This window comes from Psychrobacter sp. 72-O-c (genome assembly GCF_904846605.1).
In the GTDB taxonomy this organism is placed as follows: domain Bacteria; phylum Pseudomonadota; class Gammaproteobacteria; order Pseudomonadales; family Moraxellaceae; genus Psychrobacter.
This window is the reverse complement of record NZ_CAJHBI010000004.1, coordinates 1-115,343: the sequence shown is the minus strand read 5'-3', so window position 1 is coordinate 115,343 and position 115,343 is coordinate 1. Positions and strand designations below refer to the sequence as shown.

Annotated in this window: 94 protein-coding genes and 3 tRNA genes (1 of these 97 running past the window's edge); 55 read left to right on the top strand and 42 right to left on the bottom strand. The window is 43.5% G+C overall.

Annotation, left to right across the window (positions count from 1 at the left end; all coding sequences use genetic code 11):
• Positions 1–1,114: the 5' portion of a tetratricopeptide repeat protein gene (locus JMX97_RS02290; RefSeq protein WP_201554819.1), read on the bottom strand. The gene continues 815 nt to the left of window position 1, outside the view; only the first 1,114 of its 1,929 coding nucleotides appear in the window; the start codon lies at positions 1,112–1,114; the stop codon falls past the left edge of the window.
• A 692-nt stretch (positions 1,115–1,806) separates the two neighbouring features.
• Between JMX97_RS02290 and hemA the strand changes: the two genes are divergently transcribed.
• From hemA to JMX97_RS02270, 4 genes are all read left to right on the top strand, one after another.
• Entirely contained in the window at positions 1,807–3,186 is a 1,380-nt protein-coding gene (gene hemA / locus JMX97_RS02285) for a glutamyl-tRNA reductase (RefSeq protein ID WP_201554817.1), read from the top strand.
• Between the two features lie 628 nt (positions 3,187–3,814).
• Positions 3,815–4,951, top strand: coding sequence for an aminotransferase class V-fold PLP-dependent enzyme (locus JMX97_RS02280; protein WP_201554815.1), 1,137 nt, complete (start codon positions 3,815–3,817; stop codon positions 4,949–4,951).
• A gap of 154 nt (positions 4,952–5,105) precedes the next feature.
• Positions 5,106–5,543 carry a YeeE/YedE family protein gene (locus JMX97_RS02275; RefSeq protein WP_201554813.1) on the top strand — a complete coding sequence of 146 codons (438 nt, stop codon included), beginning with the start codon at positions 5,106–5,108 and terminating at the stop codon, positions 5,541–5,543.
• Positions 5,544–5,611: 68 nt separating this feature from the next.
• A complete protein-coding gene (locus tag JMX97_RS02270; protein ID WP_201554811.1) occupies positions 5,612–6,031 on the top strand; it encodes a DUF6691 family protein in 420 nt (139 codons plus the stop codon).
• A gap of 22 nt (positions 6,032–6,053) precedes the next feature.
• On the opposite strand, the gene JMX97_RS02265 is transcribed toward JMX97_RS02270, so the two are convergent.
• The 8 genes from JMX97_RS02265 to JMX97_RS02230 form a co-directional block, all read right to left on the bottom strand.
• Positions 6,054–7,271, bottom strand: coding sequence for an NAD(P)/FAD-dependent oxidoreductase (locus JMX97_RS02265; RefSeq protein WP_201554809.1), 1,218 nt, complete (start codon positions 7,269–7,271; stop codon positions 6,054–6,056).
• 167 nt (positions 7,272–7,438) lie between these two features.
• Positions 7,439–9,406, bottom strand: a complete 1,968-nt coding sequence (acs, locus tag JMX97_RS02260; RefSeq protein ID WP_201554807.1) for an acetate--CoA ligase — start codon at positions 9,404–9,406, stop codon at positions 7,439–7,441.
• Between the two features lie 411 nt (positions 9,407–9,817).
• On the bottom strand, positions 9,818–11,050 hold the full coding sequence (locus JMX97_RS02255) for an ABC transporter substrate-binding protein (RefSeq protein WP_201554805.1): 1,233 nt from the start codon (positions 11,048–11,050) through the stop codon (positions 9,818–9,820).
• Positions 11,051–11,124: 74 nt separating this feature from the next.
• On the bottom strand, positions 11,125–13,077 hold the full coding sequence (locus JMX97_RS02250) for an AMP-dependent synthetase/ligase (protein WP_201554803.1): 1,953 nt from the start codon (positions 13,075–13,077) through the stop codon (positions 11,125–11,127).
• A 5-nt stretch (positions 13,078–13,082) separates the two neighbouring features.
• Positions 13,083–13,877 (bottom strand): ABC transporter ATP-binding protein, encoded by a 795-nt coding sequence (locus tag JMX97_RS02245; protein WP_201554942.1) that lies wholly within the window; start codon positions 13,875–13,877, stop codon positions 13,083–13,085.
• 47 nt (positions 13,878–13,924) lie between these two features.
• A complete protein-coding gene (locus JMX97_RS02240) occupies positions 13,925–14,692 on the bottom strand; it encodes an ABC transporter ATP-binding protein (protein ID WP_201554801.1) in 768 nt (255 codons plus the stop codon).
• Positions 14,689–15,786, bottom strand: a complete 1,098-nt coding sequence (locus JMX97_RS02235) for a branched-chain amino acid ABC transporter permease (protein WP_201554799.1) — start codon at positions 15,784–15,786, stop codon at positions 14,689–14,691. Before JMX97_RS02235 ends, JMX97_RS02240 begins: the two co-directional genes overlap by 4 nt.
• Before the next feature lie 60 nt (positions 15,787–15,846).
• The gene (locus JMX97_RS02230; RefSeq protein ID WP_201554797.1) at positions 15,847–16,725 is read right to left on the bottom strand and encodes a branched-chain amino acid ABC transporter permease; all 879 of its coding nucleotides are present in this window, start codon (positions 16,723–16,725) and stop codon (positions 15,847–15,849) included.
• A gap of 539 nt (positions 16,726–17,264) precedes the next feature.
• Between JMX97_RS02230 and JMX97_RS02225 the strand changes: the two genes are divergently transcribed.
• Complete coding sequence (locus JMX97_RS02225; protein ID WP_227671411.1) at positions 17,265–18,551, top strand: NAD(P)/FAD-dependent oxidoreductase; 1,287 nt, start codon at positions 17,265–17,267, stop codon at positions 18,549–18,551.
• A 227-nt stretch (positions 18,552–18,778) separates the two neighbouring features.
• Positions 18,779–19,750 carry a pirin family protein gene (locus JMX97_RS02220; RefSeq protein WP_201554795.1) on the top strand — a complete coding sequence of 324 codons (972 nt, stop codon included), beginning with the start codon at positions 18,779–18,781 and terminating at the stop codon, positions 19,748–19,750.
• A 117-nt stretch (positions 19,751–19,867) separates the two neighbouring features.
• Here the strand turns inward: JMX97_RS02220 and JMX97_RS02215 are convergent, their stop codons facing one another.
• Positions 19,868–20,971 carry an alkene reductase gene (locus JMX97_RS02215; RefSeq protein ID WP_201554794.1) on the bottom strand — a complete coding sequence of 368 codons (1,104 nt, stop codon included), beginning with the start codon at positions 20,969–20,971 and terminating at the stop codon, positions 19,868–19,870.
• An 872-nt stretch (positions 20,972–21,843) separates the two neighbouring features.
• Between JMX97_RS02215 and JMX97_RS02210 the strand changes: the two genes are divergently transcribed.
• Together JMX97_RS02210 and JMX97_RS02205 are read left to right on the top strand one after the other, a co-directional pair.
• Complete coding sequence (locus JMX97_RS02210; protein WP_201554793.1) at positions 21,844–22,848, top strand: lipoate--protein ligase; 1,005 nt, start codon at positions 21,844–21,846, stop codon at positions 22,846–22,848.
• A gap of 93 nt (positions 22,849–22,941) precedes the next feature.
• A complete protein-coding gene (locus JMX97_RS02205) occupies positions 22,942–23,358 on the top strand; it encodes a VOC family protein (protein WP_201554787.1) in 417 nt (138 codons plus the stop codon).
• Between the two features lie 203 nt (positions 23,359–23,561).
• Here JMX97_RS02205 and JMX97_RS02200 read toward each other — a convergent pair whose 3' ends face one another.
• A complete protein-coding gene (locus tag JMX97_RS02200) occupies positions 23,562–25,655 on the bottom strand; it encodes an NADPH-dependent 2,4-dienoyl-CoA reductase (protein WP_201554941.1) in 2,094 nt (697 codons plus the stop codon).
• 589 nt (positions 25,656–26,244) lie between these two features.
• Here JMX97_RS02200 and JMX97_RS02195 point away from each other — a divergent pair.
• Positions 26,245–27,909, top strand: a complete 1,665-nt coding sequence (locus tag JMX97_RS02195) for an AMP-binding protein (protein WP_201554778.1) — start codon at positions 26,245–26,247, stop codon at positions 27,907–27,909.
• A 620-nt stretch (positions 27,910–28,529) separates the two neighbouring features.
• A complete protein-coding gene (pgsA, locus tag JMX97_RS02190; RefSeq protein ID WP_201554776.1) occupies positions 28,530–29,192 on the top strand; it encodes a CDP-diacylglycerol--glycerol-3-phosphate 3-phosphatidyltransferase in 663 nt (220 codons plus the stop codon).
• Positions 29,193–29,392: 200 nt separating this feature from the next.
• On the opposite strand, the gene JMX97_RS02185 is transcribed toward pgsA, so the two are convergent.
• Positions 29,393–29,887, bottom strand: coding sequence for a pyridoxamine 5'-phosphate oxidase family protein (locus JMX97_RS02185; protein WP_201554774.1), 495 nt, complete (start codon positions 29,885–29,887; stop codon positions 29,393–29,395).
• Positions 29,888–30,174: 287 nt separating this feature from the next.
• A complete protein-coding gene (locus JMX97_RS02180; RefSeq protein ID WP_201554765.1) occupies positions 30,175–30,669 on the bottom strand; it encodes a pyridoxamine 5'-phosphate oxidase family protein in 495 nt (164 codons plus the stop codon).
• Between the two features lie 385 nt (positions 30,670–31,054).
• On the opposite strand from JMX97_RS02180, the gene purL reads away from it, so the two are divergent.
• Together purL and JMX97_RS02170 are read left to right on the top strand one after the other, a co-directional pair.
• The gene (gene purL / locus JMX97_RS02175) at positions 31,055–35,095 is read left to right on the top strand and encodes a phosphoribosylformylglycinamidine synthase (protein ID WP_201554939.1); all 4,041 of its coding nucleotides are present in this window, start codon (positions 31,055–31,057) and stop codon (positions 35,093–35,095) included.
• A gap of 417 nt (positions 35,096–35,512) precedes the next feature.
• Positions 35,513–36,118, top strand: a complete 606-nt coding sequence (locus JMX97_RS02170) for a hypothetical protein (RefSeq protein ID WP_201554763.1) — start codon at positions 35,513–35,515, stop codon at positions 36,116–36,118.
• Between the two features lies 1 nt (position 36,119).
• Here JMX97_RS02170 and JMX97_RS02165 read toward each other — a convergent pair whose 3' ends face one another.
• The 10 genes from JMX97_RS02165 to JMX97_RS02120 all read right to left on the bottom strand — a co-directional run bounded on the left by JMX97_RS02165 (position 36,120) and on the right by JMX97_RS02120 (position 47,865).
• Positions 36,120–37,865, bottom strand: coding sequence for a hypothetical protein (locus tag JMX97_RS02165; protein WP_201554761.1), 1,746 nt, complete (start codon positions 37,863–37,865; stop codon positions 36,120–36,122).
• 78 nt (positions 37,866–37,943) lie between these two features.
• Positions 37,944–38,132 carry a hypothetical protein gene (locus JMX97_RS02160; RefSeq protein ID WP_201554759.1) on the bottom strand — a complete coding sequence of 63 codons (189 nt, stop codon included), beginning with the start codon at positions 38,130–38,132 and terminating at the stop codon, positions 37,944–37,946.
• 19 nt (positions 38,133–38,151) lie between these two features.
• Positions 38,152–38,895 carry a type 1 glutamine amidotransferase gene (locus tag JMX97_RS02155; RefSeq protein ID WP_201554757.1) on the bottom strand — a complete coding sequence of 248 codons (744 nt, stop codon included), beginning with the start codon at positions 38,893–38,895 and terminating at the stop codon, positions 38,152–38,154.
• 137 nt (positions 38,896–39,032) lie between these two features.
• On the bottom strand, positions 39,033–39,926 hold the full coding sequence (locus JMX97_RS02150) for an N-acetylmuramoyl-L-alanine amidase (protein ID WP_201554755.1): 894 nt from the start codon (positions 39,924–39,926) through the stop codon (positions 39,033–39,035).
• Positions 39,927–40,150: 224 nt separating this feature from the next.
• Positions 40,151–41,509 carry an APC family permease gene (locus tag JMX97_RS02145; protein WP_201554753.1) on the bottom strand — a complete coding sequence of 453 codons (1,359 nt, stop codon included), beginning with the start codon at positions 41,507–41,509 and terminating at the stop codon, positions 40,151–40,153.
• Positions 41,510–41,732: 223 nt separating this feature from the next.
• Positions 41,733–42,506 (bottom strand): MOSC domain-containing protein, encoded by a 774-nt coding sequence (locus JMX97_RS02140; RefSeq protein WP_201554751.1) that lies wholly within the window; start codon positions 42,504–42,506, stop codon positions 41,733–41,735.
• Between the two features lie 279 nt (positions 42,507–42,785).
• Complete coding sequence (gene rsfS, locus JMX97_RS02135) at positions 42,786–43,199, bottom strand: ribosome silencing factor (RefSeq protein WP_201554749.1); 414 nt, start codon at positions 43,197–43,199, stop codon at positions 42,786–42,788.
• A gap of 89 nt (positions 43,200–43,288) precedes the next feature.
• Positions 43,289–44,209, bottom strand: a complete 921-nt coding sequence (locus JMX97_RS02130; RefSeq protein ID WP_201554740.1) for a nicotinate-nicotinamide nucleotide adenylyltransferase — start codon at positions 44,207–44,209, stop codon at positions 43,289–43,291.
• 250 nt (positions 44,210–44,459) lie between these two features.
• Positions 44,460–46,607, bottom strand: a complete 2,148-nt coding sequence (gene pta / locus JMX97_RS02125) for a phosphate acetyltransferase (RefSeq protein WP_201554738.1) — start codon at positions 46,605–46,607, stop codon at positions 44,460–44,462.
• A 79-nt stretch (positions 46,608–46,686) separates the two neighbouring features.
• Positions 46,687–47,865, bottom strand: a complete 1,179-nt coding sequence (locus JMX97_RS02120; RefSeq protein ID WP_227671412.1) for an acetate kinase — start codon at positions 47,863–47,865, stop codon at positions 46,687–46,689.
• 761 nt (positions 47,866–48,626) lie between these two features.
• Between JMX97_RS02120 and lptM the strand changes: the two genes are divergently transcribed.
• The 4 genes from lptM (at position 48,627) to JMX97_RS02100 (ending at position 52,726) form a co-directional block, all read left to right on the top strand.
• On the top strand, positions 48,627–48,938 hold the full coding sequence (lptM, locus tag JMX97_RS02115; protein ID WP_201554734.1) for an LPS translocon maturation chaperone LptM: 312 nt from the start codon (positions 48,627–48,629) through the stop codon (positions 48,936–48,938).
• Positions 48,939–49,048: 110 nt separating this feature from the next.
• Positions 49,049–50,395 carry a diaminopimelate decarboxylase gene (gene lysA / locus JMX97_RS02110; RefSeq protein WP_201554732.1) on the top strand — a complete coding sequence of 449 codons (1,347 nt, stop codon included), beginning with the start codon at positions 49,049–49,051 and terminating at the stop codon, positions 50,393–50,395.
• A 193-nt stretch (positions 50,396–50,588) separates the two neighbouring features.
• Positions 50,589–51,476 carry a diaminopimelate epimerase gene (gene dapF, locus JMX97_RS02105; protein WP_201554730.1) on the top strand — a complete coding sequence of 296 codons (888 nt, stop codon included), beginning with the start codon at positions 50,589–50,591 and terminating at the stop codon, positions 51,474–51,476.
• A 227-nt stretch (positions 51,477–51,703) separates the two neighbouring features.
• Complete coding sequence (locus tag JMX97_RS02100; protein WP_201554937.1) at positions 51,704–52,726, top strand: tyrosine recombinase XerC; 1,023 nt, start codon at positions 51,704–51,706, stop codon at positions 52,724–52,726.
• Positions 52,727–52,778: 52 nt separating this feature from the next.
• On the opposite strand, the gene JMX97_RS02095 is transcribed toward JMX97_RS02100, so the two are convergent.
• Positions 52,779–53,669 (bottom strand): carbon-nitrogen hydrolase family protein, encoded by an 891-nt coding sequence (locus JMX97_RS02095; protein ID WP_201554728.1) that lies wholly within the window; start codon positions 53,667–53,669, stop codon positions 52,779–52,781.
• Between the two features lie 357 nt (positions 53,670–54,026).
• Between JMX97_RS02095 and JMX97_RS02090 the strand changes: the two genes are divergently transcribed.
• A complete protein-coding gene (locus JMX97_RS02090) occupies positions 54,027–55,736 on the top strand; it encodes an RNA polymerase sigma-54 factor (protein ID WP_201554726.1) in 1,710 nt (569 codons plus the stop codon).
• A gap of 370 nt (positions 55,737–56,106) precedes the next feature.
• Entirely contained in the window at positions 56,107–56,487 is a 381-nt protein-coding gene (gene hpf, locus JMX97_RS02085) for a ribosome hibernation-promoting factor, HPF/YfiA family (protein WP_201554724.1), read from the top strand.
• Positions 56,488–56,875: 388 nt separating this feature from the next.
• Here hpf and thiS read toward each other — a convergent pair whose 3' ends face one another.
• The 4 genes from thiS to JMX97_RS02065 all read right to left on the bottom strand — a co-directional run bounded on the left by thiS (position 56,876) and on the right by JMX97_RS02065 (position 59,277).
• A complete protein-coding gene (gene thiS, locus JMX97_RS02080) occupies positions 56,876–57,076 on the bottom strand; it encodes a sulfur carrier protein ThiS (RefSeq protein ID WP_201554715.1) in 201 nt (66 codons plus the stop codon).
• 134 nt (positions 57,077–57,210) lie between these two features.
• The gene (locus tag JMX97_RS02075; RefSeq protein WP_201554712.1) at positions 57,211–57,585 is read right to left on the bottom strand and encodes a DUF423 domain-containing protein; all 375 of its coding nucleotides are present in this window, start codon (positions 57,583–57,585) and stop codon (positions 57,211–57,213) included.
• Positions 57,586–57,620: 35 nt separating this feature from the next.
• The gene (gene rpoH, locus JMX97_RS02070; RefSeq protein ID WP_201554935.1) at positions 57,621–58,484 is read right to left on the bottom strand and encodes an RNA polymerase sigma factor RpoH; all 864 of its coding nucleotides are present in this window, start codon (positions 58,482–58,484) and stop codon (positions 57,621–57,623) included.
• A 301-nt stretch (positions 58,485–58,785) separates the two neighbouring features.
• Positions 58,786–59,277, bottom strand: coding sequence for a sulfurtransferase TusA family protein (locus JMX97_RS02065; protein ID WP_201554710.1), 492 nt, complete (start codon positions 59,275–59,277; stop codon positions 58,786–58,788).
• Positions 59,278–59,711: 434 nt separating this feature from the next.
• Between JMX97_RS02065 and JMX97_RS02060 the strand changes: the two genes are divergently transcribed.
• Positions 59,712–61,400 carry a M48 family metalloprotease gene (locus JMX97_RS02060; protein ID WP_227671403.1) on the top strand — a complete coding sequence of 563 codons (1,689 nt, stop codon included), beginning with the start codon at positions 59,712–59,714 and terminating at the stop codon, positions 61,398–61,400.
• Between the two features lie 151 nt (positions 61,401–61,551).
• On the opposite strand, the gene JMX97_RS02055 is transcribed toward JMX97_RS02060, so the two are convergent.
• Positions 61,552–62,001 (bottom strand): GatB/YqeY domain-containing protein, encoded by a 450-nt coding sequence (locus JMX97_RS02055; protein ID WP_201554703.1) that lies wholly within the window; start codon positions 61,999–62,001, stop codon positions 61,552–61,554.
• Between the two features lie 226 nt (positions 62,002–62,227).
• Positions 62,228–62,443 carry a 30S ribosomal protein S21 gene (rpsU, locus tag JMX97_RS02050; RefSeq protein WP_010195908.1) on the bottom strand — a complete coding sequence of 72 codons (216 nt, stop codon included), beginning with the start codon at positions 62,441–62,443 and terminating at the stop codon, positions 62,228–62,230.
• Between the two features lie 402 nt (positions 62,444–62,845).
• Between rpsU and JMX97_RS02045 the strand changes: the two genes are divergently transcribed.
• The 4 genes from JMX97_RS02045 (at position 62,846) to JMX97_RS02030 (ending at position 65,733) form a co-directional block, all read left to right on the top strand.
• Positions 62,846–63,406, top strand: a complete 561-nt coding sequence (locus JMX97_RS02045) for a c-type cytochrome (protein WP_227671404.1) — start codon at positions 62,846–62,848, stop codon at positions 63,404–63,406.
• Between the two features lie 127 nt (positions 63,407–63,533).
• Entirely contained in the window at positions 63,534–64,073 is a 540-nt protein-coding gene (locus JMX97_RS02040) for a c-type cytochrome (RefSeq protein WP_201554701.1), read from the top strand.
• Between the two features lie 156 nt (positions 64,074–64,229).
• Positions 64,230–65,300 carry a tRNA (adenosine(37)-N6)-threonylcarbamoyltransferase complex transferase subunit TsaD gene (gene tsaD, locus JMX97_RS02035; protein WP_201554699.1) on the top strand — a complete coding sequence of 357 codons (1,071 nt, stop codon included), beginning with the start codon at positions 64,230–64,232 and terminating at the stop codon, positions 65,298–65,300.
• Between the two features lie 61 nt (positions 65,301–65,361).
• Positions 65,362–65,733: a CrcB family protein gene (locus JMX97_RS02030; protein ID WP_201554692.1), complete on the top strand. Its 372-nt coding sequence runs from the start codon at positions 65,362–65,364 to the stop codon at positions 65,731–65,733.
• 48 nt (positions 65,734–65,781) lie between these two features.
• On the opposite strand, the gene JMX97_RS02025 is transcribed toward JMX97_RS02030, so the two are convergent.
• The 4 genes from JMX97_RS02025 to potA all read right to left on the bottom strand — a co-directional run bounded on the left by JMX97_RS02025 (position 65,782) and on the right by potA (position 69,768).
• Positions 65,782–66,672: a LysR family transcriptional regulator gene (locus JMX97_RS02025; RefSeq protein ID WP_201554684.1), complete on the bottom strand. Its 891-nt coding sequence runs from the start codon at positions 66,670–66,672 to the stop codon at positions 65,782–65,784.
• 95 nt (positions 66,673–66,767) lie between these two features.
• On the bottom strand, positions 66,768–67,622 hold the full coding sequence (gene potC / locus JMX97_RS02020) for a spermidine/putrescine ABC transporter permease PotC (protein WP_227671405.1): 855 nt from the start codon (positions 67,620–67,622) through the stop codon (positions 66,768–66,770).
• Positions 67,622–68,509, bottom strand: coding sequence for a spermidine/putrescine ABC transporter permease PotB (gene potB, locus JMX97_RS02015; protein ID WP_201554682.1), 888 nt, complete (start codon positions 68,507–68,509; stop codon positions 67,622–67,624). Before potB ends, potC begins: the two co-directional genes overlap by 1 nt.
• On the bottom strand, positions 68,509–69,768 hold the full coding sequence (gene potA / locus JMX97_RS02010) for a spermidine/putrescine ABC transporter ATP-binding protein PotA (RefSeq protein WP_201554906.1): 1,260 nt from the start codon (positions 69,766–69,768) through the stop codon (positions 68,509–68,511). Before potA ends, potB begins: the two co-directional genes overlap by 1 nt.
• Before the next feature lie 484 nt (positions 69,769–70,252).
• Here potA and JMX97_RS02005 point away from each other — a divergent pair, with 484 nt between their 5' ends.
• The 4 genes from JMX97_RS02005 to JMX97_RS01990 all read left to right on the top strand — a co-directional run bounded on the left by JMX97_RS02005 (position 70,253) and on the right by JMX97_RS01990 (position 73,288).
• A complete protein-coding gene (locus tag JMX97_RS02005; protein ID WP_201554673.1) occupies positions 70,253–70,891 on the top strand; it encodes a carbonic anhydrase in 639 nt (212 codons plus the stop codon).
• A 175-nt stretch (positions 70,892–71,066) separates the two neighbouring features.
• Positions 71,067–71,633, top strand: coding sequence for a lactoylglutathione lyase (gene gloA, locus JMX97_RS02000; RefSeq protein ID WP_201554671.1), 567 nt, complete (start codon positions 71,067–71,069; stop codon positions 71,631–71,633).
• Between the two features lie 73 nt (positions 71,634–71,706).
• Positions 71,707–72,051, top strand: a complete 345-nt coding sequence (locus JMX97_RS01995) for a hypothetical protein (protein WP_201554669.1) — start codon at positions 71,707–71,709, stop codon at positions 72,049–72,051.
• A gap of 43 nt (positions 72,052–72,094) precedes the next feature.
• Positions 72,095–73,288, top strand: coding sequence for a hypothetical protein (locus JMX97_RS01990; protein WP_201554667.1), 1,194 nt, complete (start codon positions 72,095–72,097; stop codon positions 73,286–73,288).
• Between the two features lie 120 nt (positions 73,289–73,408).
• On the opposite strand, the gene JMX97_RS01985 is transcribed toward JMX97_RS01990, so the two are convergent.
• From JMX97_RS01985 to ribA, 3 genes are all read right to left on the bottom strand, one after another.
• Positions 73,409–73,879: a c-type cytochrome gene (locus JMX97_RS01985; protein WP_201554665.1), complete on the bottom strand. Its 471-nt coding sequence runs from the start codon at positions 73,877–73,879 to the stop codon at positions 73,409–73,411.
• A 367-nt stretch (positions 73,880–74,246) separates the two neighbouring features.
• Positions 74,247–75,254 carry an oxygen-dependent coproporphyrinogen oxidase gene (gene hemF, locus JMX97_RS01980; protein ID WP_201554663.1) on the bottom strand — a complete coding sequence of 336 codons (1,008 nt, stop codon included), beginning with the start codon at positions 75,252–75,254 and terminating at the stop codon, positions 74,247–74,249.
• Positions 75,255–75,340: 86 nt separating this feature from the next.
• Positions 75,341–76,015 (bottom strand): GTP cyclohydrolase II, encoded by a 675-nt coding sequence (gene ribA, locus JMX97_RS01975; protein WP_201554661.1) that lies wholly within the window; start codon positions 76,013–76,015, stop codon positions 75,341–75,343.
• A 573-nt stretch (positions 76,016–76,588) separates the two neighbouring features.
• Between ribA and dxs the strand changes: the two genes are divergently transcribed.
• Both dxs and JMX97_RS01965 read left to right on the top strand, forming a co-directional pair.
• Positions 76,589–78,700, top strand: a complete 2,112-nt coding sequence (dxs, locus tag JMX97_RS01970) for a 1-deoxy-D-xylulose-5-phosphate synthase (protein ID WP_201554659.1) — start codon at positions 76,589–76,591, stop codon at positions 78,698–78,700.
• Between the two features lie 353 nt (positions 78,701–79,053).
• Positions 79,054–79,881 carry an inositol monophosphatase family protein gene (locus tag JMX97_RS01965; RefSeq protein WP_201554657.1) on the top strand — a complete coding sequence of 276 codons (828 nt, stop codon included), beginning with the start codon at positions 79,054–79,056 and terminating at the stop codon, positions 79,879–79,881.
• Positions 79,882–80,004: 123 nt separating this feature from the next.
• On the opposite strand, the gene JMX97_RS01960 is transcribed toward JMX97_RS01965, so the two are convergent.
• Positions 80,005–81,399 (bottom strand): WS/DGAT/MGAT family O-acyltransferase, encoded by a 1,395-nt coding sequence (locus JMX97_RS01960; RefSeq protein ID WP_201554655.1) that lies wholly within the window; start codon positions 81,397–81,399, stop codon positions 80,005–80,007.
• 165 nt (positions 81,400–81,564) lie between these two features.
• The gene (locus JMX97_RS01955) at positions 81,565–82,389 is read right to left on the bottom strand and encodes a thiazole synthase (protein WP_201554898.1); all 825 of its coding nucleotides are present in this window, start codon (positions 82,387–82,389) and stop codon (positions 81,565–81,567) included.
• 313 nt (positions 82,390–82,702) lie between these two features.
• Between JMX97_RS01955 and gspE the strand changes: the two genes are divergently transcribed.
• On the top strand, positions 82,703–84,259 hold the full coding sequence (gspE, locus tag JMX97_RS01950) for a type II secretion system ATPase GspE (protein ID WP_201554653.1): 1,557 nt from the start codon (positions 82,703–82,705) through the stop codon (positions 84,257–84,259).
• Between the two features lie 189 nt (positions 84,260–84,448).
• Here the strand turns inward: gspE and JMX97_RS01945 are convergent, their stop codons facing one another.
• Together JMX97_RS01945 and JMX97_RS01940 are read right to left on the bottom strand one after the other, a co-directional pair.
• Positions 84,449–84,937, bottom strand: coding sequence for a RidA family protein (locus tag JMX97_RS01945; protein WP_201554651.1), 489 nt, complete (start codon positions 84,935–84,937; stop codon positions 84,449–84,451).
• Between the two features lie 103 nt (positions 84,938–85,040).
• Positions 85,041–85,733 (bottom strand): DUF4442 domain-containing protein, encoded by a 693-nt coding sequence (locus JMX97_RS01940; RefSeq protein ID WP_201554649.1) that lies wholly within the window; start codon positions 85,731–85,733, stop codon positions 85,041–85,043.
• 207 nt (positions 85,734–85,940) lie between these two features.
• Between JMX97_RS01940 and JMX97_RS01935 the strand changes: the two genes are divergently transcribed.
• The 25 genes from JMX97_RS01935 (at position 85,941) to JMX97_RS01815 (ending at position 114,666) form a co-directional block, all read left to right on the top strand.
• Complete coding sequence (locus tag JMX97_RS01935; RefSeq protein ID WP_201554647.1) at positions 85,941–87,377, top strand: McrB family protein; 1,437 nt, start codon at positions 85,941–85,943, stop codon at positions 87,375–87,377.
• Between the two features lie 59 nt (positions 87,378–87,436).
• Positions 87,437–88,990 (top strand): McrC family protein, encoded by a 1,554-nt coding sequence (locus tag JMX97_RS01930; RefSeq protein ID WP_227671406.1) that lies wholly within the window; start codon positions 87,437–87,439, stop codon positions 88,988–88,990.
• Positions 88,991–89,400: 410 nt separating this feature from the next.
• Positions 89,401–89,477, top strand: a tRNA-Pro gene (locus JMX97_RS01925).
• Positions 89,478–89,585: 108 nt separating this feature from the next.
• Positions 89,586–89,662: transfer RNA gene (locus tag JMX97_RS01920), tRNA-Arg, on the top strand.
• 40 nt (positions 89,663–89,702) lie between these two features.
• Positions 89,703–89,778, top strand: a tRNA-His gene (locus tag JMX97_RS01915).
• Positions 89,779–90,083: 305 nt separating this feature from the next.
• The gene (locus JMX97_RS01910; RefSeq protein ID WP_201554634.1) at positions 90,084–91,025 is read left to right on the top strand and encodes an AraC family transcriptional regulator; all 942 of its coding nucleotides are present in this window, start codon (positions 90,084–90,086) and stop codon (positions 91,023–91,025) included.
• Positions 91,026–91,372: 347 nt separating this feature from the next.
• The gene (locus JMX97_RS01905; RefSeq protein WP_413786382.1) at positions 91,373–92,500 is read left to right on the top strand and encodes a hypothetical protein; all 1,128 of its coding nucleotides are present in this window, start codon (positions 91,373–91,375) and stop codon (positions 92,498–92,500) included.
• A 227-nt stretch (positions 92,501–92,727) separates the two neighbouring features.
• On the top strand, positions 92,728–93,930 hold the full coding sequence (gene gspF, locus JMX97_RS01900; protein ID WP_201554632.1) for a type II secretion system inner membrane protein GspF: 1,203 nt from the start codon (positions 92,728–92,730) through the stop codon (positions 93,928–93,930).
• 899 nt (positions 93,931–94,829) lie between these two features.
• Positions 94,830–95,312 carry a type II secretion system major pseudopilin GspG gene (gene gspG / locus JMX97_RS01895; protein WP_201554630.1) on the top strand — a complete coding sequence of 161 codons (483 nt, stop codon included), beginning with the start codon at positions 94,830–94,832 and terminating at the stop codon, positions 95,310–95,312.
• A 334-nt stretch (positions 95,313–95,646) separates the two neighbouring features.
• The gene (locus JMX97_RS01890) at positions 95,647–96,216 is read left to right on the top strand and encodes a protein-disulfide reductase DsbD domain-containing protein (RefSeq protein WP_201554628.1); all 570 of its coding nucleotides are present in this window, start codon (positions 95,647–95,649) and stop codon (positions 96,214–96,216) included.
• A 59-nt stretch (positions 96,217–96,275) separates the two neighbouring features.
• The gene (locus tag JMX97_RS01885) at positions 96,276–98,504 is read left to right on the top strand and encodes a protein-disulfide reductase DsbD domain-containing protein (protein WP_201554626.1); all 2,229 of its coding nucleotides are present in this window, start codon (positions 96,276–96,278) and stop codon (positions 98,502–98,504) included.
• 120 nt (positions 98,505–98,624) lie between these two features.
• Complete coding sequence (locus tag JMX97_RS01880) at positions 98,625–99,128, top strand: DUF3465 domain-containing protein (RefSeq protein WP_201554625.1); 504 nt, start codon at positions 98,625–98,627, stop codon at positions 99,126–99,128.
• A 305-nt stretch (positions 99,129–99,433) separates the two neighbouring features.
• Positions 99,434–100,858, top strand: a complete 1,425-nt coding sequence (locus JMX97_RS01875; protein WP_201554623.1) for a phospholipase A — start codon at positions 99,434–99,436, stop codon at positions 100,856–100,858.
• 30 nt (positions 100,859–100,888) lie between these two features.
• On the top strand, positions 100,889–101,740 hold the full coding sequence (locus tag JMX97_RS01870; protein ID WP_201554621.1) for a ComF family protein: 852 nt from the start codon (positions 100,889–100,891) through the stop codon (positions 101,738–101,740).
• Positions 101,741–102,023: 283 nt separating this feature from the next.
• Positions 102,024–102,527 carry a Tfp pilus assembly protein FimT/FimU gene (locus JMX97_RS01865; protein WP_227671407.1) on the top strand — a complete coding sequence of 168 codons (504 nt, stop codon included), beginning with the start codon at positions 102,024–102,026 and terminating at the stop codon, positions 102,525–102,527.
• A complete protein-coding gene (pilV, locus tag JMX97_RS01860; protein WP_227671408.1) occupies positions 102,524–103,195 on the top strand; it encodes a type IV pilus modification protein PilV in 672 nt (223 codons plus the stop codon). The genes JMX97_RS01865 and pilV overlap by 4 nt, the downstream gene beginning before the upstream one ends.
• Positions 103,195–104,178, top strand: coding sequence for a PilW family protein (locus JMX97_RS01855; protein WP_201554611.1), 984 nt, complete (start codon positions 103,195–103,197; stop codon positions 104,176–104,178). The genes pilV and JMX97_RS01855 overlap by 1 nt, the downstream gene beginning before the upstream one ends.
• A gap of 12 nt (positions 104,179–104,190) precedes the next feature.
• Entirely contained in the window at positions 104,191–105,036 is an 846-nt protein-coding gene (locus JMX97_RS01850) for a pilus assembly protein PilX (protein WP_201554602.1), read from the top strand.
• A 133-nt stretch (positions 105,037–105,169) separates the two neighbouring features.
• On the top strand, positions 105,170–109,057 hold the full coding sequence (locus JMX97_RS01845) for a PilC/PilY family type IV pilus protein (protein ID WP_201554600.1): 3,888 nt from the start codon (positions 105,170–105,172) through the stop codon (positions 109,055–109,057).
• A 38-nt stretch (positions 109,058–109,095) separates the two neighbouring features.
• Positions 109,096–109,650 carry a prepilin-type N-terminal cleavage/methylation domain-containing protein gene (locus tag JMX97_RS01840; RefSeq protein WP_201554598.1) on the top strand — a complete coding sequence of 185 codons (555 nt, stop codon included), beginning with the start codon at positions 109,096–109,098 and terminating at the stop codon, positions 109,648–109,650.
• Positions 109,650–110,138: a type IV pilin protein gene (locus JMX97_RS01835; protein WP_320157733.1), complete on the top strand. Its 489-nt coding sequence runs from the start codon at positions 109,650–109,652 to the stop codon at positions 110,136–110,138. Before JMX97_RS01840 ends, JMX97_RS01835 begins: the two co-directional genes overlap by 1 nt.
• Positions 110,139–110,589: 451 nt before the next feature.
• Entirely contained in the window at positions 110,590–111,036 is a 447-nt protein-coding gene (locus tag JMX97_RS01830; RefSeq protein ID WP_201554596.1) for a prepilin-type N-terminal cleavage/methylation domain-containing protein, read from the top strand.
• Between the two features lie 93 nt (positions 111,037–111,129).
• On the top strand, positions 111,130–112,452 hold the full coding sequence (locus JMX97_RS01825) for an O-antigen ligase family protein (protein WP_201554594.1): 1,323 nt from the start codon (positions 111,130–111,132) through the stop codon (positions 112,450–112,452).
• Positions 112,453–112,796: 344 nt separating this feature from the next.
• A complete protein-coding gene (locus JMX97_RS01820; protein ID WP_201554592.1) occupies positions 112,797–113,321 on the top strand; it encodes a pilin in 525 nt (174 codons plus the stop codon).
• Between the two features lie 145 nt (positions 113,322–113,466).
• Positions 113,467–114,666 carry a serine hydrolase domain-containing protein gene (locus tag JMX97_RS01815; RefSeq protein WP_201554590.1) on the top strand — a complete coding sequence of 400 codons (1,200 nt, stop codon included), beginning with the start codon at positions 113,467–113,469 and terminating at the stop codon, positions 114,664–114,666.
• Positions 114,667–114,711: 45 nt separating this feature from the next.
• Here the strand turns inward: JMX97_RS01815 and JMX97_RS01810 are convergent.
• On the bottom strand, positions 114,712–115,343 hold a 632-nt coding region (locus tag JMX97_RS01810; protein WP_201554588.1), incomplete at its 5' end, for a transposase.

Below are 115,343 nucleotides of genomic sequence, written 5' to 3'. Positions count from 1 at the left end.
CAGCGCTTTGATATTCTTCAACATCCAGACTGACCAGCGCTGCTAATAAAGTAATCTCAGCATCATCATTAAAACGATTATGCGCCTCAAGTAATAGCTGCCACGCTTTTTGACTTTGCTTCAAATCAAGCAGGTAGCGAATCTCGTACAGGTATAGACTCTTGCTATCAGGATTACGCAGCCTTGATTGGTTGACATAATTGAGCACCATTGCGTCTGGCTCTATTTTTCGTAAAATGTCAGATTTTAGGGTAATAAACGGTACATAATCAGGCTGGCGTGCTAAAGCACGATTAATATGAATAAGCGCCAACTGCGGTTCATTAAACTGGTAGAGCAATCCTGCTTTTAACACCGACAATGAGGCATTTTGCTCGCTATCAAGGGGCTGCAAAGCGGCAAGCAGTTCGCGTTTGTCATTGTCGGTATTGGGATAGATGCCGATAAGGATTTCGCTCAAATCTGCACGAGGATCATAGCGTAAAATACGGTTTAAGGTCTCACTAGCTAACGTATAGTCGTGCGCTCTTAAGGCTAAATGGGCCACATAAAACCACGCGGGTACGTGATCGGGGTTTTGGTCTTGCCAGGTTTTGGCAAACTGGAGTGAGGAGCCAATATCCTCGCTACGCAAAGACAAGCTGAGCCCCCGCTCAAAAACTGCTGTGGCGTCTTCTTTAAAGGACTGCTGTTTATAAATGGCTAAGGCGCGGCGGGTATCACCGCGATCAGCTGCAAACTCGGCATCCAAAATACTATATAGACTGGGCTCGGTAAGCTCTGGCTGCAACACGGTTGCCGGTGGTAAACTATTAACGTTAGCCACCCTGTCTACGATCTGCGTTCTATCACTACTATTGTTACTACTATCTTGTTCATTATCAATAGTAGCTATTGAACGCTTCACTACGGAAGTACTAGATATGATGTCATTCGATGGTGAATTAAGGAGGTTTGCCTGGGCAGGGGTGGCTAAGCACAAGCAAGCGGCCAACAGTAAGGTTAGCTTATGGCGCTGACACAATCGATCAATGACGACACGCAATAAAGCTTGAAGGCTAGATTGGTCGTTATGCGCAAGTTGTGATTGAAACGATAACCCAAAAAAAATCATAACTAGCAGTATTCACTCATTAATTACTAATAATGTTACTTTATTTCAGGTCGCTCTATATAAAGCCACTTTATTCATTATTTACTTACCAACTATGCTTTATCTACAAAGCCAATTTAATGTATTGATTTTATGAGTTTATGGTAGACACCTACTGAGAGTATTATAGAGGCGAACGAGTGCTATAAACAATAGTACTCATGTTACTCAAGTATTTATAAAACTGGTCATATTCAAGAAATTTTTATAAGTAATGAGTTTATGGCGGTGTGTTAAGACCTGAAAATAGGTAGGCAAGATGACATCTAAAAATTATTGAGACCGTTGATTTAACGTTAAGTTACCCAAATACAAGTAAATAGTGGTGGGGTAGCAGGGCGAGTATTAAACAAAACGGGTAACAATGGTACAATGCTATAATGAGCAGTTTTGTGCTTATCGTCACTGAGTTTAACCTATCTTTTAACTTGGTTTTTATCCTAGTCAAATCAATAACGCCGCCTGATTATGCAACTACTTTCGTCTGACTGTAGTATGTTTTAGCCTGTGGTTCACAACAAATTTTATCCGCTTTTAACCCTAGCTTTTAGATAACACTAGTCTTTAGATGATACTGGCTTTTAGAATCTGCTTTTAAAAATAGAGCGGCGGTTTAGCAAGTAAATGAGCGTTATGTTTATGGTCTATCAATAATGAGATTAGTGGTCATTGGAGTCAATCACAAAACTGCACCAGTCGCTTTACGTGAGCGCTTGGCGCTTGTGGGTGACGAGGTAACCGTTGCGCTTGACCAGCTCAAAGGCTTTACTGACGGTAGCGTGATTGTCTCGACTTGTAACCGTACTGAGATATATGCGTTGGTGCCGCACACTAGTGCTCCTAACAATATCACTTCAACACGCGCGCCTACAACATCTTCTACTTCACCCTCTAATAGTAGCGCCAGCTTAGGAGTTACCTCAGAGGCCATGAGCGCTCATATTATTCAGATTAAAACCTGGCTTGCTAACTTTAAGCAGCTTTCTGTGGCTGAGATTGAGCCATATCTATATGTGCATCGTGACACCCATGCGCTTACCCACTGGCTACGAGTCGCGGCGGGTCTGGACTCGATGATATTAGGTGAGCCGCAAATACTCGGCCAAATTAAGCAAGCCGTCCATCTCGCACAAAGCGAGCAAGCACTAAGCAATCAGCTAGGCTGGATTATTGATCAAGTGTTTGCTGCCTCCAAACGTGTGCGTAATGAGACCAATGTGGGGGCGCATGCGGTATCGCTTGGCTTTGCAGCTGCTAAGCTAGTCACCCAGATTTTTGATAATATGCCCAGTCGTACCCTATTAGTGGTGGCTGCTGGTGAGATGAACCGCTTAGTCGCTACTCATATCGCAGGGCTTGGGGTTGGGCGAGTCATCATTTGTAACCGTAGCCCTGAGCGTGCCGAAGCTTTAGCTGCTGAACTACGCCAACCTAACCGTAGCGTGGAGGTTAGATCGCTACAAGAGCTACCGCAAGTGCTTGCGGATGCAGATATCGTCAGTAGCTGTAGTGGTAGTATGGATTTGTTAATCGATAAAACGATGACCACGCAAGCACTGAAGCGCCGTCGTTATCAGCCGATGTTGATGATAGATTTGGCCGTACCGCGTGATATTGACTCGACCATCAGCCGGATAGATGATGTCTATCTCTACTCTGTTGATGACTTGCAGCATGTCATCGCTGGCAATCTTGAACAGCGCCGCCAAGCTGCTGTTGATGCTGAGCTGCTCGTTAGCCAATTGGTCGTTGAAATGGAGCGGCGTTTTCAAGTGCGGCAAGTGGGCAAAGACATTCAGCAGTATCGGGTGCGCACTAATGAGCAAGTAGATAAGCTACTCAATGAATCACTCGTCAAGCTTGAGCACGGTGAGGTCAGCGCTGAAGATGTGATTACTGAGCTATCACGGCGCCTGACTCAGACTTTGACTCATGCCCCATCGAAGCTCATGCGTAAGGCGGCGCGCGAAGGCGATAGTGAACTGCTAGACTTTGTGGTTTCAGGGTTACACGACGCTTATCGTCATCGCTAATATAGTCGATTCAAAATAAAAGAGAGTCATTTGTAGTAACGTTGCACTGTGCCGTTTCTAAATTAGATTAACTAGAGTAGACTATTTTTTGCTAATAACTGGTTAATAAATCGTTAATAGCTTTACTGATAAAAGGAAACTTACGGTAGATATATTGTGGAGCCAACAAACCGTTGTCAACCACCATTATCAGTGCTAGTATCAAGCTGTCATGATTGCGTTGAGTCATGGCACAGTTATGGTCATCGCTATCGGCGTTGGCAGACGGATTTTAATTTAATAAAATTACCAGTGACTATTATCATCTGTCTGCCGCTGTGCAGCAACTATAATGGCCCTAATGTCATAAGCAGTCTTGCATAAGACATTACTTACCAACGGCAATAGCGCTAGGATAAAGTGCTATATCGTCAAGCCCACGTTGTACTCTCTAGTAAGACCCTTAATGGTACCTATAATCAGTAGCATCTATAATTAATCGTACCTATAATTAATCGTATGTATAACTCGCAGTACCTATTACCGTATTCAGTATTTTTATATCACTTAATATGGCGATACTCAAGATTTATCTGTGCTCAACTTTTAGTCACATCTAAATAATCTAACAACAAACAAGGAATGTCCCATGTCTGCATTACGTCAAGATATCGATCCAGAAGGCTTATTAGAATATTCAGTGGTTTATACTGACCGCGCCCTTAATCATATGTCAAGAGCTTTTCAGCAAGTGATGAATGATTTATCTGCGGATCTAAAGTCAGTTTATAACGCTGATGCCGTGGCCATTGTTCCAGGTGCTGGTACTTATGGCATGGAAGCGGTTGCCGCTCAACTTGCTCGTGACCAAGACAGCCTAATCATCCGTAATGGTTGGTTCAGTTATCGTTGGACGCAAATTTTAGAAAAGAACAATATCGGTAAAACAACCACCGTATTGGCCGCTGACCGTACTGAAGATACCGATGCCCCAAAACCATTTGCGCCTGTTGACATCGAAACCGCTGTTGCCAAAATCAAAGAACACAAACCTGGTATCGTTTTTGCTCCGCACGTTGAAACTTCAGCGGGTATAATTTTACCAAAAGAATATATCAAAGCCTTAGCTGCTGCGACTCATAGCGTCGGTGGTCTATTGGTTATCGACTGTATCGCTTCAGGTTGTGTCTGGCTTGATATGAAAGATCTTGGCATTGACGTACTTATTAGTGCCCCGCAAAAAGGCTGGAGCAGCACCCCTTGTGCCGGTCTAGTTATGCTTAGCGAAGCAGCTGTGAGAAAAGTAGACAGCACTGAATCAAATAGCTTTAGCCTAGATTTAAAACAATGGTTAAACATCATGCGTGCTTATGAGAATGGCGGTCATGCTTACCATGCGACTATGCCTACTGATAGCTTACGTCAGTTCCGCGATACTATTAATGAAGCCAAAGAAATCGGCTTTGATAAGCTATGTGACGCACAGTGGGAACTGGGCAAGCGTATTCGCAAGGTACTTGCAGACAAAGGTATTGAGAGCGTTGCTGCTGAAGGCTTTAAAGCGCCAGGTGTGGTGGTTTCTTATACCAGTCGTGATGATATGCATAAAGGCAGCGCGTTCGCTGAGCTTGGTATGCAAATCGCAGCTGGTGTTCCGCTTAAATGCGGCGAACCTGACAGCTTTAAAACTTTCCGCTTAGGTCTGTTTGGTTTTGACAAATTGACTAACGTTGATGGCGCGGTAGAGCGTTTTGAATCAGTCCTTGAAAAAGTATTGGCTAAATAGTTTGTATAATTAATACTGTTAAATAGACCAAATAAAAATACTGAGCCCAGCGTTCAGTATTTTTTTACCTTTTTATTATACTTTATAATATAATGTACTTTTATAAATAGAATTTTGAATTGACAGTTCATAAAATTAAGCTAGGTAATCAGTTATGAGCATACAAGTAGACTGGCAAGCATTCACACCCATTTCTTTAGTTGGCGGTTTGATACTGGGTGCAGCGACTGTGATTTTGCTATTAGGTATTGGACGTATCGCGGGTATCAGTGGCATTAGTGCCAGCTTGCTGAAGCCTAAGCGAGTGGAGCTGTGGCAAATATTATTTGTATTGGGGTTGGTTGTATCGCCCCTGTTTTATCAGCTGGTATCACCGCTCCCACTGATGCAAGTGACCAGCTCTTTACCGTTACTAATAGGGGCAGGGTTGTTGGTAGGGTTTGGTACACGGCTAGGTTCAGGCTGTACCAGTGGTCATGGTATTTGCGGTAACGCGCGCCTGTCGCCACGCTCTATGGCGGCGACGGTGACCTTTATGTTGTTTGGTGTTATTACCGTTTATGTTGGACGGCAGGTGCTAGGGCTGATTTAGTAGCTGTGTAGACTAACACTACAGTGTTTTACAAGATAAAATTTTATAAGACAATATAAGAGACGACAATGCTAAAAAATATAATTGGGCTAGTAGCAGGGTTATTATTCGGGTTTGGCTTGCTGATATCAGGCATGACTGATCCTGTAAAAGTACAAGGTTTCTTGGACGTGTTTGGCGCGTGGGATATCTCATTAGCGCTGGTGATGGGCGGTGGCTTAGCAGTGGCAATCGTTGGTGTGCAACTGGCAAAACGTCAGCGTAATAGCTGGATTGGTACGCTGATTGAGATGCCCACCCGCACCACCATTAGTAAAAAATTATTAATCGGTGCGATGCTATTTGGTATTGGTTGGGGCTTGGTCGGTATTTGCCCAGGACCGGGGATTGTATTGCTCGGAACAGGACAGTGGCAGGCTTACGTATTCATGCCAGCGATGATAATCGGTATGCTGGTATATCAATGGTTTGAGCCTAAACTGACGTAAGACATTCAATGTAACTAGTTGCTTAACTTAATACTGAGGTTATAACTTTTACTGTCTCTGCTGCCATGTGATAACAACTTTCGATATTACCTTGTCCGCACCAGTCGCCACTGACGATCCATTGATGATTGCCATCAACTAAGATATTAAGCCCTTTATTGGTTTCAGTATTGTTAACCGTCGCAGCATAACGCCAGCGGTGACAGTCACTTTGGCTAGGTGCCGTATCCTTGTCCCAGTCCAGTGCTTGCTGTGCAGCTTGCATTAATTGCGCTTTTATCGTTTCGATATCATCATCGACATGTGCCTGCGACCAGTCGTTACGGGCATGAATAGTGACGCTAGGTAGGAGATTGTTATGCATAGGCTTATGATGCTCTATGAATATTCTATCGAGTATAGAGTCAGTCATATAGGCCACATCCCATACTGGTGTTGCATTGCGATTTAGCGTCTTAGGCAGCTGTTCTACGTCATTCCAACCTAGCATCAGCGTATAGCACGCTTGCATCTGTGGTTCAGTAATTTTTGCTTGCTTATTAAAGCCACTATCCGCCATTAATTCTACCGCCTGAACATTTGGCGCGGTACAAATAACCCAGTCGAACCAGCCCAAGCTGTTGCCGTTCTCGTCAAACAATTCAGTTTTTTTATCGGGAGAGTCGTTCTGTGAGTTATTGCTTTGCCGTTCTAGAGGGGCAACCCGAGTTTTAAACTGTAATGTTGTCAACTGTAGATCGTCAGCCAATGCTCGACCCCAACCGGTCATTTTAGGGGTGCTGATATAGCGGGCGTGGATAGTATCCCATTGCTCTTTCTTAGTTACTATAGACGACTGATGGTTATCGTTGGCTGGCACTAAATCAACCGCTTGGGCACACCAAGGTTGTAGCATACCTGTAGCTAACCACGGTTTGATAAACTGTGAAAATTCAGTCGATTTTGCGGTAAAAAACTGCGCCCCGAATGCCCATTGCCAGTTTTTGGCGGTTCTCTCATCCGTACGATAGCGGGTTGCCAAACGACCAACGCTACGTGATTTTTCAAAAACAGTTATCTGTGGCAAGCTTTCAAGAAAGGTAGCTTGCTCGGCTTGCTGACCAAATGCCCGCTCTAATAACGTGGCGGTCAACAACCCAGTAAGCCCGCCACCAATGATGGCTATTTTTGGTGCGATGTGGTCAGTATCAGTGGTGTGGGTTTTGGTGTTATTAGCATCATTTAGAGAATGGTCAGTCATAATGACAATAGGCCTTATAGGATATTTGGTAATAAGTAAAAAGGAAGTTCAAATCGTTTGAAGCGTATCAGCTTTATCCTATTTTGAGGATAGCCATATTAAAAAGCCATGCTATCTTGAATAGCATGACTTATTCTAGGCTCTTAACAGCCATTATTTATTAAACATTAATGACACGCCTTACGTTCAGCTTTGACCACTTCAACCAGCTTATTGATCACCGAGCTATCAGCAAGGGTGGATAAATCACCAAGCCCCACATATTGCCCAGCGGCTAGGCTACGCAAGATACGGCGCATGATTTTGCCAGAGCGCGTTTTGGGAAGGACATCTACGAGATAGATGGCATCTAAGTTGGCAATCGGTCCAATCGCGGTGCGCACGTGGCGATTTAGCTCGGTTTTTAGACGTTCACTGGCGGCCTCGCCAGATTTGAGAATAACAAAGGCACAAACGCCTGTACCTCGAATGTCGTGTGGCATGCCAACCACAGCCGCTTCCGCAGTAGAAGGGTGGGCGACGATTGCGCTTTCAATTTCGGCTGTGCCCAGTCTATGTCCTGAGACGTTGAGCACATCATCAACGCGGCCAGTAATCCAGTAGTGACCATCTTCATCGCGCTGCACGCCATCACCAGTAAAGTAATGACCTAAATAAGTGCTAAAGTAAGTCTCTAAAAAGCGTTCATGATCGTTATAGATAGTGCGCATCTGTCCAGGCCAGCTGTTACTGATGACCAAATTACCCTCAGCGGGACCGTCAAGCACGGTGCTATCGGTATCCATGATATTTGGTATGATGCCGTATAACGGGTTCATTGCGGCACCTGGCTTGAGTGCCACCGTACCCGGAATCGGCGCGAGCAAAATACCACCGGTTTCTGTCTGCCACCAAGTATCGACAATTGGACAGCGACTGCCACCAACGACATGGTAGTACCAATCCCATGCTTCAGGATTGATAGGCTCGCCGACCGTACCGAGCAAACGTAGACTTGAGCGTTCAGACTCCCGAACAAAAGCGTCGCCTTCTTTCATCATTGCTCGAATGGCGGTAGGGGCGGTATATAAGATACTAATATTATGCTTATCGATGATATGGCCGACCCGTGCCCATGTCGGATATTCTGGCACACCCTCGAACATGACTGTCGTCGTCCCATTGGCAAGGGGCGCATAGGTGGCATAGGTATGACCTGTTACCCAGCCCACATCAGCGGTACACCAGTAGATGTCATCGTCTTTGATGTCGAAGACATCACGGAACGTTGATAGCGCATAAGTAATATAACCACCCGTGGTATGTAACACGCCTTTGGGTTTACCGGTTGATCCGGATGTGTACAATAAAAACAGTGGGTCTTCGGCATTCATCACCTCAGGTTCACACTGCTTTTTTTCGCCACTGACCAAAGTATGATACCAAACATCGCGGCGACCACTCATTGGAATGGAATTACCAGTACGATGCACCACTATGACTTTTTCAACGCTTTCTGTCCCATCGATATCTAAGGCGCGGTCGACATTTACTTTTAATGGTGTGATCTTATTGCCACGCAAACCTTCATCAGCGGTAATGACCAGCTTAGACTGACTGTCAATGATACGGTTACCAAGACTTTCAGCTGAAAAACCGCCAAACACCACTGAATGCACCGCACCGATACGCGTACATGCCAGCATGGCTATCATCGCTTCGGGTATCATCGGCATATAAAGGGTCACGCGATCGCCTTTTTTGACACCGAGTTTACGCATGGCATTGCCTAGGCGGCAAACCTCAGCATGCAATTCTTTAAATGAGATGATTTTATGTAAGGACGGGTGATCGCCTTCCCAGATAATGGCAGGCTTGTAAGGGTTGGTTTTTAAGTGACGATCGAGACAGTTGACCGAAATATTCAGCTCACCATCTTCGAACCACTTGATACGGAAGTCCTCTAAATCATAGCTGACGTTGCTGATTTTGGTGGGCTTTTTTATCCAGTCAATCTGTTCAGCACGCTCAGCCCAAAAAGCATCAATCGCCTCGGGCGAGTCAACAGAGTCCTCATAGGTTTGGGCATACTGTTCAGCGCTAGTATTGGCGGCGGCGACAAATTCAGCGGCAATGGGAAATGATTTCTGGGTCATAGTCATAGTCCTTTTGAATTATTATTACCTGCACAAATCACCGTTGATTATGGCTACTTGTACAAATGATGCGGGGTCATCTTCCATAATGTATGACACCTAACAGTAGTTTGACAAATAAGGGGGGCTGTTGCAAGACATCAACGGCCAATTGCAACAATATCACTGTACATGTGTATACTTAAAAAACTGGGGAGGTTTTCTATAGATAATGAATAATTTTTTTATTCTTATTATTAAGTATAGGGTATAGACAGTTTTGATATATAAATAAATATAAAATCATATTAGTTGGAGTATAGAGTCAGGCCACCGCAAAACTTAGAAGTTATAACGCTTGCAGGCCATACTTGTGTATGGCCTGCAATTGGCTTGCTGCTATCAAAATTTCACTAAATGGATAGTACGTACTTACTTCAGCTGTGTGACGGTTTTCCATGCTCCATTTTGTACTTGTGACAAGTAGACGTCGTTAATTGCGACATGGGTCTCAGGAGTAATAGCGACAGTAGATCCTGTGACTCCATCAACGAAGCTGACTGTCTCTAGACCGGTATTAAAGGTGTCGGCATTTAAATCAGAGCCTGCAGCTTCGAGTCCATCGACGGTAATTCTTGCGGCAAGATAACCAATGATAGCGCCTGCTGATACGTCTTCGCCAGTGGCTTTTTTGAACTTCTCAACGAAAGCTTTAGTCTCAGGTTCATCTGCTCTTAGTGCTAAATCATTATAGTACGAAACAGCATATAGACCTTCACTTGCGCCGCCTGGTGCCGCAGCAACTGCTGGATGAAAACCGGTTGCAGGGGCAATAAATTTCACATCATCCCAGCCCATTGCGTTTGCCGTACCCACTGCAGTGATAGCGCCTCGTATGGTTAAAGATAACGCGATTAGATCGCAATCAGCGTCTTTTAGTTTGGCGATCGCACCTGAAAAGTCCGTTTCATCAGGACGATGTGAGCTGGCCTGAACTAAAGTAACATTAGGATTACTATCGCTGATGTCCTTAACCGCTTCATTCGTCTCTTCACCATAGTCTGAAGGGATATACATGACACATAAATTGCTAATATCATGTTGGGCAATTAGATATTCTATACCTAACTTCATTGAGTCGTAATAAGTACTAGCAATAGTATAACGACGATTCAGAGGACCTTCTTCTTGCATGGGTCGCGCAAAAGTGATCGGCATGACACTAGGTACATTAGCGCGATCCATAATAGGGAAGCTGGCTAAGTTATGCGGTGTACCTAACGACATTAACATAGCAAATATTTTATCACGGCTAACCAGCTTATTAGCGGACTGTACTGCCTTTGGTACTTGATAAGAATGGTCTTCGACGATGTAGCGAATCATTCGGCCGTTAACGCCGCCTGCAGCATTCACCTCATCAAAGTACATATTGGCTGCAGCTACCGCAGGATTACCAAATCCAGCAAACGGACCAGATAAATCATTCGCACCACCAAGGACAATTTCAGTATCAGTAACGCCTTGTACTGGTATATCACTAGTAGAAGCTGCCGTCTCAGTGTCAGCACCAGTCGCTGCTGTGGTTTCTGGATCGCTACACCCAACTAACCCCATCGTACCGACCGTTAGTGCCATTAGCGTAGTCTTGAATGTCCATTTCATTGCCTTTCTCCTTGCGACTAGGTCGCTATCAGTTGGATGTTACGGTAAATTTGATAGAACTACTCTGTGCTAAATCAGTACATAGAGTCAATTAGCGCATGATGCTTTTTCTCAACCAGGTTCCTTTTTAATTTCATAGTCGCGGTCAGCTCATCATCTTCGGGGCTGAGGAGCACATCGATGAGTCGAAAGCGTTTTATGGTTTCTACTTGAGCTAAGGTCTCATTCGCAGACTGTACGACCTCATCTATCAAAGCGATAACTTCAGGCGCATGACACAACGAGCGAAAATCAGAGAACATCACTTGATTGTCTTGCGCATATTTTTCGACGTTTTCTTGATCTATCATGATAAGGCAAGTCAGGTATTTACGCTTATCGCCAATGACAACCGCGTCTGATATATAAGGCGAAAACTTAAGTTTACTCTCTATGGCTGCTGGAGTGACGTTCTTACCGCCTGCTGTAATAATAATATCTTTGATACGGCCTGTAATGAATATATAGCCTTCTTTTATTTCTCCAACATCGCCTGTATGTAGCCAGCCATCGCGCAAGTCCTCAGCTGTTTTTTCAGGCTTGTTCCAATACCCTCCAAACACATGACCGCCTTTTACCAGTATTTCACCATTGTCAGCGATACGGACTTCGGTATTTGGCAGTGCTTTACCTACGCTGCCGATCATTTGTGCTTCGTGAGTATTTATTGAAATGACGCCCGTACTTTCAGTCATGCCGTAGCCTTCATAGATAGGCACTCCTATTGCATGAAACCAGCGAATAATATCTAATGATATTGGCGCAGCACCAGTGGTGGCACGGCGAATATTAGTCATCCCTATGAGGTCACGAATCTTGCGTAATACCAGTTTGTCCCAAAACTCGTAACGAAGCCGTTGGCCAGTCGTGGGCTTCTTGCCTGCCATTGTCACATCAGCGTAGTCATGACCTGCTTTTAGTGCCTGATCAAATGCCCAGCCATTAAGGGCACTGGCATCGCTGCGCATGTTGCTAATAGAGGCGTACATTTTTTCCCATAATCTAGGAACGGCGGTAAAGGTATCGGGCGATACTTCTTTCATATTCTCAAATACTGTCTCGGTACTCTCAGCAAAGTTGACAATACAGCCTCTATGAATAGGGATGTCCACTGAAATTAAACGCTCTAACACATGGCACAAAGGTAGAAAACATAGCTGCTCATCAGTGGGTAGAATATCGATGACCTCGATGCTAGTCTTCAGCTCAAAAAGCGTGTTGGCATGCGTTAAAATGGCACCTTTTGGATCGCCAGTAGTGCCCGAAGTATAAATAAGCGTGCGTATGTCGTTCGCTGTGCTTTGGTCAATATAGTTGCTAAAACGCTCTAAAGCGTTGTCGGCATCTTGACCAAGCGTATACAGCTCATCTAAGAATATAACCTGATCATCATCTAGACTGCGTAGACCTTTACGCTCAAAGACAATTACTTTTTTGAGAGTAGTCGTCTGCTCACGAATTTCAAGAAATTTGTGTAATTGCTCATCATTTTCAACGATCAAGAATTTAGAATGACTGTCGTTGAGTATATAGGCGAGCTGCTCAGGACTATCTGTAGTATAGACGCCATTGGGTATGCCGCCAACGGCACAGATACCCATATCGCAATAGAGCCACTCTTTATTATCTTCACTCAAGATAGAGACCGTGTCCCCTTTGGTCAGACCAAGCCCAATGAGCGCCATACCAATATCGCAGCCGCGATGATAATAATCTAGCCAGCTATAACTTTGCCAAATACCAAAGGCCTTTTCACGATGGGCGATTTTGTCGCCTCGACTCAAACAAACTTGTCGCCAAAGCTTGCTCAAGGTGTCACACCCTTCTAAGACTTGCGGCGCATGATCGTAGGGTGCATTTTGTATCTCGCGACCATTGTTATAAGAGGGTGCTTCTGTATGAGGCGATGCCTGCACTACAGGGGCTACCCTAGTGACAGTCGTATCAGAAGTAGAAGTATCAGTCGGAACATCCATAGGGTTAGTCATGATTATTATCGCCAAGTCTTTTTGCGTTTCCACCGAGTGGCTGCCGCTGTGTTGTCTTTGGTTTGTCCAAGGTAAAACTCTTTAATATCATCAGAGTGCATCAGTTTGTCTGCTGAGCCTGCCATGACAATACGCCCAGTCTCTAACACATAACCGTAATCCGCTGCTGCGAGAGCAACTCTTGCGTTTTGCTCAACCAGCAGGATCGTCACGCCTTGCTCTTTATTCAACCTGCGAATGATGGCAAATATCTCTTGTACCAGTAGTGGTGACAGCCCAAGAGAAGGCTCATCAAGTAGCATTAGTGAGGGGCGTGACATCAGCCCGCGACCGATAGCTAACATCTGCTGCTGACCACCGGACATCGTACCAGCTGCTTGAGTGCGGCGATCTTTTAGTATTGGAAAGTACTCATATATCATCTCAACATCACGCTGTATCTCAGACTTGTCACGTCGAGTATAAGCGCCCATCGCCAAGTTTTCGGCGACATTCAAGAATGGAAATACCTCTCGGCCTTCTGGCACATGCGACAAGCCTTTTTTGACAAGGCGATCAGGCTCAGTGCCATCGATACGCTCACCGTGGAACCATACTGCGCCTTTGCGAGGATTAATAACACCAGAGATGGTCTTCATTAACGTAGTTTTACCCGCACCATTAGCGCCCAAAATAGCGACAACTTTACCTTCTGGTACCTCTAAACTCACGCCCCTTAACGCCATAACAGGGCCATAAGATGATTCTAAATTTCGCACTTCGAGCAGGTTATTCGTAACTTCAGAGTCGACCAAGCTCATCTCAGTTGCAGGCGCTGCAGGTGACAGTGGTTTCTTAATAGATTGCATCAAACACTCTCCTGCCCAAGATAGGCCTCGATGACTTGCGGATTGGCTTGTACCTCAGCAGCAGTACCTTGAGCCAAAAACTTACCTTCAGCCACTGCCAACACTCGATCTGACACCCGATTCACTAAGCTCATGTCATGCTCTACCATCAAGATAGTCAAGCCTAAGTCTTTTTGCATATCTTCAATCCACCATGCCATCTCAGAAGTTTCTTCTACACTGAGACCTGAGGCTGGCTCATCGAGCAAAATAAGCTTTGGGTTAGCCGCTAACGCTCTGGCAATTTCGACTACTTTTCTAATACCATAAGGCAAGCCTGCAATCAGCTGATCTCGATAAGGGGCTAATTCTAAAAAATCTATAATCTTCTCAACTTGCAGACGATGCTCGCGCTCACTACGGCGCACCTTTGGTAAGAATAGCAAGTCCTGTATCCATGTCGTATTGCGCTGAGAATGACGACCGATAAGCAAGTTTTGTAATACACTAGAGTGATCAAACAGCTCAATGTTCTGAAAAGTACGAGCAATGCCAAGTTTGGCAATATCGTGAGCGGGCACTCGCGTAATATCAGTACCATCAAAAACAATGCGACCATTTAGCGGCTCGTATAAGCGGCTAATTAAGTTAAAAATAGTTGATTTACCAGCACCGTTAGGGCCTACGATAGTAAATATCTCACCTTCTTGTACTTCAAAGCTAATGTTATCAACCGCTTTAACGCCACCAAACGCGATAGATAATGACTCCACTTGTAATAAGCTCATCGCATACGCTCCGTTTTAAGATAAGTTTTGGAGCGGCGGAATAAACCTTTTCGATATAACGGAAACATCCTGAACCAAGTGCGTATTTTTATCCATATTCCATAGATACCACGTGGTTCATAAATGATCATCACGACGATGACCAAAGCAAATAACGCCGTATCAATACCAGGAATACTCGTGATACTAGCGCCAGTACTTTGACCAATGACGTCGCCTAAGATAGCAATAACTTGTGGTAATAAGACCACTACCACAGCGCCAAAAAATGCACCGTGTATGGAGCCTAAACCACCAATGACAATCTGCAGTAGTATGGTTATGGAGATAATAACGGTAAAGCTCTCATAGTTAACAGCTTGCACAAAATGCCCATACATAGCACCGCCAATAGCAGTAATCGCACAGGATAAGCTAAAGGCTAAAGTTTTTGCTTGTGGTACATTGACGCCAAGTGCGCGGGCAGAGACTTCACTATCTCTAATGGCCAAAAAAGAGCGGCCAGTATTACTTCTGAGCAGATTAATATAACCAAAGGTAATCAGCACCACTAGCGCCAAGCATAAGTAATAAAAGGCCTTTGGCGTGATGTAGCGATCGATAGTATAACCAAAGAAATTAATGGGAGAAGCAAAGGTGCCAGAGATGCCGCCGGTAATGGGCTCAGCAACGATAGCAATATCTTCGATGATAATACTAAGCGCCAGCGTAGCAATAGCCAAATAGATACCGCTAGTTCTTAAGATTGGTCTGGCAATCATGGCACCGATGACACCTGTAATTAGCGCACAGGCAATTAAAGCCGGAAAAAAATTCCAGCCTCGGCTCATGAGTGCCAGATGGCTAAAAGCCCCTATAGCCATAAAGGCGGCATGACCTAAACTGACTTGTCCGGTATGACCCGTCAAGAGCATAAGACCAAGTCCTGCTATAGACCAAATTAATATGGCACTAAGCTCACTAATATAATAGTTACTTAGCAACCAAGGCGCCATTAGGAGTAGCAAGAGAAGCACGCCATATTTTATGAGTTGGCGTTTATCATCGAAGACATTGATATCTTGATCGTAGCTGTGTTTAAACTGGGCTTTCATTGACAGTTCTCATCCTTGAAATTGTTTAGAGAAAGCTTGGTCATCCTTGAGTCAAAGCTTCTATACTTTTTTCTGTTTGACCTGAGAAAAAATACCGCCTGGACGTATGATTAACACAATCAACATAACCACATAGGGCGCAATCTGACTAAGACCTAACGGTAGATAACGACCGGCAAAAGGTTCTATCACACCTACTAATAGTCCCCCTACGAGGGCACCAGGTAGAGAGCCTAGACCACCAATTACGGCAGCTGCAAAAGCTTTGATACCGAATAATAAGCCGATGGAGGGTTCAATGGCACCTTTCGCTGCAAATAATATACCGGCAAGTGCAGCAACCACCCCAGACAACGCCCAAACAATACCATTTACTCGTTTAACCGGAATGCCCATATAATAAGCGGCCATCTGGTTTTGGCTGCTTGCTTGCATAGCAATACCAAGTCGAGTATGGGCAAAAAAGAAGTATAAAATAGAGGTCAATGCAATGGTAGATACGATAATAATAAGGTCAACATAAGCAATACTAAGCGAGCCTAATGCCAACATCTTACCCGAAAATGGTGTCTGTAATGAGACTGGGCTATGTCCCCAAATTACACCAGCACCAAAGCGTATTAAAAAGCCGAGCGAGATAGTAAGAATTACCATAGCGAATTGCGGCTGACCAAAAATGCCGCGCAGCACGAATCGATCAAGCAGATAACCGAACACCCCCATAATAATGGAGGCTAAGGTAATACCCAATAGGAAAGGAAGGTTTGCTTCATCGGTGTTGATAAAAGCTATGCCTAAAAAGGCACCGAGCATAAGCATGTCGCCTTGGGCAAAGTTCACTGCCTCAGAGGCTTTGTAAATCAGTACAAAACCTAACGCCAATAGCCCATATATACAACCATTAGCAATACCGCTAATGAGCAGTTGTAGGATATCCATAAATTCCCTTTTGTCTTAGCATTGTCATCCGTGACCCTGTTTAAATCAGCCGTTCGATTGATTGGTTTTTTAGTTAAACCGATTCTAAAAAACATCATTTTCTTTAAGTCAAAGTTATTACAGTGTTAAAAATCAGTAAGATAAAAACACACAATAGTAATATTAACGAACAATCTTGATACTTTTACTCTATACCAACAAATAATCCTTGTCTACACAAAATGTACAGTTATTCACTAATTTTTATAATCTTGTTAATTTGAGGTAGTGTCAATAAAAAGAAACCGAGTGCAGTCTTCAGAGTGAGCTAAGAATAGTACCGTCAACGTGGACAGTGCATTGACTCACAGCGAACTAAAGCTACCCATGTTAATCACTTTAAAACACTTCTATTATTACCATGATATAATTTAGACATTTTATATCACTTATCCAAACCTACTCTATAAGTCATCATCATGAGTCAAACGCCAAATCAAGCTGCACCAGTTAAGTCAGATAGTCAGTCAGTGGACAATCAATCAATAGCCAGGAAGTCCATCAGTAGTCACTTTGACGTCATCGTTATCGGCGCTGGCGCATCAGGGTTATACTGTGCGCTCACTGCTGGTCGCCGTGGTCGCCGCGTGCTGGTACTCGATCATGCCAATAAAGCGGGCAAAAAAATCTTAATGTCAGGCGGCGGTCGCTGTAACTTTACTAATTATTTTGTGGAGCCTGAGCACTTTATTGGGGCCAATCAACATTTCTGTAAGTCAGCGCTGAGCCGTTATCCCAGCTGGGAATTTATTGGGCTGGTTGAGCAACATAAGATTGCCTATCACGAACGTGAACATGGGCAGCTATTCTGCGATGATTCCGCGCAAGATATCCTGTCGATGCTGCTGGATGAATGCGCGGCTACTGGCGTGCAAGTGCGGCTCAATACTCAGGTTGAACAGGTTTGGGTCCCTGAGAATGGTGACCGTAATGCAAACAATGATAGCGCGCGCTTTCAGCTGTTAACGAGTAAGAAACTCAGTAAGAAGGACAAAAAAGACTCGGCAGACGAGATAAAGCCAGCTCAAACGACCTATAGCTGTGAATCGCTGGTGGTCGCCACTGGCGGGCTGTCTATTCCAACGATGGGCGCCAGCGGTCTAGGATATGAGTTGGCACAGCAGTTTGGACATCACTTAAATCCTATAGATGCTAGCCTCGTACCGTTTACTTTTACCGATAAAACAGGTGAGTTGATTCGCGCGTTGGCGGGTATCAGCTTACCAGTCATTGCTAGTAACGCTCGTATCTCGTTCCGACTGTCAATGCTATTTACTCATCGAGGACTGTCTGGTCCTGCGATGCTGCAGCTGTCTAACTATTGGCAAACGGGCGAATATATAAGTATTAACTTACTCCCCGATATCGATATAACTGAGTTGCTACTTGCTCATAAAAAGTCGCATCCGAAGCAGCTCATCCGTACAGTACTGACTGATTATACTAATAATAGCTTACCTAAAAAGCTACTGACCGCACTACAAACTACGCTGTGGGACGATATCAAAAACACTGAGCTTGCTAATATTAAAGATGAACGTCTAGCAGAGCTTGGGGCGACCATTAATGGTTGGCAACTCAAACCCTCTGGCACCGAAGGCTATCGTACCGCTGAGGTTACTCGCGGTGGTGTGAGGACTGATGAAGTCTCGTCCAAAACCATGCAAAGCAACTATCAAGAGGGACTATATTTCATCGGTGAAGTGCTGGATGTGACGGGTTGGCTTGGCGGCTACAACTTCCAATGGGCATGGGCAAGTGGTTTTGTTTGCGGTGAGGTTATTTGATTGCGAGTTTGTATGTCATCTCTATTTTATTTAAGTTTCATTATATATAGCAAGCAGGCAAGCGATTTAAATAATGTTTAATCTTGTGGTTTAGCCGCTTTTTATTTATAGTTAGTATTCTAGTCATTGTGAAATTTAACAACCGTTAATGGCTGAAATATTTAGAATGACTTAACAGTTATTTATTGTCATATTTTTAAAATCGAGCCTATTTTAGGAGGTGATAAATGCGTGCAATCAAACATCTTCATGGCGATAAAGCGCCCCATTGGGTAGGGGATGGTTTTTATGTGAGAACCTTAATTAATCATCTTGAGGCCAATCCTGACTTTAATTACACCCATACGGACCCTTTTTTATTGTTTGACTATGGTGAGCCGACGACATTTGCGCCCAACCCTAATTATGAGTCGCAGCCACATGGTGTCGGGCAGCATCCACACAAAGGCTTTGAAACCGTAACCTTGGCCTATTCAGGTGAAATCAGTCATGCCGACTCAGCAGGCGGACACGGCGTTATCTTGGAAGGTGATGTGCAATGGATGACCGCAGGACGCGGTATCATGCACGAGGAGTTTCACTCAACAGCATTTGGACAACGCGGCGGTGTCTTTAGCATGGTGCAGCTGTGGATTAATCTACCCCGCGCGCACAAACTAGCCGATCCCAAATATCAGACAATCAAACGTGCTGATATGCCTACCGTCGAGTTAACCGCTCATAACAACATCGGCGAGCAAGTGTCCATTGGTAAAGCCGTTATTATCGCTGGTGACTGGCAAGGAACGTCAGGCGCTGCCAGTACGTTTACCTCAGTCAATCTATGGGATATTGAGTTACACGTAGCAGGGTCGACGACCCTACAGATTCCGAACACTCATAACGTGATGCTACTGGTGCAAGAAGGCGAGCTGCTTATTAATGATAGGTGGGTCACTGCTGGACAACTTATCCAATTTGAGGCGCCGATTGGGGGTAATGAGCAAAACTCACCAGCGCAAAATGATGTTACTGATACTATCAAACTCACTTATCTTCCAACGTCTAATGCTCAGTCAACCTCAGCATCGGTCAAGTTATTACTACTAAGCGGTGAACCTATTGGCGAGCCAGTTGTGGGTTACGGACCATTCGTGATGACCACGCAAGAAGAATTAAAGCAGACTTTCCGTGACTATCAAAATGGTAATTTTGGTTAAACGATAAAACCGTGCCAAGTAGACAATAAAAAAAGCCGCCTTACTAAACAATAAGGCGGCTTTTTATTTGCTATAGATTTTGCTATGGGTAAGGCTATTATTTAAAGCATTTACTTATTAAGCTTGGTTCATAAACTGATAATCGGTATAACCTTCAGTGCCACCACCATAAAAACTATCTGGATGCTGCTCATTGAATGGGACGTCTTCACGAATACGCTCAGCCAAATCAGGCGTAGCAATATAGTCACGACCAAACGCCACTGCGTCAACGAAGCCGGCGCTAGTGTTTTTTACAGCTTTCTCTACTGTGTAACCACCAGCTGCGATAATCGTATTATCAAAGGCGGCGCGAATATTTTTACGGAATTCGTCGTTGTACGGCGTACCACCTGCCCAATCAGGCTCAGACAAATGCAGATACATTAAACCACGTTTGTTAATCTGCTCAATCATCCAGATGCTTTCGTCTTCATCGTAGCCCGCTTCAACATTATTGAACGTGCCTAGCGGTGATATACGAACACCAACATGATCAGCATCCCAGGCATCGACACACGCATCGATAACGTCAAGCGTCAAACGTGCACGATTGTCACGACTGCCGCCGTAGTTATCATCGCGCTGATTGGTCTGCTCTACCCAAAATTGATGCAATAGATAACCATGCGCGCCATGAACTTCTACGCCGTCAAAACCAGCTTCTTGTGCGCATTTGGTCGCATGAACGAAGTCTGCAATCACTTGCTTAATCTCATCCAGCGTTGCAGGACGCGGCGGGGTGGCAGCCACTCTGATGGCTTGATTGTCGCTATCACGGAGAGAGGTACGAACACCGACATCGATATCGGAGGCAGAGATGGGCGCTTGTCCATCAGGCTGGACGCTTTTGTGTGCGACCAGGCCGGTATGCCACAATTGTACGACGATCTTGCCGCCTTTGGCATGCACATTGTCCACAATCGTTTTCCAAGCGGTGGTCTGATCTTGGGTATGGATACCTGGTGCGCCTGCATAGCCTTTCGCTTGAAATGAGACTTGCGTCGCCTCGGTAATGATAAGACCTGACCCTGCACGCTGTGAGTAATATTCACTTGCCAATGCTGTAGGAACGTCGCTTGGCTCAACCGCGCGCAAGCGGGTTAATGGTGCCATAACAATACGGTTTTTTAAAGTTTGAGTGCCCATTTTAACGGATTCAAATAAGTTATCGTGTGCCATAATCTGCCCTATTCGTTACTATTATAAAAAGATTGGTTGGTAATAAATCTTGCCTAAAAAATTATAAAAACACAAAAAAATATGCTTTTATCGGTTTCCTTTATAGGGGATAGGGCTGGTTATTCAAGCAGAATTTACAAACATAAACACCGATATAACATGATATCGATATTGATAATACTCATCATTCACGTGCTCTTATCAGTGTGTTAAGAAAGTAAATTTAATAAAAACGATGAAGGATGGATAATGCTAATAATTGAAAAATAACAGTAAGAATTGGCTAAGCGATAAAGTGATTCAAATGACCTAACAGATTACTTAGCAGCGCTTGCCAAGACACAATCCTTGTACGTAAATATTTCCAATTTTCTTAAGGTTTGGTATAGCTGGTTAGAAAGCAGTCGTTATATTAGCAATAGCTAATCCATAATAAATAAATCAACGTGTTACTCCAAATCAAAGCTTAATATTCTTACTTGAAGTACCGAATAACTTCTATGTTTATGCTCAATAATGAGGGTGTGAAAACGGTTTGGTAACTACTAAGTAAGCGCAACTGTTAAACGTCTCAATGACCGTATAAAAATAAGTGGAGGGACTTGATGTTAGATATTATCGGTATCGTGAGTGAAGTGATATGGATAACAAAATATAGGCAATAAAAATCTGGAAATTTTGCCCAGAATTTTATTGCCTTAAGGTTTTCTGGGTTAAAACCTATCGCATATTACCAAAAGCTCCAAACCAAACTGCTCACTAGATAGCAATTGAGTTTTAATCGCGCATCGGTAAGAATGACTGCATCTAATTTATAAAAGCTAGCTTATAAGAACTAATCTATAAAACTCATTCTAAAGAGGAACAAACAAATGAAACTACGCATATTAAAGTCTGAAGTGACTAACCCTTGGTTTAACTTGGCAACTGAGGATTGGATATTCCAAGCGCTTGATGCCGACTCGCATACGCTATTCTTATGGCGTAATGATGAAACTGTGGTGGTTGGGCGCTCGCAAAATCCTTGGGTAGAATGTAAAACCGATAAAATGGAAGAAGACAATGTCTTTCTGGCTCGGCGTCAAAGTGGTGGTGGGGCTGTTTTTCATGATTTAGGCAATACTAACTTTACCTTTTTATCACCCAAAAATGAGTACGATCAGGCAGCTAACTTTGCAATCATCGTAAATGCCCTGAAAAAATTGGGAATAGACGCCGAGCTTTCTGGCCGTAACGACATGCAAGTTGGCGATCGCAAAATATCAGGCAGCGCCTTCAAACATGCTATTGATCGCAGCTTTCATCACGGTACTTTATTAGTGAACGCCGACATGCAAAAGCTTGGTGATTATCTCAACCCGCATCCGCTAAAATTGCAAGCAAAAGGCATCAAGTCTGTGCGCTCGCGTGTCGCTAACTTAGTTGAATTTAATAAAGACATTAATCACGAGATGCTGTCTGAAGCGATTATCGAGGCGTTTTGTGAGTATTATGGACAAACGGTCGAGGTAGAAGAGCTAGATGAAGCCAGTCTCGCAAAGCAGCCTAATCTTAATAAATACTATCAGCAAATGTCGGACTGGGATTGGCGCTTTGGCAAAACTCCTGAATTCTCACATCGTATCGAAACTCGGTTTGATTGGGGCATGATTGATTTACATATGGATGTAAAACAAGCGGTAATTGAACAAGTAGTCATCTTTTCTGATGCATTAAATGTTGAGTTGATTGACCTCTTAAAAGACACGCTGACCGGTATTAAATATAATAAGGATGATATCAAAGCTAAGTTGGATGGTTTAAAAGAAGCTCAACCTGATTTAGAACCGCAAGTTAATGATTTTTGCGGGTGGTTGATCGGCGAGATGGAGAGTTAGATTTTGGGGTTTGTGTGTTATAAGAATTAAATATAACCCACAGTATCTACAATTACTAAATTTTCCGAGAATTATAAATTATAAGGAGCTGTTATGAAATACTTACATGCAATGATTAGAACGAACAAACTAGAGGACACCTTAAACTTCTATTGTGAGCTTATGGGATTAGAGCTTCTTAGGAAGAAGGACTCTGAATCAGGTAGATTTAGCTTGTACTTTTTAGCGACTCATGAGGGTGCTCCGGAGATTGAGGTTACTTATAACTGGGATGAGAAAGAGTATAGCAACGGCGACAATTTTGGTCATTTTGCCTTTAAAGTTGACAATATATATGAGCAATGCGAAATATTTATGGAAGCGGGTGTCGATATATTAAGACCACCTAGAGATGGGTATATGGCTTTCGTTAAAGACCCTAATAATATCTCAATCGAGCTACTGCAAGATGGTGAGCGCTTAGAACCCGTTGAACCATGGGTTTCGATGGAAAATATTGGTTCCTGGTAGGTAAATAACGCTAGGTTAGACTTATCAAGTTCTCGTAGAGAGTAAAGATTAAACTTAACCCACTGCTAGATATCAGAGTCATAGATTTGGTGGGTTACGCTACCGCTAACCCACCCTACAGAAAAGCGAAATACTAAAGTTCCAACTATAAAAAAAGCGGCGAGATAATCTACCTCACCGCCTCTATATCTTAATTCAACCGCTTAAATCCCCGCTGCAACCTCAGCCCCATCACGAATGGCACGTTTGGCATCCAGCTCAGCTGACAGTTTTGCACCACCAATCAAATGATATTGCGCATCAGGTGCATCGCCAACATTTGGCATTAAATCTACGACCGACTCTTGACCAGCACAGACCACCACGCTATCTACTCGTAATAGCTGGCTTTGACCTTGGTTATTAGTTATCCAAATACCTTCATTGGTGATTTTTTCGTACTGTGCGCCCGATACTTGAATAACGCCATGCGACTTAACATGGGCGCGATGTACCCAGCCGGTCGTTTTATTAAGGCTACCACCTAAGCGCCCTTTGGTACGCTGCATCAAATAAACTTGGCGTACGGGCGTAATCCCTTCAGGCTTGATCAAACCACCTTCGCTTTGATAGTCAGTATCACTGGTCACACCCCACTCTTCACGCCATTCGCTAATTGTTTGCGCTTTTGGGCGGTAAGTTGGGTCTTTTAACACTTCAGAGCCCAGCTCATCTAATGCCTGACCATGATTGGCGGTGAGGTATTCACTGACATCGAAGCCAATACCACCAGCGCCGATGACTGCTACCGTATCGCCGACGGCTTTTTCACCGGATAGCAATTCTGCATAGCTCATGACTTGAGGTAGGTCTGCACCTTCCAATTTACCTGCCAGACTTCTGGGTACGACACCAGTTGCGACGATGACATGATGAAACTTGGCGGCCTCTAACAGCGACTTATCCACTTTAGTATTCAGCTTAATTTCAACGCCTAAATGCTCAAGCTCATTAATATAGTAGCGAATGGTTTCAAAGAATTCTTCTTTACCAGGGATGACTTTGGCGTAGTTAAACTGGCCGCCTAAGATATCTTTGGCTTCAAACAAAGTCACTTTATGACCACGTAGCGCTGCCACATGTGCCGCTGACATGCCTGCAACGCCGCCACCAATAACCGCGACTTTTTTGGGCTTTTTAGTCTTCTTGTAAACCAATTCAGTCTCATAACAAGCTTGTGGATTGACCAAACAAGTTGAGCGTTTATTTTCAAAAGTATGATCAAGGCAAGCTTGATTACAAGCAATACAAGTATTAATACGAGCAGCTTCACCATTCTTAGCTTTATTAACCCAGTTTGGATCGGCTAAGAACGGACGGGCCATTTGAATCATGTCTGCCTGACCACTGGCGACAATTTCTTCGGCCGTATCGGGCATATTGATACGGTTGGCTGCCATCATTGGAATACTGATGTGTTTTTTAATCTCAGCGCTAAAGTCCACAAAAGCAGCACGCGGTACACTGGTGACGATAGTCGGTACACGGGCTTCATGCCAGCCAATGCCGGTATTCATAATAGTCACGCCAGCTTCTTCTAACGCTTTAGCGACTGTAATGACTTCATCCATGACGTTGCCGTCTTTGACCAAATCAATCACTGATAAGCGAAATAAGATAATAAAATCTTCGCCAACCGCAGCGCGAACGGCTTTGACCGCATCTACTGCCAGCTTCATACGACCATGAATATCACCGCCATAAATATCTTTACGCTTATTAACGTGGCTTGATAAAAACTGGTTGAGCAAATAACCCTCAGAGCCCATAACCTCGACGCCGTCATAACCTGCTTGCTTAGCAAGGCGTGCGGCACGAGCAAAGTCTTCGACCGTCTGCTCGATATTTTTGATGCTCATTTTGCGCGGTTTAAAGGGGGAGATTGGCGACTTAATCGGGCTTGATGACACCACAAACGGATGATAACCGTAGCGACCACTATGCAAGATTTGCATAATGATTTTGCTGTCGTGTTTATGCACAGCGCGGGTCACGCGTTGATGGTTGATGACATCCATCTTGCTGTTCATGGTACCGCCTGCCGGTAATAGCCAGCCTTCACGGTTGGGCGAGATACCGCCGGTAATCATCATCGCTACGCCGCCTTTGGCACGCTCAGCGAAATACGCGGCAAGCTTGCCATAGTTATAAAAGCGATCCTCAAGTCCGGTATGCATCGAGCCCATAACCACACGGTTCTTTAAGGTAGTAAAGCCTAAATCTAACGGCATGAATAAATGCGGATAGTGCTCAGACATATTCTCTGAGGCATTCGAGGCATCTTGAGTTTCAATACGGTCAGTGTTTTTAGCCGTTGTTTTTTTACTACTTGCTTTTTTTTGGCTAGATTTTGTGGGGCTGGGAGTCTTTTGGCTGGCGGTATCGAGGCGGGCACTCATATCATTATCCTTATGAAACAATGGGAATTATACTGAAAATTATGCTAAAAATAGGGCAATATTTAATAGTCGTTCTATCGTAACACAACGACTTTGTCCTCAGCTACGCACACACACGACTGATGAGTGAATACTATCTTAATCCTTTCTCTTGCTAACTGCTGCAAAATAATTCGTACAGGCGGTTTGCTAGGGTATCGTTTGTACGCCGTAAATATTAAATGTGAGCCACTTATAGTTAATCCACTTTAGAAACGGTACGTTGCTATAAGTAACAACTGCTAAAAAGCTCGCACTTAGACATGATTGCGAGTAACGTACATAGTGGACATTCAAATAAGCAAACACTGCAAAACAGGCTCGCTTCTTACGCGCTATTGTTTATAATAAACGGTCTCATTTTTAGAATGCAGAACGTCATACAAAGACATGATAAAGGACTATCAACATGACTGACTTTCATACGGGTCTCGGCAAGAACGCTGCCAACTATCAACCGCTTACTCCTATTGATTTTATTATTCGCAGCGCTCAGGTTTATCCGCATAAAACTGCCATTATCTATGATGACCTTGAACATAATAATCTGACCCAAACCTGGCAGCAGACTTATACTCGTTGCCAGCAATTGGCGGATGGTCTGCGCAAATTGAATATTGATAAAAACGACACCGTTGCAGTTATGCTCCCCAATACTCCAGCGATGGTCGAGTGCGCATTTGGTATACCGATGTCAGGCGGTGTGCTTTGTACCTTAAATACCCGTCTCGATATCAACGCACTAACTTTTTGCTTACAACACGCAGAAGCAAAAGTCTTAATCTTGGATAGCGAATTTGTGGAACTTGCTGAAATTATTACTGAGACTTTTCCTAATTTAATCCTCATTCATGCTACCGATGATGCTATTGATATTGAACGATTTGGGCAAATGAGTTATGAGGAATTAATTGCCAGCTCAGACCGTTTGGACAATTGGGAGAAACCAGCAGACGAGTGGGAAGCCATTGCGCTCAACTACACCTCAGGCACGACGGGTACGCCAAAAGGCGTGGTCTATCATCATCGTGGCGCCACATTAAATGCCCTCTCCAATATCTTAGATTGGGACATGCCCAAGCATCCTATGTATCTATGGACGCTGCCGTTATTCCATTGTAATGGGTGGTGCTTTCCATGGACTATCGCAGAGCGCGCTGGCGTGAATGTCTGTTTGCGTAAAATTGATGCCGATTTAATTCTACAGCTGATTGCTAAGTATCAAGTGAGCCATTATTGCTCAGCGCCTATCGTTCACAATATGATTGCTAGCGGTAAACCAGAGTATAAAGCTAAGATTACTCACAAGGTTAAAGGCTGGGTTGCGGGCGCGCCGCCATCTGAGACTATGTTGACCCAGATGGAAGAGATGGGCTTTGATATCACCCATACTTACGGCCTTACCGAAGTATATGGACCTGTGACTATCTGCGCTGAGCAAGAAGAATGGGATGAGCTAGGCGTTGCTGGACGTGCGCAAAAGAAATCGCGCCAAGGTGTCACCTCGCATTTAATGACCGGTTTTGAGGTCTTTAAACAAGGTACCACTGAGCCGGTAAAATCAGATGGTGAAGAGATGGGTGAGCTGGCCCTGCGCGGTAATATGGTGATGAAAGGCTATCTAAAAAGCCGCAAAGCTACCGAAGCGGCGTTTGTTGATGGCTGGTTCCGCACCGGTGATTTGGGTGTTAAGTACCCCGATGGTTATATCAAAATCATGGATAGGCTTAAAGACGTTATCATCTCCGGTGGCGAGAATATCTCCAGCATTGAAGTCGAAAATATCCTATATAAGTTACCGGCGATTCAAAGTTGCGCGGTGGTTGCCGCGCCAAATGATAAATGGGGCGAGGTACCGATTGCCTTTATTGAGATTTATGAGGGCAGTACCTTACAGCGCGATACAGTTATTGAGCATTGCCAGCAGCATTTGCCAAGCTTTAAAGTGCCCAAACATATTATCTTTACCGAAATTCCAAAAACCAGTACCGGAAAAGTGCAGAAGTTTGAGCTGCGGCAAGCGGCCAAGTCATTAGCGCATGAAACCTCTAAAGTGACGCAAACACCGAAGTAAGCGGAATTTAAAGACAAAAAAAGACCCACAAAGGAGATATTGTGGGCTGAGGAAAGCTGATTATGTAGCTGACTACCAATGCAGCGGTTGTTACTTATTATTATTAATCTTTCTTTACTGATGTTTATGAGACTTATTATTTGTAAAGCTAAATAGTTATAAAGACAAGGACAGTAATTGGTAAATGAAATCTTTCTTACTTCTACTTATGAATTTCAGTGTACAACTGTGTCCTTCCTATGTTCATCATAGCGGAAGTTATACTGGTTGCGCTAGCTTGGTTACATGACATTACGATTATGTGGGTTGTACTACATTGTCACATTTTTAAAATTTAGTGCAGAGGTTCTTGAAATAGGATAATTTTTTCTTCTAGATACTGATTTAGATAGCTAGTAGAAAACGATTAAAATAAATATTATTTTTAATGATATGGTTTTAAATGACAGGCACATTTTTGAAAGCAAGCATAGTTTTGAAGGGCTGGCATGGTTCCAAAAGGTATAGGTGTTCTATAACATTTCTTTGCTATCAATGAGCATACACAGAGCGCATGACGAGAGACGTGAAAAATGCTAAGCTAGCGGCCATTCTTACGTTTACACTAAACTAGGTTTGCCATGACCGAGAGCACACACTTGCAAGCACAGAATACGAAAAGTATTTTTAATTTGCCTAATAACCTAACTATCGCGCGCATCTTAATGATTCCGCTGTTTGTCGCGATTGCTTATTGGCCGCCGGCAATGGGTATTGGGATGCCTGCGATTTCGGATAACGTTATCGCACGGGTAGGGATGAGCGAATTTAGCGATAGCCTACTGCGACATTTATTGTTGACCGCAGTGTTTGTTATTGCGGCGATTACCGATTGGCTTGATGGTTATTTTGCCCGCAAGCTTAATGTGGTATCCGCTTTTGGACGGTTCTTAGATCCAGTCGCTGATAAGCTTATGGTAGCCGCGGCGCTGATTATTTTGGTGCAGTGGCATCCCAATATTATTATGGCGATTGCCGCGATTGTAATTATCTCACGTGAGATTGCAGTTTCTGCGTTACGTGAATGGATGGCAGAGCTGGGCAAAAGCACTAGTGTGGCCGTCTCTTATGTGGGTAAGCTTAAGACCACTTTTCAAATGGTTGCTATCACTGTGCTACTGTTGAACTGGGAGTCGCTTGAGATGATTGGCTATATCTTAATGGTAGCAGCAGTCATCTTAACCTTATGGTCGATGTTCATTTACCTTAAAGCAGCGTGGCCTTATTTAAAGCAAAGTGGCTAGTTTTAGAAGGTTAAGAGTAAAATTTTATTGAAAAAAAACGCCAGTAAGCTCATCGCTACTGGCGTTTTTTATGGAAATTTAATTTATAGTTAAGATATTACTCTCTCTATCATCAAATGCTATTATTGCGCATTGCTATCAAATTCTATCAAAATTTTTATTATGAAACTCTATTCTAAAACGCGATTTCCAAATTGAAGTTATAGCGTTATCGAGAAGTTCTCACCTAAGCTTTTCTCAATAGCACTGTCTGTTACCGCAGCGGCAGTAATTTTGAACACATTAGCAAACGAGTTGCCGTTAGCCCAATATTCTGCACCGTGGGGTACTACTTTTATCAACTGAACTTCTGGATCTTCTTTACCATGCTCAAAATAAGCATTGTAGATAGTTGACCATAATTCATCGAGCTTTTCTTTGTCTTCGACCAGTTCTGCTTTGCCGGTTATAGACAAGTAGTCTTTATCATCTTGAGTGGTGTAAGCAAGGTTTACTTGTGGGTGCTTCTTAATGTTTTCTACGGTTTCAGAAGGTTTATGACCAATGAACCAAATCTCTTTTGCCCCAATGCTGGTTTCAGTGGTATTCATCGGACAAGAATGCAGATGATCCTCGCTAGTTCGGGTAGTCAACATAGTGTATTTGACGTCTTTGACTAGAGCTTGGATTTTATCCATTTGTTCTTGCTTACTCATAATATTCATCCTTGTGGTCTAAAGTATTTATGGTTTGAGAATAACTGGTTTGTTGACTATAAACTGACTTTATAATGAACAAGTTGTATTGTACGCTCAATCATAATCAGCTATTAATATAGCGAGATAAGCCGATATAACAATAGAGGTAGTCTGTAATACGCTGTGAAAGTTTGTAAGCTCACCTTTATCGAACTTACACCTAAAATCTAGCTCATAAAAAACGCCAATAAGAAATACTCTTACTGACGCTTCAGATTAATATCTCATAGGGTCACTTCATAATACTATAGAGAGATATTGAACTGCTCGCCTACATCTTCAGCCGTCTTACCGTCTTGCATGGCAGCAGAAGCCATCTTGAACATATTTATCGTAGAGCTACCGCTAATCCAGCACTCAACTCCATGAGGTACGACTTTAATTAATTGAACATTTTCATCTTCTTTACCGTGTTCAAAAAAAGCACTAGCAATGGGTGACCACAGCTCATCTAGTTTGTCTTTGTCATCTGACAAATCTGCATTACCACTCACAGAAACATAGTTCTTAGCATCTTGGGTTGCATAAGACAGACCTACTCTTGGGTTATCTTGAATATCTTTAACGACGTCTGAGGTTTTGTCACCAATGAACCAGATTTCTTTAGCACCGATGCTAGTTTCAGTAGTAGTCATTGGCCAAGCATGTAGATCACCTTTCTTATTTATAGTGGTCATCATGGCAAATTTAACGTCTTTGATAACTTCTTGGATTTTGTCAATTTTTTCTTGCTTACTCATAATATGTCCTTATTGAGTTGAATTGCTTTTGATGTGCGTTTTTTAATAGTGTTTTTGTTTATTAACGTTATATAGAATAACGACAGATACCCATGCAGTTATATAGGCTGCCAGTAATAGGATGTGAGCGTTTGTAAGGACTACAACAGTTGAGTAAAAAGCATATTCATTGATGTATGACCTACTTTAATAAAATCAAAATTTAAGAAAAATAGAATATAAAAGTATTGATTGAACCTCTTTGCTCTATCTGATTACTACTAACTAAGATGAATTTATCGCGCTTTGACCCTGCTTATTTCAGGTCTTCTTGTTATAATACCTCGACCTTTTACTTTGTATGGCAGTGATGCCTATCTTTGCCCATCCTATGGAATATGCCTTTATGATGACCATCGCCGGACAACCGTTCTTAACCGACTTTCAGACGCAGCAACTCATCAGTCAGTTTCAGCAAAAAACCGAGCTAAATGTTACCCAGATCAGCACTCAGCAAGTCTATGTGCTATCACGGGAATTGGACGGTGATGAGCATAAAAAGGCATTAGATTTGCTTGGTGTTAATAAAGGGGCTAATGGCAATATTGAAATTACTGCGCCAGAAGACAACCAATTACAAGTGATTGTTGGTCCACGCTTCGGTACGATATCGCCATGGGCAAGTAAAGCGACTGATATTTTTAACAACTGTGAAATTGAGATCAATCGCGTTGAGCGGGTCATTGTTTATACCTTAACACTGGCAGCTACTTCGCTTAATAGTGGGTCTGATAAAACTTTGCCGAAAGTCGCCGAGCAGTTATTGTTTGACCGTATGACCCAAAGCTTGGTTTATGACTTAGCAGAGACCAGTAAATTATTTGATGATCAGCAGCCAGCATCATTGAATCATATCGACGTGATAGGGGAAGGGCGCGAAGCATTAGAATCAGCCAATACAGAATTCGGTTTTGCATTATCTAGCGAAGATATCGACTATTTAATGAATGCCTATGTCGATGAGCTAAAACGCAATCCAACTGACGTTGAGCTAATGATGTTTGCGCAGGCCAACTCTGAGCATTGCCGTCATAAAATCTTTAACGCTGAATGGACGATTGATGGCGAAGTCCAAGCTAAATCGTTATTTCAAATGATTAAGAACACCTATCAATCTAATCCACAAGGGATTTTGTCTGCTTATAAAGACAACGCGGCAGTGATGGCAGGGTCTGAAGGCTGGCGCTTTTATCCAGTACCTGTTTCTAATACTGATGATGCCAACAACGAACAATCAGCGCATCCCTATGGCTTTCATCAAGAAGAAATCGATATCTTAATGAAAGTCGAAACTCATAATCACCCAACCGCGATTGCTCCTTATGCTGGTGCAGCAACGGGTGCTGGCGGTGAGATTCGTGATGAAGGCGCGACCGGACGTGGTGGTAAGCCAAAAGCGGGCTTGACTGGCTTTCATGTCTCGCATCTCCATATTCCTGAGCTAGCAGAAAAGTGGGAGCAGTCCGGGACGGTCAGTACAAAAGACTATGGTACGCCGGATCGTATGGCAACCAGCCTTGAGATTATGACGGAGGCTCCTTTAGGTAGTGCCAACTTCTCTAATGAGTTTGGTCGTCCAAACCTTTGCGGTTATTTCCGTAGCTTCCAGATTGACACCTCAGCGGCAAAAGATGGCAGCCAAATGCGCGGCTATCATAAGCCGATTATGCTGGCTGGCGGTTATGGCAATATCAAACGCAACTTAATTGAAAAAAATAGCATTCAGCAAGGTGATTTATTAATCGTTCTTGGTGGCCCAGCGATGCAAATTGGTTTGGGTGGCGGTGCGGCATCTTCGGTTGATAGCGGTTCATTAGATGAAGGCTTGGACTTTGCCTCAGTTCAACGTGATAACGCTGAAATGGAACGTCGTTGCCAAGAAGTGATGGATCGCTGCTGGGCGCTAGCCGGTAATGATGTCGATGTTAGTAATGGCGGCAAAGATGGTAATCCAATCGTTTCTCTTCATGATGTGGGCGCAGGCGGCTTATCAAATGCTATGCCAGAATTGGTCAATGACCATGAAATGGGCGCGCATCTAAACTTGCGTAAGATTCCGTCGTTAGAAGCTGGTATGTCACCAATGGCAATTTGGTCGAATGAAGCGCAAGAGCGTTATGTATTGGCAATTCACCCTGAAAGCGAAGCCCAGTTCGATGCGATTTGTGCGCGTGAGCGCTGCCCATACGCCATCTTAGGCACGGCAACTGATGTCCGTCAGCTGATCGTTGATGATGAATTATTAGCGGAACAGCCAGTCGATATGCCGATGCAAGTATTGCTTGGTGGCACGCCGCAGATGAAGCGTAGCTTTAGCCGTCAAGAGACAACTTTGCCAGCATTAGAGCTGGATGACGTTAATTTAGCCGAATCTATCACTGACGTCTTACGTCATCCTACCGTCGCTAGCAAGTCATTCTTAATCAGTATTGGTGACCGTTCTATCTCTGGCATGGTGGTGCGCGATCAGTATGTCGGTCGCTATCAAGTACCTGTAGCTGACTGTGCAGTAACCGCTTCAGGACTGCTGAATCTTGATGGGCAACCAATGAGCGGTGAAGCCATGAGTGTCGGTGAACGTACGCCGGTCGCCTTGATTAGCCCAACTGCTTCTGCGCGCATGGCAGTCGGTGAAGCCATTACTAACATTGCTGGTGCTCGCATTGCGCAGTTATCAGATATCACCATGTCGGCAAACTGGATGGCTGCTTGTGGTGACGATGCGGAAGATGAAGCATTATTTGATGCCGTGCATGCGATTGGCGAAGAGCTTTGCCCTGCGCTAGGTATTGCTATTCCAGTCGGTAAAGACTCGCTATCTATGCGTGCCAATTGGACGGATAACGATGCAGAAGCAGGTACACAAGACAAGTCAGTAGTCTCGCCAATGAGCTTGGTGATTACTGCTTTTGCTCCAGTTGTCGACGTGGCCCAAACCCTAACTCCTGAACTAATTAACGGCGATAGCGCGTTTTACCGTATTGACTTATCTAAAGGTAAATTACGTTTAGGTGGTTCTATCCTCGCGCAAACCCTTAGCCAATTGGGTAATGACTGCCCAGATTTAGCCCAGCCTAGCGACTTGGTCGATTTCTTTAACTTTATCCAAGCGGGTAACGCGCAAGACGTTATCAGTGCCTATCACGATATCGGTGATGGTGGCTTATTGGCAACTATCGCTGAGATGCAATTTACCAGTCGCCAAGGTATCAAGCTGTCATTGACCGATGATAACTTATTGGGTCAACTGTTCAGTGAAGAGCTAGGCGCGGTCATTCAAGTCATGCCGGAAGACGTGCCAGCATTGATGCAATTGGCAGAAGAATTTAACGTCAGTGATATGCTGAGCTTAGTTGGTCAAAGCTCTGAAGAAGAAAGTTTACTTATCCAAACCCCAACGCTAATGGGCGATAAAACCCTAAGCTTTAGCCGTGGTAAGTTACAACAAGAGTGGAGTCAGGTCAGCTATCAAATCGCTCGTCGCCGTGATAATCCTGCTTGCGTGCAACAAGAATATGACTTGATTACCGATAGCAGCTATCAAGGTCTTATTGCCACGCCAAACTTTGATTTGAGCCAAGCGATTGAAGCCCCTTACCTTAATAGCCGTGCCAATAAACCAAAAGTCGCTATCTTACGGGAGCAAGGCGTTAATGGTCAGTTAGAAATGGCAGCAGGCTTTACCCAAGCAGGCTTTGAAGCAGTAGACGTGCACATGAGCGACTTGCTAAAAGGCCGTATTAATCTACGCGATTTTGAAGGTTTAGTGACTTGTGGCGGCTTTAGCTACGGTGACGTATTGGGCGCAGGCTCGGGCTGGGCAAACTCTATCTTATTCCATGACGACTTGCGCATGCAGTTTGTCCGCTTCTTTGCTCGTCCAGAAACCTTTACCCTTGGCGTCTGTAACGGTTGTCAAATGATGGCACAATTAAAAGACTTAATCCCTGGAGCTGAGAACTTCCCACGCTTTATCGCGAATAAATCGGCTCGCTTTGAAGCGCGTACGGTCAACGTAAAAGTTGAGCGCACCAAGTCAATATTATTCAAAGGCATGCAAGACAGTATCTTACCGATTGCGGTTGCCCACGGCGAAGGCTTTGCCACACTTAATGCTACAGAAATCGACGGTATGGCCAAACACGGCCAACTAGCTATGCGTTATGTAGACAGCCAAGGTCAGCCAACTGAGACGTATCCTCTCAATCCAAACGGTTCGGTCGGCGGTGTCACGGGTCTATGTAGCACCGATGGTCGCGTCACGATTATGATGCCGCATCCTGAGCGTACGCTACGTGCGTACAATCATAGCTGGAAACCGGCTGTCTGGGACGAAGACGGCGCTTGGATGCGGATGTTCCGTAATGCGCGGGCTTGGGTTCGTTAGAAAGTAATTGTTTTAGATAATAAAAAGGTGGGCTTCGGCTCACCTTTTTTGTGTTTGAATTTTGAGTATTTTTTAAAAGTAGGGGGAGCTAATCCTGCTTTCCGCTCCTATCTTGGCTGCCCACTGGGGCGGAGCTAAGGCGAGAGGCGTTCCAACATTCGAGCGATCACCTCTAGCCAAACCCCCGCAACCCAGTGACCAACCAAGTATATCCGCTACAATCAGGGCTAAACCGCGCCTCAAGGCAACCATTTTGTGATAAATTAGTCTGAACCTTAAAGTTAGTCTTATCGGTGCGCTGGGCGCACCCTACGGACTATTCCTATGAGTCATCAAAGAAATGGCTTTGAAGATAAGAAATAATAAAATGCACTGTAGTTATGCTTAAAAATTTAGAGTAATAAAATTGGAGTATAAATGTCTATTAAAGGTCACGAATATACAGTTCAAAATGGAATGAATAGATCCAAAGTTGGCAAGACTTTATATTCTTTATCTACTATTTTGACAGCTCTTATTGTTTCGCAACTTATTAGATACCTAACATGGTTTGAGAGTGTTCCAACGTTAATTTCCACAGTTCTACTAACTATAATATCGTTCTATATCGTTTATAATTCCTTTAATAACTGGCTTTGGAAACTAAAGCCTATCTCAAAATTATTGAAGCTTCCAGATATATCAGGCAATTGGTCATGTAATGGTAAAAGTGATCATGAGAACTTTAATTGGTATGGAAAAGTTCAAATTACTCAAAGCTGGGATAAAATAAGAATAGTTTTAACTACAGAACAGTCTAGTTCAGAAAGCATTTCAGCGGCAATCACTTATGACGATATCCGCGGTTACAAACTAGTTTATAATTATGAAAATAGACCAAACAGTCTAGATGATACAAACCTAAGAACACATATAGGCTTCGTTGATTTAAACATAGGTAATGAAAACAATGTAGCCACTGGTCATTACTACAATGTTAGTGGTCGGAAGACATCTGGAAAAATTACTTGGAACAAGGAATAAGCTATTCTGTCAAGTAACTACTATCCATATCCTTATTTGGACTCAATCTTTGAGTTATGAAACGTATTTGTCCGACTTCAGATGTCAAACTTTCTATTCTGTCTAAGGCCTTATTCACCCTAACACATTGTTCTTCATTGAAATAAAATCGGTTGTCATCAATCCAATTTCTAGGCTGATTCAAATCTTCTAAGGTAGCATGTTCTAAGAGACTAATATTATGCTCAATTTCACTGAGGCTTATCATTGGTCTAAGCCTTGGAACAATATCTACCGTTTTATCATCAGACACAATAACTGCTAAGCGCTTTTTATTTTTAGTTGGATAGACATAACGTACGCCAGAGTTATACCTTGATCCTCTTGACGGTGTACACTCTGACATTGCATCTCCGTCTAGAATTATTCCAATACCGAAACAAACCCCTTTAGGGTTGATTATAACCGTGCCATCTATTCCACTCACTTGCTCTAAAAGGTCAGGAGTTAACAATACAGGTTTAATAGGCGTTCCGAGCCTAGCTAATCTTTTTACTTCAGTTTCAGCATCATCAGCAATTACTAGCATACTGCCACGATTTAAATTAGTGAGTGTAAGTACCAAATTTAAAATATTCTGTTTTTCAGTGTGAGTTGTATAGGGATATAATCTATTCAGATTATCAAGAAGCAATTCCTCTTGACCAGTACTAGAATAAAGGCGAGGCTCGTTGTATTGACTTTGTAGTAAAATAATATCACCACAAGAAATCTGCCAGTAATAGTGATCTAGAAATTCAACAATAAAAATCTTTTGATCAAAAAAATCGTAATCCTTTACTAAACTACCTAATCCATAAATATACTCATTATCGGCTATTAAAGAGAAAGTATTGGATGACATCTCTAAGACTTTTCGAACCCAACGTATGTTGTTGATAGGTACCGGGTCTTGAAACTCTAGAGAAAATATTATTGATGCATGTTTAGGGTCACTGATGATCATCTTACCCAAACTATGCACTCCCTCATAAAATAATGAAGAAATTAAATTAAGTGTTTCAAAAAGATTGGTAAAAGCGTATTTTTCATAAATAGCTATTGATGGTGTATACAGAAAGCTATCGGCAGCACTTCGTACTACTTCTCTAACTTCGATACTACTGCGTCCTCGCCCTGGATTTTCCGTCTGTAATAATTTACTGGCATCCTCTAACAATGTTTTCAAAACTGCTTCAATAAAACTTGAATAGCCTTGAGATAAATTCTTATTTTGAAAATTCTTCTTATCTAATGAAGGGTGCTTTTGAAAAATTTCTTTGGGAACTTGTATTACTGGGACAACATAATACCCTTCAACCAAAGTACTAAATCCAACGAATGATTCTATATCATTATCATTATCGTACAGTAATAAGGATTTTCTTACAGCTCTTGAAATAGAATCTCGTCTTATGTTTTCTGGTTTCTCCCTCATTGCCAGTTCATCGTTAGAATAAAACATATTTTTTAATGGATGGTTTTCTATTTCTTTTTTAACATCTTCTATTAAGCTACCAAAAATTTTTAAGTCCCATTTTCCATCTTCTGGCTCTATGCAGATTGGATAATTATTTTCAAAATCTGATGCAAGCACCCCAACAAGAAGCACCTCAAAATCAACATCATATAAGCCTATTTTTTCTAAAACCTTTTCAGTATTATACTTTAAAGAAAATCTGAAATGATTTTGATATCCCCACATGAAATAATTTATTGTTTTTCGCAATTAAAAGAGTTCCTTATTTTATTTTTGTCTTTCGGAGACACCTTGGATAAATAATTTTTTTTTGATAGCATCATTAAACTACTCATCTTCTAACGAATGCTCTTTCGCCTCCCTCCGAGCCTCAGCTATCAGCTCATGTATCTTCGCACTTTCTTTTAGCACACAAGTATCATACGCTGAGAGAGGTTGAGATTCCTGTTCTTCCTGCTCTTGTTTGGCTTTTTCTTCTAAATACTTCTCAAGGTCGTCTTGTTGCGAGTTACTCATAGTTGACTCCTCTTACTATTCAATTTTTAGCTATACGATTTAGCATGGCTGCTAACCTTGCGTTATTGTCTTTAATATACTTATTACCACCCTCTATTATCTCATCAGCTGATTGTACGGTTTTGGGATAGTTGATAAGTCCACTTTGTATGGCATTATGTCCATTCGCTACCATCTTGACGATACTTTCTTTGGTCACTTCAAAGTGACATTGCCAGCACATAATCCAAGTTCCAAGCTCTTTATGTAGCGGTGTTTGATAAATGAATCCTTGATTGACCCATGCTTCCGAAGTCGCAATAGCGGTTGCGCCTTGTGGACAGTCAAAACCATCACCGTGCCAATGAAATACGGTAAAATCTTGCTTTGGCAAATCTTGTAATAAAGGATGTGACTGACCTTCTTCCGTCAAGCGAACGGGCAGCCAACCGATCTCTTTTACACTAGATGGCTGGACGGTAGCACCCAAACAATGTGCGATAAGTTGAGCGCCCAAACAAACTCCGATAACCGTTTTTCCATTATCAATACTTTGTTTAACCAAGCATTTTTCATCTACTAACCAAGGATATTTTTCATCATCATGAACACTCATTGGCCCACCCATCACTATTAGCCAGTCAAAACTGTCGTGCTCTGGCAATAAATCATTATTATAAGATCGAGTATAACTGATCATATGATTATGGTTATTTGCCCATTGTTTGATGAAACTGAGGTCTTCATAATCCGTATGGAATAGGGCGTGGATGCGTAGAGTCATGGGGTACCTTTAATTAGAAACTACTTATACTTAGAAACCGCTTATGATTAAAAACCGCTTATTAATAGCGTAGGGAAGTTTACGTCTTGTCTGCCTTCTCTACTAGAATTTGTTAAAACTAACAAACCTTACGCCACTCAATAAAAATCATTGGTACCAGCATACTTCTTATTCAACGCCTTTAAAATAGCATAGGTTTCTAAGTCCATGGTCGCGGTTAAATGCTGCGGACTGAAATGCAGTTGAAACGCATAAATAACATCGTGACTGGCTTTATCCCACTCATCGCTATCATTGATTTGATAACCGTAGTCTCTAAATGCTTGCTTTATCTCGGGAATCGTTGCCGCTTCAAATTTATCCTGATTCATAAAAAGCTGTTTATCTTGCTCATCATACCAAGCGCCAATCCCATATTGCTCATATAGTCGTTGCCAAGGAAATTTAGCACCCGGGTCGATTTTGCGCGAGGGCGCCATATCGGAATGACCAATAATATTCTTTGGTGAGATGTCATATCTCAATGCCAAATCTTGTACCAGTTGGGCGACTTTTTTAATCTGTAACTCGTCAAACTCTACGTAGTGCTCGTAAGGATGGTAATCTTGGATACCTACTTTAAGTGCCTTTCTATACTCTGGTTTAATTCCATCATTGACAATTTCTATGCCAATAGAGGTATCATTTAGAATGGTTCTGCCCGCAAACCCGCCATCACCGGCATGCCAAGCGCGTTCACTTTCCGGCACTAAGTTATAAATTTTATCATCGTCATTATTTAGAATAAGATAGTGAGCACTCACATTACCGGTGGTTAATTGCTTTAGTGACCTAGTATTATCTCCGACCGTATAGTGCAAGATGATGGTTTTGATCCGTTCACTTTTACCAGTCGCTTGATAAGTTTCACTATCGATAATGTAACGCGGCTGTGTGGTTGAAACGCAGCCAATTAGGGGCATTGTTAAGAACAATGTTAGTAATGATGTCAGTGTTAATTTTGATGCAATTGGAGTGATATTTTTTGCCATGAAGTGCTCTGTATGAAAGGGAATGCTATAAAAAAATGACATAAAGGTAGCTATAGTCAAGTCAGAATAAAACAAGTCGTCAATAGCAACGTGCCACTGGCAAAAATTTTTCTGGCGTGCTGTTCGCAAGCGTGCTTCGAGCCTGCAAAAAATTCATACCAGTAGCACTGTATCGTTGTTAAATTGAATTGGCTATATTATTTCTTATATTAAATAGCTGTTTCTTAGGTGATACGGCCACTACCAACTGAAGGTATTTTTTTATAACCTATCGCCCCTAAAATTATGAAGAAGGCTAACAATATATAAGCATTTAATGACAAAGCAGCCGGTGAGAAAGGCAGCAACAGCAGGGATATAAAGATTACGCTGATAAAGACTGACAAATAATTTAACAGGCCAGCTTGCTGCTTTTTTCTCTCATTGATTAAGTCCGCTGTCGTTACATAGGCGAATCCGACAGTAATACCTAAGGAGGCCATAGTAACAATATCGAGTAAGTAGTTCCGGCCCAGCCAAGGCGAGAGCAGACAAACCAAACATATTAGTAGTACGGTTTTTTTCTTACTAAACTGCTGATTATTATCCGTAAAGATAGTAGGGAGTAAAGAGGACTGTGCCATAGATTCTAATAACTTGACTGAAGACAATATAAATCCATTGATACCGCTAAGTATTGAGCCAATCATAGCAATGGACAGCAGCCAAATTCCTAGGCTACCAACTCGGTTATCTATGCCTTCACCAGTAGCCCAATTACTATTTTTGATACTCTGGTAATCAAAATTCATGTTTAACGCGGTAAAGTAATTAATTAAAAAATAGAATAAAACACCAGCTACCAATGAAATCAATATGATGCTCTTTGTTTTAGTTTTCGAGTCGCTGATAGATTTAGATATCTGCGGCGTGGTCTCAAATCCAACATACGCCCAAGGCATCACCGCAAGAATAGGCAGCCAGGCAAAGTTGGTGATGGAACTTGTTTTCATATCAGTTGGCAAAAATGTTTGTGAAGTCGGAACGGCCCAAAGAGAGGCGAAGAAAAGTGCCGTTACAGAAAGAATCATGAGGAGCGCGATATATAATTGGATTTTGGCTCCGACTCTCATTCCTTTCAAATTGATATAGCTAAACAAAATGATAGCGGCACTACATAGCACTACTTCGCTGGCATAGACCTCCCAACCTGCAATAGTGTACAGATAACCCAGTTGTAAGCTACTAGGTACCAGATATCTTAATAGTAGCGCTACGGCTGATATATTTAGAGCGACAATAGAGATATAGCCTATCGCTACGCCCCAACCATAAATATAGGCGTGTTTTCTATTGATGTATTTCTCAATCCAATAGATACCACCTGACTCATGTTCTGGCGTTTGAGTGAGCAAATTAATATACGAGCGAGCTACCATATAGATGGCTAATGTGCCAATTATGATAGCTACAGAAGAGCCTAAGAGTTGCGACTGTGGCAAAAATAAATCGCCTGGCATCACATAAGCACCCCATCCTATAATCGCCCCTACGCTAATCGCTATCGCTTGCAGATAACTGATACTCTCAGTATTGTCGCTCATACAATCCTCTTCTAAAGCCAGCTGTCCAGTGCGAAAAAACACTCACTATGAAATCAGTTATGTACATAAAAAAACCTTTTATAGCAAAATTGGCTGTGTTCTAAAAATTAGATAAAGCTTGTCAGAGTTGATATTAATACAATTGAGGAAGATTTTTTGTCATGAAATGCTCTGTATGGAAGAATTGGTATAAAGAGATAATATAAAAGCTATGGTTTCCTAATCAATCCTTCCTAATCTTTTTCTTGAGCACGGTCTTCCAGCTGTCCTCCAAACACTCGATCGCCAGCCAAGGCTCAATAAATTCAGAATTAAATTTCTCTTTTGAATTAGACAGCTGCCACAGTCGCTCAAGAGTGGCGAACGGATAGGGACGCTCGATCAAATATACGGGTAAATCAGCAGCAATCACTCCATCACGAACAACTTCAAAATACCAGCCAGCGATACCTTGCTTAGTAATCCACGAAGCTATGTTAGGCACTTTAGTAAACTGTCCGATTTGGTCATTGATTTTGTAGCACGGTCGACGCGGTTGAACGATACGTAGCTGAACGTTATCACTATTATTCACCCGTTCATCACCATACTGCCCACCATATTGAAAAACGTCTCCAATACAAACCGTGGTCTCGTCCATATCAGGTAGACCATTAACGGCTTCGGTGGTGAGGTTTTCTCCCAACGTACCGATACGGACATTAAGGTCGAACTCTGCGTTAATGAGTCCATAAGTAGACGTAGGCATTTGATGTACTGCTTTTAATGGGCCGCCATGATGTTTACGATCGGCTTGCTCATCGGTGCTTAAGCCCATAAAATTAACAGCTACCGGTGCCTTAATAGGTGCTTTATCAATGGCGCTCATTTGCTCCCGAGTAAACGGCATCGCCTTACCTGCACGGACGTCGATTAAGGTAGCGATGTGAAGGGGCAGGGCTTGATTGAACTCAGCTATAACCTGTTGGGTGGGTGGTTTTATCGTTTCTGCGCTCATGGGGTGTCCTGTAGAGGGTAGCCTTTAAGAGAGGCTCTAAAAAATAGCCTTGAAGAATAGCTTTGATAAAAAAGTTATTTAATTAATGACGTTATCTTAGCGCAAACATTGGCATTTTTCAGCTTATTTGCTCCATATAAATTACCCAACCTGTTTATCAAAACGCTAGCACGCTACTATTTAATATCACAAAATGCAGGTATAAAAAAAGACCAGAATATTAATCTGGTCTTTTTGATTTTACACTACTGTCTTAATAAGCTGTTTTAATAAACAGTCTTATTTGTTTTTATTACGGCGACCGGCAGTTTTCTTTTCACGGGGTACCGCAACCAGCTCAGCAAGCTGTTCAGGTGATGACCATAGGCCTTCTAAGTCATAGAATTCGCGCGCTTGTGGGGTCATCATATGGACAACGACTGCGCCCAAATCAATCAAAGTCCAGTCGGAATCAACCCCGCCTTCGCGGCCAAGTGGCATAAATTCAGCTTCTTTGGCTTCAGCGCCAACACTATCAGCCATTGCACGGACGTGGCGTTTAGAAGTACCGTCAGCAATAACGATACGCTCCATTACGTCAGTTAGGTCTTCTACATTAAGAACGGTGATGTTCTTAGCTTTCATATCTTCTAGGGCAGTTTTGACAACGGCTAAGCATTCTTCTAAGCGTTCGTCAGTCATAGTAGTAATCATAAATATAGGTCTCTTGAATCGTAATTAATAATAAAATGATAAATGGTCATTTAACACGCTAAATGAAAAACGACAGCAATAAGGCAATTTTAACGGAATTGGGCAGCAGAATATAGCTGATGGGCGATAATATATTGATAAACCGCAGGATTTAGTAAATGAGTGAGATTATTGGGCTTATTACTAACAGTGAGGTCATCTGTTGGGAGTTGCTTGTGTCGTTGTTGACGAAGCTGTTTGCGTGTGTCGGTACTCGATATGGCGAGTACGGAGCGCGAGTCTATATAAATGCGTCCTTGAGCATTGCTTTTCAAGGGTTTATTGCCTTGGTGAGTAATGTTTTTGGACGAGCTATTTAATGGCTGCATTAAATCTAGCTGTGTTCGGGTGATTTGTGCTCGTAGTTGAATAGGCAGCTCAGCGGATAAAGTATTGAGATGTTGGGCAGAGAGATGTTGTTGGTTTTTGTCTTTATCAGTTGACGCCATTTTTTGTGAGACATCAGAGCTATTAATAAGGTTAGTAGCAAAGTTGCTAGCAAGGTTACTGCTACGGTCAAATACCCATAAATGCACATAATCAGTCAGCTGTAAGCCGTCCTTCCATTTCTCCAAACCACGCGCGCTGTCCATTCCCATAATAAATATCAGACTGTCATTCGGATAGCGTTGGCGTAGCGTACGGACGCTATCGATACTATAGACAGGTGGCGTTTGCCATAGTTCAAGCTCACTGACTTGTAGCGGTGTGTTTTGAATCGCAAGTGTCAGCATAGCAAGGCGATGTGCAGGATCTGTACTTTGCGTTTTAAACGGCGAGCATGCATTGGGTAACAAGGAAACATGAAGCAGGCGTTGTTGCTGCTCAGCAATAGGGAGCAGACTATGATAGACGTACATCGCCATCTGAATATGACCATTATGGACCGGATCAAATGAACCACCCAAATAAGCACGGATAGCCGGTGCTGTTTTGGAGGCGCTTTGTTTATTAGAATCAGTGTCTGGCATAGGTAGGTGAGCTAAATGAGTCAGAGGATAAAATTGTTGAGCAACGGTTTTAGACAACCATTGTAGAGGGCAGGCATGTGCTTGTCATCAACTGATGGCGGTTTATTAAGCAAACACCCATTAAAAATCCGGCCCTCATAATTATATGAGGGCCGGCCAGCTATAAGATAAGGGTTCAAGTTAAGCATTTGATAATAAATACGCTTAACGCTTAGTAACCAACTTAATAAATAACTTAGTAAATAAGGCCCTAAATCTCATCGCTATGCGCTTGGATAGCGGTCAGCGCGATGGTATAGATAATATCATCGACCAGAGCGCCACGTGATAAATCGTTCACTGGTTTATTCAAGCCTTGTAGCATAGGGCCGACGCTAATCACGTTGGCGCTACGTTGGACCGCTTTATAAGTGGTGTTACCAGTGTTGAGGTCAGGGAAGATGAAGACATTGGCTTGACCGGCAACTGGCGAGTCTGGCGCTTTTTGTTTGCCGACGCTCATCACTGAGGCGGCGTCATATTGCAATGGACCATCAACTGCCAATTCCGGGGCGCGTTCACGAACGATTTCGGTGGCACGAGTAACTTTTTCGACATCAGCGCCCGTACCTGAGGAGCCAGTTGAATAGCTAATCATAGCAACTTTTGGATCAATCCCAAAGGCGGCGGCAGACTGAGCGGACTGAATGGCAATCTCAGCCAATTCTTCAGCGGTCGGGTCAGGATTAATAGCGCAATCCCCATAGACCACCACTTGCTCTGGTAGCAGCATAAAGAAGACAGAAGACACCAAGGAGTATTGCGGTGCGGTTTTAATCAACTGAAATGCTGGGCGGACGGTGTTTGCTGTGGTATGTATCGCACCTGAGACCAGTCCATCCACTTCGCCTATCTGTAGCATGATAGTGCCCAAGAAGACGGTATCTTTGAGCTGTTCAGCGGCTACTACTTCGGTCGTTTTACCTTTACGGCGCTCAACTACAGCAGCAATGTATTTATTCATATCGAGGGTATCAGGATCAAGAATCTCAAGACCTTCGGGTAAGGTTAAATCGCGATTTTTAGCGACTTGTTCGACGTCAGCACGCTTAGCGAGCAGCACACAATCGGCGATACCACGGCTTTGGCAAATACAGGCAGCTTCTACCGTACGGGGCTCAGAACCTTCTGGTAAGACGATGCGTTTATTGGCATTTTGAGCTCTTTTGACGACTTGATGACGGAATGCCGCTGGCGATAAGCGCGGTGTATGATCAGCGCTGAAGTAGTCTTTGATCCAGCTTAAGTTTAAATGCGCTGCCACATAACGGGTGACTTCTTGCGCCCGCTCAATATCGTCGCTTGGAATTTCAGCACTCATATGCATCAGGCTTTGAACAGTTTCAAAGCTATCCGTCTCAACGCTCATTACTGGAATGCCTGTTTTGAGCGCCGTTTGCCACAATTCTGCCACAGTGGCATTAGGGGACACGCCGCCGGTTAATACCAGACCAGCGAGTGGAATACCGTTAATACAAGCCAGCGCTGCGGCTAATAATAAATCATCTCGGTCACCGGGTACTACTATGAGAGTACCACGCTTGAACACTTCGTCCACGCGTGCTACCGAACGAGCGGTTAGGCTGATATGATTGATACGGCGCGATTTTGCTTCCCCAACGTTCAGCCATGTAGCATCAAGCTCAGCGGCAATATCCCAAGTACGCGGTACGGATAGCGACTCGCTAAAAGGCACTACGCCAATCAAGCAGAACTGTTCTGTATTAAAATACGGCGACAGACGTTGAACCTCTTGCATAAAGCCTGGGTCTAAGCTAATCACCGCTTCACCTGGAGCAACCGGCTGAGTCTCAAAAGTATTCGGCACATCGTGTACACGCATTAAGATGCACCCTAAGGTGCGATCACTGGCCATGCCACCAAATTCACGAGCGTGCACATCGAGCTTATCCGCTAAGTGCGCCGGATTTTTGGTATCAACGGTGCTAACAAAGATGATTTTGGCATCTAAAGCATGGGCAATGGCGCGGTTAACTTGTGAGGCATAAGACGCTTCTGTGGTAGGCACTAAGCCCTCACAGATGACGATATCGTGGTCGTCACCGATAGTATGGTAGTTGACGACCACTTCTTCCATCAAGTCATCAAGATTGCCATCACCAATCATACGCTCGACGCGCTGACGGTTGATAGATTTAGGCGGGGTGAGGCCAAAGGCTTGCATGATCAGTGCGCTTGAGCTGTCTAAGCTGTTCTGTTTGTCGAGCGTATCATCTTGCAAAAATGGCTTCATAAAGCCAGCTTTAATACCGTTATAATCGAACGCCCGAATCAGACCGAGCGCCGCTGAGGTCACACCGATACCGCGACTGATAGGAACAAGTAAAATGGTTTGCATAGCGTATCCTATAATTTATTATATTTTTAAAGGTCTTTTATTATATCCTTAAGGGACGACTGTTTTTATAAAGTGCTGTTTATGACAGGCCCAATGCTTGACGTGTTTCTTGAGCAATTCGGCACTCTTCATCCGTTGGAATAACCCATAGCTCAACGCTACTGTCTTGATTTTGGAAGCTGCCCTCGCTACCACCGACAAGGGATGCATTCTTATCTTTATCAAACGTAATACCGAAGTGGCGCATGACGTTTAAGATACGGACGCGGGTGGTCGCTGAGTTTTCACCAATACCGCCAGTGAAGACAATACCGGTAAATTCAGGTAACGCACAGCTCAAGCTAGCCAGATACTTACCAACACGGTAAGAGAACATCTCAATGGCAAGTAGCGCATCTTTATGCCCTTCATTCGCCGCTTGCTCAACCGTACGTAAGTCATTTGATAAGCCTGAAATACCGAGCAGGCCACTTTCGCTATTAAGCATCTTGTCAATCTCTTCTAGACTCATACCAAGTTGACGCTTTAGGTGGATGTGTAAGCTAGGATCGACATCACCACTACGTGTACCCATCATTAAGCCTTCAAGTGGCGTGAGACCCATGCTAGTATCTAAACTTTTGCCGTCATAAACGGCAGCTGCTGAACAACCATTACCTAAATGAGCGGTTAGCCAACCATGTGGTCCTTTAGCTTCTGTGATCAGACTAGCACGCTCTGAAACATAGGCATGTGAGGTACCGTGAAAGCCGTAACGGCGGATTTTTTCTTCTTCATATAGAACTTTTGGAATAGCATAACGGTAGGCTACTGGCGGCATGGTTTGGTGAAAGGCAGTATCAAAAACCACCACCTGTGGAATATCAGGATAGATCGCTTGCACCGCTTCAATACCCAAAGCGTTGGCAGGATTGTGTAACGGCGCTAACACTTTCAAGCGTTTAACTTCTGCTAGCACATGATCGTCGACAAGCACGGCTTCTGAGTATTCACGGCCACCATGAACCACGCGGTGACCAACAGCAACGAAGTGATACTGTTCAAGTAGCTCAAGAATTTTTTGTAGCGCCAATTCATGACGACCACCTGGGATAGAGATTTCAAGCTTTTCGCCATCTAAGGTAGTGTGTTTAATACGAGCGGTGTCGAGGCCTAAGTTTTCAGCAAGACCAGTAATACGTGTGGATTCATCGTCGCTGATCAGTGCGTACTTAATCGAAGAAGAACCGCAATTAAGTACCAAAGCAGGATTGGTCAGTTTTGATTTATCAGTATTTTGGTCACTATTTTGGTCACTAAAAGAGGGGTTGGTTACGCTGTCGCTCATGCTCTATCCTTAGATTATGGGTAATTAGATTGTGCGTTATTAGGTAATGTGTCATTAGATTGTGTTTAATAAGTGGTGAATCATAGCGGATTAATACCCGCTGAACAAACGAAAACCAGCAGAGCTGCTATCAAAATGGCCCAAGCGATACCAAGCCTAAAAGCCTACTGATTGAAGATTATTCATCGCTTTAAGGATGTTAGTTTTAGCACTCTATCAAAACGATAAGTTCTAAGTATAATGTAACATATTTACCAATCTATACCACAATAACTATAAGGTTTAAAATTAGCCCGCATTGAGTGGTTACTACAACTGTTCACCGAAGATGGCTACTGGTTATCAGGCATTATAAAGGCAAGATTATCAGCAATAAGAATTGTAAGAAAGTTTGTCAAACTGCTTTTGAAGCATTCTTTGTACAGTGAAACCATCACCAAACCGCATCAATTGACTGACAATCAATATAAAGAGTGACATTAGCTACCGTAGCTATCTTCTTATCTTCAAACAATAATTATGACATGCAATTTGCGCAAAATTATCGATCAAACAAACTCAAGGCGCGCACAGCTTTACTGAATAATGCTATGATTAAATAAATTGTAATGCTCTCAATATTTTGGTCATAATTTTTGTTGTTGTTAACAATTCTTTTGTCATTTTCACATCGTTGTAAGGTCATCTGCCCTATGTTTACTATACACTGCGCTGCAAATATTATGGGTAAGAATAACTTATCTGCTAAAACCAGTCGCCAAGCTTTTTACGCACTGATTGTTGGTGGCGCTGTTATGCTAGGGATAACTGGCTGTGGGCAAAAAGGCGCGCTATATCTGGCAGATACTAGCAGTCAGACCATCACGAATGGCTCAGATGTGCTTGACAGCACCAGCCATCCGCAAGATGCGGCCTTTGCTGGTATTGATGATGACGACTATGAAAAAACCCGCTATCTTGATCAAGTGCTAGCAGACGTTAATGCGGATCCTAATGATTATTAATTTTTATTAATCTTGATTTCATTTAAAGAATCCGCTTTAAATGAGCTACGATATTTGCCATAAAATTTGATTTTTAACCTTGATAACCTGTTTAAATTAGAGATATAACTATGAGTGATTCTGCAACCGGCCAACGCGTAACTACCCAAACTGAGCAAGGATTGTATATCGATCCTGAAGCCTTAACTGCCCACCTATCAGCGCTGCATTATAGCGACGATGCGTTATGTATGGAGCAGGTTAGCATCACAGAGTTGGTGAAGTGCTACGATACGCCATGTTACGTCTATTCAAAACAAGCGATATTGGATGTTTATCAAGCTTACAGTGATAGCTTTGCCGCTGTTGATCATCAGGTTTGTTATGCGGTTAAGGCAAACTCTAACCTTGCGGTATTGGGTGTGCTTGCGCAAGCGGGAGCGGGGTTTGATATTGTTTCTCGCGGTGAGCTGATGCGGGTACTGGCGGCTGGTGGCGATGTCTCGCGCGTGGTATTTTCAGGCGTAGGCAAAACCCGTGACGATATCGATTATGCGCTAACTCAAGGTATAGGTTGCTTCAATGTTGAGTCGATCAGTGAGCTGACACTGATTCATGAGGTGGCAGTGCAGTTGGATAAGCTCGCACCCATATCACTACGGGTCAATCCAGATGTCGATGCCAATACCCATCCTTATATTTCAACAGGACTGAAAGACAATAAGTTCGGTATCGCACACGAAGATGCGGTAGCTGTCTATGAGCAGGCAGCAGATTTATCACATATTAATATTGTTGGTATTGATTGTCATATTGGCTCGCAGTTAACGGAGGTCGAACCATTTATTGCGGCTTTAGATAAGATAGTTGAACTGATTCATAAATTACGCGATAAAGGCATTACTCTACAACATGTTGATTTGGGTGGCGGTTTGGGTGTGCGTTATATTGATGAGACTCCAGTTTCTATCGATGAGTTTGCCGCTGCACTATTACCGAAACTTAGTGAGCTGGGCTTGACCGTATTCTTTGAGCCAGGTCGCAGTATCGTTGCCAATGCTGGCGTGCTCCTGACTCGCGTTGATGTACTAAAACCTACTGAGCATAAGAATTTTGCTATTGTCGATGCGGCAATGAATGATTTGATTCGTCCAGCCCTTTATCAAGCTGAAATGGCAGTGATTCCTAATGTATTGCCTAGTAGTGGTATTGAGACTGATGGTATGCAGCCTTGGGATATTGTTGGCGCGGTCTGTGAGACCGGTGACTTTTTGGCAAAAGATCGTTTATTGTCCTTAGCGACAGGCGATATCTTAGCGATAACGGGTGCTGGAGCTTACGGCTTTACTATGAGTAGCAACTATAATTCGCGTCCACGTGCCAGCGAGGTGATGGTTGCTGATAATCGTCACCAGCTGATTCGTAAACGTGAAACCGTTGAAGCGCTATATGCGGATGAAACCTTATGGCAGAGCTAAAAGTAGAATAAAAAACTCGTATAATCGCTGATTTTAACAGTTTAGACATGACCCATTGTTATCATGACAATGGGTTTTTTATGGCCGACTTTTATCAAAGTTAAGTTGAGATTTGGGCACGCTGATAAATATCAATGTCCCATACAGCGTGCTACTATAACGTATACATAAAAATAGGATAGGACACAAGGATATGCTAATAGAATTTACTAAAATGCATGGTCTGGGCAATGATTTTATGGTCATCGATTTGGTGACTCAGCGCTTAGATTTGACCAAGGATTTGGTGCAATTATTAGGCGATCGTCATTTGGGGATTGGTTTTGATCAATTGCTGGTGGTTGAACCTCCAATGCGCCCGGATGTAGACTTTAGTTATCGCATTTTTAATACGGATGGTACAGAGGTTGAACAGTGCGGTAATGGTGCGCGTTGTTTTGCGCGTTTTGTGCAAGCGCGTAAGCTGTCATTTAAGCAGCGGCTACGAGTTGAGACCGCGAGCGGCATTATTTCCTTGACCACCGATCGCTACGGTTGGGTTGAGGTCGATATGGGCAAACCTAAGTTTGAGCCCAATGAGATTCCATTTACCCCCAGAGCGACTACCAAAATTCAAAATGCCTATCATCTCGACGTTGCCGGCACGCCAGTACAGTTATATGTGGCCAATATGGGCAACCCACACGCCGTGATTAAAGTTGATGATGTCCTTGATGCTAATGTCGAGAAACTGGGCAAAGCTATCGAATCTCATCCGGCATTTCCTAATAAGGTAAACGTTGGTTTTATGCAAGTGATGAACCAGCGTCATATCCGTCTGCGAGTCTATGAGCGCGGTGTTGGCGAGACCCAAGCTTGTGGTACTGGCGCGTGTGCAGCAGTAGCAGTAGGCATACGCGAAGGCTGGCTCGATGAAGGAGAAGATGTGCGCGCGCAGCTGTATGGCGGCAGTATGGTTATTCGTTGGCAGCCCGGTTACTCGGTAACGATGACCGGCCCGACCGCCTTTGTCTATGAAGGCGTATTTAGTCCGGATGGTCTGATGGCGCAAGCGGGCATCAAGCCCAGTCCAGATAGCTAATGATTTGATACTGATTTGATATAGTTGGTCTACTATAAGAGAGGTACAGCGAGCATGGCTGTGGGAAATTTTCGAAGCCTCTGGAGTGGCAAAGCCGCACAGCAAGCGAAAAAATTTTGCCAGCCTTGCGAGTTTAGCCGTTGCATCTATTTTATTCACTATAATAAGTGGCGAGTATTTACTGCTAGGTAGCTCTTATGTTTGCTCCCAATAAAGAGGCTGAATCAATGTCTCAATCAACGCCTAAATCTAAGCCACGAACTAAGCCTCAGGAGTCATGGATATCAGTAGAATCAGCGTTGGCAGTAGAGTCGGATGAAACACTGAGAGAACTGTTGTCACCCGTATATCGCTGGCTTCATATTTTGGCAGTACGCAACCATTCGGCGCATACTCTAACAGCTTATTTTGCTGGGGTTAATCAGCTGGCGCTATTTTTACGCGGTAAGCGGTTGACTTGGACACGCTGTGATAAACGTCAATTAGCGCAGCATATTAGTCAGCGTCTTGATGAGGATAAGCTTGCTCTTTCTAGCGTACAGCAAGAATTGTCAGCTATCCGCCATTTTTATGGTTGGCTGATTGAAGAGCAGCTGGCGCGTATCAATCCAACCACCGGTTATCAGCTCAAACGCAGTCCCAGACCGTTGCCCTCGATTGCTGATATTGATTTACTCACTCAGCTGCTTGATCAGGCTATCCCTGATACACCGGAACAAGCACGGTTGTGGTTACGGGATAAAGCAATGTTTGAGCTGCTTTATAGCAGTGGTCTGCGTGTCGGCGAGCTGGTAGCGCTGGATATGGTAGATGTCGATCTATCTGACTTACGGGTACGCGTTACCGGTAAAGGCAATAAGACGCGATTAGTACCGCTAGGCGCTAAGGCTGCTGCGGCTATCACCCGCTATTTGCCACATCGCAATCTGTGGGTAGAGCAGCAGGATAACGCATTATTTATCAGCGAAAAACTGGGCACACGGCTATCAGCGCGTGCGGTTCAGCAACGCTTAAAAGTCGCCGCGACTCGCGCCGGTATTGCTCAGAACATGTATCCGCATTTATTACGCCACTGTTTTGCTTCGCACATGTTGTCTGGCAGCGGTGATTTGCGTGCGGTGCAAGAAATGCTTGGTCATAGTGATATCAGTACCACGCAAATTTATACCCATGTCGATTTTGCTAAGTTAACCCAAGTTTATGACCGCGCGCATCCGCGGGCCACGCATGCTCAGAACGACAAAGATTAATCGCAAAATTCATTGAGTCTAAACTCAAATATATCTTATTTTAAATTCGATCCTAAGCCAAACGGTGACATTGGAAAATAGGCAGTTTTTGCCGCCCTTGCTCTTGTGCTGGTTTATCTAAGGTTGCCATTACTATCGCGTAATTTCCCTCCGACTTTTGACCTTTGAGCTCACTATCATCATAACTTTCAATAATTCTGCCATCATAAGCCGTAATCGCCGAATGCCCCCATGTCTGGCGAACATTGCCATCTTTATAATTATGATCGCCGCCTTGAGCTGCCCCAATCACCATACATTGACTGTCTAAAGCACGCGCCTGTAATAATAGCGACCAATGCGCCTGACCCGTTAGATAAGTAAAAGCAGATGGGGCGCTGAGGATATCTGCACCAGCTTGGCGCAAACGTTGGGCAAGCGCCGGAAAACGTAAATCAAAGCAGACCATCATACCCAATTGATACACTGTATTGTTCGCTTCGATTGGGGTCACCACAGTTTGCGTGCCGGGCTCAAAGGTTGCCGCTTCATTGTAGCTGCCTTGTTTATCAGCGACCGTGGCAGTAAATAGATGGATTTTGTCATAGCGTGCTACTCGTTTGCCGTCAGGGGCAAACAGCTGACTGACTTGGCGTAAGCGTCCATCAGGCACCATGAGACCATCAAGACGATACGGGCAGGGCAGCGAGCCGACAAGAACGTAAACACCATATGTGCTGGCATAATCAGCTAATATGGCAGATAACGCCTCAAAGCGCTCTGCTGTTGCAAACTGCTGGCCCATACTACAGCAGTTCTCAGGTAACACGACAAGCTGTGCTCCTTGCGCATAGGCGTCGCTAATGGCGGCTTTGATGTCAGCAAGGTTAGCCTCAATATCTTGCTGGCTATTGAGCTGTACGGCAGCTACGGTCAGTTGATTGTCACTAGTGTTGTTAGCCATAATGTTATTCTCAGTTTAGTTAGGGATTGACGTTATTTATTATGATACTTATACAGAAATTTTGATAAACGTTTTGCCTATTCTTGACGAGTTTTATTGAGTGTTTGGTCAGATCTGAACCATTAAATTAAAACTTAACAAAGATATTGCGTCGCGCAAGATATAAATTATCATAGCAAAAATGCTGTAAAAAATGCTATCGTCATGACCTAATATATCCAAGCCCGCAATTTAGGTGGACTAAACTGATGACGACAACGACGTCAACAGGGTCTTTCTTGACCAAAGCTCTTAACCAAAATCGTCAGCAGACCCCTTGCGAAAATAAAAATAATACCGGAGTGTAATAAACTACCCATGAGTATGTCGTTCGGATTGGCGACCACGCTAAGCAACTCGCAAAAGCTTACCCCGCAAATGCAGCAAGCTATCAAGTTATTGCAGCTCTCTAGTCTTGAGCTCGCGCAAGAGGTTCAGGCCAAGCTGGATAGTAATCCGCTGCTCGAACGAGTCGAGGAGGAGGAGGAGCACGCGCATGAGAACAGCAATGATGGGTCAGAAGACGCGCTAAGCGAATCGTTAACGCTGGAGATGTGGAATAACAATACGACAACGGACTCATCTGCTGCTGCTGATCGTACCAATGCTGACGAGACTTTTAGCGATAGCTTGGATAAATTACAGCAAGCAGGTATTGATGGTAGCGCCACGGACAGCAATTCTATTGATGATTATGCTAGCGACAATGACTATCAAAGCATGAACGACCATAACAGCTTCGATACTAGTAATTTTAGTACGGGCAGCGCATCCACAGCACCTGCACGCACAGATTATGATGAACTTGATAGTTATCAGGGCGCTACCTGTGCCACTATTCAAGATCATGTGCGCTGGCAGCTTAATTTCAAACGGCTCTCAGAGACGGATACCTTGATAGCAGGATATTTAATGGATTCTATGGATGACATGGGATTTGTTCGGCTTGATATTGATGAGTTGTTACAAAGCTTGGATACCATGGCAAGTTTTTATCAGTGGGAAGCGCCGGTTGAATATGATGAGATAGCGGTAGTACTGCGAGTCATTCAATCTTGTGATCCTCTCGGTGTTGGTGCGCGTAATCTTAGCGAGTGCCTTGCCATTCAATTATCCAAGCTTGACCCTGATACCGATTATTTAGCACATGCTCAAGCGCTATTATCCGCAAGCGAGCATCTGGTGAGTAACAATATTAAAGCCTTAACTGAGCTGACCGGACTAGCTCCTGAGCACATCACACCAGCGCTCAGTTTATTGCGCACTTTGAACCCTGCACCAGGGTTATTGTTTCAAAGCAGTCAGCCTGACTATACCCAACCGCCTGCCAGCTACGATATCCCTGATGTGCTAGTCACGCCAATACGTCGCAATCATGGCACTAAAAAAGCTATGGATAAAAACGCCGTTGACAACAATGCTGTGGATAATATGGCACAAGAGGAAGGCTGGCACGTTCGGCTTAATCCCGAAACCCTACCGAAATTGCGCGTCAATCAGGAGTACGCTAGCTTAGTCAAGCGTGGTGATGACAGTCCGGACAACCAATATCTGCGCGAAAACCTTACTGATGCGCGACTATTCATTCGCAGTATTGAAGAGCGTAATCAAAACTTACTAAAAGTTGCCAGTAGTATTGTACGGCGTCAGCAGGAATTTTTGCTACACGGTGCCACTGCCATGCAACCACTCATTTTAAAGGACGTCGCAGAAGAAGTTGATTTGCACGAGTCTACGGTCTCACGTTTGACCACTAGCAAAGCTATTTTAACTCCGCAAGGCCTGTTTTCGCTAAAATATTTCTTTTCCTCACACGTTAGTAGTAGTGACGGCGACGTCTCCTCAACGGCTATCAGCGCCATGATTAAACAACTCATAACCAATGAAGATCCTAAAAAACCACTGTCTGATAGTCGTATCCAATCGAAGCTGCTGGTAGATGGTATCGATATCGCAAGGCGCACCATTGCCAAATACCGTGAAGCCATGAATATTGGCTCATCCACCCAGCGCAAACAAAAATATTAACACTTAAAAACCGCAATTAAGAATGACACTAATATTTTTAGCATCGCATAGGTATCTTAAGCACTCTATATGGATAAAATAAGTTAAAAAATAAAAATTTCTGATTATATAGAAAGCAGAAAGAAACATCAGTTTTTATTACATTTAATTACAATATACCATCTTGCTACTATTTAACTTTCATGACAAATTAGAAGCATATCAATAACAAAACCAAGTGGCTTATTTATGTTAGTAAGTAGCAGCAATAAGTTCAAAGGATATGCTAACAATGCTTGATAAGCCCCACCGTTATTGATAAGGCAAGGTGATAGAGGCAGGGTTGCCGATACACCTGTTGGTCATAAGTTATAAACACAAGGACAATAATATGAACGTTTCTATCAGTGGTCACCATATCAGCATTACCGATGCCATGAATACCGCGGTACATGAAAAACTTACCAAAGTAGAGCGTCACTTCGATCAGATACAGAGTATTCAAGTTATACTATCGCTAGACAATAGCGGCGCAAGCGACGGCGGTAAAAAGAGCCATAAAGCCGAAGCAATTTTGCGAGTCTCAGGTCAAGAAATGTTTGTTCAAGCTTTTGATGATGATATGTATAAAGCCATTAATGAGATGGCGGACAAACTTGATAGACAAGTGCGCAAATATAAAACTCGTCAAGAGCGCAAAAAAGTTCGCCGGCCTGGACGTGATGGCCGCTATGAAGAAACTATGGTCGCTGATGCTGCTCCAATCATCTAGCGTCATGATTGAAGCTAAGTAGTAATAGAAACAAAGCAGTGCGCAGCTAAGAACTAAAGAGTTGGACCCCTTGATTGGTCTGATAGCGATAATAATTAATGATAATTATAATAATAAAATGCAATTATTGTCCTCTCAGATCAATCATTTCGGTTTGGTTTATTGATTTTAATCTGCTGGCTGATATTTGTTGTACTGACTATTAGCATGTGATTTTAGATATACGATATTTTCCGTATCTAACATCAATCATCCTCTTACTACTCTATAGTAAATTAATAAACCATAAAAAGACCTCAAACGTACAGCACGTTTGAGGTCTTTTTTTATGGTCATATTCTTCAGTAATAAAATCAAAGCCAGCTAACCCTACACCTAAAGCTGAACATCAGCCGCCACCTACTGCTTGCACCACTTCGATGGTCATGCCTTCAACGATTCTTAGCTGAATAAGCTCGCTCTTAGGAACAAGCTCACCATCAACTTCAACTGCATAGCGACCTTTACTGAGACTGAGCTCATTGACCAGTAGCTGAACGGTTTGGTGAGTAGTCTGTAATATTCTGCCATTAACCCTGACGGTGCTCATAATGCTTGCTCCCTAATTATTTAAAATATCCTTTACTATACTAATAGCTTCGAGCCTATTATTTTTATTTAAAATATGTTGGTAGTTAAAAATATTTCAATTTAGAAACATCTGTATTCAGCAAAAACTGATATTTAGATCGTGGCGTTGCCCAGTCGGAACGAGGTAACCGCTAGCCATAGCCAACCTGCAATCATTATAACCCCGCCAATGGGCGTAATCGCTCCAAACCAACGTGGCGCTCCGAGCGTCATCGCGTATAGGCTACCGGCGAAGATAATAACGCCAATCTGTAGCATCCATGCAGTGGTCTGGGTGGCGTAGTTCAGACGAATCAGTATTCCAACCATCAATAACCCGAGTGCGTGAACGAATAGATATAGCGTTGCAGTATGCCACCATTCGAGCTGCTGAGTGCTGACCATACTTTTGAGACCATGCGCGCCGAATGCTCCTAGAGCGACGGCAATAGCGAGATTAATCGCTGCAACAGCTATCCAATTTACCATTGTAAAACTCTTAATATTTATTGATTATATACTGCCTACTGAATGTCGTCCGGCAAAATCACACTCTCAATTGTCATAGCATCGCGGATTTTATCCATAGCGTTTTTCTCGATCTGACGTACCCGTTCTGCGGATATCGAATAGACAGCTGCCAACTCGTGCAAGGTGGATTTTTGCTCAGTAAGCCAGCGCTGCTCGACGATATCGCGTGAGCGATCATCTAAAGTATCCATAGCGGCAATCAGGGCTGAAGAATTATTCTCCTCCCAATCAGAGTCTTCAACCATCTCAGCAGGGTCAATACCGTCTTCTAAAAACAACTGCGGTGCATAACGCCCATCGTCATCATCACTAGATTGGGTCTCAAATGAGGCGTCATAAGAGGTCAGACGTGATTCCATCTCTAGGACTTGCTTACGAGTAACGTTAAGATCTTGAGCAATGGCATCTGCTTCTTCTAAAGTCAGCTGATTGTTGGTCTTTTTTAAACTGCGTAGATTAAAGAATAGTTTACGATGGGCTTTAGTGGTCGCAACTTTGACAATACGCCAGTTACGAATCACAAACTCATGAATTTCAGCCTTAATCCAATGCACTGCAAAGGATACCAAGCGTACGCCCTTATTGGGATCGAAGCGTTTGACCGCTTTCATTAAGCCCAAATTACCTTCTTGAATCAAATCGGCTTGCGGTAAACCATAGCCTGAATAGCTGCGAGCAATATGGATTACAAAACGCAAATGCGACATGACTAGCAGACGCGCGGCCTCAACGTCGCCTTCGTCATAATAACGATGGGCCAGCTCTTGCTCTTGGGTTGGGGTCAAAATTGGGATTTGATGGACGGTGTTGATATAAGCGCCTACATTTACCCCAGGCGCAGACAAATGCGTGGGCATGGCAGGTACTAAATCACGCGTGCTGGTATCTTCGAGCGCACTGGCATCATAAGGCGGACGCTGTGCTGCTGCCTTCAGCGCTGCTTCACGGGCTGGATTTACTTCAGGAACTGTCGCTTCAGTAACAGGACTGCTGTCAGCAAGAACCTTGTCATTTTGCAAGTCCTTATCTTGACTGTCATTATTTTGCGTTGTTATCGTCGAGTCAGTAGCCATATTCTTGACCTTGATTAAAATAGTATAAGTAAGCAAAGTTAAAGATAGAAAATCTTATTACCCTAATTGTAAAGGATAGCGCCGCTTAGTTGCTATCGGTTTTGGTAATGATGAAGTGATATATTGTATCGAACGGCATTGCTGGTGCTGTATCAGCAAACGCTTGGTCAGGGTTTTTATAAGTGTCCTTATGAGTCGCTTGATTCACCACTAATAACAGCCCGTTATCGGCACCCGCTTGCTGAGCTTGGCGACAAAAAGCAGTAATATCAGCTTGAGAGTTAGGATCGGTCGCGACCACATACAAAGAGTCACCGATGGCCACATTGCGTAGAGCCACTTTGGTTTTTAATAATGGCATAGGGCAAGCAAGACCGCGACCGTCCACTATGCCTTTGATATGAATAAAAGATGTTTCTAACACCTCATCGTTTAGCTGAACATTAGCGACACAAGCTGCTGGTAGTAAGCCTAGTAAAGAAGCGCTAGTCTGTTGCTCAGGTTCAGATAATGTCTGCGCCAAACAAACTCGATAAGGAGCACGTAGGGTATTGGATGAGCGACAATCAGCGGACATAAAAAAACCTTTAACTTTTGATTCTGAGATTTTAGTGTTTGGTCATTTGAGGTAGTAGCTTTATAGGCTGCCTATTATAGCAAATCAGCGCTTAGCAATTGCAGCTGTTTGCAGTCATCACTGGTATAACTGTGTAAGCTAAAATAATAAGTAAGCCATACAACGATCAGTAAAACGTCAATACAAGCGAGGAGCATTGCATGGTAATGTTGCACAAAGGTGACGCACCCCTTAGATATTGGTAGTTAAACTAAAAGCAAAATTGACCTCATAGGAACAAGCTCGTATAGTCGAAATCGACGTCATAATTAATCGAATAGGATGCGCCATTGTACTATTTCAATAGTCAGTCCATAAAGAACACACACTCAAATAATAAGTGTTTAAGCAATAAGGTATCGCCTTTATATCAACCAGATAAGAAGCGGCTATTCGTGTTGCCATTAGTTGGTCTGCCAGTCAGTTTACCAATCAGTCTAAAAACAAGACTTTCAGCGGGGCTATTAGCTGGGTTGCCAGCAGTGTTATTAGCGGCTGCAGTATTAACGAGCAATCATAGCCACGCTGCACCTTTCCTATCGCAACCGATGTTGTCGAAGCCGATGTCATCGCAACCCCTAGCCTTAAAACCGATGCCATTAGCAAACCAACCAACTTATGGTTCATGGCAGTCATCAGATTCAGAGGAATTAGCATTACCTAGTTTGCGCGGGCAGGGGCTGAGCTTCGATGAGCAGTACCAAAGCAAGCTAACTGGCGAATGGTCGCTACAAAATATCAATGGTCGCGTAAAGATGGAGCATGACCCGTGGATTCAAGAAACGATAAAACAGATGACTTGGCGACTTAATGCCCAAGTGCGGCAGCAGGCACCACTAGCAGTAGTCATTATTGACAATCCTAGCATTAATGCGTTTGCAGCACCGGGCGGAGTCATTGGTATCAACACGGGGACAATATTGGCTGCAAGCAGTATGGATGAGCTGTCAAGCGTAGTGGCGCATGAGGTCGCGCATATCAGCCAACGACATTATGAAAGTAGCGCCGATGAACGTCGACAGGCCTTATTACTGCAAATAGGCGGCATGCTAGCAGCGATTGCTGCATCAGCAGTTGATGGAGATGCAGCAGCGGCAGTCATGATGGGTAGCCAAACGGCAGCTATGAATAGCAGCATGGCTTTTAGCCGTAATAACGAGCGTGAGGCTGATCGGGTAGGTATGCAAATTATGACCCAAGCTGGCTATGATCCACGGGCGATGCCACGTTTCTTTGCCACGATGAATAAACGAAGTCAGCTTAACCAAGTTGAAAATCGGTTTTTGCCAAGCTTTGTGCGCTCCCATCCCCTGAGTAATGAGCGCTTAAGTGAAGCGCAAAGTCGTGCCCAGCGCTATCCATCGTTGTCATTGAGCGAGCAGCAGCGGTATCAAGCGCTTTTTGACTTGCTCTACTGGCGGGTACAAAGTACCGGTAAACATGTCTCGCAAACGGCACTGACCACCGCAGCGAACAATAGCTTAGGTGCCAAAGTTGCGCTGATGCATTGGTATGGCGAGCAACAGCGCTTTGACGATGCTAATGATATTATGACCGAGCTTACTGGCTTGCCAAACGCGCAGCGACAGGCGTTAGAGCCGTTATTATCCATCACTCATAGCCAGATACTTAGTGAGCAAGGTAAATGGAAGCAAGCTGCTGAGGTATTAGAGGGACAGCAACGTCTCTATCCCGAACGCCGCGATTTGCGCTTGTATTTAGCAGAGGCACTAACCAATAGCAATCAGCCGACCCAAGCGCAAGTATTGCTAAAACCATTAACCGAGCAGCAGTCAAGCGACCGTTATGCTTGGCAAAGCTTACAATTAGCCAATGAAAAATTGGCCAAGACGACCACTTCACCGCAACTAGCGAACATCGCCACTATTAATGCGCTACGCTATCGCAGCCACGACCAGCTATGGAGTGGGCATTACGATGCTGCGCTCACATCACTTACCCAAGCAAAACAGCTAACTGAACAGATGCAAACTACTGCACAAGCCAATAGCGCTCGTCCGTTGTTAGCAAATATTACCGCAGAAATTAAAGCGGTAAAAACCGCCAAAGATTATAAGCCTTAGGCGATTATTTTTATATTCTGAGAACTTTTAGTTCTAAGAACTTCTATACTTTAAGGACTTAAGTTTTCAAGCTACTGACGTTCTACAATTAGATTCCAGTAGCACTGTGTGGTTTTTAAACTGTACTAACTATAGTGAGTCGCTAAAATATTTAACCTTGTAGTGCTTGCTTGACTAGCGTGGATATCAGCGCGGGATCAGCCCGGCCAGCGGTTTTATTTTTTAGCACGCCCATAACACTGCCCATATCACGCATTGAGGTTGCGCCTTGTGCCGCAATCTCAGCATTAACCAATGCTGAAAGCTCAGCATCATCCATTTGCTTGGGCATAAACTCATTAATAATATCAATCTCAAACTGCTCTTTAGTCGCTAAGTCATCACGGTTATTTTCAGTAAAGATAGTCAATGACTCTTGGCGCTGTTTCAATTGTTTTTGTAGTACTTCTAAGACATCAGCATCATCGAGTTCTATGCGACGGTCAATCTCGATCTGTTTGATCACCGCTTGCACGTTACGCAATACTTTAACGCGCTCAAGCTTGCGAGCTTTCATAGACGCTATAATATTGTCTGCTAAGTTTTGTTTGAGTTGGCTCATGATCGTTATTATTCCTTATACAATGAAATGATTATAATAAAAAAATGGCTGTTTGATAAAGTAGATGACCCAGCGATATATACTGTAACAATAGCATTTAACCACGCAAAACTTACTCAAATAAAGCATTAAAATGAAGAGTAATGATAAAAATTGTAGCATAAAAAACGCCACTGATATCATTAGATAGCAGTGGCGCTGGTATATCAGTGCGAATAATAACTTATTAGTACATACGAGTTGTACGAATCGTTTCGCGTTGTAATTTCTTTTTATAACGCTTCACGGCAGCGGCTTTTTTACGCTTACGCACTTGCGTTGGTTTTTCATAAAACTCACGCTTACGCACGTCTGATAGGACGCCGGCTTTTTCACAAGCACGCTTAAAACGGCGAATAGCGATATCAACTGGTTCGTTTTCTTTAACCTTAACTGCAGGCATGAAGACTCCTTTTGAGGATGAGATATAATGGCATTAGTTTGGCTGTGTATTAGTATTTAGCCGTAATATCTCAAGATTACAGACATCAGCTCAAACTAGGATGATCTTGCGCTATAGCACAAGGGCAAGTATTTTAATCAAAAATGTGAGTAAAGTCAAAGCCTTTAGGGTATCTATGTAGAATTGTGATGAGTAGCGGTAATGCCTTAATACTGCTTATTCACTTGTTTCTCTGGCTAGTATTTCTATTTTCCCCAATAACATTCTTAATAAACAGACAATACATGCAGACAAAAAACCCTTACCGGCTATAACGTTTTAGACTGAGTTTGTGCTATGATAATTTCAGCCTCGTAGGAAGCAGTAACACGCTTTTACGTCAATTTTATTGAGGAAATTAGGATGAAGAAAACGGTACTAAACACGTCATTAAAGTCAGCATTAAGTATGGCGCTAATCGTCACTTTGGGCGTCAGTGTTAGCGCCTGCAGCAGTCATGACGAAGAGGAAGTCTATGCAATCGATCGGGTCGAGGATGCCGCTGAACTTGCCCGTAAAAATGCTCCTGAACCCGAAGATATGGAGTTTGCAGAAACTGCTCCGATGGTAACCGCTGCTGGAGATGCTACTATCACCGCCGCTGCAGATATGCCAGCTGCGACTGATACTGCAGGAGCTGCACCCGCAGAGACTACCGTTGCTGCTGTGCCTGAAGATCTTGCCGTTAATGTCGGTGCTCAACTCTATAACAAACAGTGTGTGGCTTGTCATCAAAACGGTTTGTTAAATGCTCCAAAATATGGTGATGCGGCCGCTTGGGCTCCACGTATTGCAAAGGGTAAAGAAACCTTGTATACGCATGCAGCAAATGGTTTCAATCAGATGAACGCGCAGGTAAATGCAGAAGTCACTGAAGAGCAAGTTCATGCAGCGGTTGACTATATGGTAGCAGCTGCCAGCTAATAGGGTTGAAGTCCAGTCTACTACAAACTGATAAGCTATCTACAAACCCTTATAAGCCTGTTACAGCGTTGACAAGTAGTATTTAACTAGCAGTCACCAACATAAATTATTAGGTAGAGGTGTGAGTATGATTATTAAACAATCAGTTACGAATAAAAGATCAGTCGGTAGATTGGTATTGTCTGCCTTAGGTGTTAGCGCCTTACTAACCATTAGCGGCTGTAGTAGTGGTGACAATACGGCCGCTACTGATGAGGCTGTCGATAGCACTGCTCCTATCACTGAAGTCGAGACTGCAGTCGTAGAAGAAATACCTGAAGCTGAGCCAGTTGAAGTTATAGAACCTGTTGATGAAACTCCTGCGCCTGCCGAAACCTCTGTGGATGCTGTAGAAGTAGTTAGTGCTGCTGAACCTGAAGTATTAGCTGCCGATGCAGGTGCTAAACTGTATGAAGCTCAGTGTAAAGTCTGCCATCAAAATGGACTGCTTAATGCGCCAAAATACGGTGACACGGCCGCGTGGAGTACACGTATTACCAAAGACAGAGAGACGCTATATGTGCACTCTGCCCAAGGTTTTAACAAAATGCCGGCACAAGTCAATGATAATGTTAGCGAAGCCCAAGTTCATGCGGCCGTTGATTATATGCTAGAAGCGGTAAGCTGATAACCGCCAGCTAATATTAGGTATTGAAGTTTGTTAAACTAACCGTCATTGTGGTTAATAATGGCGGTTTTTTGTGCGCAAGTCTCTATGCGCAAGTTTTTATGCGCAAAAACAACTCTGTAAACAATGATAGTAATAACGGTTAAAGGCAATAGCATGAAAGTATTGGGTTTGGAGACCTCTTGTGATGAGACTGGTCTGGCAATTTTTGATAGTGAGCTGATAGATAGCGACAGTGATAATGGGCAGCAAGGTTTACTTGGACAAGTGCTGTATTCACAAATTGAGCTGCACGCTGTTTATGGCGGGGTAGTGCCAGAGCTTGCCAGTCGCGATCATATTCGGAAGCTGGTGCCTCTATTTCATGAGCTATTAGATCAATGCGGCATCAGTAAAAATGACATTGATGCCATTGCCTATACCAAAGGCCCAGGGTTGATTGGGGCATTGATGACTGGTGCATTATTTGGTCGTAGTTTGGCGTATGGGTTAGAGGTTCCGGCAATTGGTATTCATCATATGGAAGGGCATTTATTAGCACCACTGATGGGCGCTAATCCGCCAGCATTTCCCTTTGTCTCCTTGTTAGTTTCAGGCGGCCATACCTTACTTATTGCCGCGCATGGGATTGGACAATACGAAATACTGGGCGAATCGATAGACGATGCGGCAGGGGAGTGCTTTGATAAGGCTGCCAAAATGCTAGGCCTAGAGTACCCAGGCGGCCCCAATATTGCCAAGCTTGCCGAAACTGGTAATCCAAACGCTTACTCGCTACCACGTCCGATGCTGCACCGCGGTTTAGATTTTTCATTTAGCGGCATGAAGACCGCCGTACATAATCTCATTAAGGATACCGATGGTTCAGGGGGCTCAGGGAATGGCTCCGATAGCGACCCACAAGTACGTGCTGATATAGCGGCAAGCTTTCAGCATGCGATGGTCGATACCTTAGTCAAGAAATGCGTCAAAGCGCTTAAGCAAGTCAATATGAGCCGACTGGTCATTGCTGGCGGTGTCAGTGCCAATAGCCATTTACGTACGACTCTTGAGACTGAGCTAGCAAAAATAAATGCGACCGTACATTATGCGCCGCCAGCCTTATGTACGGACAACGGCGCGATGATTGCGTATGCAGGTTATCAACGCTTGCAAGCAGGTCAAAGTGATGATTTAGCCGTCACTTGCGTCCCGCGGTGGCCGATGACCGAGTTGCCGGCGGTGTAAATATGAATGTTCAACACGCCCTAGTTTTGACTGTCAAATTCTTGTTAATTAAGGATACTTTATGCATTGGCTTGCTATCGGTTTAGGGGCAGCAATTGGCGCCTGCTTGCGAGCATGGCTGGCGCGCTTTAATCCGCTACACAGTTGGATACCGCTGGGTACGCTGGGAGCCAATGTTTTAGGTGGCCTGCTAATTGGGCTCGCGTTAGTATGGTTTGAGCGGATGGGCAGTAGTCTGTCTCCCAACGTCAGACTGTTTGTTATCACTGGTTTTTTAGGTGGATTGACTACTTTTAGTACCTTTAGTGTTGAGGTGTTTACTTTTGTTAGTGCAGGCAAGATTATGGCAGGTTTGGGGTTAGTGGGGCTGCATGTTGGGCTGACACTACTTGCCACAGCGCTTGGTTTTTACTTTTTTAAACTGATTTTGTAATCTAATGTCTATTGCAATAGAGATAAATCTAAGTTCAGTAGACATTGATTATAACGGCTTCACTATCCCGTCCAACAAACTGGCAAACCCTTGCATATAGGCAGTGTCTTGACTTGAGCTACGCGTTGCTGCATACAACTGACAGTAGACACCATCTCCTAACGGGCGTGATACCACCCAACCTTTCTTCTCATATTCCGCCACCACCCAATCGGGGAGTGCTGCCACACCGCGTTCACTGGCGACTAATTGGATAAGCATAGCCGTCAACTCAGTAGTGCGAATGGTCTTAAAAGTCTCGTGCGCTGGGGTCATAAAGTTGGCGATGATATCAAGACGCTTAGCTTCTACCGGATAGGCAATTAAAGTCTCGTCACGCAAGTCTTCTGGACGAATAAAACTATGCGCCGCTAAGTCGTGTAACGGCGACAGTACCAAGCGGCTTTCGTACTCGAATAATGGCTGATAGCTGATACCGTCTATTGGTAAATTGCTAGTAGTAATCAGCAAATCAATATCACCTTCCAGCAATAGATGATGCGGTTCAGGCTCAAAACCAGTCGCAAAGTCTAGCTCGACATCTGACCATTCGCGGCGATAGTGATTGAGTATCGGCATTAACCAATCAAAGCAGCTATGACATTCAGAAGCCAAGCGTAATCTGCCTGCTTGCCCGTGGGCTAAGCGCTTAAGATTGGCTTTAGTGCGGGTAACTTGTGGCATGATACTGTCTGCCAGAGCCAGTACCGTTTTACCAGCAGGGGTAAAAGTCAGTGGGCGCGTTCGACGATTGACCAGACTGATATCGTAGTAATTTTCCAGCTCTTTCAACTGGTGCGAGACCGCAGAGGCGGTCACATGTAACTCATCCGCAGCAGCAGCCAGCGAACCATGCGCCCGTAGCGCAGTTAGCGTATTAAGATGACGGAGCTCTAACATAAAATAACCTAACCACTTATTTTAAGTAAATATTGAAGAAAATTTCAGTATAATTCATGACCTGATGATTTTCATTCAAAACTTATAACCAGTATTTAGCGCCTACGTAATAACAGTTGCGAAATAATAACCAGTATTAGCGACGCGACAAGTAGAATCGTACCGATAGCATTGACTTCAGGTTTGAGTCCCACACGCACCATAGAATAGATACGTAGCGGTAGAATCTCATAGCTGGGACCAGTAACAAAGGTGGACACTACCACATCATCGAGTGATAAGGTAAATGCCAGCAGCCAGCCAGCCATCACTGCGGGAAGTATAACCGGAATGAGGACGGTACGTACCATAGCCGATTCACTCGCGCCTAAATCCCGCGCAGCTTCCATCAGGCGTTCATCTAAACTACTTAAACGTGCAAATACGGTGATAACCACGAACGGTAAGCAGAAGGTAATGTGTGCTAGTAACAATGACACAAAGCCCAACTGAAGCCCAATTAATAAAAATAGTGCGAGCAAGGATATAGCAAGAACAATCTCAGGCGACATCATCAGCACAAATAATAAACCGTTTAATAAACCTTTACCGCGAAAATCGTAGCGATGTAACGCCAATGCAGTCAGCGTACCTATCAAGGTTGATACGGTTGCTGCCACCAACCCTAAAAAAATCGAATGCCAAAAAGCATCGAGCATCGCTTGGTTGTTAAATAGCGACTCATACCACCTCAAACTAAAGCCGCCCCAATTGTAGCCAATTTTTGATTTATTAAAGGACATGACTACTAAGACGATGATTGGCAAGTACAGGAGGGCGTAGATAAATCCTAGATAGCTTTTAGCAGCGATACTTCCAAGTTTGATATTCTGTTTAACAGTAGGCCTAGTTTTTTTAGGCTGATGAGGTGGTTTGGTTTTGACAATGTGGCCTTCATGAGAGTCAGACATCAGGCCACCTCGCTGAAGTCAGTCTTGCCAATACGGCGGCTACTAGCGCGATAGGCAAGTAGTAACACTGCCATGGCAAGGGTCAATAAAACGCTGGCTGCTGCCCCAAATGGCCAATCACGCGCATCCAAGAATTGATCTTTGATAATATTACCAACCAATAAATTGCGCGAACCGCCTAAAATATCTGCCACGTAGAACATGCCCATCGCTGGCAAGAGCACTAATAGTACGCCTGAGATAATACCTGGTGTGGTCAGCGGCAATACCACATGCCAGAAGGTTTGAGTTTTTGATGCACCCAAATCTTGCGAGGCCAGCAGCATATCATTGCGTAGATCAGTAAAAACAGCATATAGCGGCAAGACCATAAATGGAAATAGTAAATAAGTCAGGCCAGCAATGACCGCGCCTTGGGTATATAAAATATCAATAGGCGTATCAATTACACCTATGGCCAGCAAAAATTTATTGATTAAGCCATTATTGGCAAATAGTAATTTTAGCGCATAGGTACGTACTAGAGAGTTGGTCCAAAACGGCAATATTAGCATCATCATTAATAGCGGCTGCCAGCGCGCTTTGGCTTTGGATACTAGCCACGCAAAAGGATAGCCGAGCACTAAGCAAATCACCGTAGTGATTCCTGCCATCCACAATGAATGCATAAATACACCAAAGTATAGCGGATCAATGATACGCAGATAGCTATCGATACTAACCGGCAAGCTAATAAATTCACTGCTATCACGGGTCAAAAAGCTGACCGCAATGACCAATATATTCGGCAATAGCGCAAAGAGGAGCAGCCAGCCCCAAATCAGCCACAATGTCGCGGTACGAAAAGGGCTTTTATTACTTAAGTGAGTGGAGTTTTTACGCGCCATTAGCTTATATCCTTTTGGGCAGTCAAGCTAATGGCCTTACCAATGTTAATACCACTATTAGACTCATTGTCAGTCTTATCATTAATAAGGTTATCATTAATAAGGTTATCATCCGGCAGTACCCACTCCCAGCCATCAACCCAAGAGACTTTGACCGCCTCATTCAGCTTATAATCAAAGCTTGGGTCGTCCTCATCAAAAAACTCAGAGGCTTTAATGATATGGCCATTATGCAGCTCAATGATAGAGTCTAAAGTGCTGCCTTTATAGTTACTTTCGATGACGCGACCCAGTAATCCGCTATGGGTATCATCGTCAGCTTCATAAATTCGCAGATCTTCGGGGCGTAGGAGCAGATTAACAATATCACCGACTTGCACATCACTAGCAAAATCAGGACGGCGCAAGTTGCGTAACGTGGTTGGGCCCCTTTGAGCTTGGGCTTCACATACTTCCACTTCAATACGCCCATTAGTCACTTGTCCATCGCGATCGGGCTGAGTGGGATAGACGCCTTTTACTTCTGCCTTGAAGAGATTGGTTTCACCGATGAATTTGGCGGTAAATAAATTCGCAGGGGTTTCATAAATTTCAATAGGTGACCCAATTTGCTGAAACTTGCCATCTTTCATCACTGCAATGCGGTCCGACATCGACAGCGCCTCTTCTTGGTCATGAGTGACGAACACAAAAGTAATGCCAAGCTCACGTTGCAAGCGCTTCAGCTCAGATTGCATTTGCAAACGCAGTTTATGATCGAGCGCCGATAGCGGCTCATCCAGTAGTAATAATTTAGGACGGTTGATGACGGCGCGCGCGATAGCGACCCGCTGCTGCTGACCGCCGGATAAATCTTGCGGCTTACGATTGGCTAAATGCTCAAGTTGTACCATCGCCAGCATATCGCGGACGCGCGTCTGAATCTCATTTTTTGGGACTTTTTTAATTTTGAGACCGTACGCCACATTTTGTGCCACAGTCATATGCGGAAATAGCGCATACTGTTGAAACACAGTATTTACCGGCCGCTTATCGGCTGGCAACCCGGCCATTTGTACGCCTTCTAAATGAATTGCACCCGCTGTTGGCTGTTCAAAACCCGCAATCAAACGCAGCAAGGTAGTCTTGCCGCACCCTGATGGGCCAAGCAGGGTCAAAAATTCACCACGCTTAATATTCAGATTGATATCTGTTAATACTTCAGTCTCATCATAGGTTTTTTTTAGCCCCGTCAGTTGTAGTAGCACATCATTAGCCATGGTATCGATGGTATCGATGGTATCAGTGTTATCAATACCATAGCTGGCCTGAGAGGGCATAGCGGTTGCAGGCACGTTTGCGGGCGAGTCAGTCATGAGATAAATTCCTAAAATACCAAAGTATCAGTACCGCTTTAATAGGGCTGTCGATAGTAGTGCGGTATAAAAAGTGCTTTGGTATAAGTGTAAGCGCGGTCTAATAGCTGCGTATTATAACAAACCATCGCTACCTATTAGTGCAAGTTCGTTACCAATTACGCAGGCTATAGCGTGGTCATTGACATGATTTGTATGGCTTCTTATCGAAAGCAAGAGGCTACTGCGCGTATAAAAAATGCTTGAGAAAGTAAATTTTTTAACATTTTCTCGCTTTGAATCCTATACAATCATTTTAGGGCTAAAAATTTTTAGTCAAAAAGAGTTAGCCTAATAATTATTAAAGCCATTTACTATTTTTATAACTCAGTATCTTCAAGGACACCTTATGACTGCTAATACGCGCCCAAAGACAGGTCAAGAAGCGTTGGAGCTTCTTAAAGAAGGTAATACCCGTTATGTCGACAGTCTTAACAACTCTGATCCGATGATGCAAAAGCGCCCAGAGCTGGTCAAAGATCAAGACCCTTTGGCCATTATCTTAGGCTGCTCTGATGCACGCGTGCCTGTGGAGATTGTTTTTGATCAAGGCTTAGGCGATTTATTCGTCATTCGGGTGGCTGGTAATGTGGTAGCACCATCACAAATCGGCTCAGTCGAATTTGCAGCCGAGGCGTTTGGTACCCAATTGGTCGTGGTACTTGGGCATTCACAGTGCGGTGCGGTGACCGCCTGTGTGGAGGCACTTATTAATCCTGATCAACATTACTCACCCAATCTGCAATCTATCGTCGATCGTATTCGTCCCAGCGTTTATAACTTGCACGAACTGGCTACTGCCAATGGTCAAGATATCGATGCTGATCAACTTGTTGATCGCTCAATCCGTGCCAACGTGCGCATGTCCGTCAGTCAGCTTAAGCATGGTTCGCGCATTTTAGAGGACTTATCAAATAGTGGTCAGCTACTTATTGTCGGTGCTGAATACGATTTAGAGACAGGCAAGGTACGCTTTTTAGACAGCTAATTGATATAAATAAATTAGAGTCGCTCACAAAATCTTATCAGCCGCTACACACTTTTTTATTATGATGAGCTGAGAAGACAGTAGTGTCCCGGATACGCGCGGCATTAGGGTCATCAACACGGCCTAGTATATTTTTAAAATTCTATATTTCTCAAACTTTTATATAAGGACAGTTATGTCTAATTCTTTATCTAACAGCAATCACTCAACCACTGCTCAACCTGATAGTAGCGTAAAGACGGCTGGTATTCAGCCTATCTCAGCTCAGACCAGTGGTTTTACCTTCAACCACACCATGCTAAGAGTAAAAGATCCCGCCAAATCATTAGAATTTTATACTGGCGTACTGGGTATGACCTTACTGGCAATAAAAAAATTCCCTGAGATGGGATTTGATTTATATTTCTTAGCGAAGTTGACCGATAGCGAGCGTGATAACTTGCCTGCTGGGGAAGACTTGGCGATTTACACCTTCCGCCAGCGCGGTATATTGGAGCTAACCCATAATTACGGTACTGAGACCCAAGATGGCTTCAATTATCATGATGGTAACCAAGACCCACAAGGCTTTGGGCATATCTGCTTTAGCGTACCTGACCTAGATGCTGCTGTAGCTTGGTTTGACAGTCATGACGTTGCCTTCAAAAAACGCCCTGAAGACGGTAGTATGAAAAATATCGCCTTTATCAAAGACGTTGATGGTTACTGGATCGAAATTGTACAGGCCGATTTGATGGGTTAGCTTATTTTGAATCTTGGATGATTTGTTGAGTAACTTAGCTGATAAAGAGCAAAGGTAAAGGAGCAACGAATACATGCCCATCTCTGAGGCAGATTTAGCAATGGCTGCTACCACTAATGAAACAGTAGCAGTCAATCCAGTGAGCGACGGTGCCCTTACTTATCAAACGATAACTGAAACTGCCAATGACTTGATACGCAGTTTTATTGAGCGTACTCCGTATTTTGTGGCAGCTTTAATCGTCATCATCATTTTTTGGTTATTATCGATTGTATTCAAAAAAGCTTTAAATACTGCTGGTATAGATATGCCATTCCCAGTACGTACCTTAGATTTAAGTCATCCGTCAGTAAAGGCAATTGCCAAGCAAATTCATGAGCAACAAGCTGCTCATGTTGATAGTCTAGGGGTAGATTAGTTTGTTTGGCTTAAGGCCGTCGTTTTGGCCGCAGCACCCGTTCATGAGCGAGAGAAGCATCGCTCTTGGTATTATGAAGCTAAAGGTAGCGGGAGAAGAGAACGATGATGTCTTGAAGACATTGGACGATTTGACCGAGGCTGCTATGAGTAAATTCAACCAAGTCGTCGGTGAGAATCTGAATATTGAGGTGGAGTCGTTTCCCTTTACAGGAGCTAGCCTTACTCCTGATGAGAACGGCTACAGTGCACTTGATTTTGTACAGATCGGTATCAACGAGAAGACCGAACGCAAGCTTGCCTTCGTACTCATTATTACTGATGTGGAGATCGCCGCCGCGTCAATGTCTTATTTACTTGCGCTTCCCTCCCAGCTCACCAACGTAGCTGTGATCTCTACGCGCCGATTGGTTGACTATGGGGAAGACCAGTTATCGCAAGACAAAATCCGTACCGAACGGCTGACGACCCTAATGCTGCACTGCTTTGGACGCCTGCTAAATTTGGACTATGCGAAGGAGTCGACCAATTATTTGGCTCATGTGCAGCTGGCAGGCGACCTTGACAGTATGCAGCACTTCACCAAAGCTCAGTACCAACAAATGATCGAAAATCTGCCACGAGAAGCTAACGACCGCTACTCCAAAGGCAGCAATGAGAGTAGCAAACTTACTTTTATCATACGCCATATCTTAGGTAACCTGCCACGCATTTTTCGCGGAGCTATTCGTGCCAATCCGTTACGCATCGTAACTAAGATGCCAACTATGATCGCAACGGCGCTCTCGGTGATTATCGTGCTTATCTTTGGCGGAGAGACATGGGATTTTGCCGCCTCGGTCTCCTCTGGACAATTAGCCGTCTTCGTGATTGCCAGCTTTTTGGCAGCCAACTTTGTGCTCTATCGCGCCTTTTCTTTTCGGTTGATCTCCACACGGCAAGGACAGATGTCGGAGAGTTCGGTAGTTACAGCTGCGGCTACCTATTTGGCACTGGTACTGACCCTCATTTGCCTGTTTTTGATGTTCGGTGTGCTGATGTATGGCGTGGTGGTCTTTGTATTCCCAGATCCTTTAATGAGCACGTGGACTTCTAATAAGGATGGATCCACCTTTGCTGCCCATATGCGGCTGGTGATCTTTTTGGCGTCTGTAGGTGTGCTATCAGGCTCGCTTGGCGGATCAGTAGATTCACGCTCGGTGATACGCAACGTACTATTTGCCGCTGATGAAACCTAAATTGAACAGTGCCAGCCTTTAAACCTGCTTGATAATAGAATCCAACACACCTTAGTAAAAAAACCGCCACTATCATAATGACAGGGCGGTTTTTTTAACTTTTAATATCAATAGACAATATTAGTCCTCTTTTTTTACTTGATAATCATTGTGGCAAGACTTACAGCTCTTACCAACGGCAACAAAGGCAGGCTTGAAATCTTCAACGCTAGTCGCTGTTTGTGCAGCATTGTTCAGCTCAGCGGTCGCTTGTTGAAAGTTCTCTGACTTAGTTCGGAAGTCATCAGTATTAGACCAAACGGCTTCGGTAGCATTACCAACGGCTTCTTGGTCTTCAAAATGGCTCCAAGGGTTTTTGGAATCCTCGGCTAAGAAGGCGGCTTGCTCTTTAACTACCGCCGCATCAAAAGTATCCGGTGCTTTCACCATATCACCCATGACACCCATCGCATCGCCATAGCTTTTCATCATATCTTGACGCGCTTTGACATCAGGATTAGGGGTGCTACAAGCAGTTAGACCCAATGCGGCGGTCATCAAAGTGATACCGAGGATAGATTTTAAAGATTTGTTATTGTGAACCTGTGTCATGTGTAGACTCCTTTACACTTGGTTATTAAGAGGCGGATAAACCAATGTTAATCCAAAATTAAGTTTCTATTATCTATCAATTTTATAAATTGAGGTTTTAAAACGGGTGGTATTAATAATATTTTTTGTGATGCAACTTCAGCTACGAGCAGTTTAGGTGTTATTAACGATCCATCAAGTAATTTGGCTATGATTTTGCACTCTCAATTGCTAAAAGCTAGAAGTCATTTAAATCTACTAAAAAAACATACATAAATAAAGGCCAGCTATTACAGCTGACCTCTAATTGTTAATAAAAATTATTGATATTGTTAATTCATACTTAAATAGTTATTTAATATCTAGACTAACATTATGCCAAGAAGGACTATAAAGTCAACCAGTCTTGTGGTTTTAAATAGTAATCGGTCAATTCAAACTCTGGAGTATCAGGCTCAGGCTCAAAGCGGTAGTGCCAGCTGGCAAGTGGCGGCATACTTACTAAGATAGACTCAATGCGGCCATTGCTTTGTAGCCCAAATAGCGTTCCGCGGTCATAGACTAGGTTGTATTCAACATAACGACCACGGCGATAGAGTTGAAATTCACGTTGTTCGTCAGTATATGGCGTTTCTTTACGCTGCTCAAAAATGGGAGTAATACCGTCAAGGTAGCCGTTGCCGACCGCTTTCATAAACTCAAAACAAGTCTCAAAGTCCCAGCCACGGCTATCAGTATTGACATCATCATAAAATAGTCCGCCGATACCGCGCTGTTCATCACGGTGGCGCAGATGGAAGTATTCATCACACCACTGCTTAAAGTCGGGGTAGACGCTATCACCAAAGGGTGCACAGAGGTCGTGACAGACTTGATGCCAATGTACACAATCTGCTAATACTGGATAAAACGGCGTTAGATCAAAGCCGCCACCGAACCACCAAATAGGATCTTCGCCTACAGCTTCGGCGACAAATAAGCGTACATTTGCGTGACTGGTCGGGACGTTAGGGTTTTTGGGATGGACAACCAGTGAGACCCCCATAGCTTGCGCTTTGCGTCCTGCAATATCAGGATGGCGCGCGGTCGCTGAAGCGGGTAAATTATGGACGTGAATATGGCTGAACATAACCCCTGCTTTTTCAATAATCTCACCATCTGCCAAAATGCATGAGCGGCCACCGCCGCCTTCCGGACGTTCCCAGTCATCAGGGGTAAAGGTTGCACTGCCTCCACCATCAGCTTCTTGTGCTTCTAACGCTCGACAGATACGCGCTTGTAAATCCACTAAAAACTCACGCACACGCAAGATATCATTCGGAGATGGAATAGCCGTATCCGTTATGCTGTCACTGTTATTGTTTGTCGTTTTGCTATTTATGCTAGGTATGCTCATAAAAGTATCTATAATAATAATTTATGTGAATAAAGGCGTTGTTTATCAATGAAGCTGTTTATTAATAAAGCTGTTTATTAATAAAGCTATTTATTGAGATGGGCTTCGGTATAAAACTCTTTATCAAGTAAATGGCCCATGCGGTCACGCTTGGTTGCTAAGTAGCCAGCATTGATCTCATTAACCCCAACGACTAGCGGTACGCGTTCAGTCACCTTAATACCATGCTCGTTTAAATAAGCGATTTTGTCCGGATTGTTGGTAATAAGGCGCACCTCATTAACGCCGACATGCGCTAGCATCGGCCCGCACATCTCATAGGTGCGCGCATCAGCTGGCAGCCCTAACATCAGATTGGCATCTAAGGTATCATGACCTTGATCTTGGAGGGCATAGGCGCGAATCTTATTGGTCAGTCCAATACCGCGACCTTCTTGGCGCAGATATAAAATAGCACCGCAGCCAGTCTCTTGTATCGCCTGCATGGCCGTATTGAGCTGCGCGCCGCAATCACATTTTAGCGAACTAAAAGCATCTCCTGTTAAGCACTCAGAGTGAATACGTACCAGCGGAGTAGGATGCTCTGCCAGCTTACGATCACTGCTATTAGTGGCTATAGTGGTAGATGTCTCGTGATCTACTACAGGTAAACCGACCGTGAGCAACACATGCTCTTGACCGTCTTCATTTTCGAAGATATGTATATCAAACTCGCCGTGACGAGTAGGCAATTTGGCACTGGTGATAAATTGATGTGACATTGATGTCCTGCATAGGCCGATCATCGTGGCGGTAGAGGGGTTTGGCATAGCCATGTTATAATAGCTATGTCGCAATAACTATAGTGTTATAGCTTAGTTGTTATTAGTATAACCTGTTCGTGAGGATAGCACGCTTATCGAATTTGCGAGAAAAACACACAAATTTCACAGACTACGCACGATGATTAGAGCGATAATTAAAAAAAAATGCTATTATGCCATACTATTTTGACGGATACAGTGACAAGTCTTTGCCCTTACATTACTGTGTCGTCATTAGCCTGTGATATTGATGCAAAATAACTAGCTATAATAATAGCTAAGCACAATGTTAATGATTAGCGGCGCTATAGGAAGCATATCGGGATTTATTATTCATTATGACGGCGTATTCAGCGTTGTTCATGGTTATATAGAGGGTTATTTAGATAATACTTATATAAATTATTATCTAAATAATCATATAAATAGTGATGCAAATCTTATCAATGCAGCCGTATCAATAAGATAACGGCATATAATGATATGTTAAGGTAGCATCTTGTCAGCAGATTGGTAGGTATCGTACGGTTTATGCAGCAGTCACCTCTTTTTTCACAGTCTTGGTCATCACCTACGTCGTCACCTACGTCGTCATCTACGCCATCAGCCTCTGATTCTGCTGCACAGCTATCAAGTTTGCAACAGACGTACGCTATGATTCCACGCGTGCGCCCTCATACGCCGCTGCTTGACGACATTGACGCGCCTTTTGACCTTAAGACCTTCACAACCGCTCAGCTAATAACTTTGGCTAATGAGCTGCGGCTGTTTCTATTGTATTCAGCGGGACAAAGTGGGGGACACTTTGGAGCAAATCTAGGTGTGGTCGAGCTGACTATTGTGCTTCATTATCTGTTAGATACTCCGCAGGATCAGATTGTTTGGGATGTGGGTCACCAAGCTTATGCTCATAAGGTGTTGACGGGTCGCCGTGATCAGCTGGGAACTATCCGCGCTAAAGGGGGCTTAACGGCTTTTCCTGAGCGCATAGAGTCTGTCTATGACACTTTTGGTGTCGGACATTCATCGACCTCAATTTCAGCGGGTCTTGGCATGAGTTTGGCACTACGTTACCAAGGTCGTGCGCAGACTGTTGCTTGTGTGATTGGCGATGGCGCTATGACGGCTGGTATGGCTTTTGAGGCCATGAATGATGCCGTACAGCAAGACGCTGATCTGTTAGTAATTTTAAATGACAACGACATGTCGATATCGTGCTCTATTGGTGGGTTCTCACGGCATTTAGCAATGCTATGGGAATCAGGCTATCAGGTCGATATCTCAGAGTCAGGCGCACCAGTATTACGTCAGCGTCCGATTATGCAAGGCTTCGATAGACGTAAGCGTCATAAAGAGCAACGTGATGTCCCGCAGCTAGAAGACAATTTATTTAAAGCGATTGGCTTCACTTATTTTGGTCCATTTGATGGTCATAATATCCCTGAGCTGCTACGGGTCTTATCCTTGGCTAAGCAGATACCAGGCCCAGTGTTAGTACATATCTATACTACTAAAGGTAAAGGATTTTCCCCAGCTGAAGTAGATCCGGTTGGCTATCACGCCATCGGTAAATTACCTGCTGAAGTCAGTGTCAATCAAGATATTAATAAGCACGATTCTATAAAAGACAATCCTTCTATTGATGATGAGCCAGAAACCACGCCTGCCTTAAAATATTCGCAAGTGTTTGGACAGTTCTTATGTGACAAAGCGGCTCAGGACGATAAGCTGCTAGCGATTACTCCCGCTATGGAAGAAGGCTCGGGGATGATTGAGTTTGCCCACCAGTTTCCAACGCGCTTTTTTGATGTGGCTATTGCTGAACAACATGCAGTCACGTTGGCTGGTGGTATGGCCACTCAAGGCGTTAAGCCAATCGTAGCGATCTACTCGACATTCTTACAGCGTGGTTATGATCAGCTTATTCATGATATTGCCTTACAAAATCTGGATGTGACGTTTGCTATTGATCGGGCGGGCTTAGTCGGTGAAGATGGGGCGACTCATGCTGGCGTGTTTGATTTTGCGTTTTTGCGTTGTGTGCCCAATATGTTGATTGCTGCGCCCAAAGATGAAAACGAATGCTATCAGCTGCTCAATACCTGTTATGAATACCAAGGGTGCACGGCGGTACGCTATCCACGCGGTACTGGTACTGGCGCGATTATCAAGCGTCCTGCACAAGCTTATAAAGTCGGCCAAGCGGTGGTAGAGTCCGTATTGGGCTCTGAAAATGCGACTGTTAAACTAGCGCTATTAGCGTTTGGTACGATGGTCGCAACGGCCGGGCGAGCGGCTGAAGTATTGATGACTGATGCTAGCGTTAAGACAGACTGTCAGGTACAAGTCGTCAATATGCGTTGGGTAAAGCCCTTAGATACGGAACTATTAGAAGCATTAATTACGCAAGGCGTGACCCATATCGCGACTTTAGAAGAGCATATGATTATGGGCGGTGCGGGTAGTGCGGTAAACGAGTATTTGCTCAATGACTCCTCTGCCTTCAAAAGGAACCGTCCGGCCATTTGTAATATCGGTATTGCTGATCGTTTCATTGCGCACGGCTCACAATTAGAACAATTAGCCGATTGCGGTTTAGATGTCACGGGTGTGGTTACGCAACTGCATCGGTTATTGTCTTAAAGCTGTTCTAAGTAAGTGCATAAAGTTTAAAAAATTGTTAAAGAATAGATTTAAGCCAGCTTTAAGTTGGTTTTAATGTGGTTTTAATAGAAGTTTGATGGAAGTAACGCCTGCTTGCCGTAGGTGCTGATTGTTTTACAACTTGCGCAGTTTGTGACGACGACCAATGATGATGGTTGGTTTGGCGAGCATGACGGTTTTTTTCATTGTTACTAAGTATTTTTAGTATAATGTGGTTACTATTTTTAAGATTACATAAAGATGGTGTGATACAGCGGCTAATTGGCATGTTGTGGACACAAAATTAGCATTATTCATTCGTTTTATTCATTCATTAAGTAGATAGGTTATTTATGGAACCCATGGTCGTCATCGCAGCGCGTACTGCAGAAAAAGTTGGTAAAGAGATTTTATACGCACATGAAAACCGCCACAAAATTGAGCTGGATATTGAGTCAAAAGGGCTTGATGGGCTGGTCACGCGTATCGATCGCTTTAGCGAAGAGTTGACCATAGAGACCCTAAAAGCCAGCTATCCCAATCATTCATTTTTGGGTGAAGAATTTGGTATGCAAGAAGGTCGCGGCGAAGAGGCTGACTGGTGCTGGATTATTGATCCGCTAGATGGCACCAAAAACTTCGTTCACGGTGTGCCGCAGTTCTGTGTATCGATTGCGGTACAGCATAAAGGTGTCACTCAACATGGGGTGGTCTATGATCCTGTTCGTGATGAAATGTTCTCTGCCAGCCGTGGTAAAGGCGCGCGTTTAAACAATCGTCGTATGCAAGTGAGCGAGCGCAAAACTCTTGACGGTGGCTTATTCACGACTGGCCATCCGCTTGAGCGTAAACGTAATGGCGAAGTTATCTCCTATGCTAAAGAGCATTTTGAAAGCTTACAAAAGGTCAGCGAAGCGGGCGGACAAATTCGCCGTTTAGGGTCAGCAGCACTAGATTTGTGCTACGTGGCTGCCGGTCGTTTTGATGGTTACTTTGAGATGTCTATTAAGCCGTGGGATATCGCTGCCGGTGAGTTGATTGTTACCGAAGCGCGCGGTGTGGTGGTTGATCATAAAGGTACCCATGACTCGATGACGTCCGGCTCTATCTTTGCCTGTAATGTAAAATTATTAAAACCACTGATGCAAATTGTCGTACCGACATGGGGTGATGCGTTTTAAGCATCAACTTCATAAAATTACAGCTATTAAAAATTTGCTATTAAAAAAAGCTGACTCCATTATGGGATCAGCTTTTTTGTTGAGCTTCTTTTATTGACTATTAAAAATTAATAACAATTGGAATCATTCACGTAAGCCCAGATGTTTCTCTTCACTAACATTTTCTAACACGGTCAATTCTTCATCAATTAGCGTCAGCATATCCTGTACGTGCGGTAGTAATTTACTACAAGCAGTGATACAAAATTCAACCTTATCTAAATAGCTGGCAAGCGTGATGTTCATACCCTGTCCATTAAATATGATAGAAGCAGGATACAAGGCTTTCAGCGGTGCGCCATTCCAATATAACGGCTTTTTAGCACCGGGTACGTTAGAGATAATCAGGTTGAATGCTTGTTTTTTTGGATACAAACCAGTCAAAAGGTTCAGACCTTCCCACGCATAGGCAATAGCACTATAGTTAATCACCTGCGCTTGATTCATCCGACCAAAGCGGCGTTTACCACTATTCATACTGCGGTTAATCAGCTGTAATCTGCGCATAGGATCGTTTGAATGGGTCCCTAAATTGGCCAATAAAAATGATATTTGATTGCCCGTTGCACTGTCATCACTGCGTAGTGAGATGGGCACAAACGCAATCAGTGGTTTACTTGGTAAAGCGTCCATTTCCATTAAATAACGACGTATAGCGCCTGAACAGACCGCAAGAATCACATCATTGATACTGACATCAAGCCTATCTGCAACATTACGAAAGCGCTGCATGTCATAAGATTGCGCGGCTATCCGCCGTGAAGCTGAGATGCGCTTATTGAAAATAGTCATCGGTGCATCAAAAGTACCAACATAATCGTCATCGCCATTATGCTTGATATTATCTAGCAGCTCAGTAAATACCGGCTTAATGGTAGACAGTTGCTCTTTGATGATACGCCTGATAGAGCGTCCCTTCGGAATTAAGGCATCAACTTGGTTACGGTGACGCGTCATTAGTGACCAGACGGGCAGAGTCATCGGCTCAGTTGGCGACTGTGATAGAGATTTTTGGACAAGGCGCATGGCAGCAATACCATCGACCAAAGAATGATGAATTTTAAAGTACAACGCAAAACGTTCAGGACTGTTTTCAGTTTCTGGACGAATGCCTTCAATGACTTGACATTCCCATAATGGCATGGCCCGATCTAGCAGACGGCTGTGTTCTTTTGAGATATACATGAGCAGCTCGCGGACGCGTGCCGGCTTGGGTAGAGCGACATGACGAAAGTGATGCTCAACATCAAAGTCCTCATCCTGTTTCCAAAATAGTAAATGCTCAAGCACTTGATTAAAGGGAAAGCTGGGCGGCACCGTAGATGTTTGCATCTGCTGAACCAACTGATAAACAAAATCGCTATTCGCGCCTTGTGCCTCTTTTGGTAACTCAAATAAGAATAAACCACCAACGTGCATGGGCTGCTTACGCGACTCAAGAAGTAAGAATATTTGATCGACGGCAGTCAACAATCGCATGGCGTGTCCTTTAAGGTCAATGGGTTGCGCGCTATGAATAGTTACCATGACGGCGCATCAATATAAACAGCAACTAAGTTAAATTAATTTTATTATTTCACTATTAGCTTTTGATTGTTAGCTTTTTGCTAAAAATATTATGGTAAAAGCTATTTAAAATTGGCTCTATTGGAAAAAATATCCGGTTTGTGGTGAGCTAGCCTGTGCCATCTGACGCATCGGCATACGTCCGGCCAAAAACGCTTCACGTCCGGCCCAAATTGCGTGTTTCATCGCCTGCGCCATCAGTACTGGGTTTTGAGCATTGGCAATCGCTGAGTTCATTAGCACACCATCACAACCAAGCTCCATAGCAATCGCGGCATCTGATGCGGTACCGACACCGGCATCGACCAGCACAGGTACCTTAGCGTTTTCGATAATCAAACTTAACGTATGGCGATTCAGCAAACCAAGACCAGAACCAATCAAGCTACCTAGCGGCATAATCGCTACGCAGCCCATACTCTCTAATTCTTGCGCGACAATAGGGTCGTCTGAGGTATAAACCATCACTTCAAAGCCATCATCAACCAGCACTTTTGCCGCTTTGAGGGTTTCCATGATATTGGGATAAAGGCTTTTTTCATCGCCTAATACTTCAAGCTTGACCAAATTATGCCCGCCAAGTAGCTCACGAGCAAGCTTACAAGTACGCACTGCGCTTTCAGCATCGTAGCAGCCAGCAGTATTAGGCAAAATCGTATATTTATCCGGCGAAATGACATCAAGTAAATTAGGCTCATCCTTGTTCTGGCCAATATTAGTACGGCGAATGGCAACGGTCACGATTTCAGCTGCTGATGCGGCGATAGCGGTGCCAGTTTCGGTCATGTCTTTATATTTGCCTGTACCTACAAGCAGTCGCGACGAAAACGTACGACTACCAACGGTAAAAGTATCTTGGGCAAGAGAGGTTTGGTCGGTAGCAGTGGTCGTAGCTTGGTTCATGGCTTGTGACATATACGGAATCCTAATAACTAATAGTTATAAAATCAGCTATAAAATCAGTTATAAAATATAGAAAATGAATAAAATATCAAATTAAAAGTTAATGTAAGATACCAACGATATCATGCAAATGACAATTCTATTTAACAAATAAGTGAGCGTTGTGAATGTCTTGCTAATCGAACAAAACAAAATGTTATTATAACAAACTCATGTATGTTTACTTTAATATTTACCCCGCTCAACCATTTAAGCATGCAGCGCTTTTTATGTCTTTAATTCTTTAGTTATCTTTATTTATCAGGTCGTCTTTATGATGCAATTGCCGTACAGTTTTGCGAAACGCCATCAGCTTTTGGCTATTCTTGCGATTGATCCTGAGCTGCCACCGACATTGGTACTCACTACCGCCACGCCATTATCTGCTATTAATGAGGCGGTGCGGTTTTTACAGCAACAAGGCGTGCGCGGTGTGCCAACTTATGACAGCGTCAGTCCGAACGACTTTGAAAAACGTATGAATGCTGCTTATGCGGGTAACACTGGCGAGTCGCAGCACATTGCCGCTGGCCTTGAAGACCATCCAGACCTTGATAGTTTAGCCGATAGCGTCCCTGAGACCGAAGATTTGATGGATCAGCAGGATGATGCGCCTATTATTCGCCTGATTAATGCGCTATTGTCCGAAGCCATTCGTCTTAATGCTTCAGATATTCATATTGAGACTTTTGAGAAGCGGCTGGTAGTGCGCTTTCGGGTTGATGGTGAACTGAAAGAAATTATCACCCCCAAACGTCAGTTAGCGCCGCTACTGGTTTCGCGTATCAAAGTTATGGCCAAGCTCGATATCGCTGAGAAGCGGGTACCGCAAGATGGGCGTATCAGCTTACGATTGGCAGGGCGCGAAGTCGATGTGAGGGTGTCAACCTTGCCATCGAGCTTTGGTGAGCGAGTAGTAATGCGTTTATTGGATAAACAAGCGGGTCATCTTAATATGACTTATTTGGGATTGTCCGATAATGACTATAGTGAGCTTAAGCGCTTAATTCATCGTCCGCATGGCATCATTTTAGTCACTGGTCCTACGGGCTCAGGGAAAACCACCACTTTATATGCTGCCTTGACCGATCTGAATGACCAAACGCGCAATATATTAACCGCTGAAGATCCGATTGAGTTTCAGCTCGATGGTATCGGGCAGACGCAAGTTAATAATAAGGTCGACATGACCTTTGCTAAGAGTCTGCGGGCGATGTTACGGCAAGATCCTGACGTGGTGATGGTTGGTGAAATTCGTGATATTGAGACCGCTGAGATTGCAGTGCAAGCGTCGCTAACTGGACATTTGGTCTTATCCACCTTGCATACTAATAGTGCGATTGGTGCCGTGACTCGCCTACAAGATATGGGCGTCGAGCCATTCTTATTATCGTCGTCACTGATTGGGGTAATCGCGCAGCGGCTAGTTCGCACACTCTGTACACATTGTCATACCTGGCAATCCGCCGATCCTGAACAGGCAAAGCTATTTAGTGAAATTGGTATTGCGGTAGATGGCATTAAAGTAGAAGATGTTAATTCAGTAGAGACAGCAATTAATTTGCCCAGACCGGTCGGCTGTGACAAGTGTAATCAGTCTGGCTTTAAGGGCAGGACAGCGATATATGAAGTGGTTCCCGTTGACGATGCCTTACGGCGTATGATTCATAGTAATACCGCAGAGTATGAGCTAGAAGCCTATGCTCGGCAACAGACACCCTCGATTCGCGCCGATGGTCTACGTAAAGTTATAGCAGGACGGACGACGTTAGAGGAAGTGTTGCGGGTAACCAAAGAAAGCGCCCTAACGGATGACGCTTTGATTGACTAGAAAGGGTTGATAAAGTGATTGGCTATATTATAAATACAATATATAAACTCGCGTAACTGGTAAAAATTTTCTTGCTTGCTGTGCGGCTGTGCCACTCCAGAGGCTGCAAAAATTTCTCCCAGTCATGCTGTATCCATTTCCAAGTAGATTAACTATATTAAGCTTTTGCATAAAGGTTAGAGTGGTTAATTATTTCGCTGCCATACACTCAATCTCAACGCTAGCACCGGCCGCTAATTCTGTTACCCCAAAGGCTGAGCGGACAGGATAGGGCTTAGCGAGTTCGGTTTGATAGACTTTATTAAAGTCGCTAAAGTCGTCCATATCAGTGAGCATGGCGCTACATTTGATAATGTTTGACTTTTGATAACCATATTGTAATAAGACCGCCTGAATATTATCTAATGTTTGCTTGGTTTCGGCTTTGATACCGCCTTTGACTAATTTGCCGTCTTTAAAGCCAATTTGGCCAGACATGTATAAAGTATCGCCCACCCGAACGGCTGATGAAAACGGATATTCACCGCCATCACCAAGAAATATCGGTGAAGATTTACTAAGAGTTGTGTTTGTCGCAACCGGAGCCGCTGTAGCGCTTACAGCAAGCCCTAATGAGCAAACACCCATGAGTAAGGCTTTTGATAAATTTATGGTCAGTTTATTGGTAACATTAGACATTGCTGTCTCCTTATTATTGATGTGTTTTATTATTAATGCGTTTAATACAGTATTTGAGATTAGGCTTTATTAATTCTTATCATCCGTTGATGTTCAACACGCCTTAATGACTTTGCTCAGTTTCAGTTTCAGTTTCAGTTTCAGTTTCAGTTTTTTTACGACTTTTACCCTGACGACGTGCTTCTAATTCAGATTTGGGTATCCAAGCCCAGGTCATCTCAACGACGATAGGATCACGCTCGCTATCAGACTCGCGGTCATTGATGACGCATGGGATGACCATCTCACCTTTGGGCGTATTTAAAATATGTAAGCGCTGCTCATCCGATAAAGTAGCAATCGCGGCCACTTGACCTTTTTTAAGCGGACGATAAAAATTGACTGAGTAGGATTTAATCAGCAGTACGCGGTCGGCAGGTAAGTTCAATCCTAAGATAAATCCAGTGGCGGTCTCAGCAAGCAAAGTCACCGCCACCGCATGAATAGAGCCGATATGGTTCTGTACACTTTTGCTATTATTTAAGCTAACCACCACTTGATTGGGATCGACTGTTTCATAACAAATACCGGTGGTGCCTACATACGGCACGACTTTGCCAAAAGCTTTGGATAAAATTGTTGAACGTGCACTGGCAGGCAAATATTTAGTAATAGACAACAGTTTGGTAAATTGGTTGCTGATAGGCTTAAGAGTCGTGCTGCTTGGTTTCTCCGTTTGCGGACTGAGGGCGTCAGAGATTTTGGCTGGCAATTTCGTAGACAGTTTAGTAGGTAGTTTTTTTAATAATCCTGACATATAAAATTCCTCAATTTAGGTTAGTGGGATAATGGTACATTAACCTGCACATACCTGCCATTATTAGCATAAACTGCCATGCTCATAAAAGACTCATAAAGTATGAGTAAGGTAACGAAAACTCGACTTCACTGTTTGTTAGCGCGCATTCCGCTCATTTATTTTACTGCTTTATTTTTATCTGTTTTCTAGACGCTGAGTTCAACTATGCATGATATGTCCACTACTGAGCCTACCAATATTATTTATACTGGCGTCGCTGGCACCGGTAAAACTTACCGCTTGCTGCAAATCGCTAAGCAATATACAGACCATCTGCCTAGAGCGGACGATGACCAGTTGCTCATACAGTTGCTACACGGCTTAAGCTGGCGTGAAGTGACTTGCTTGATATTTTTAGATTTCCAAACCCAACGGCAAGATTTGTTGAAAGTTCCTGAAATTGTTGCACATGAGTTTTATATTGCCAAAGCGTCACACAATGAACGTGATAAAAACTTAAGCAGCACCGCATGGTCAGTGTTGCAAATGCACAGTCCGGCAGCGTCTCAAACGGTCAGTTGTGAAAACCGGGCTAGCCAAGCTTATTTCGATAAAGATAACAGCGGAGCGTGGTATTTATTGCCGGAGAGCATAGAGTTGTTAGCAGAACTATCGCAGCAGCTAACAGAGTTTAAGCAGGCGCAACTTGATAATACTAAGCAGCAGCAGGGTTTTAACAAGCAGCGTTTTAGCATGGTTAGTTTTCACCAAGCCTATGGTTATGAAGAGTTTGTAGAAGGTATTCGACCGGTTATGGGCAGCAATAAACACGCACAAATGAGCTACGATATCCAAGATGGCGCGTTTCTGACGCTATGCCGTCGTGCGGCGGCTGATCCTGAGCAGCGCTATGCCATGCTAATCGACGAAATCAACCGCGCCAACGTCTCAAGGGTATTCGGTGAGCTGCTTAGTTTAATTGAGCCCGACAAGCGCGCTGGGCTACCAAATGCTATGCAAGTCAATCTAGCCTATTCTGGTCGCGCGTTTAGCGTCCCTGCCAATATTGACATCTATGCCACCATGAATACTCAAGATCATTCACTAGCGCCACTTGATATGGCATTGCGTCGACGTTTTCGCTTTATTGATTGCCCACCGCAGCCGGAGCTATTACCGGTTATCAACGTTGCCAAAAACTCCGAAGACCATGAGCTATCGACAACGATAGATTTGGCGCAGCTGTTAACAGGTCTAAACACTCGCATCCTGCAAACCTTAGGACAAGAAGCGCAATTGGGTCACGCCTTTTTGTTCTCAGTACAGAATTTAACCCAGCTACAAACAGCGTTGATTGAACAAATCATTCCCCAATTAGCGCAAGCTGCTGGCGGGCAAGTTGCTGTCTTGCAATATCTGTTTAAAGACGAGCAGCAACCTCATAGCGCGCAATTTATTCACGATAGCCAAGCCATGATAAATAACACGATAAATAACTATCCAAACGATCAGCCCAATATTATGGCTCAAGATCAAATATTTGCCGATCAAAACGCTTTTTTGGGGCAATCTATGAACGCTGGCGGTTATCTGATTAATCCAGACTTTATCGCAAAGACAGGCGAGTTTGTGCTGCCATCTGTGTATCAGCGTTTATATTAATGCCAATGATGATGAACAATCACGACGGCACCGCAAGTAATACTAGGCTAGGTAAAGCTATGTCATCTGTAGCTGAACCTACAATCATCACCGTATTTGAGCATCAGCGCTTAACAGCTCATGACTTTGTGCAAGCATTTGACTTTACTTGGTTGCTGGCGCAAGAGTTCGCACTATTTACTATTAAACGTCGGCGCGGGCAGTGGCAACTTAAAGTTGGGCACTATATTGGCATTATTTTACTGCCTAGTGGTATGACCCTAGAGATATTGCCAAAGTCTATTGCAGAAGAACAGTCAAGTCGTACACGGCAGTCACGCCAGCATAGCGACGTCCTACAGACGCGTCAGTGGGTACAGCGCATGCTGTCTGATTTGATAGATGGCAATAGCAACAAGCTGCCCAGCGCTAAAAACTTAGGTCAATTGAGTGATGACTTAGCGCCCTTATCGATACCAGCACCGCCATTGTCAGAGTGGTTAGTCACGCAGTTTTTACAGCGTCTGTCCGGTTATCAGCCTACTAAGCATTATCAAGAGCAAATTCACAACCAATCAGCGCTACAAGGTAAGCTACTCATTAAAGAGCAATTGCGGCGTAATAGCACGCAACCACATAAGTTTGTGTGTGAGACCAGTCAGCTGAGCCAAGACATGCTAAGCAATCGATTGATTAAAAGCGCCTTGCTGCTAGTCGAATCAATGATGAATGGTCAGCTAAAGTATGGACGAGCTAGTTGTACTAATCGTGCCAACAATAAAAATGGCTATGATAGCCATCACATAAAAGCAGCTACCTTATTCTCCTTAGCCTTATCACCGTGGCGACAGATTGCAGCGCTAAGTCATCATGAACGGCGTAAATTAGAGTTGCTATATGGTCAAGCAAAGCGTCAGCTCAATGTCCAGCCGTTAAGTCAGCAGCAATTACAGGCAGCACAGCGATTATTAGACTTGGCTTATTGGTTATTGCAACAATCAAGCGCGGCTACAGGTAGCAGTCTAAGTCCTCAGACGTTACCTACACAGACTACAACTCAACCGCGTTTGTGCTTATTGATTGATATGAACCAAGCTTTTGAGCAGTGGGCAAGCCAGTGTATAGTAGCCATCTTTAATCAGATTGATCCTAGTTATCGGCCGTTATATCAACCGCAAAAAGTATGGCTAAGCGATACTGACGGGCAAGCTTGCCTGTCTATTCGTCCCGACCTATTGATTTATCGGCCTGCTGTTCATAATACTATAGCCGATAGCGCGCGTATGCATGATCGCGTTTATAGCCATGTTGTTGATATTAAATGGAAGCATTTGTCTCATTCAGGTGCTGTTAGCGCTAGTGATGCTTATCAGTTGACCAGCTACGCGCAGGCTTATCAGGCAAAACACAGCTGGCTGGTCTATCCAGTAATAAATGATACTCGGCAACCAGTAGCGCTAAGCCAACAAGTTCTTTTCGATAACGATGCTAATGCTAATGCTAATACTAATACTAATACTGACGGTGATGCTAACAGCGATGTTCCAACTCACGCTAAGCTATGGCTCATGCCGTTTAATGTTTTGACCGGAACGCTCAACGGTTGGCCGGCCCAAGATATAAGTAGTGAATAACGATTATTGCTAAACAAAAGCTGTCGTTAAATGAAAGCTATAGTTGAGCCACTTTAAAACGAACACAGTATGGCTGGCAGAAATTTTCGAAGGCTCGAAAAGTGACGCAGTCACACAGCAAGCTAGAAAAATTTCTGCCAGTTATACGAAACTATGTGCGTATCTACTTTATTTAGTACTGACTATATCGTTAAATGAAACTGGTTTTGAATGAGAACTCTCCTGCTAAAACAGCCCTTCACGACATTTAGATAAAAACTAGGCAAGTTTATTAAATTAATTGAAAATAGGTGTTGACACAAGACCCGTTACCCCTTAATATATGCACCTCGATAGCGAGGAACATTAACCAGTTAGCGGCATTGCCAACGACCAGTTAATCAACACCTTATCGTGATAATAGAGTACATCGGAGTGTGGCGCAGTTTGGTAGCGCATCTGGTTTGGGACCAGAGGGTCGTAGGTTCGAATCCTATCACTCCGACCATCTATTTTAAGAGCCTTACAGGCTTTTTTTTATGTATAATGGTTTAGTTTGTGATACTTTAGACTTTGTATCATAAATGCTGTCTGAATATGTAAAAAGCCCTTAAGAGCGCCTGTAGCTCAGCTGGATAGAGCATCTCCCTTCTAAGGAGGTGGCCGCAGGTTCGAATCCTGCCAGGCGCACCATTTAGCCTGCAAATCTTGCCTGTTCTTGGCAATAGTTATGGCGGTTGTAGCTCAGTTGGTAGAGCCCCGGGTTGTGATCTCGGTGGTCGTGGGTTCGAGTCCCATCAGTCGCCCCATATTTTATTCCGCATTATCCTTTATCTGTCATATCCCCTAATACCTACTAATCGTTGCCTTTCAATTAAAAACCTATTATAAATAATAGCGCTTGCCACTTTTGGCATTTTTTTGTGTCTGCGTTTTGGTAATTGTCTAATAAAAAATGAAGCTTCCTTTGAGTAACAATCTGTTAGGATGTGTTCAGCGTATATATATCTTTAACATCAGTCCACGATAAGATATTTAGCTTGTACTATGCCTATCAGGTGGTTTATTTTGCCAAGTTTGTCCAATCAGCCATGAATTGTTAAGGAAGTAAGGGATGGACGCACTTAGTATATTATTAGAGAACGTGCATTTATCTGAGACAAAATATTATCGTTTAAATGGTCTCGGCAATTGGTCGTATTCAATTAATAAGAAAGACACTATTTTATTTTACTTAGTAGTGTCTGGTAGTTTTTGTATTGATGTGGGAAATGAGATTCGAGAGACCCATGCCGGTGATACCATCATGATATCTAACGCCCATCAGCATGTTTGTTATGCCCTAGATTATAATGGCGATAACGCGCTACCTTTAGATGATAGATTGCTTGACTGTACCGAGAAGGTGGTTGAGCTTAACGACGACGATAATAGTAACAGCGCTACCCTAAATGCATCGTTAATCTTGATTGAATGTAAATATGACAAGGATATGGTCCGTCCTCTACTGTCGGTATTACCCTCGATATTGCCCGAGCTTAACAGTGAGTCTAACGGCCGATTTGGCGTCATTGATGTAGAGGTTAAGCTACTAACCTTAGAGTACGAGCGCGAGCGCATGGGTAGGACAGCGGTAATTAATCACTGGGCCAGCATTATGATGATTGAGTGTCTGCGCATTTACATTGAAAGCTTACCTGAGGCCACCGACAACTGGTTACAGGCCATAAAAGACCCGTTTTTAACCAAAGCGCTAGCCGCGATGCACGAGGCACCGAACCAAAGCTGGACCATTCATCAGCTGGCTGAAGTAGCTGGCATGTCGCGCTCAAGCTTCGCGCAGCGCTTTAAAGATACGGTTGGTATGCCGCCGTTGACTTATTTAATCGATTATCGCTTACGTTTAGCAGCGCGTTATTTGCGCTTGCAACAAAATAGCATTAGCCGTATCAGTGAGCTGGTTGGCTATGCGTCAGACTCAACCTTTAGCCAAGCGTTTAAGCGTGTCTATGGCGTATCCCCAAAAGCGTATCGTCAGGAATATCAAAAAAGCTGATTTCTTGGTCACTCTTGTTAATAACCACTTTCTAATACAGTTAATCCAATCTGTAAACGGCACAACGTTACTGGGCCACTGGGATGAATTTTTCTGGCGTGCTGTTTGCCCATGTGACAGAGGCTGCAAAAAATTAATCCCAGTAATACGTTGCTATAAATGACTCTCTTTGATTTTGAATCGACTAGAGTATTTTGTTGCCAACCGACTTTTGACTCTTGCAAAGCTGACAATGTGCTTGGGTTCAGGTACTATATAGCAGTGAGTTACTTAGGCATGGTAGTTTGTTTTTACCGCAATACTGTGTCCTTTGAGTGACGTTTATTTTTTGCTGGTGGTGGTACATTATGACTCAACCGACCTTTGAACCAACCAATCCAACTGCAACGCCGAGTGGCCAACAAGGCCATTCTGTGTCTGCCGTAGATAAAAACGATTTTGAAAAAAATCAGCTCAGTCCAAAAAATAAGCATGATGACCAGCAACTGAACCGTTTACCTATGATGCCTGACAAAGCGGCGTTGTTAGCGCTATTCACTTTGCCGTCTGTAGAGAAGCGGTCTTCTGAAATGGCGTTGTCTGAGCAGCCCTCTACGAATAATCCTTCTGCTCAAACATCTGCTAACCCTCAATTACCTGCCAATCCTCCATTATCTGTTAATAAAAATCTGGATGCTGATACCAGCGAGACTAATGTCGCAACCCAGCGGGTAGCACTTTACCGCGCTCAGCATCAGCGTACTCGGCTGTTATATCTAGCGTCTGCCAGTACACGCCCGACTTATTTGGTGCAAACGCTCAAAACCCAGTTCGCGGAATATCAGCACTATCTGCTAGCGCAGCAGCTCGATAAGCGTGGACTGCTCGATACCGAACCGCTAGAGCGGCTATGGCAGCAGTTGCATGTGGTCGATGATATTATCGCTGACATTGTGCGTCATATGCCCGCCCAGCAGCCAGCAGGTTGGCAGCTTACCACTCAAGATGGTCATAATCCGCTACGCTTCCCTACTATCGGCAAGCTTAAACATCCTAAGCCTATCCAAGATCAAGCCAGTCTCAATAGCTATGTGCTCGGTCATTTTGGCGTCAGTAGCTTTACTTATGATCGTGGTTATTATATCGGTCATGTGGTCGGCTATTTATTCAGCTGTTATTTTTGTGCGCATCTGTCTATCAGCTATGGCGTCACCGCGCTTGGTGAGCAAGTAGTTGGCGATTATGATTATGCCAGTCTTGAAACGCCGCATATGGTCAGGCTGCTACAGGGTCTTGACGGTTATTGTAAAAAACGTATCTATCAGCTGGCCGTCATTTGTGCCCGTCTCAGTGTCTATGCGAGTGATAAGCGTATTGAGAAAATGCTGATCGCTGAGGTCAATGACTTCGATAAAAAATTGCAACAACAGCATTTAGATGTGTTGTTATTACAAGGCATGATGCCCGACAGTAGTGATTCTACCCCGCTTTTCTAAGCGCACAGCTCTACTTAATATCACTACAGTTGAACCACTTTAAAATGGTTACAGTATGGCTGGGAGAAATTTTCGAAGCCTCTGGAGTGACGTAGTCGCACAGCAAGCTAGAAAAATTTTTACCAGCTATACGAAATCGTATGGGTATCTATTTTATTTATTACTGACTATGCATTTAACAATGCCCGCACTCTTTATTTTTTGACCGCCCTAGGATATCTGCTGCTATGCCCGCTTATCATTATAAAGCGCTCGATGACCATGGCAGTGTCCAAAAAGGCCTACTTGAAGGAGATTCTGCACGGCAAGTGCGCCAGCAGCTGCGTGATAAGGACTGGACGCCAGTCGAGGTCAACCCGGTCAGTGATAAGAACGGCCGACAGCGTAGCCGCTATAAAAAACCTTCTGCTTATGAGCTAGCACTATTAACTCGTCAGCTTTCAGTATTGCTGGCTGCCGGTATTCCCCTTGAAGAAACTCTAGCGGCAGTGGCCAAACAATCGCCAAAGACCCATATCAAGTCCCTCATGCTTGCCGTGCGCTCGCATGTCCTAGAAGGCCTGAGCTTGGCGCGCGCCTTACAGCAAGCCACCAGCTTTCCACCGTTATATATCGCCACTATTGCGGCTGGCGAAAAGTCTGGTCATCTCGATCTGATTTTAAATCAGCTGGCAGATTACACCGAAAATCGCTTTGCCTTACAAAAGAAAATCCAAGGTGCAATGGTTTATCCTATTGTGTTGATGGTAATGGCGATAAGCGTCATTATGGGGCTAATGAGCTTTGTGGTGCCCAAAATCGTCAAAGTATTTGAGCAATCCGAACAAGCGCTACCGCTGATTACTCAAATAGTACTGTCGTTATCAAATATAATTACCCAGTGGTGGTGGCTAATGCTACTGGTATTAGCAGGCACAGCGTTTTTATTTTATCGCTTTGCGCAAACGCAGGCGGGCAAGCTGACTATAGACAGTATCGTGCTTAAGTTGCCGATATTGGCACGGTTATCGAAAGGTCTCAATGCTGCGCGCTTTGCCAGTACTCTTGCTATATTGGTACGCTCAGGCGTGCCGCTGATTGAGGCGCTACATATTGGTGCTGCGGTCACCACTAACTTGCATATCCAAAAAACTATCATTCATGCTGCTGACAGGGTAACTGAAGGTGGAAGTTTATCGAGCCAGTTAGAGAAATCACCATACTTTCCACCAATGATGGTACAAATGATAAAAAGTGGGGAAAACTCAGGCGAACTTGAAAATATGCTAAGCCGCGCGGCCAACATGCAAGAAGCAGAAGCGACCAACTTTATCAGCACTTTGCTATCGTTACTGGAACCTTTGATGTTGGTTTTGATGGGCGTGGTAGTTATGATTATCGTGATGGCGGTTATGCTGCCGATTGTTAATATGAACGATTTGGCAGGCTAGTGCTATTTTACCAACGCATGCTTTTTCACCAAGGTATGCTTTGAATTTTTGCTAGTATAGTCAGTTCAAAATAAAACGGATACACACATGGTTTTGGGTAACTGGCAAAAATTTTTCTAGCTTGCTGTGTGACTACGTCACTCCAGAGGCTTCGAAAATTTCTTCCAGCTATCCTGTGTCTGTTTTAAAGCGGCTTAGCTATAGTCTCTTATCTTGTTATGTAGGCCGTTCGCTTGCGTTCCCACAAAAGCCCACTCATCTTTCCCTGTTTTACCTGCAACTGGTCGTTATTTCTGTGCTAAAGATTCTAAATATTTTGTTTAGATATAAACTAAGTTTCTTAAGTTTTGCTTGCTGTTGTATATTGTTGTCAAACCGCTAATTTTACTACGGGTCACTTAATAGTTGGGTTATAGTAGCCGTTGTTAGAAGTAACCGATATTGGGGGTAGCGTTTCCTCAATGTCACTGCCTCTTAACAACCTTTGAGTAGAGTCAGTTCACAATAAAAAAGAGTCGTGTATAGCAACGTGTTCCTGGTATAAATTTTTCTTGCGTGCTGTTCGCAAGCGGGACAGAGGCTGCAAAACGTTTGTTGCAGTAGCATCCCAGTAGCACTGTATCGTTTTTAAATTGAATCGACTATAGCTCAATAACAACAATAGGGTAGCGCGCGGCTATTAAACTATAGAGCTAGGATTTTGTTTGAGATTATTTAAAGACAGTTCAGACGGTAATAATTAGATAGCAATAATCTGTTTGCAATGGTAGATAAATGCAAAATCATGGTCTATAGTGATAATCATTTAAGCGCTAGTATTTACCTTTGAGCGCTAGCATCTAACAGTGACGACAGCCCCTATGATTATGAACACTCAAACTAAATTAAATGTTATAAAAATGTGCAATGTAAACAGACCGCCACTCAACTCTTCCACTGACAGTCGCCAAACGCCAATAAACAGACGTCAGAATCAGTCCGGCTTTACCCTTATTGAAATTATGGTAGTGATTGTGATTTTGGCTATCCTTGCCGGCTTAGTAGTGCCAAAAGTGGTCGGACAAAGTGACAAAGCACGGGTAAAAACCACGGAGACCGCGCTGGCTACGGTATCCAATGCGCTCGATATGTATAAAGTAGATAATTCACGTTATCCTACCACGGCGCAAGGTTTAGAAGCGCTTACCACACCGCCTGCCGATGCTAGAAACTATCCTCAAGGTGGCTATATTAAAGGTGGTTATCCGACGGATGGTTGGGAAAACGAGATGCAATATGTGGCACCTGGTAGCGAAAGTCGTCCTTATGATTTATTTTCTCTCGGAGCTGATAATCAGCAAGGCGGCGAAGGTCAAGATGCCGATATTTATGCTCAGTTGTAACGATATCAACTGATAGCCAGAACATATAGCAAGAGCTTATAGTAAGGCAATGCTATCACCATAAAAATGAATGACGTGACTTGATAACGGATAACTATCAACCAATAAAATATTATTGGTTGATATTTTTTTATCAGTATCTCGTTACCATAAGCATGAATTTTTAGACATTTTTTTAGATCTTATAGTTGTGTAGTACATATAAAGCATTGCTCAGAAAAATTTGTGATATCAGCTGCGGCAACGCTATTTGTAGTAACAAGGCTGCTCATAGCAATTAGATTATCAGTAGCAATGCTTGGTTTTAAACATTAGCAATCAAAGGTAATTATTCATGTCAATTAAAATACCAACATCGAAATCAGTCGCAATAACTAAACGCGCCTCTAAAAAGTCTTATGCGCTGGCGTTTGTTATCGCAAGTACCTCGTTGATGACGGGATTATTAGTAACTTCTGTGACTGCTCAGGCAGCCAGTCTAGGTGATTTATTTGGTAACAATAATGCGGCGAAATCTAAATTCTTGCCCGTTGATGAAGCTTTTCAAGTTAGCAGTAGTACTAAAGCTACGGCTAAGGGCACGCGTTTATCGATCGCTTTCGATATCACGCCCGGTCATTACGTCTATAAAGATCAGCTTACTTTAAGTTTCCCTAAGGGAGTGAGCGCAACTCCGTTTACTTTTAATCAGTCGCCGGTCTCAATTAATGATCCAACTTTTGGTCAGGTACCTGTATTTACTCAGAAAAGCATAGTAGCAACCACGACTTTGACTACCAATAATGGTAAAGGAGCGAAGAATGCACCGATTGTTATTGGTTGGCAAGGCTGTGCAAAAGCAGGATTATGCTATCCACCAGAGAAGAGCAAAACCACAGTTGATATTTCTGTGAAACGCAAATAAATATTGAATAGATCGATTTCGAATATCAGTAATAAGTAGTAATAAATAGGTAGTTATTCATGTCAATCGAGACGCCAGCAGCAAAAACAGCCTTAATAAAGAAACGAGCTTCTAAAAAGTCTTACGCTCTTGCACTTGCTGTGGCGAGCACATCGCTACTGACTGGGCTGTCTGTTACTTCCGTAGCGACTCACGCTGCCAGTTTGAGCGATCTGTTTAGTAGTAACCAAAGCGCGGCGCAACCAAAGTTCTTACCCGTAGATGAAGCTTTTCAGGTCAGCAGTAGCAGTAAGCCTGCCAGTGCTGGTACACGTCTATCGATTAACTTCGACATCACGCCTGAGCACTATGTCTATAGAGATCAAATTAAGCTGACCTTGCCTACTGGCGTGACCGCTGGGCCTTTTAGCTTTAGTCAATCGCCTAAGTCAATTGATGATCCAACATATGGAAAGGTAGCCGTCTTTGATCAAGTCAATATGGTAGCGACTACCACGCTGACCAATAGTAGCGGCAAAGGCGTAGACAATGCGGCTATTGTTATTGGTTGGCAAGGTTGTGCGTATGCAGGCCTATGCTATCCACCTGAAAAGATTAAAACCACCGTCAATATTGCTGCGGCATCGCAACAGACCGTGGTAAGTAACGCCGGTAATGCGGCCAAAAATTCTGCTGCCAAAGAGTCCGCAACTAAAGATAATCTTGCGAATACCAAGTTAGCTGCAAGTGCTACGGCGACATCAGAAAATTTAAATACAACTGACGCTAATAGCCTCACGCCTGAAACAGGGGAGGCGTTGATAGATGACGATGTTATTGATTATGCTTTAATAGAGGACAGTTCTTTAGAGGACGGCTCTTTAGATGACAGTGCTGCCACCAATACGATTTCTGGGGCAGATGGAAGGGTATTAGGCGACTCTACAAACAGTGCCAGTGCCAGTGCCAGTGCCAGTGCCAATACCAATGACAGTGCTATTGCTAATAACTTAGTAGAAAGTGACCCATTTGGCTTGGCCTCCCATCCTTGGTTGGCGTTAGGTTTGTTGTTTTTGGCCGGTCTGGGCTTGGCGCTGACCCCATGCGTACTACCGATGTTGCCTATTGTGGCTAACATTGTCGCTCGTGAAAAAAACCCAACTGTCAAGAGAGGGGTTGTCTTAACCACCAGTTATGCGATAGGTGTCGCTACTGCTTATGGTATTTTGGGGGCATTGATTGCGGTATTTGGTGAATCGCTAGGTATCATCGGCTGGCTACAAAATCCAATTATTTTAATCAGCTTTGCCATCGTGTTTGTGCTGTTGGCGTTCTATATGCTGGGTGTGTTTAGTATCCGCTTGCCGCGAGCGATCAGTAGTAAAATGCAAGGTTTGAGTCAAGCAGGTGACAGCAAGCTTGGTAGTACCGGCGGCAGCTTAGTGGCTGGGTTTTTATCCGCGCTGGTGGTGTCACCTTGCGTGTCCGCGCCATTATTTGGCGCCTTGCTTGCGGTCTCGACTATCGGTAGTCCGCTGCTGGGCTTTGTCGCTTTGTTTATGCTCGGCTTTGGCTTATCCGCGCCGCTCATTTTAATTGGTGCGACCCAAGGCAAGATTATTCCGAAAGCGGGCGAGTGGATGAACTGGGTCAAGCAAGGTTTTGCCTTACTATTATTTGCAGTCGCTTTATTACTCGTTGAGCGTGTGTTTATCTCACCGGTGATACTGCTAGTATGGGCGCTATGGTTTATGGTCGTTGCGACATGGGCATGGAGCTGGCTGGGTAAAGGCCGGATGCTGACTCAAGCGCTGGGTTTGGTGGCTGGTATTTGGGCGGCTTGTTTGATCATTGGTGCGGCATTGGGTAATGATGACAGTCTACACCCGCTAGCGTCATTAAGCGCGACACCGATGTCTATCCAATCTATAGGCGGTCAATCTACGGGCGGTCAGCTGGTAGGTAACAATAATGCGACAGATAAGACCGTCACGACGTTAGCAGAGGTGGATGCTATTATTGCCGCGAACCCTAAAGTCATCGTTGATGTCACCGCCGAGTGGTGTATTGAATGCCGCATTATGGATAAAAATCTATTCCACAGTCGTCCCGCGCAAATGCAAGGTTGGCAGTTGGTCAAGCTTGATATCACAGAAACCACGGCGGACTCTAAAGCGATCTTATCGCGCTATAAATTATTTGGCCCGCCAGCGCTATTATATTATCAAGAGGGCCAATTAGTCAGTCAACAGGTTGGTGAAATCGGTCGCCAAGAGTTTGAGCAAACGTTGACTGCACTTAATAAATAACCCAAAATAAATAGTTCTCAATTTTAAATACCAGTCAGCGCTGCTAATCAACAGTCGCTGGCTTGTTTACTTTTGCCACCCTGACTCTATGATATTTATAGAAAAACTGACTCTATTGCTATGAATAGTCCTAAACTTTCAAATGCGGTTACAAGGCAGACCCGGTCCTTAGCCATAAGCTTACTCTCAGGCTTATTGTTGCTCAGCGGCTGCCAACCTAGCGAGTCTTTATATATTGACGAGCAAAATAACAGTCAATTCGATAGTGATACTAATACATGCCAGAATGATACGATAATAAGCGCTTTTAAAGCCAAACAATCAGACCGTCAGGTCAAAGGTTGCGGGACTGTTATTAAAGTCCTGCCTGATGATAATAAAGGCAGCCGCCACCAAAAGATACTGGTCGAGCTTGATGGTGTCAGCCCCAAGCAGACCTTGTTATTGGTACACAATATTGACTTAGCGCCGCGCGTGGCTGAGGTGTCGAGAGGCACATCACTGAGTTTTTATGGGGAGTATGTTTATAATGACAAAGGGGGACTGGTCCACTGGACGCATCATGACCCTGCGGCGCGCCATCAAGGCGGCTGGATTGATAGTAATGGCGTGCGCTATCAGTAGCGATGCTGACACTAACACTGATATAAACACCCAAACCAAGCATTTAGTTTGACAGTATCTTTATGCTCATTTGTACTTGCATTAAGCACCGATAACGCTAGTATAGTGCGCACATTTTCATTACAATAAAATAACATTACTAGAGCGGCGATGCCAAACAGTCATCGCCGCTTTTACTATCTGTATTTCTGTTATTTTTTAGTCTAGCGGCTAGCTCAGAGCTTATTTTAGCGATTACCTCAATTATTACCTCAGTTACTTCAGATACTCTGCCGGCTGCAATGCCAGTAAGATAAAGGACCTCTATGTTTGACCCCCTTATTTCTCAGCGTCAGGTACCGCGTAACAGCGAATCATATCAACGCCATAGCCCTAAACAAAAATGTCGCCAAACCATGCCGACTCATTTGAGTATTGCTGTGGGTATTGCCTTGAGTTGTACGGCGCTACAAGTACAGGCTGCCAACGAAGGTCAGACTTACAATGAGCTGCCCGTGACAGATGCGGTAATTGAGTATAAGAGTGATGAATCATCGCAAGCTATTTATAAAAGCTTAAACAATCCCAATACGACCCTTGATAGCAGTAAACCAGTCAGTGATGCCTTTATGGCGAAGCAGACGCGGCTATTTTTTGAATGTACGCAAGTGCAAACCAGTGCTGCGCGCTTGGCCTGCTTCGATAAAGTGGCAGACCAAGGCGAAATACCAAGCTATACCACCACCAAGCAACCTTTAGATCTAGCAAAAACCTTTCAAAGTACTTTTTCAGGTAGTCCACAAGTGGTACTCGCAGAGAATGTGAACGCTTTTGATGCGGATGTGGTTGAAGAAGATGCTTTACTGGTAAACAACAATGACGCGCAAATATTAGAAGACGTAGGCGTCACTCAAAACGATGTCGAAAAATACTCGTCGCTCAGTCTTGCCTACGATCTTGATCAAAACAGTGAGCGTGGTACATGGACCATAAGACCTCATAACCCAAACTACGTGTTGCCATTATTCTATACCGCTGATCCCAATCTAAGTCCAACTACACCGTCACAAGACCAAGACCAAGCCAACTTTACGTCTAATGATATACGTCAAGCTGAACTAAAATTTCAGCTGTCGCTAAAGAGTAAAGTTGCTGAGGATCTCTTTGATACCAATGCTGATTTGTGGTTTGGCTATACTCAGCAATCGCACTGGCAGGTCTATAACGAAGACAATTCAAGACCGTTTCGCGCCACTGACTATCAGCCGGAGGTCTTCTTAACCCAACCGGTTACCGCCAATCTACCTTTTGGTGGACGTTTGCGGATGTTAGGGGTAGGAGCGATGCATCATTCCAATGGCCGGTCTGAGCCGCTGTCACGCTCATGGAACCGTGTTTATCTGATGGGCGGTGCTGAATGGGGTAAGTTCTCGATTGTACCGCGCGTATGGGCACGAGTAGATGGTGGCGGCAGTGACGATGATAACCCAGATATCGAAGATTTTATGGGTTATGGTGATATCAAGTTCTTGTATGACTTACCTGATCAAAAAAGCATTAGCGGTACCTTGCGCTATAATGCCAAAACTAACAAAGGCGCAGCGCAAATTGACTACGTCTTTCCGTTAACAGAGAGTGTTAATGGCTATGTACAGCTGTTTCAAGGTTACGGTGAGTCCCTTATTGACTACAATTATGAGAACACAGCGGTTGGTGTTGGTATCGTGCTGAACGATTGGAAAGGGTTTTAGATTGCGATTGGTCAATACTTACAACGCTTTATGCGTGCTTTAACACCTTATCAAAGCGGACTATGGCTGGCAGAGTATCTTAGTGTACGCTGTCAGCTATGCCGCGTTCATCGTAGCGAGCCTTCACTAAAACTGTCACCCTATTCGTCAAACCCTGATTCTCTAGGTACCGATTCATCACGCCTTGATTCTTTGCGTACCAATCATTCAATTATTGCCAAATTGCGCCGTAGTTTTAGCAACCGTTTTAATAGCGGTCTGCTTTGTTCGCGCTGTCATAACAGTATCATGTGGTTACCCGAACCTTTTCAGGTTGATATCGCTGCTGGTACCACGCTGCCCATGCAAGCGGCTAGCTATTATGACTATCCTATACGTCAAGCCATCCGTGCCTCTAAACAACATGAAGATATGACCAAACTGCCGGTATTGCTACATGCTTTACGTCAACTGCCGCGCCCTTCTGGTTGTCATCACGATAACAGTGTGATTGTTGCCATGCCAACGACCAACCAACGATTAATCAAACGCGGATTTGACCCCGTTAGTATTTTATCAGCGCAATTGTCTAAACATTGGCAAATCCCGCTATGGCAAGGAGTACAGCGTATTGATAATACCAGCAGTCAGCAAGGCTTAAGTCGTGCCGAACGCCTAACTAACTTAGATAATGCTTTTGCGCTCACCGAGCCACCGCCTGTTAAGCGGCTGTTGCTGTTTGATGATGTCGCCACGACAGGTGCCAGTCTGCAGGCATTGGCGCGCACGATACTCACGCAGGCTGTGATGGAAAGCGCTTCTATTAACCAAACAGCCACTACCACTCCTGCCAATCCCTATCATCTCAGCGCCTACGCGCTTGCTCATGGCAGTCACTCATAAATAGCGGTAACCCTATTCGTAATACTTCTATCTAATCACAAAACGTCTAATCTGACTTTACATGCTGTTTTTCTGTATACTAAACACTACCTGATTGTTTCTAACTTGCGCTTGTAAGTACCATAGAATAGGTGTTGGTAGCAATATAGTGGAATGAAAATTGCATGGATAACAGTTATAAAACCCTTAGATATAAACAACTTAACGCCCATATATGATTAATGATTTGATTAATCTCATCATATTTTGATTAATTGGCAATAGTTAGTAGTAGGATATTGATTTGAACGTATCTGTTAATAGATTAATACACCGACGCACAACCAGCTCAGGGTTTACCCTGATTGAGCTGATGGTAACTATTGCGGTACTCGCTATCATCGTGAGTATTGCTGCGCCTAATATAAGTACTCAACTTGCCAATCAGCGGGTGAAATCAACAGCGGCCACGCTGACAAACGCTCTAAAAGAAGCCAAGGTCGAAAGCATCATTCGTCGGCAGCCAATTACTGTGAGCTTTGCTAATGACAGTAGCGATACAGGTACGATTAATATTGCAAATACAGCTAATATTTCCAGTTACAGCTACGATGCAAAAAGCACAATAGAGGCAATAAATACGATAGATGAATCTGTAGTTACCACGATCACCTTTGAGCCTAGTAAACGCGTTGACGCAGGATTGACGTACACTATTTGCGATGACGATCTGACAATTGCACCGCGACAAATTATGGTCAGTGCTGTCGCGATTATTAGCAGTCAGCTGGGAGGGACATGCGAATGAGTCAGTTAACGTATCAGCGCGGAGTCGGACTGGTAGAAGTGCTGGTCGCCGTCTTATTATTATCCGTTGCGGTATTGGGTTTTAGTGCGCTACAGATGCGTGCCATCACGGCTACTGACGAAAGCTTGGTACGTACCAAATCTCTGACTATCGTGCGTAATTTAGCCGAAGTCATGCGCGCCTATCCTGAAGCTTATGTGACAGGGAGTGGAGCGACGTTTACTACCGTTTTGCCAACTATAGCTAGCGCTGTTCCAACTGTCCAAGCTATTGCCACTAGCACAGCGATAGCTAACGCAGATAGCGGAGATAGTGTGACTGTAGATGGATTAGTAATTAGTATTAATGGTGCTAACAACTGTTTATCAACAGGGACGACAACTGATGATGATGATAACGAGATACCAAACAAGCCGTGCAGCATTAACCAGCTTGCTACCCGCGATACATTGCTGGTAAAAAAGACAGCGCTAGAAGAGAATATTAAGGTTGCAGTCGTTAGTTGTCCGGCTGATGCGACTCAACAAGCTATTCAGCAGCAAATGTGTATCATCACCGCGTGGAATGATACCAAGGCTTTGATGGATAGTAATGATGATGGAGCCTGTGCCAATAGTGACGGCGTTTACAAAACCGGCAGTCATTGCTTAATATCGGAGGCCTATTGATGAGTGAAAATTATAATAACAATAGGGTAAGTTACTCATCAAAGGTACAAGGCTTTACACTTATTGAGCTGATGATATCGTTAGTGTTGGGGCTGCTCATATCAGCTGCGGTCATGCAAGTTTATGTAATAAGCGCGCGCACTATTACCGTGCAGCAAAGCGCATCAGAAGTTCAGGACAGTACTATATTCGCTTTGCAAGCAATAGAAGATCGTGTTCGCATTGCTAATTTAGGCAATCCTATTACCAATATTAATGATGCGACCAGTCATGGCGGTGTGGTACTGACGACCACGAATTTAGGTAGCAATAACGACACTGGGACTGAATTTCTTACCAATAGTAATGGCTTTAGAGGATGGGCTGGCACATCAAATATAAGAGATGTTGCTAGCGATCAGCTGACCATTCAATATAAAAATATCACCCCAAATATTATGTATGACTGTGAAGGAACAGCAGTCCCAGCAGGAGATGCTAACTGGGTTATTGAGCGTTATTTCGTACGTTTGGCGTCAAGTGCTAGCTCTGGAACAGGGGTACAGGATTTGGTATTAGCCTGCGCTGCTGGTCGCGTTGATAATGACGGTGAGGTAACCACAGCCTTTACTGGTAATGGTGCAGTTATCGTAGCAGCAATCGATCAATTCAAAGTATTGCTTGGTACGCAAACGAATGTGACCCAGCTCACTTATCTACCAGCAAATATTTACCTAGGGCTGACGGATAAGCCCGCGATTACTACTATTAAGTTGGGCATTATTATCCGTAGTAGCACGCCATTGATAACCGACGCTGACAAAGATACTTTTACTATCCTTGGCGAGGCGCAGACCTTAAAAACGGATACAACACGGAGCAAGTACTATCGGCGCAGCTATGAGTCCACCGTTTTATTACGTAATGCGCGAGTCATGACAGTGATTGCTACGGCACCAAAGCTTGCATCAACGACCACACCGCCTACGTCTGCTACGCCATAACTGGAAGGTAATATGTCAAATAATAAGCAGTATCAATACCCAAAAAGGCTACCTTCGCACTCTCAACAAGGAGCGGTATTGATTGTGGTGTTGCTATTTTTGGTATTAATCATATTGGCAGGTGCCATCGCAGTCAAACGAAGCACAACCGATCTAAGGCTGGCGACCAGTGATCAAATCAACACTTTACTATTACAATCCGCTGATAATGCCCACCAAAATATAGAGCAAAGCATCAATGGTAGTAGTGATACTGATATCTATAATGCCATGCTCTCAAGCACAGGTCCGTTTGGACATTTTATCTTGAATCCTGATAGTAGCGAACACGAATATGTCTTTTGCTTTCGTCCGCGTGGACAATTCTTTAATATCAATAAGACAACCATCTCTATTCCGGGTGGCGGCAATGTATTAGGCAGTAGTAATGGCTATTGTGATCCTGCACTGCCAGATGATTATGTTAGCAAGCGTAACGCCAGTATGACTCAAGTCAATATCTCCTTGACTCCTAATAGTGCCAGTAATGAGGCGTTTGGTAGCTATACTATTGGTCAAGATAGTAGTGAGGTATCCAGTCAAGCGTTTATGTTCGATATCAATAGTACCGCAATATTACCTGCTTATGCTGGCTCAGCTACTGCCGCAGCAGACTGCCTAAAAAAAACTAGTAAGTACGAAAGTGTCGCTGATAAAAATGAGACGATTGCCGGCTGTATGGCACAGGCAGGGGTACCCAGTACCGCACTCTATGAGATGGCCAATGTAGAAAATCAGTCACAGCGCACTAGGTGTGTCGAGCTTGGAAAAACTAGTAGCGGTAAGTCTATAGATTTACTTTGTAGCCTAATACCTTAAACAGCTAAATAAAATATAACGTTAATCTATTGATAGCTATTTTTTATTTAACTCTCATTGTTGTGTTTTTAGCCATTATAAGCCACTCAAAAGTATAGCCCGCTAATCGCACTGATAGCATAAGGATAAGACCATGAAATACATACATAATAGACAGTCCGCTAGACGCTCATGGCATACGACTGCATTGTCAGCAGCGGTATTGGTAGGTCTAACCGTTGTCAGTACCTCAGTAAATAGCGCCACCGAGGACAAAGAAATCGGTGATTTAGAAATTTATCAGGCAGCCAAAGGTGGCAAAGTTACTATTATGATGATGTTAGATACCTCAGGTAGTATGGATGGAGGTCAGTACACCTCTGCCTGTGACCTACCTCCAGGTACATCTTCTACAGGGGTATACACGGAACAGTCATCGACTACTCCACAATATACAAGAAAGTACTGCACGACTGGGGATGAGGAAACTGAAAAAAGGTACTTTTACTTTGCTAAGGCTCAAAATAAAAAAACTAAGTGGTCTAGTTGTGGTGATAATGGCAGTACTGATAAAAAATGCGATGGAAAACCTCTAAACCCTCCTCCATCAACTGTTGGATATATCGCTGAATCAAGTGGAGACGATACGTATTACTATAAAAATGTTGCGGTTGCTGGATCTGGATCTGGATCTGGTAAGGCCTACGACCGTCTCACCCGCTTAAAAGACGCCATTTTCACTTTAATGGAAAGTCCTGAGCTGGACGCTGAAAAAGTAGCTATTGGAATTGGGCAGTACTCTACACAAAGTGATGAAAATAACGTATCTAAGACACATGATAGCAGAAGCGGTAAGATACTAGTTCCAGCAGCATTACTAGATGAAGCACAGCGTACAGCGATTAAGAAAGCGGTTGCTGCATTGAGGGGCATAGGTAATACACCGACGGCAAATGCCTATGCAGAAGTTGGTGCTTATATGTTAGGGACTAATACCCCTTCAAGTAATAATGACAGTGGTTTTAGCGAATCTATATGGTCTTCTAAAAAAGATGGTAAATACGTCAGCCCGCTTATATCCGACTCCACCTGTGATGGACAAGGTATCTATTTCTTGACAGATGGTTTACCAAATAACGCATCTAATCCTTTACCACTAATGAAGTCTGCATTAGGAACTAAAGGCAACTCCTTTACTATACCGACCACAGGCACATTACCTAGTAGTGGTAGCAAAGGTATGGCTGAAGTTGGTGAATTTTCTAAAGCCTTACGTAGTGCAACACTCAACCCTTTGGGTGCAAATAAAAAAATCCTAACTGCAGTCGTTGGTTTTGGTTCTTACTTTGAGGTAGATAGAGTTGCGGATGCAGGCAAGTCTAAAGAAAATCAAGTGATTCGCAGGCTTTCCTATCTCGACTCAAAAGGCATACAAAGAACTTCTGATTTTTATAATTGCAACAACATAGAAAACATAGATGCAAAAAATGCTTGTAACTGGGGTGCAAAACCACATGATGATTTACCGACAAGTGTAGGAGTATTTGGTAAAGGAGGATTTTATTCAGCGAGTTCTACAGAAGACATTATTGAAAGCATTACCACATTTGTTAGCGATCTAGATCAAACTTTACCTTCTGCTCCCTCAGGGACCATTACTATTCCAAGTGATCCATATCGGGCGTCCAATCAATTACCGTATGCTTATCTTCCGATGCTCGCACCAGATGTAGGTTCAAGCGCCAGCATATGGAAAGGTAATTTGAAGAAGTACAATCTAAACCAAGGTACGCTATTTGGCAATGGGGGCGAAAAGCTATATAAAAATGTCGCCGGTGATCTTAGTAGTACAACCCAAGACATATGGCAAACAGCAGATTTCCAGAATTCTAAAGGAATTGTTGCTAACAATGATATTAGCGCAGGTGGTGTCTATGCTCAGCTGAGTACACCAAAATCGGGTCTTAGTAGTGTACGTAAAATATATGTCGAAGACTATAAGGATGCCAATGCAAATCCTAAAAAACCAATACTACGTGAGTTGAGTGTCAATAGTGATGGTAAACCGGTAGGCTTTAATCTCTTACAAGATACTGCTACCTATACTGAGCTAAATAAACGTCGCTTGCTGAGTTTCTTGGGTTTTGAAGAAGCAATATATGATGATGAGCAGATAGATCTGATTTCAGATGCTGATACTGATGCTGATACAAAGATAAGTAATCTAACACTAATTCAGCCAACTGATGACATTAGAGTGTTGGGCGGAGTTGTGCATTCAACACCTACTGCTATCTCTTATAATGCTACTCTAGATGCTAATGGTCGAATAACTGCTTCTCGCGATGACTATGTACTGTTTGGCTCTATGGATGGTGCGTTGCATTTAGCTGATGCTGAAGATGGTGAAGAGAAAGTAGCCATTATCCCTAAGATTATGTTAACAAATCAGCCAGAAGCCTTGGTTAATAATTCTACACGTGATGATAATAAGACCGGTAGTCCTTATTTTGGGGTTGATGCACCATGGTTGGTAGTGACCGATTATAAATATGATTTAGATTCTACTCCAAAAAAAGTCACTGTTGATCAGTCAGGGAAAAAAGGTATGTTTGCCTACGGTGGTCTACGGATGGGCGGTGAAGCCTTTTATGGTCTAGATATCTCTAAAATTAATGACTTAACTGACTCTGCTCCAAAGATTCTCTTCAGTATTACCAGAAATGGTCTAAGCTCTGCAGCTAGTAATAAGTCTAATGAAAAAGGCTTTGAGCGTTTAGGACAGATTTGGAGTAAACCGACCGCTGCCAAAATTCGCTTAAAAAAAGATGATGTGAATCCTACTGATGTGCTGATCTTCGGAGGTGGCTATGATATGGCTTATGAAGAGGATGATTATGTGCCCACTACTGTTGCTCCTGCAAAGGGCAATGCCATTTATATGATTGAGGCTAAAACAGGCGAGCTAATCTGGTCAACCAGTGGTGCAGATAGCTTGTTAAAAAATGTTAAAACAGATGCTATGATTCATAGTGTCGTTGGTGAGATCACCGTACTCGATAGAGATAATGATGGGCTGACCGATCATATATACGCCGCTGATTTAGGCGGCCAAGTCTTCCGTATCGATCTACAAAACGCACGTTCTAACAAGTTTGGTTTTACAGAGGTAGATAACTTCTTAGCTAGACCTGCCATTCGCATCTTAAACGCTAGTGCTGATGTTGAAGAAGATAAATTTGCTTATCGCTTTTATGAACGTCCAATCGTGAGCTTTTACCGCAGAGAGAGCGGTCCGGATAACGGTAAGCTTTTTGCGCTAGTGAATATCATCTCTGGCAACCGTAGTTCACCATTATCTGAACTACGTAAGACTAATGCTACTGCTAACCGTGTTTACGGTATCATTGATAGTGATGTGACTAGGAGCGATCTATATACGACTTCTACGCTCAGCATAGAAAACTTGAACAACGATAAGTTGATCAATTTAGCTGCCACGCTTGGTAATACCCCAACTGAAAATGTCAAAAATACGGCTAAAGCAAGTATGATTACTGGTACAACAACTGGTATAAATAAAGGCTGGTACTATCCGCTGATCCGCTTCGATGGAAAAAATAATGTGAAGTATAATAAAGGCCTTGGTGATAGTGCAGTGATCAATAGCTTGCTATATACCACGGTTTATAACCCTGAAAAGCAGTACGGCACACCTAATAGCTGCTCAGCTAGAATAGTGGGCGGCTCAGAACGCCAACTTTATTGCTTGCCTTATGGTGTCTGTATGGATACAACTTCAATAACAGGTACTGGTGGTTTTATTCCTGCCGGTCAAGGTATCCAAGAACTAGCGCTGGGAGCATTTAATAAAGACAATACCAATCTAAAGGTATTAATCGGTACGACCACGCTAGAAGAGCGTATAGATACGGACAATAGGGTCGACTATGTGGGAGGCGGTGATGGTAGTGGCTCTGAATATATCTTTAACGAGCGCTATACCCTACAGCCACGGGCTTGGTATGAGCGCCAGCAGTAATTTCTGATGACTCATGACTTTATAATAGGACGCGGCATATGATCAAGCCAGTACGTGCGCCATTGCATAGCAGCCGCCGAGGCTTTACGTTAATTGAGATGATGATTATCGTGATAATTATCGCTGTCCTCGCCGCTTTCGCTATTCCCAGCTATCGCCGCTACGTGGTCATGAACGCTGAACGTGAAGCACAGGCTAAAATGTTGCAATTGCAGATACAGCTAGAGCGCTGGCGGGCAAAGACTTTGAGCTATAAGGGGTTTATCCCTCAAGTTGTCAATAGCGACGATAATAGTGTTACATACAGCTATGCTGAAAATGACAACCAAACTATATATATACCCGATGGTAGCGGTTCTGATACTTATCGTTACCAGATTACCTTGGTCGATGGTGTCAGTACTGGCAGTTCACTAGTCTCTACGGAATTGGCCACTGGTCGCACATGGAAGATGCTCGCTGAACCTAATACACCTACAGCAAACACAGGTGAGAATCTTATGATGATGACCAGCACTGGATTGCGTTGTCAAAGTAAAAATGATGTCGAGATTGACGATGATGATTGCGGTACAAATCAGGAGAGCTGGTAATGCTATCGTCAAAAAGAACTAAGGGTAGTAATGATAATAGTGAGGTAACTACACTTATGATGACATTAAAAGCCTTCAATACACCAAAGCCCCAACATGGCTTCACCCTGATTGAGATGATGATAGTAGTTGCTATCATCGGCATACTAGCCGCTTTTGCTTATCCAAGTTATCAGCAATATGTTATTAAGACTAAACGCGTCGATATGATGAGTGAACTACAGAATGTTGCCGCCCAAATTCAAAGCCGCAAACTGGCACAAGGAACGTATAGCAATGCATTAATCACAGGATTGGGCGGCGACTATCCAAAGCAGAATCCCCTTTATAATGTCAGTTTTACGCCTGACCCGCTTACTTCTTTATGGACAATCACAGCCACGCCCGAAGATGGCCAAATGGAAAATGATGGTAATCTCACTTTGAGTTATCTAGGTGTTAAATGTCGAACAACCGTGACTCCTTGCACCGGCAATAACTGGAACTAATCCTAAGCTATAATATCTAGAGCACGTCTGACAAAAAACGTCAGGTAGAGTTACGATAAGCGCTTACAACTTACCTAAAGTGACAATTTGCAGCAACGAATAGGCAACATTGGTCAATAAACAGAAATCATCATCATCAATAATAACTAGAAAACGATAAATACTGTCTCAATAGGTACCCAAGTAGAGTGGTCCTGTACTAATATCTACTATTAATGGTATAAAAATCTAATATGACTCTTAAGTTAAAGGTTATGACGCTTATCTATTAAGAAATTACCTAATAATGTCAAAAAGTTGGCACATTATCTGCAACAATAACAACAAACCAGTCAGAAGGTTAAATTATTAACCTCGGCTGTCATCCACAATATTTATAACTGGCAGACAGTTGCCAATACGCTAATGAGCGTTTATGATACTGTCGTTATTCTATCCCAAAGGAGTTCTTATGAACGCTCAAAAAGGTTTTACCCTAATCGAACTAATGATCGTTATCGCCATTATCGGTATTTTGGCTGCGATTGCTATTCCGGCTTATCAGAATTATATTGCTAAATCACAAGCGGCAGAAGCATTCACCTTGATGGGTGGCGCGAAAACAACTATTAATTCTAACTTACAAAACAATAGCTGTACTAATACTGATGATGATACCCAAAATACAGTTAATGGTAAGTATGGTGTTTTGACAATTGGTGGTGCAGTTGCTCAAGATTCTAATCCAACAGCAGCAACTGGCTGTACAATGAGCTATCTATTCAAGGGTACAGGTGTATCCAGTCAATTAGCAGATCTTGTAATCGAGGCTGGTTTAAATAATAATGGTACTCTGGCTATCGATGATACTGCTACTACGGTCGATGATGAGCTTTTACCTAAATCATTCGCATCGTAAGTGTAGATTAAGGTTTTATTCCATTACATTATCCAAAAAAGCCAAACATGATGTTTGGCTTTTTTTATATTCTTAAATATGGTTTAACACGCTATGTACAACAAAAACCCTTTAAGTAAACAGCATAAGCTTCAGACATTTATTAAGTCTGTTAGGCTGTTATTTAATAAAGAATTATCGATAGGGCTATATTTTTTATTGTTTATATTGGGAATGAATACAGGTAGCGGCCATGATTCTTATAATGAATTTAGAGTTTTTCAGGTCACACTGCTATTAGTAATAGGGGTAAGTACCTGGTGTTATAGACGATTATTTATTACTAAATTAGAATTGCTGTTTTTTGCTTTTATCGCGTTTGGTAGCTTTTTTTGGCAGCAGCCTATATTTGTGCTAAATGATGTGCTGCTAGTTTATTTATTATACAAGAGCTTTTATCTTTTAAATTATCAACCCTTACTGTCAAAGCTTATTGTACTATCGAGCTTATTAATTTTTTTATTGTTGCCAGTAGCATTATGGAATTATATAGACACGGGTAAATATTCTCCTATTTGGTATCCATTGCCATGGAATATGCGCGTTTATGACAGTTATTTTTTAATTATTTCTGTTTTTGCCGTCTGGTTTTATTTGACTGAAAAGCAGTATCGATTTTTATATTTACTATTCTTATTCTTGGCATTTCTAGCGGTACTGTTAGATGGCGGGCGCTCAGTCACTTTAGCTTATACGGTGTTTATTGCTATTATAAGCCTATTTCATCGTCGTGCTCGGTGGCGGCTTGTCTTAATGTATGCTATGTCATGGTTGACTTATATAATAGTCACTTATACAGCCAATACCAGTGTCACCAGTCTACGGATAGCGAGAGATACTAGAAGTGATCGCTATGATTTGTGGATAAACGCCTTTCAATGCTGGTCACAACATCCACTATTTGGATGTGGCTTTTATCAGCTGGATAAATATCCAAATATAGCTGCCCATCCACATAACTTGTTTATCCAAGTGTTGACTGAAACAGGGCTCATTGGTTTTGGTTTTTTAGCTTTTATTATATTTAAAGTCGCTAAGAATATAAATTGGGACTTAAAGCAAAACTATTTTGTTATTGCCGCTTTATTAGCAATAAGTATCGATATGTCTTTATCAGGCGTTCATATATATCCTGTTACCCAAATAGCTCTGTTGTGGCTGTTCGTTTTTTTACTAAAAAATCCTGAATTTTCGCACGCTCACCATTTTAATAAAGTAGTACAGCAAAAAAAGGCCATAGATAATATTTTACCGTTAATTATTTATTTATCACTTACTATTTGGTTTATTTACTTGTTTACCAATACCAGTTCTTTTTTACCGGGCACACCGCTTACTCCACCTCGTTTTTGGGTATATGGTTACCAGTTATGGTAGATAGCGCTCGTATAGCAAATGTGGGTTGGGTATCTTACCGAGCACCTTATCTAGACAGCCAAAATCATGTTTGGCGGTTTTATTAACTATAAAACAAAAGAGTGGGTAATAGTGGCACGATATATGCAGCACATGTTATATACAGTACTAGACAACTATTGATAACCTGATATCGCTTATATTATCCTAACGTTTAAAACACTCTCATTTCGATAACTCATTAACTAATCAATGTTTTGATTAAAGCTTAAGATTTGAATAATATAATTGCATAAACCATAGCATTATTAATGAGCAGTTATTATTACAGTACGAATTTATCAATTAATTATAAGAGAATATTTATGAACAATCAAAAAGGGTTTACCCTAATTGAGCTAATGATTGTTGTTGCTATTATCGGTGTTTTGGCAGCGATTGCGGTTCCTCAGTACCAGAACTATATTGCTAAAGCGCAGGTGACTCGTGTACTTGGTGAAATGGGGGCTATAAAAACACATGTTGAGCTGTGCCTAATTGATGGTAATGAATGTGGGTTTAACGTCGCTGAGACCAGCTTACTAGGTGCGGCAGCTGGTACTTATACTGGTAATGGTGCCGCTGTTCAAGTGGCATTAAATCATAAACCTACTGTGGTAATCGCACCTACTACTGGCAGTGCTGTTATTTCAGGTATGTTCGGAACTGGTGCGGCAGCGGCATTATCGGGTAAAACCATCCAGTGGCATCGCAACACTACTAGTGTTGCTGCGGCTGCTACTTCTATTCCTGGTAGTTGGGCTTGTCAGACTAATATTACTGAGGTTAGGTTCATTCCTGCAGGATGTACCTCTCCTACGTTAACTGCTATTGCTGTACTGCATCCTTAAATGCTATTAGCATAGCACACCAAGCAAGTGTGGATAATTAACGTAACTACTTCCACTCATTTAATAATAAGCCAAGCTTTTGTTTGGCTTATTTTTTGCTATTATATCCTTACTACTCATTTTATATGCTTATAAGCAAACAGCTATGTTTCGGAATCTTAAAGCGGTCGACTTTATAGTCGTATTACTAATAATGGCTGTCTTTGCGATAGCGAGCTACTATTATGTCAATCCGTTAGCGCGCAATCTATTGTGGCTACAGACTTATCCGGTACGGGCAGAGCTAGCAGTGGCTACGATAAACTGTAGTGAGGACAGCCCGTCATGGCTGGCCGATATTGTGACCACCCAAAGCCGCAATAATAATGCCCCAGCCAATCAAATTGCTTATATCGATCCCCAAGGTCAGCTACATCACTGCGAAAATGGCTATATCGGCCAGTATCCATTACTATCAGATACCATTACCGAACAGACGCGCTTTCGCTATGCGAGCGTCACTAAGCTATGGACAGCAGATGCGATTTTAGCCCTTATCAAGGATGACAGGCTATCGCTAGATACCAATCTGTCTGACATCATCACTGAAATTAATGCGCCGAAAGACCTTAATATCAACCAGATTACTATTCGGCAGTTATTATTGCATCGTGCAGGATTTGATCGTTATAGTGTATTCGGACAGGATATGTTCGGTATTGGGCAGGCTATTTGCCCTGATAATTTAAAAGGACTTAACGAGATTAAGCTTGGGTTTATCCCTGATACTAAGACCAGCTATTCCAATTTGGGCTATTGTCTATTAGGCGAAGTTATCAGTCGACTGCATGATGATATGCCTTATAAAGAGGTGATAGCGCAGCAGTATAACTTTGCTGATAGCAGCTTACGCTTTATCTCAAATGCTGCGATGCCTGATGAAGTTTCTTATAATTATGTCGAGACCGGCATTACGGGTGTTGGTGATATTTATACGGCATTTGATTATAAGGGGTTGGCCTCGGCTGCTGGACTGTCAGGTAATGCGATTGACCTGGCACAGCAAGCGCACGCAATGGCTGCGAAACCTGCGCCGAATATATTATCATTAGATGCTGATAACTCCTGTGATATGAGCAAATTTAGAGACTGTTACGGCTACGCGATGCTCCCTTATCAACCAACACCGCAGTCTGCAACGGTATATTACCGAGATGGTAATTTACTAGGGCTATCGTCCTTAGTGGCTATCGATGAGCAAGGGGGCGTTGTGGCATTATTGAGCAATGGCATACCAAATAATGCACAACAGGGGAGTGATGGTGTTAAGTTGATGATATATGAGCATCTTGCTAAAGCGCTCTAAAGGTTTGTATTGAATGAAAGTCATTACTACATATATTATTAGGACTTACGCAACCTTCAGCCTAGGCGAGCGTAACTGCTCGCAAAGGTAGTTATCAAGTAAGCCATGTTTTAATCGATACACCGTTTGCCTTGTTTGTCTGGCGAGTCTGGTTAAGCATATCCAAACCAATATAGAACAACAGATATGGTTGCGCTGTATTCGAGCTTTACGACACTGATTAGACTCTATGCCCGTTAGCTGCTTAATCTCTCTATGAAACTGCTCAATCTTCCAGCGTATGGCGCACACCTGTTGTACGTCATTACGATTAGCTTGAGTGGTATCGTTGGTGACGACCCAATCCGTGCGGTGAGTACTCACCACGACCCGAAACAATTGCACTTTATAATCTTTAGGGAACTTATTTATCTTAATCAACTTGCCGTTATCTTGTTCTGCCTCTGTCCATTCTAAAGTACTTACTGCGCTATAAGCTCGTTGTCCTTTGGAGTCATCAACCAAACGGTTGCTCTTAAGCGGACAGTAAAATATTTTATCCAAACCATCAATGGTGAGCATGATGTCTTTGGTGGCATACCAGCTGTCCATAAGCACGGTTTTAAATGCTAGCTGCTTGTACTCGATACTGTGCTGTAGCATGTCTTTTAAATGGTCAAGCTTGCTCTTACCATCGC

What these genes read in the sequence shown, in the direction of transcription:
- hemA (WP_201554817.1), top strand. Translation starts at nt 1,807, where the DNA reads ATGAGATTAGTGGTCATTGGAGTCAATCACAAAACTGCACCAGTCGCT.
- JMX97_RS02280 (WP_201554815.1), top strand. Translation starts at nt 3,815, where the DNA reads ATGTCTGCATTACGTCAAGATATCGATCCAGAAGGCTTATTAGAATAT.
- JMX97_RS02275 (WP_201554813.1), top strand. Translation starts at nt 5,106, where the DNA reads ATGAGCATACAAGTAGACTGGCAAGCATTCACACCCATTTCTTTAGTT.
- JMX97_RS02270 (WP_201554811.1), top strand. Translation starts at nt 5,612, where the DNA reads ATGCTAAAAAATATAATTGGGCTAGTAGCAGGGTTATTATTCGGGTTT.
- JMX97_RS02265 (WP_201554809.1), bottom strand. Translation starts at nt 7,271, where the DNA reads ATGACTGACCATTCTCTAAATGATGCTAATAACACCAAAACCCACACC.
- acs (WP_201554807.1), bottom strand. Translation starts at nt 9,406, where the DNA reads ATGACCCAGAAATCATTTCCCATTGCCGCTGAATTTGTCGCCGCCGCC.
- JMX97_RS02255 (WP_201554805.1), bottom strand. Translation starts at nt 11,050, where the DNA reads ATGAAATGGACATTCAAGACTACGCTAATGGCACTAACGGTCGGTACG.
- JMX97_RS02250 (WP_201554803.1), bottom strand. Translation starts at nt 13,077, where the DNA reads ATGACTAACCCTATGGATGTTCCGACTGATACTTCTACTTCTGATACG.
- JMX97_RS02245 (WP_201554942.1), bottom strand. Translation starts at nt 13,877, where the DNA reads ATGAGCTTGGTCGACTCTGAAGTTACGAATAACCTGCTCGAAGTGCGA.
- JMX97_RS02240 (WP_201554801.1), bottom strand. Translation starts at nt 14,692, where the DNA reads ATGAGCTTATTACAAGTGGAGTCATTATCTATCGCGTTTGGTGGCGTT.
- JMX97_RS02235 (WP_201554799.1), bottom strand. Translation starts at nt 15,786, where the DNA reads ATGAAAGCCCAGTTTAAACACAGCTACGATCAAGATATCAATGTCTTC.
- JMX97_RS02230 (WP_201554797.1), bottom strand. Translation starts at nt 16,725, where the DNA reads ATGGATATCCTACAACTGCTCATTAGCGGTATTGCTAATGGTTGTATA.
- JMX97_RS02220 (WP_201554795.1), top strand. Translation starts at nt 18,779, where the DNA reads ATGCGTGCAATCAAACATCTTCATGGCGATAAAGCGCCCCATTGGGTA.
- JMX97_RS02215 (WP_201554794.1), bottom strand. Translation starts at nt 20,971, where the DNA reads ATGGCACACGATAACTTATTTGAATCCGTTAAAATGGGCACTCAAACT.
- JMX97_RS02210 (WP_201554793.1), top strand. Translation starts at nt 21,844, where the DNA reads ATGAAACTACGCATATTAAAGTCTGAAGTGACTAACCCTTGGTTTAAC.
- JMX97_RS02205 (WP_201554787.1), top strand. Translation starts at nt 22,942, where the DNA reads ATGAAATACTTACATGCAATGATTAGAACGAACAAACTAGAGGACACC.
- JMX97_RS02200 (WP_201554941.1), bottom strand. Translation starts at nt 25,655, where the DNA reads ATGTCTGAGCACTATCCGCATTTATTCATGCCGTTAGATTTAGGCTTT.
- JMX97_RS02195 (WP_201554778.1), top strand. Translation starts at nt 26,245, where the DNA reads ATGACTGACTTTCATACGGGTCTCGGCAAGAACGCTGCCAACTATCAA.
- pgsA (WP_201554776.1), top strand. Translation starts at nt 28,530, where the DNA reads ATGACCGAGAGCACACACTTGCAAGCACAGAATACGAAAAGTATTTTT.
- JMX97_RS02185 (WP_201554774.1), bottom strand. Translation starts at nt 29,887, where the DNA reads ATGAGTAAGCAAGAACAAATGGATAAAATCCAAGCTCTAGTCAAAGAC.
- JMX97_RS02180 (WP_201554765.1), bottom strand. Translation starts at nt 30,669, where the DNA reads ATGAGTAAGCAAGAAAAAATTGACAAAATCCAAGAAGTTATCAAAGAC.
- purL (WP_201554939.1), top strand. Translation starts at nt 31,055, where the DNA reads ATGATGACCATCGCCGGACAACCGTTCTTAACCGACTTTCAGACGCAG.
- JMX97_RS02170 (WP_201554763.1), top strand. Translation starts at nt 35,513, where the DNA reads ATGTCTATTAAAGGTCACGAATATACAGTTCAAAATGGAATGAATAGA.
- JMX97_RS02160 (WP_201554759.1), bottom strand. Translation starts at nt 38,132, where the DNA reads ATGAGTAACTCGCAACAAGACGACCTTGAGAAGTATTTAGAAGAAAAA.
- JMX97_RS02155 (WP_201554757.1), bottom strand. Translation starts at nt 38,895, where the DNA reads ATGACTCTACGCATCCACGCCCTATTCCATACGGATTATGAAGACCTC.
- JMX97_RS02150 (WP_201554755.1), bottom strand. Translation starts at nt 39,926, where the DNA reads ATGGCAAAAAATATCACTCCAATTGCATCAAAATTAACACTGACATCA.
- JMX97_RS02145 (WP_201554753.1), bottom strand. Translation starts at nt 41,509, where the DNA reads ATGAGCGACAATACTGAGAGTATCAGTTATCTGCAAGCGATAGCGATT.
- JMX97_RS02140 (WP_201554751.1), bottom strand. Translation starts at nt 42,506, where the DNA reads ATGAGCGCAGAAACGATAAAACCACCCACCCAACAGGTTATAGCTGAG.
- rsfS (WP_201554749.1), bottom strand. Translation starts at nt 43,199, where the DNA reads ATGATTACTACTATGACTGACGAACGCTTAGAAGAATGCTTAGCCGTT.
- JMX97_RS02130 (WP_201554740.1), bottom strand. Translation starts at nt 44,209, where the DNA reads ATGCCAGACACTGATTCTAATAAACAAAGCGCCTCCAAAACAGCACCG.
- pta (WP_201554738.1), bottom strand. Translation starts at nt 46,607, where the DNA reads ATGCAAACCATTTTACTTGTTCCTATCAGTCGCGGTATCGGTGTGACC.
- lptM (WP_201554734.1), top strand. Translation starts at nt 48,627, where the DNA reads ATGTTTACTATACACTGCGCTGCAAATATTATGGGTAAGAATAACTTA.
- lysA (WP_201554732.1), top strand. Translation starts at nt 49,049, where the DNA reads ATGAGTGATTCTGCAACCGGCCAACGCGTAACTACCCAAACTGAGCAA.
- dapF (WP_201554730.1), top strand. Translation starts at nt 50,589, where the DNA reads ATGCTAATAGAATTTACTAAAATGCATGGTCTGGGCAATGATTTTATG.
- JMX97_RS02100 (WP_201554937.1), top strand. Translation starts at nt 51,704, where the DNA reads ATGTCTCAATCAACGCCTAAATCTAAGCCACGAACTAAGCCTCAGGAG.
- JMX97_RS02095 (WP_201554728.1), bottom strand. Translation starts at nt 53,669, where the DNA reads ATGGCTAACAACACTAGTGACAATCAACTGACCGTAGCTGCCGTACAG.
- JMX97_RS02090 (WP_201554726.1), top strand. Translation starts at nt 54,027, where the DNA reads ATGAGTATGTCGTTCGGATTGGCGACCACGCTAAGCAACTCGCAAAAG.
- hpf (WP_201554724.1), top strand. Translation starts at nt 56,107, where the DNA reads ATGAACGTTTCTATCAGTGGTCACCATATCAGCATTACCGATGCCATG.
- thiS (WP_201554715.1), bottom strand. Translation starts at nt 57,076, where the DNA reads ATGAGCACCGTCAGGGTTAATGGCAGAATATTACAGACTACTCACCAA.
- JMX97_RS02075 (WP_201554712.1), bottom strand. Translation starts at nt 57,585, where the DNA reads ATGGTAAATTGGATAGCTGTTGCAGCGATTAATCTCGCTATTGCCGTC.
- rpoH (WP_201554935.1), bottom strand. Translation starts at nt 58,484, where the DNA reads ATGCCCACGCATTTGTCTGCGCCTGGGGTAAATGTAGGCGCTTATATC.
- JMX97_RS02065 (WP_201554710.1), bottom strand. Translation starts at nt 59,277, where the DNA reads ATGTCCGCTGATTGTCGCTCATCCAATACCCTACGTGCTCCTTATCGA.
- JMX97_RS02055 (WP_201554703.1), bottom strand. Translation starts at nt 62,001, where the DNA reads ATGAGCCAACTCAAACAAAACTTAGCAGACAATATTATAGCGTCTATG.
- rpsU (WP_010195908.1), bottom strand. Translation starts at nt 62,443, where the DNA reads ATGCCTGCAGTTAAGGTTAAAGAAAACGAACCAGTTGATATCGCTATT.
- JMX97_RS02045 (WP_227671404.1), top strand. Translation starts at nt 62,846, where the DNA reads ATGAAGAAAACGGTACTAAACACGTCATTAAAGTCAGCATTAAGTATG.
- JMX97_RS02040 (WP_201554701.1), top strand. Translation starts at nt 63,534, where the DNA reads ATGATTATTAAACAATCAGTTACGAATAAAAGATCAGTCGGTAGATTG.
- tsaD (WP_201554699.1), top strand. Translation starts at nt 64,230, where the DNA reads ATGAAAGTATTGGGTTTGGAGACCTCTTGTGATGAGACTGGTCTGGCA.
- JMX97_RS02030 (WP_201554692.1), top strand. Translation starts at nt 65,362, where the DNA reads ATGCATTGGCTTGCTATCGGTTTAGGGGCAGCAATTGGCGCCTGCTTG.
- JMX97_RS02025 (WP_201554684.1), bottom strand. Translation starts at nt 66,672, where the DNA reads ATGTTAGAGCTCCGTCATCTTAATACGCTAACTGCGCTACGGGCGCAT.
- potC (WP_227671405.1), bottom strand. Translation starts at nt 67,622, where the DNA reads ATGTCTGACTCTCATGAAGGCCACATTGTCAAAACCAAACCACCTCAT.
- potB (WP_201554682.1), bottom strand. Translation starts at nt 68,509, where the DNA reads ATGGCGCGTAAAAACTCCACTCACTTAAGTAATAAAAGCCCTTTTCGT.
- potA (WP_201554906.1), bottom strand. Translation starts at nt 69,768, where the DNA reads ATGGCTAATGATGTGCTACTACAACTGACGGGGCTAAAAAAAACCTAT.
- JMX97_RS02005 (WP_201554673.1), top strand. Translation starts at nt 70,253, where the DNA reads ATGACTGCTAATACGCGCCCAAAGACAGGTCAAGAAGCGTTGGAGCTT.
- gloA (WP_201554671.1), top strand. Translation starts at nt 71,067, where the DNA reads ATGTCTAATTCTTTATCTAACAGCAATCACTCAACCACTGCTCAACCT.
- JMX97_RS01995 (WP_201554669.1), top strand. Translation starts at nt 71,707, where the DNA reads ATGCCCATCTCTGAGGCAGATTTAGCAATGGCTGCTACCACTAATGAA.
- JMX97_RS01990 (WP_201554667.1), top strand. Translation starts at nt 72,095, where the DNA reads ATGAGCGAGAGAAGCATCGCTCTTGGTATTATGAAGCTAAAGGTAGCG.
- JMX97_RS01985 (WP_201554665.1), bottom strand. Translation starts at nt 73,879, where the DNA reads ATGACACAGGTTCACAATAACAAATCTTTAAAATCTATCCTCGGTATC.
- hemF (WP_201554663.1), bottom strand. Translation starts at nt 75,254, where the DNA reads ATGAGCATACCTAGCATAAATAGCAAAACGACAAACAATAACAGTGAC.
- ribA (WP_201554661.1), bottom strand. Translation starts at nt 76,015, where the DNA reads ATGTCACATCAATTTATCACCAGTGCCAAATTGCCTACTCGTCACGGC.
- dxs (WP_201554659.1), top strand. Translation starts at nt 76,589, where the DNA reads ATGCAGCAGTCACCTCTTTTTTCACAGTCTTGGTCATCACCTACGTCG.
- JMX97_RS01965 (WP_201554657.1), top strand. Translation starts at nt 79,054, where the DNA reads ATGGAACCCATGGTCGTCATCGCAGCGCGTACTGCAGAAAAAGTTGGT.
- JMX97_RS01960 (WP_201554655.1), bottom strand. Translation starts at nt 81,399, where the DNA reads ATGCGATTGTTGACTGCCGTCGATCAAATATTCTTACTTCTTGAGTCG.
- JMX97_RS01955 (WP_201554898.1), bottom strand. Translation starts at nt 82,389, where the DNA reads ATGAACCAAGCTACGACCACTGCTACCGACCAAACCTCTCTTGCCCAA.
- gspE (WP_201554653.1), top strand. Translation starts at nt 82,703, where the DNA reads ATGATGCAATTGCCGTACAGTTTTGCGAAACGCCATCAGCTTTTGGCT.
- JMX97_RS01945 (WP_201554651.1), bottom strand. Translation starts at nt 84,937, where the DNA reads ATGTCTAATGTTACCAATAAACTGACCATAAATTTATCAAAAGCCTTA.
- JMX97_RS01940 (WP_201554649.1), bottom strand. Translation starts at nt 85,733, where the DNA reads ATGTCAGGATTATTAAAAAAACTACCTACTAAACTGTCTACGAAATTG.
- JMX97_RS01935 (WP_201554647.1), top strand. Translation starts at nt 85,941, where the DNA reads ATGCATGATATGTCCACTACTGAGCCTACCAATATTATTTATACTGGC.
- JMX97_RS01930 (WP_227671406.1), top strand. Translation starts at nt 87,437, where the DNA reads ATGTCATCTGTAGCTGAACCTACAATCATCACCGTATTTGAGCATCAG.
- JMX97_RS01910 (WP_201554634.1), top strand. Translation starts at nt 90,084, where the DNA reads ATGGACGCACTTAGTATATTATTAGAGAACGTGCATTTATCTGAGACA.
- JMX97_RS01905 (WP_413786382.1), top strand. Translation starts at nt 91,373, where the DNA reads ATGACTCAACCGACCTTTGAACCAACCAATCCAACTGCAACGCCGAGT.
- gspF (WP_201554632.1), top strand. Translation starts at nt 92,728, where the DNA reads ATGCCCGCTTATCATTATAAAGCGCTCGATGACCATGGCAGTGTCCAA.
- gspG (WP_201554630.1), top strand. Translation starts at nt 94,830, where the DNA reads ATGTGCAATGTAAACAGACCGCCACTCAACTCTTCCACTGACAGTCGC.
- JMX97_RS01890 (WP_201554628.1), top strand. Translation starts at nt 95,647, where the DNA reads ATGTCAATTAAAATACCAACATCGAAATCAGTCGCAATAACTAAACGC.
- JMX97_RS01885 (WP_201554626.1), top strand. Translation starts at nt 96,276, where the DNA reads ATGTCAATCGAGACGCCAGCAGCAAAAACAGCCTTAATAAAGAAACGA.
- JMX97_RS01880 (WP_201554625.1), top strand. Translation starts at nt 98,625, where the DNA reads ATGAATAGTCCTAAACTTTCAAATGCGGTTACAAGGCAGACCCGGTCC.
- JMX97_RS01875 (WP_201554623.1), top strand. Translation starts at nt 99,434, where the DNA reads ATGTTTGACCCCCTTATTTCTCAGCGTCAGGTACCGCGTAACAGCGAA.
- JMX97_RS01870 (WP_201554621.1), top strand. Translation starts at nt 100,889, where the DNA reads ATGCGTGCTTTAACACCTTATCAAAGCGGACTATGGCTGGCAGAGTAT.
- pilV (WP_227671408.1), top strand. Translation starts at nt 102,524, where the DNA reads ATGAGTCAGTTAACGTATCAGCGCGGAGTCGGACTGGTAGAAGTGCTG.
- JMX97_RS01855 (WP_201554611.1), top strand. Translation starts at nt 103,195, where the DNA reads ATGAGTGAAAATTATAATAACAATAGGGTAAGTTACTCATCAAAGGTA.
- JMX97_RS01850 (WP_201554602.1), top strand. Translation starts at nt 104,191, where the DNA reads ATGTCAAATAATAAGCAGTATCAATACCCAAAAAGGCTACCTTCGCAC.
- JMX97_RS01845 (WP_201554600.1), top strand. Translation starts at nt 105,170, where the DNA reads ATGAAATACATACATAATAGACAGTCCGCTAGACGCTCATGGCATACG.
- JMX97_RS01840 (WP_201554598.1), top strand. Translation starts at nt 109,096, where the DNA reads ATGATCAAGCCAGTACGTGCGCCATTGCATAGCAGCCGCCGAGGCTTT.
- JMX97_RS01835 (WP_320157733.1), top strand. Translation starts at nt 109,650, where the DNA reads ATGCTATCGTCAAAAAGAACTAAGGGTAGTAATGATAATAGTGAGGTA.
- JMX97_RS01830 (WP_201554596.1), top strand. Translation starts at nt 110,590, where the DNA reads ATGAACGCTCAAAAAGGTTTTACCCTAATCGAACTAATGATCGTTATC.
- JMX97_RS01825 (WP_201554594.1), top strand. Translation starts at nt 111,130, where the DNA reads ATGTACAACAAAAACCCTTTAAGTAAACAGCATAAGCTTCAGACATTT.
- JMX97_RS01820 (WP_201554592.1), top strand. Translation starts at nt 112,797, where the DNA reads ATGAACAATCAAAAAGGGTTTACCCTAATTGAGCTAATGATTGTTGTT.
- JMX97_RS01815 (WP_201554590.1), top strand. Translation starts at nt 113,467, where the DNA reads ATGTTTCGGAATCTTAAAGCGGTCGACTTTATAGTCGTATTACTAATA.